Genomic DNA, 115,343 nt, shown 5'->3' with positions numbered 1-115,343 from the left:
CCGCTCTCGATAACTGCTGCGCACCTGCTTCCCCTCTCCGCAGGAACTTAGCCCCCACTGGGGCCATGACGTCGAACAAGGCCGACAGCAGAGTTTCGCCAACTGCGCGAGGTTCTGTGAGGTCTTCCAACAATCCCGACACCATGCCGCACAACAATCTGCGAGCGATGTTGACATGCCACAGGAATTTCTAATATAGTTAATATTAGAAATAACATCTCGGAGCAAATCAAGATGCCAAGGCCTATGGCGCCCGTACCACTTCCGGTTTTACAGGCCAATGAGGTTCATCAGCAGTTCGGCGAGCTGGCGCAGCACCTGACTAACAACCCGGATGTCGTGCGTTTTTCTCTTCAGGTCGATAACCGAACCGGGATGGTGTCAACGAACGTGCAGCATCGGGATGGACGTGTCCAGCATAACGAATGGTTAGCAAGTGATGTAAGTCAGGCGACTCAACTTGCGCCTCACTTACTAACTATTGAAGATCGAAATAGCGCTGTGTTGTCGTTGCTCAACCAAGGGCTAACACAGACGGACGTAGCAAAGCGCATTGGTATTTCTCAGTCACGCGTGGCACAGATTAAGAAATTGTCTTCTGCCTAAATTCACCAAGCAAGGCCCCTTAGTGGGCGTTCAGAAGGAGTCCAAGCATGTCGAAATCTACTAACTTCGTGGGGAACGTCGCTGACGGTGCCGCCGATCTAATCGAAAAAGTCTCAAGCCCGGCATCGCGGGCAGGCTCTGCTGTTGAGCGCGCCGGTCGCATGCTCGAAGAGAACGTTGACCCCGAAGTCATCGCACTGCAAATGACAAAAAACAGCCCGAATGGGAAGCGATACACCGTTGCCAAAGTCTTGGCTTATGGCGATCTCTATGAGGACTCGAAGACCAAAGCCCCGCTTACTGCCAAGCAAACCCGCGCGATCATCAAAGATCAGCGCGCACAGCAGGAAGCTGACAGCGCCACCATGCTGGCCTAATCTCGCCCTTGTCCGTCACCTCCATCATCTGTGAGGTCGCCATCGTTACATCCTACGTCGGTTACAGTGAATAGTGATCGGATGCATACGGCGCGCCAACTCACGATGCTTTTTTGGAAGTGCTCGTGGAGTGGATATTAGGTAATAGCAGTCGTCACGGTGTGCTCGCCGGTGCCCCATGACCGCTATCAGAACTGGAACTGATTGATCGGGGGGAAGTGCCGTGGGGCTATATGAGAAGTGGTGTGAGTCCACTAAAGAAAATGACAAGCGCAGGTATTATTGGACTTATGTCGAGAAGGTCGGCGGCCGTGACGATATCCGGGAGGATCTTGTTGAGACTATTCGCTCGCATTATGACCGGCTCGAACGCATCGCCGATGATGTAGGGCGGCTCGGATACAAGGTTGCTGCCAAGATCCTCAGCGAGGCAATGCCTCAGACAGCCACGGGGCGCTCTGGCGATCTTGGCGAAATCCTCGCGACTGAACTGGTGGAGGAAGAGATCGGTCTGCGGGTGCCGGTGCGCCGGCTCCGTTACAAGGACGGCCGTAACATGGCCATGCGCGGCGATGACTTCATCGGCGCGGGCTACGGCCAAGACAATAAGCTCTGGCTACTAAAGGGTGAGGCTAAAAGTAACCAAAAGCTTGGCAAAACCACAGTCACCGCCGCCCGCAAGGTCCTCGACCGCGACAATGGCCGCTGCACGCCGGACTCGCTGCTGTTTGTCGCCAATCGTCTGCTGGACAGCAACGACGCTGGCGATAACGCGCTGGGTCGCGATCTTCGCGACGAAGTGGGTCTTAAGTCCATGCGCGCCGATCGCATCGACCACATGCTCTTCACCGTGTCGGGTAACGGCCCTCACGCTTCCCTGAAAGAGAACCTTGAAGCCACTGGAACCAACAGGGACCACTACGTCGTGAACATTCACGTCGAGGACCATCAGGATTTCATTGCGGCAATGTACCTGGAGGCGGAAGATCTTGGAGACAACTGAAGAATTAAGCGCCTTTCTTAAGGCCGCTACTGTTGACGGTATCCTCGGGCGCCTCCTCTATCGCGGTGCAGCTTGGTCGTTGATGCGCGAGGATGGCGTATTGCCGCAAAACGCTCCGCCACTTGGCGCAACCATCGAAACAGATCTTGCCGAGCACGGTTTTGCCCTGCTTCGAGGCGCAATGGCCCTGCGTGCTCGGGCTGGTGCTTCGGAACTCACTGGCAAGGCCTTTGAGCGCGCAGCCAACGCCTTCGAAGCCCTCGTGCGCAATGGCGACCCAGAGTCGCCTGATCGCGGATTCCGCCGCACCATTGCTGCTGCAGCCTACCACCTAGCAGGCTTCTCGGCCGTCGCCTATTCGATATTCAACGAGACCGAGGAAGACCTTAACGTCTCGCCAGGCGAAATAGCGATCCGACACCTGATACTGCGCGATCTCGACCAACTTCGCGGCTTCGTTCGCGACTGGTTGGATGACGGGGCTCACGGCGATGAGCAGATCGCGGCGGCGCTGCAGAGCGAAGACGCCGACGTCGACGAAGTACTGTCGACAATTCTCAATACGACGATCTGCCGTGCCTTGGCATTTTTCGACTTCGGGCTTGAGACGGGCGAGGTCGAGCCGATCGAAGCCGCACGAGTGCTGCTTACCACCGCTGTCGGGCTTGCCAACAACGCTGAGAACGTCCCGCTGTGGTGGATCTCGAACCTATGCCGTCATCTGATCGACGACCTGTGGCAACACTCGCTACACCAGAATTTACCGACTGAGCCGCCCGAGGGTGCAGAGGAAAAATATCCCGACCTGCGGCGGTTATTCATTTCCTCGCTTTACGCCCGCAAGACCTCGGAGGTGGAGCTATGGCCCTCGCAACGCGAAGCCGCCCAGCGCTCCACAGACGTCACGGACGATCTGGTCGTCGCCCTGCCGACCAGCGCGGGCAAAACACGGGTGGCAGAGATTGCCGCGTTAATGACCCTATCCTCCGCACGCCGGGTGCTGATCGTCACACCGCTGCGCGCTCTTTCGGCCCAGACCGAACGCTCTTTCAGGAAGACCTTCGCGCCACTAGGGTTCGGCGTCTCTTCTCTCTACGGCGCTAGCGGTCTTTCGGCCGGTGATGAAGACGCCCTCCGCACACGCGAGATCATCATTGCGACACCCGAAAAACTCGACTTCGCGCTGAGAAGCGACCAGTCGCTGATTGACGATGTCGGCCTGATCGTACTCGACGAAGGCCACATGATCGGTCCTAGTGAGCGCGAAATCCGCTATGAGACTCTCGTGCAGCGCCTGCTCCGGCGCGCGGATGCGGCAGAACGCCGAATAGTTTGCCTTTCCGCGATCCTGCCGAGCGGCGACGAACTCGACGACCTTACCGCCTGGATTCGCTCCGACGAACCCGGGGAGCCGGTGCGTTCCGACTGGCGCCCAACGCGCCAGAGATTCGGCGCGCTTACCTGGAGAGGCAAGGACGCGCTACTACGGCTCGATTTAGACGACGATGGCCCCTTCCTTGACAAATTCGTCGCGGAAAAAACAGCGCTCGGAAAGGAGAAGAAGCCCTATCCACGCAAGAACTCGCACCTCGCTCTGTTCGCGGCATGGGAGTTCGCGAGCCAGGGCAAGCGCACCTTGATCTTCTCTACCCAAGCAAACTGGGTAGAGAGCTACGGCAAACAAGTCGTGGACCTCTGCAAGCGCGGCTATCTGGACTCGTTGCTGGAAGACGAGGCTTCGATCGCCCGCGCCCTGGAAGTCGGCAAGGAATGGCTGGGCGAGGATCACCCAGCCGTGGCCAGCCTGAAGGTGGGCGTTGCCATTCATCACGGCCGACTGCCGAGCCCGTTCCTTCGGGAACTGGAACTGCTCCTATCCGAAGGAGCGCTAAAGGTCATTGTCGCTTCGCCGACGCTCTCGCAGGGCCTCAATCTCAACGCTGCCGTGCTGCTTGTGCCCGCGCTATATCGCGCCTCAGAAAAGATCAAAGGCGAGGAGTTCGCGAACGTGGCCGGCCGCGCCGGACGTGCATTCGTCGATGTCGAGGGGCTGATCGTCCATGTCATGTTCGACAAAATCAATTGGCGAAAGAAAGAATGGAGGGAACTGGTCGTCTCTGCCAAGGCCAGGACGCTTAAAAGCGGCCTTATCCAAATCGTTACCGAAATCCTTGAGCGGCTATCGCGCGAGGGCGTCCTGGATCGAGATGACGCTTGGGAATATCTCGCCAACGCCCGCAAGGCTTGGAGGTCACCTGACGAAGAAGCAGAGGTGGCAGAACGACTGGCCGCCGCAGTGGAATACGACGCTATCTCCGACGATGAAGACGAGACGGACGACGAGGAGGAAACCATCGACGAGGAGCCACTGTCGCAGCTCGTCGAACGCCTCGACGCCACCGTATTCGGTCTGATCGAAGCCCTAGACGCTGATCGCGCCGATCTACCTAAGCTTCTGGACGAGGCGCTCAGGGGGTCGCTCTGGGCTCGCCAAATTGCTCGGGAGGACGAGGATGTCGCTCCACTGCACCGGAAGGTATTCGAAGCACGCGCTGGTCTCATCTGGAAAGCCACCACGGCCCCGACGCGACGCGGGCATTTCGCTATGGGAGTCGGACTCGAAGCTGGCCTCCTCATCGATGCTATGGCGGACGAGCTGGCCGAACTCATCGACCAGGCAGATAGTGCAGCGTTAAACGGCGACATCAACGAACTCGCCGATGCTCTCTGCGGACTCGGCGAGCGCTTGCTGTTCATGCGGCCCTTCATCCCCGACCAGGCGAACGCGCTGCCGCCGAACTGGAAAGCTATCCTACGTAGTTGGGTGTCCGGGGAAGAAGTCTCCAAGATTGGACCACAGAACATGCGGGCGGTCGAAGATGCCTTCACCTATCGGCTAGTCTGGGCGCTAGAAGCCGTCCGCACCCGGCGCATGTCCTTCGGCTGGTCGCCGGATACGGTGGCGGGCGGTGCTGCGGCTACGGTCGAAACCGGTGTCCCGCAGTTCATGATGGCGATGCTGATCCGCGCAGGCCTACCGTCACGGCGCGCGGCAATGGCAGCCATCGAAGATGCTGAGCCAGTCTTCGTCACGCCCGCAGAAATGCGGGCCTGGCTTGAATCCGACGAGATTACTGCCAAAACCGACGCAGGCGACTGGCCAACACCCGAGACCTCCGCGTTATGGGCCCGCTTCCGAACCGAAGCTCTCAGCGGAAGCATCCAGAAATGGTCCGTCGAACGCTACAAGCGCCTGCTCGATACCGAGTCCTCCCCGCCCGCTGGCCTCTATCGAATCGTCACAGACGAAGGGGATGGCCGGACTTGGCTGGCAACCCCCGACTACCAGCGGATCGCCGTCTTCAAGAAGCCAGCGGTTGATCCCAAGCCCAGCCTATTCTCGGGACGCTTGCCGGGCAAAACCCGGCTCGTGGATGCCCTACGCGTCGGCCGCGGAAAGTTGCGCTGGCCGGCTGTCGATGCCTAAACGGGAACGGCCAAGATGCTCTATGCCTGGATCGATGACCAGAAGCGCGCACCTGCCGCGACTGTGGCGCGTGCTAACCGCCGTTATGCCTATCGAGAATGCGCCCAACTGGCGGCACAAGCCGGGCGACTGTGATCCCTGGACTGAGCCGGAAGGACCTTAGCACCTCGGTTGGAAAGAACACTTCGATATGTCCTTCCTCGAAGTCGCATTGCGCGACTCAGCGACCGGAGAACTGCACCGAGCTGACATCCTGGTCGGAAGCGGCACCCCGCGCACAACTGTGCTTGAGCTGCAGCATTCTTCGATCAGCGAGGATGAGCGAATCGCACGAGAAGCCTTTTATCGACGCGAGCATCGAATGTTTTGGTTGGTACACATACACAGCGAAAGCTCCTTTTTGCGAACTCATTTCAGCATGTCGCTCGACCTCAGCTCGCGCGTCATCAATCTCGACGGCAAGGAATTCGCCGTCATGCACTGGATGGGACCGAACAAGCAATTTATCGAGAAGTGGAAGCGTGCTGCAGCCCACGTCTTCTTCAATGCTGGCCCTTATATCTTCTACCTCGCCGGCCTTGCTGTGACCGCTCGCTTGGGAGGTCCATTCCGGTTTGAACATGCAGGCGTGGGCTTTGGCCTCGTCAAGAAGACTTCAACGGCACAGCTTTGGTCGCTCTCCCTTTTCTGAATCCCCGGTCCCCTGCCATGAACGCTTCCAGCATGTGCTGGATCAGCATCATCGCATTGAATCGCCACTCGTAGCTTAGACTCTCCTGATCCATAGTTTTGAAAAATGGAGAACCTATGGATCCGTTAGGGCGCTGGGTGTCCAGCCCGGCACCTGGTGTGCGATCTCGTAGCAGCCTGATCCAACGACGAGATCGGGTCTGGGTCTATCTCCCCTGCCCTGCAGAGACTCATGCCGCGCTCTAGCACAAGCTGCTTGAGCTTCGGTGAATTCCACCATGAACTCTTCCGGGGCTCCCCCCCTGCAACATTAATCCCGGGGTTCGCGGGGCGCGGCGCAATCGATTCGGGTTCTCTTTCGCATCATTTCCACTCTGCAACGATGCATTTAAGTTAAAGTGTTGCGTGATTCGATTGTATCCGCAGTAAGGAGCGGAGACTCACCAATCCTCTTGTATTTTCACAATTATTCGCATTATGGCGAAAATCTGTCAATGCGACGCCAATGGAATCCAGGAAGTTAGCGAGGGGACAATTGCTTTGGTGTTTTAACGCAAACTTTGCAGTTTCCTCGGAATGTCAAATTTTAGACTGTTTTTTTATATGCGTTTTCGTATTGAAGACGGTAGACCAGCAATTCACGTATTTATAGGTGTTCGTTTATGTATCAGGTCGGCTCGGATAAAAACCATACGCTCTCGAGAGTGCTCAAACAGTTCGACCGCAAGGCGACAGTAGCCCGTTGCGCGGGGTTGCTAACGGTTCCTGCATTTCACGCAAATACCATTCGTATCGAAATGATGGTTCATCTCGCGGTAGCGAATTGTACAGGGAACAGGAAGCCAACGTTTTCGGATATCGGCCGGTGGCTAAATCGCAACCTTGGGAATTCTGCTGTGGCAACTGCAGAGGACCCTCCCGAGGATGTTTTCGTTAGTAACATCTGCTCCAAAGTGGGTAACTTCCGACTCTTCGAGGGTACTTGGGAAAGCAGCGATTTCCATTTACAGCAGATGCTTGATTCCGCTGAGGCCTTGTCGGTGTCCATAGCGCCCATCGCGTCTGCACTTCGTAATGTTTATGCGTTATTGCGGATGGGAGATGCTGTCGCTGCGAGGCTGAATATAGTGCGGTGGCATGCGGAACCATCGTCTCGCGCTGGCATCTTGGTCATTGGCCCCAATACTAATATCGACCAGAGAGCCGCAGCGATTACCTTTACCGAATCAGAACTGAACCACTTGGGAATTGAGCTGACAGAATTAGAACCCTTTCTATTTACGGATGAGGACGTGAAGATTCTGCCACTGCAAGCGGTGACCCAGGAGACAGCACTTGAACTGCGGCCTGTCATTCGATTCGGGAATGAATACGTGCTAGCGCTACCAGCAGGGGTTGGTTCGGCACTGCGCGCTTATATCCTCAGAAAAGTGGTTGAAGCCCGGGCATTTAAGGTTTTTGATGGCGCGTTAGGTCGGCGGCAGGCGACTCTTGTGCGGCGTTTGCTGCAAAATATTGGGGAGGAGTATCCCTCTCTTCTGTCGACAGAAACCCAGCAGGATTTGCCGCAGATTCAGAGCTGGTGTTTTAAGCGCGACATGTCCGAGCATGTCCACGTAGTTGTTTTGCATGAAGACCTTGGTGAATGTGTAGAGCAAGGTTGGGGGCTCTCCAGCAAACTAAGTCAGAAGCAGCAAGCTGCGTTCGACGATTTCATGAATTGTAGTGCTACGCGCTGTGAGGCGGAACCTGGCTTTAAGCATGGTACAACAATCGTGATTCGCGCCGGTGTTGGTCGCGGCTTTGCTTCATCATTGCCGCGACTGGGTTTGTCATGGGACGTGGTTTTTCTGGGACTTGCAGACCTCGACATGCTGGCTGCATATCAGGATAAAGCTGTCGATTTGCTATTTAGATTTTTGCGCCAAGAGACTTGGGTGGCTTCGCACCAAGCAAAGCATTTCAGCTTTGGCAGCTTCAGCTCGTTTTGTCAGTGGGTACAAGACGATTTTAGTATCTGGCCGCGAGATTTACCGTTGAGAAAGGGGGCCATGGTAATGGTTCCATCGGATTCGGTTTTTGGCTTCAGGCAAAAAGTTCGAAAATCGCGCGACAAACATTCAATTTTAACTTGGTCTGGCAAGTGGATGGTATGCGAGCGTTACGGACGAGATTCTTATTTTGACAGTCGGGCTAAGCAACCTATTTTTATATGCGAAAGCGTAGTCGAACAATTGACGCTGGCGGTCGCGGTGGAAACCTCGAAAGGTCCACGATGGCTGATTTGTGCTGACCAGGAATATGACGCCAGCAAGCGAAAATATGTGTTCCGGCTCTGGTCTGATTTTCTCGGTTCCTTCGCTGAGGTCGCTCTCTTCCTCGATGCTCAAGGTGCCATACCTGAAGGCGTATTAGAGGTGTTTCTAGACTGTACGCGGATGGTAGACCTCGAATCGGTATCGTACACGGCCCTTGACGACCCGGCCATCAAGCCTATCGTTAGTTCGGCATCGGCTGGACGCGCTACTGTTAGCCTACCGAGGGACTTCTTTGCCATTTTCCGTAGGGTTGGGAACGAAGGAGAACAGACACTGGTTTCGGCATTTGTTTCAGCATTGGAGACAGCGTCCAAATTGGTTGTTCCGCTAGAGGAAAATCTTGTTCAGCAAGCGGTCGCTGCTGCGTTACCTTCGGATGGCGCTCGTTTGGTTCATCTTTTCAGTAGCACTCTAAAATCGGACCATCTGATTTGGACCTCGAGCGCTGAAGTGGTTTGGTTAAGCCGTGCCGATGCTGCTTTTGTCCGAATTGGCTTAGATGCAAAGCCGCCCGCTAAAGTGAAAGTGCTTATCGGAAGCTCGTCCTGCACTGAGGTTTTAAACAGTTATGTCGCTAGGATTTGGAATGAGATTAAGCGTCAGCTCAATGAGCTAGATTTGGACTCGGTCTTAAACGTTCTGATGTCATCAAATGAAGCCATCTACACAGATAGAATGCATTGGCGGCGGACCGCCAAAGCGATTCTGTCGTTGAACGATAATGGCGAGGGGCTTGATGCGGCTTTTACCCGCGAGCAAAAAAGAAATCGGACCTCCTTGGCTACTCGGGTGCTTGCGGAGATGGCTGTGTGTGAGTGTGTATTAATAGGCAAGCCTCAGGTAACGCGGGCTGAACTCGAATTGTTGATTGCGCGAACCTCATTGCTAATTGAAGTCGCCTACGATTCTGATGCAATTCGCGGAGAACTTGCGCCGGCCAAGCTCACGGTGTTCCCGAACGGTGAATACGAAATTGACCGCTCTTATCAATCCTCAATAATGCGGCCGTTCGTAGCAAATCAGTATTCTGATGAGTATAGAGATGCGGCTGCAGACTACGCGTCGTATTACCAAAAAAAGGAACGTAGCGGGCGCAGCCTCGCATCCGAGTTTTATGGAGAAGATTTCGTGGAAGCTTTTGAGAGAGAGTATGGCCTTAGCCCCGATGAATTAATCGACTGCTTTGCAGAGCTTGTTGATATGGCAACTGACTTGGACCGGGTGGTAGTCAAGATGGAGATTGGTCCTCTAAAGGCGCGGCTCATAGAGAGGCGCGGAATTAGCTCGGAAAAGTGCAATGCGTTTGTCAGCGGCTTTGCGTTGATTCGCAGACTAAAATGGGACAAACCGCCGAAAGGCTTTTTGGCGAAGGACACTTGGCCCTGGCTCTTCAAACGCCGTCTTTCAATCATCTCGCGACCAGTGGTGTGTACGGGTATTACAGATAAGGACCTCGCTTATTTCGGTGTTAGTCAGGTGCTGCAATCGTGGAATTACCTGATGAGCCGCTCCAGCAGGGCTTGGATGCCGCAAGATTACTTTGTCTCTCAAGCGATGAAAGCTTTTTCGGGCAAGACCGCGCATGTGTTGGGAGGGGCCTTTGAAGATGAAGTCGTTGAAAAGCTGACGGCATGCGGGTGGGTGGCGCGCGCTCGTGTTCAGATGACGGAACTTGGCGGGACCCAAGAAATGGGTGACGTAGACGTTCTCGCCAGGCACCCAGATAGCCGGGTTCTTATTATTGAATGCAAACGCCTACAGCCGGCACGGACTGTTGGTGAGGTCGCCGACGTACTACAGAAATTCGCAGGTGAGGAGAAAGATAAGTTGGCGCGGCATTTGAGCCGGTTGGCGTGGCTCCAGGCATCGCCATCCGGCATCCCACGTGCGCTTGGCTTAGACCGAGCCGCCAAGATTTCGGCTGTTCAAGGACGGTTGGTCACGAACACAGATGTGCCGATGATGTATGCGAAAGACCTTCCCATTTCCGTTGGGGAGATCCTCCCTATCCGCGCATTGGGACGCGTTTGAAGAGAGCACTCGTACTTCAATTGAGCACAGCGAGGTCCACGCCGCAATGTCAGCTATAGGGCGGAAACTGATGGGGCCGATTAGCGCTCTGAATTGCCACCGCTGGGTCAGTCTCTCGTGATTCACAGTTCTTGAAAGATGAAAAACCAATGGATCGTGTTGGGCATGGACACCCTGCCAGACTCTTGGTGCGCGATAGCTGCCTGATCCACCGACGAAATCGAGTCTGACCTGTCTATCACCCCTGCCCTGCAGAGACTCCTGCCGCGCTCTAGCAAAAGCAGGCCGTCCCAAGCCATAACTGCCGGCGAAGGATGGCATAGCTGACTAAGGCAGCAGCAGAGCGCCTGTTTTTGCGCGCGAAAGCGGCACAGTTGGCTACGATAAACTAGCCCGTCATCTGCTTCGCGCGCTCGATCTAATCGGGGACTCTGCGCGCCGGCGATGGAGTTGCGCTCACGGCCGGCACGACATGGCACCTGGCGGCATCACGCCAAAACAGAAGCTTGCCACGGCCGCTTAACCTGTATTTTTAGAGCGCTCTAAAAATGGGGGATTACCCAATGTCGCCCCCCCCTGACAAATGGGAGGCAAAAAAAACGGCCTAATGGCCGTTTCTTAGTTCTCAGGTATCACACTACACGTTGATGCCCAACCGCCGCAGCGATTCAAGCATGCTCTGTCCCGCCCCTGCCTCTGTCAGTGCCTCGCGAAGTCTTACGGTCGCGGGATCGCTCCTTTTTTTTGCGATCTCCAGCGCTGTCAGCGCATTTTGCCCTGTAACACTCATAGGAATATTTATAATACCGTTCGACACATTAGACAGCCTGGAGAGCGCTTCACGGGCTATATCGACGGCCTGTGGATGAACAGTAGGTAGAGCAGCTATGTGCGCAGAGCCCTTAAACAAAGCTGCTCCTTCGATTTTTCCGTACTTCTGAGCAATATCGGCCGCCGCTTGACGTGCCGCCTCGACAACAGGCGCCTCTTCGGCAAATGGTTTCCGACTTCCAGAATGGATTTTGATGTTAGGAGGTGACATAGTGAATTCAGTCTATATCCAAAGCGGTGGTTTCACAAGAAAAAGTGGCACAACCGTACGTAATGTCAGCTGTCGAGATAGGGAGTTATCCGACCGATTGTCCAAAGTATTTTGGTGCTTTTGCTTGGATTGCAAGGTGAGCACAACACCTAGGCTGTCAGCAGGGAGGCCGATCTCTTGTGTCCGCCCCGCACCGTCGCGCCACAATCCAATCGATCTAGCGGGCTTGGCCTCTAGCCAGTTTGACCGATCCACCATCGCCGCACACGTAAACGACAACACCGCCGAACCAGGATCCTCGGCGAGCACTGTCGCGTAACGGCCAGGCCAACGGGTGGACAATTGGGGCCCATCCATCAGCAATGCTACCACTAAGTTAGGCCCCACTGCACGAATGGCCGTCATGGCTGGATCTGTACGCGCGAGATCCTCACATATTAGAGTGGCAAGTGACATGTCTTTACGCAATGTCAGGAAAGGTAATTTACGTTGACTTACATCAATGTCTTCCCACCATTTATCATTCCCAGCATCATCATCGAAATGTAAAGCGTACCGCTCAGTTTGACCCCGATCGAGCCGCCAACGATGGTGTTTATTTTGCTCAGCGATCGTGACATCTCCCCCCTCTTGAAACGCAATCGTGAGCGCTCGGTTGTAGTGGGTACCGTCATCAGACGTATCAAGAACACCTGTTATAAGAAATTCAATACCAGTATTTCTTAGCGCCTCGGCTAACTCGCCAGCAAGCGCTGTCGTCAAAGCACACTCAGGAAGAATGATACCGTTGGGTTTTTCCCCTGTTTCTACAAACGCTTGATCAATAAGCGGCACGATTAAATCGTCCGCCAATTGCTGACCTGTTAATGACTTCCCTTCTGATTTAAGCCAACGGGTGACCAACTCGAAGTAAGCAGGCACATGATTTTTCCCGAGCGGCGTGCGTGGTGAGCTTCGTTTAAAACTACTCGCATCGATCGTATAGGGAAATGGGATGAGCAAAAGTCGCATGTCATACGGAGCGGTGAGATCAGATCCAACTACAACCACCGATTTTTTACTGGACAGAATCCAAGACGTATCCAGCACTGAACTGGGAGGCAAAAGCGCCAAATAATGGGAAAGACTACGAATAGTACAACCTACCGCCGAGTTGATCGATTTGGGTAAGACTACAGCGAGATCAGGGGAAACCATAACACATAACGATTTAGGAACGTAGGGCAGAGCCAATGCGGGGTTGGCCTTCGTCAGCGCAGCAAAAGCGATGGATGAAAACTGGTGGCCCATTGCATTATCAGGATTCACGTCCCATCCCATGCCGATACATGCTTCATCGGCAACTGCAAACAAGCTCAAGAGTAATTTAACCAAGTTTAAATTCTGTCCAATTCGATCGATTGGTGTCTCCGCATAGACCAACACGACCGCAGCCCACCAATCTTTCACCAAGGCGGGCACTTCACTAACATTGGCATTCCACTCCTTGGCAGTCTCAATGATTAAATCAAGATACTCGGCATGAGCAACAAGTCGCGCGCGGTCAGGACTAGCGAGCGTGTAACAACCAGATCTTTCAATGATTGAGCCAACAACTGCGAAGAGATCGATCGGCCAGGTCGGACATTGGTCCCTGTCTATATTCAGTGGATATTCTTGAACCTCCTTCATAGAGTCATAGGCATCGGCCCCCTCAGGTAGAAGGTGCTCAATCAGTTCCATAATCGTCATTCTGTCTCCATAGTGGCAAGCGCCCGCTTGGGCGTAGCCATTACCTTTTCTCTCAAAGATATGACTATAGACTATCAGGTTGTAAGAACAAAACTTACAAAGTGGTAGAAATTCAATACGTCGTAATCAAATCACTGGCCGCGATCACGATCCAATCATTCATCAACAAGGAAATTGTCCGTCTGAATCGGCATGAACTCACTAGACGACTCGCAAGTCGTTTGACATGCGGCTTTTCGTAAGGCCCGGAGCAGCTTGTTGTTGAAGCGGTGACGTACGCGCCGTTATTGCCCCGCCGCCCCCTAAGCCGGACACGTCTGGCTGGTGTGGTACCGACTACCGTCATATCCCGCGCGGTGCGAAGTCATCGCCGAAAACGTCCCGTTCGGCCTGGCGGTGCTCGCCTCGCTGACCAGCACTGTCGGCAATAGCCCGATGAAATTGGAAGAGGCGGCCATGCGGGTGATCCCTGGGCCGGCAGGCACGTCGGCAACCGACTTCAACAAGTTAGTATTTCTCGCCAGCATTTGCCCACTCTTGGATTGACATCCACCCTGCCTAGAGGACAGGGATTTCTACGGCGCTGCGCGATGACTTGCGAAACGCTTCGGTGGGTTCCTGCTTCTTCGAGCGGCCTGACTGCGCCATCTCTCCACAGGCTAAATTGACATCCTCCCTACCTAAAGGACAGGGATTTCTACCGCGCGGCGCGATGAGTTGCGAAGCGCTTCGGCGGGTTCCTGCTTCTTCGAGCGGCCTGACTGCGCCATCTCTCCACAGGCTAGCAAGCGGTGCCCCCGCTCCAGTATATTCGCAGCTCCCACTACATCTGCATGATTTGCGTAACCGCAATTGACGCACAGGAATTTCGCCTGGGTCTGCCGATTGTCTTTTGATATGTGCCTGCAAGTCGGGCACGTCTGGCTAGTGTGGTGCGGAGGCACGGCAAGCAGCATGCCCCCACTCCATTCCATCTTGTAGTCGAGCTGCCGTCTAAACTCGCCCCACCCCTGGTCGAGAATGGCACGGTTCAGCGCGGCTTTCTGACGCACCCTCTTGCCTGGCTGTGCAACCGATCCCTTTGACGATTTGGACATATTCCGTACCTGCAAATCCTCAATGCAGACAAGCGCGTGATGTTCGCTAATCGCTGCTGTAGCCTTGTGCAGAAAGTCTTTCCGGGCATTCGCAATACAGGTGTGAATCCGTTGAACTTTGGCGACTGCCTTTCTCCAATTATTGCTGAATTTGACCTTGCGGCCCATGCGGCGCTGGTACCGCGCCAAGCGCTGCTGGTGTCTCTTGAAGCTGTTCAGCGGCGCTATGAAGCTGCCGTCGCTTAGGGTGGCGAAGCGAGCGATGCCGACATCTATTCCAACTGCACTCGTAGCGATAGGAACCACCGGATCTACTTCGCGCCGGGTTTGTATTGAAATGAACCACTTACCATCAGCCTGGCTTATGGTTGCATTCACAGGTTCACCAACAATGTCCCGGCTCTTGCGGTACCGCAGCCATCCTAATTTGGGAAAACGCAGGCGGCTGTTGGTTTGTTCGATTCTAATTGCCCCTTTTGCTGCCACGCGGAAGGAGTTTCTATCGCCCTTGCACTTGAATTTCGGAAATTTTGCACGGCCAGCAAAGAAATTCGCGTAAGCTTTCTCTAAGTCCTTCAACACATATTGAAGTGCTGAACGAGGTGCGGCAGCAAGCCAAGGAGTTTCGCAACAGTTGCGCCATGCTGTCAGATATTTCGACATCTCCACATATCCGATGAACTTGTTGCCGGCTGCGTGATTTTCTTTTTGCAGAGCCAAGGCTTTGTTGAAGACGAACCGGCACGAACCAGCGAAGCGGCGCATGGCGCGCTCCTGTTCGCCGGTTGGTCTCAACTCGAACCCGTAGGCTTGATATCTTTCCATGATTCTTCAAGCTTACTCGTGTGAAGGCAGTATCGGCCACAAGAAAGCTAGCCAATTTGCGCCGTATTTTTGCTTGACATGGGTTGCATACCGTACTGAATTGCACCTCCGCTCTCCCTCCTCTACCTGAGCTGAAACCTCTGCCTCGCGATGATGTCGTCGAGCGAAGAAATGAGCGAGGTTGAGATCAGGGCACCCATTTGGCCAAATCCGCCAGGGTGTGGTCCAAAGTTGAATGCAGTCCCCTCCTTTTGAGCATCCACGAAGTCATCCACCGTACCGATGGCATCGATCAGGCCGATTTCCTTTGCCTCTAACCCACTCCAGATTTCCCCGCTGGCGTAGTTGACGTCGTGCCGCAGGACGCGGCCGCGCCGTTCCTCAAGTTCGCGCAAAAAGGTTCGCCCTACCCTGTCCACCAAATCCTGCGCCTTGGCTTGCGCATCCTGGCTAGGCGGCGTGAACGGATTCAAGAATGCCTTCAGGTGACCGGATGCATATACATGCTGCGAGATTTCCATCCGATCCAGCGCACGCGATAGCTGCCATGGTGCGATGATGGCGCCAATCGATCCCACCAGACTATATTTCCCGGCGATGATCCTGTCGGCGTGCAAGGCAATCATGTAGGCAGCCGACGCGCCGACGTTGCTGATCGCCGCCACTACCGGTTTCGGGTGCTTTTTCCTGAAAGAGTGAATCGCGTTTCCGATACGCTCGGCCTCGACCGGCGCGCCGCCGGGACTGTCTATCGCCAGAACTATCTGCGTAACGTTGCCGGACTCAAACGCCCGCTTCAGGGCCGGCACAATCTTGTCTGCGGACGCGAGTGAGGTTGCAGCGATCTCGCCTTCGATGTGCACAATGCCTATGACCGGGCTGAAGGGACCTATTTTAAACTGCAACATTTGCATGAAAAAGTACAGGCCGAGCAAGAGTGGCATGAGAACGAGCAACGACTTCAGCGTCAAGGTGAGGCGGCGAGCAAATTTTCGATCCCGCTCAAGCGCCAGGCGTTCTTCCCTGAATCCCGCGCGTTGTTCGCGTATCTCAGCCAACATCAGTAGTGCGAGATTGGCGGCCTGCAGTTCAGCTTGACTCTTATGGTCTTTGTTTTCCATGGCGTTTCCTTGGGGGGCTAGGCGCGAGAAGTTAGCGACAACTGCCCCCCCAACCCAGTACGACAGTTTCCCAGGTCATCTTGTCACCGCACGTTTTTTTTTCTTCTTCTCTCCGGTTTGGCTGTGCACTTCGCATCGGCGCACCGTCCGCGATCATGGCTTCCGTCGGTTTTGCTTTTTCCATTTCGGCTAATGCTGCGGTGGCTTCTTTGATCTTCGAGATCGGGCATTCCAGCATGAAAGCATGTGGGCGTTCTTGAGTAGCGGCAGATTCTCGTTTTACCGCAGAGGCGCTACATAGCTGAGCTGTAACGGCGCGAAAATATTGCTCGTCGAATTCTGTTCCATCCTCGGAGTGCAAAAGCAAAACCTGGCCATTTGTACACGCCTTTGTGACGAAGCGAAGGGCGAGCCGAGCATAAATTTCGCTCTCATCGCGCGTGCCGGCTTCAACGAAGGTCCTTTGCCCTAACCGACTCGTGGTCTTCGGCGCTAAATCGCAGACCGAGTCATCCGTCGGTTTTTTTGCGAAGGCTACAGCATGCGACGAAGTTGAAAAAAGACTTAAAGAAAGGAAAATCATAATTGATAAAAATTTCCAGCCATACATGATTTTAATGTCCTTCCGTAAAGTTATTCAGTCTGAATTTATATTTACATACTTGAAAAAAGAAAAAATATCACTATTATTTCCTTTCTTGGTCACCTGTTCGTGGAGGAAGTTCATGATTCATTTAAAGAAAGTATTGGTGTGTGGAATCGTCGGATCGATCTTCGGTGGCGCTCTCGGATATGGCGAATCTACAACGGTAACAGCCATTTTTTCGATAATTGGTTTCATTTTTATTGTAATGCTATATGAATTGATTTACCTTGTACATTATATAATTACGAAATTTCACAAATGCAGTGGGGAAACCACATTGCGCTCTCATGCTCATCGATACGATACCGATTTTTATGATGGAAATCTCATAAAAAATCCGTCATACAGAATCGATGAGCATGGCAATTCAAGTTTAGATGCTAGATGGTTATCTAGGGAGAATTAATGTGCGTCTATTTATTTAATAATTTATTCAAATTATCTTTCGCCTTTCTTTTTAGATATTGGAAATGTTTGGCAACGACATCGGGATCTTCAGTAACTTGTTCATTTGCATTTCCAAAAAGAGATTTATCTGTCGCAATGTGTCCTGATGGGTTTTCTTTAATGCCTGTAGATTTGTAAAAATCCTTCTTTGATTGATTTACTTCTCGGTCTAAAGCGTCGTATTTGTTAGAAATTTCCTTCTGCAATGGCGATGGGGATTCTTTGATTCTCACTTGTTCCTTTTCAACCCAGCTTTTTCCTTCTCGCTGTAAGCTTGTGCCGCTTGCATCGGCAACCTCCCCGCTGCCCCCTATTTTCCCGGAAGGTTTTTGATTCACCTTTAATTTGTTGTTTTTGTGAATTTTTATTAAATCCTGATTCAAAGACAGGTCGGATTTATCACGATGATAAATTTCTCGAACAGCTTTAAATGAATTCGGAAGATTAGATTTTGCGCTAGGAATAATCGGTGACTTCGCGATACTACCTAAATGCGAATCAAATAGTATTTGAGCGGAAGCGCTACTCTCGCCATGTGAGAGTAGCGCTTCAAACAAGTCGATGTTTTTAGGATTTTTTGCAAGATCGATGCTCATTAATTCACCGCGTTCAAATGCCCCGGAGACAGTTCTTGAATATTCTTCTTGTTCTCGAAGCGTTGCATCCGCTCTTTCAGATCTAGAAACAGAATTTGTCAATCTTGCAGCGATCTCTTGCCCATTTCTATGGTCCGATATTACCGAATTCAATAAGCTAGTATTTTTGGCAAGCATTTCTCCCCATTCCTTAAATTTTGTTACCTCTTCACTACTTAGTTTGTTTTTGATCTCTTTTAGTTGTTGGTCAATCGATGCGACGTAATCCTTGGCACCACGAGCAGATATACCGACGCTTCCGACTCCAGGTATGCCGGGCTTAAACTCAACAGCGCCGCCAAATGCGACGGTTGCTACTTGCTGCTCGGTGGCCCCAGTTGCTTTGGCCACATTCTCGGCCACTTGGCGGAGCTCGTTCGTACGTTGTCCAAAACCTTCTGTACTAGCCCTGTTTGTACCTTTAGACGCGTTTTGAATACCAGAGGTTCCTTGCGAATGTGTTAGCGCGTCCGACAGGACTGCGGCTTTATCATTGGTGGCTGCGATGGCCTCAGACTTTGCCGCGCTAGCGGACTTCCTAGCGGCTGCAACGTGCTGTTGCGTAATCTTGGCGTCGACGATCTTCGAAACAGGCCCCTCATTGGCAAATGCTTTTCCTGCCGTGATTCCAGACAGTTCACCACCTGTATACGTGTTCCCCGAAAAATCATTTTGCCGACTTCTGAAGAACGGTGACGAGCGGACAGGCGCCAAGGTCATCTGATCCATGGCCACATTTCCCATAGATACGTTGCCTGTTGCCGCCGAATTGGTGGCAGTGGTCACATTGCCTTGCAACAGGCGCATGCCATCGACGAGCGCGGTGCCGAAGTTCTCCATGCGCTTGAGGGCAGCCCAGGCAATGAAGGGAATGCTGATGGTCATATAGCCGACGACGGCTTCGCCAGAAATGGCGCTGGAAAAAATGGTCGAGGAAGTAGTCAGCGACAGGGCGTTGACCCCGTTGCCTACGCTGGCCGCGGCGGCCAAATCGCGCATTGCATACATGGTCGCAGCGTAGTTGAGGATGGCATACAACGGCGGCCAAAGCTGGATCCAAATAAGCACAGACGCATAGTTCTTGAAGCCAGCCACGGTATCTTTGCCGTTAGCCAGCATAAGGAGCAGGATCAGCAGCGGGAACATCGCGTACGCCACCACTTCGACCACGTTACGGATGACGGGCAGTGCTTGTTCAGCTATTTTCCCAGCATTGATCCACGCCGCATTGGTCTGAACCACCGCCTGCGCGCGGCCGACAGCCAGCAGCATCGTGGCCGGATCGTTGTCCTTTTGGCCAGCCAGAAGGCTAGTGTCGTTCACAGCATTGATGAGTGCGTTTTGGCGGATGATATCAGCAGCGCTGGCCGAGGCGTCGGCAATTTTTGCTTTCAGATAGGCTTGCTGTATCTGGTCCGCGATCAGTGCCGAGGCTACCGCCCCAGGAAGCGTCGGATTCATGCGGAATGCCAGTGTGCCCTGGATGCGCTGAACTTCGGCCGGCATTTTCGCCGATAGCTTTGTATATGCCTGAGGACAGGTGAGCACTTCCGAGGTACCGGCCGCATTCGTGACGCCGGTAAACCTGGCAGGATTGGGATCCCCCATGAGCGCCCAAACGTCACCAGAGGTCGCAAATGCTTCCGGTGACAGGTAGCCAGAGGCCAGATCGAACATCGTGCACTGGTGCAGAAAATTAATCAGATCGTTCCTGAAGTACGGACTTTGGAACACGACCTTGGACGTTTCGCGCACCAGCCGGCTGCCGAACATGAGTCCATTGTTCTGATAGCTCAGCTTATCCGGCATGCCGGCCGGCCCCGGAATCACCTGCATGGCTGTTTCTTCGAGTTCCGTCAGACTATTGCCGACCGTACTGGTCAGCGAAGCAAGCACCGCCAGGCCGAACGGGACGTTGTCGACGAATACTTCGGCCGAACCTCCCGTCTTGTCGACAATACCGACAGTGACCTTTGGCACTACGAGTACTGAAAATACCAGGACGACCGAGGCGAGCCACTTCCAGCCCACCATCTTTTCCGGGGCGAAGGCATAGCCTACCAGTGCGGCCACGAAGCCGCACACGGCGACGATGCCGAGAGCATTTCGGTAGGTGTTGGCGCCGACCATGGCGGCCACTGCATTCATCAGCCCGTACAAACTGTCCGAGTTCTGGTAAGCGAAAATTTCCCACATGACTATTTACCTCCTTCTTTTACTTCTCTACTTTTTATCAACGCAGATAGGCGGCCTGGCGTCCCAGCAGATCGAGTACCTGCTGCGGCATATTGGCGCGCATTTGCCGTGACAGTTGTTCCAGGTGGTTGGACACCACCGTGATAGAGCCTACTTTCTGGTAGACGAGGGCCTTTTCGCGGGACAGCTGGGCCAGCATGTCTTTGGCACGCAGCCGGATTTCTTGCGCTCTTATCTTTTGTTGGGCGTTTAACGTGAAATCCTTTTCGAGCGCCCCCATACCCAACCTGAGGTTCTTCTCGAGAAACATGTAGGCGTAATCCGCGGCAATCACATCCCGATAGGTGGCAATCAGCTGCTCATTGGCTGTGGCAGAAGGAAACGATGCGCCGATCGACAGCATGCGGTAGACAGGCTCACTGGTCTGGTTCACAAAACCGACCTCCGGCGACATGTTGGGAATCGGTGTGCGCGTCTCGATTTTGTAAGCGATAGAACGCATCAGTTTTTCAACCTTGGCGGTAAATGGCGTGTGGACGTAGGCGGGATCCACGGTAACCTGGTCACACGTTGTAAAATTGTTGCACCGCAACACTGTTTGGTGGACGTTCCCGCCGCCAGCGTCCGACTGGCCATAGAGCAGCTGGGAGATGGAAGTGAAGGTCGGAGCAATTGGGTTGTCGTCTCGTCCTTCCGGATAGAAAATAACGGTCCCGACCATGCTCATGATCATTTCCCGCTCTTTGTCGTCGAGGTAGTTGCCGGCGAGCTTGAGCGATTCCCAGGTGAGGTTGCCGACGAACGGCGCCTTGTTTTTGACCAAAGGATCGGAAGATTTACGCGCCGTATCGAGAATGGAGCCCTTGTCGGACTTGCAGCGAACGGCCGCTGCGGCATAGTCCGATTCGAGGCCCAGCGAGACGGCGATATCCTCGCAGGCCTTGCTGGAGCTAAATCCGGTGGCCTCGGCGGCCGACGAGACCAGGGATTTTGCGGTGTTGCAGGAATTGATTTGCGCATTCGTCATCATCGATTCGAGGTTTTTGGTCCACTTGGTGATACCCCCGAGCATCGGGGACACCGATTCGAGCGCGAGCTGAAACGCTACGCCTGGCAGCGCGGAGGTGACGTTCTTGAGCATGTTCTTGAATTCGGCCGCCGAAATGTAGGAGAATGAACCGCCGAAAAGATCGATGCCACCGCAGCCGGCTTTGGCCGTCGGGTAGTCGATGGCCATGAGTTGATAGGTCTTGTTCGGCGCGCGCAGCATCAGGCTGCCGCCACTGTAGGTGTTGTAGACCTGGCCACGGAAGGCGCCCGGCGCCGAGTAATTGCCGATGGCGCCGAGGTCGTTGAACATCTTGTTGACTTCGGCATTCAGGTCACCGGCGAAGGCCAGATGGGTGTACAGGGTACTGCTGGACAGGGATAGTGCGATGATGAGTTTGCGCATAGGCATGATGAGCTCCTTAACGAGATGAAAGTGTTTTTCCAAAAAGTGTTTCGACGGCCTCAACGGCGCGCGGCCGCAGGGCATCGATCCGTTCCACCAGCTGGCCTTCCGACAGCACACCAAAACCGACCGACATGATCTTGCCGGTGATGGGCTGTGCCAAAAACAGCGCCGGAACTTGCTTGACGTTGAGCGTGGCGGCGGTACCGTTATCGATGCGGGCATTGGTAAAACCCGGCACCGCGCCGCCATCCAGGCTGACTGGCAGCACCTGGATACGGTACTTCGTGGAAAATGCCCGCAATACCGGCCCATAGGCATGGCAGTACGGACAATCGCCACGGAAGAAGAACATCAGAATGTGGTCGCTCCCGATGTTGGCGAGGGCGGAATATCTCTCCTGCATCTGCACCTGTTCAAATACCTCCAGCGCCTGGGCATTGACGGGGCGGCCCTGTGTGGTAGGGTCCAGGTCCGGATTGGTCCACGCCACTTTCTGCGACAGGTCGGCAAACAGCGAGGCATTCCTGACGATCTTCGATTCGAGCTCCATGTAGCGGCGCACATTGGCGACAGTCGGGTTCATGACGGCGACGGCCTTGAGCTGTTCCAGCTGCAGTTGCAACTCACGCAGCGCCTTGACTTCAGGCGGCGGCTGCGGCCCGGTGGGTTTTGGTAGCGCGACTGACGCAGGCGTTACTACTTCCTTCTGCGGTTCGTGCATTGCCGGGTCGTCATAAAAATGCCAGCCGCGCCGCACAGCGGCCTGCGTGCCAGCAGCGTGGCCTTGTGCAGGGACACTGGCGGGAACCTGGGCGTGTACGGCTCCGCATGCGAGCAGCACTGCCAGACAGTATTGGTACCTTCTCATGGCGATTTCTCCAGGCGCAGATTGGCGGGCGGCTGGCCATTGCGGCAGTAATTGATGCCGATATCGATCGTTTGTTTTTGAGGTCCCTGCCCCGGTGCGAGCCTGACGCCTTCCTGCCAAAAGCGGACGTTGAGCCGGCGGCAACCGTCCTGGGCGTAGCGGGCCAGTGTCGTCACATCCATGAAGATCGCAGAGGAGGCAGAAAAGCGCCGGGTGATCGCGTCAGCCAGTTCTCCCGTCAGCATGCCGGCTGCACGGCCGTCTGGTGCATCGATGGCCGCCAACATCAGTACTTTCGGATCGTTCACCGCCACGCGGGGTGTAGCTTCCGGGGCCGCACAGGTTGCGGCGCAGAGCATGGCAGAGCAAAGGGCAAGCGAAACCTTGCGCGTCGTAGTTCGATTCAGCATTTCCCTCTCCCCAGATAACAGGCTGGCGCACGCTGGGCGGCAGCATCCTTGACTGCCGCCACGTTGGGCAGCGTCGGCACGATGGAGGCATAGAACTCGGTCAGATCGAGTTTGGCAAAGTCGATGCTTTGCAGCTGCGCCAAGCTAAAGCCGGAGCAGGCAGGATTTTTTGGTGCTCCCCAGCCCATGCCGAGCTGCGCCCTCCCCTGTTCGTTGATCATCCTGGCCAGGCGCGAGTTAAAACAACATTTAGAGGTCGTGTGCTCGATGCACGACACGCATTTCCCTAATACCCGGATGCAGGAGCTGCACCAGGTGCCGATGGTGTGACATAGCTGGGCGCCCTCCTTCATCGCCAGCTTGCCCTCGCCGGCGTTGCAGGACATCATCGAGACCGCGATGTACATCACCGCAGTCATCACCAGGCTCCAGGGATTGAACGCGATCGCCAGGTGTTCGGTGGTGGCCAGCGTGATGGAACCTGCCGGCAGCGCCGTGCCATTGACGGCCACCGTCACACCAAACGTCGTATAACTGCCGCTGAAACCGCCACTGGTCAGCAGTGCCTTGGCGCCTTGCGTGATGAACTCGCGGTTGCCACTGTTCATCAGGATGTCGAATACCAGGCGCGAGCCGATGCCAAACAGGGACTGGTTAGTAAAGTGGGCCCCGGCGCCATCTGTATAGCAGCAGTTTTTGAGGAGCCGGTTGCGGCAGGTATTACCCTCGCCATTGAACAAAGTCATGGTCTTCGGATCGAGATAGACGCCGGCCTCGCGCACGGCCTCCATGTAGGTCATGACCTGCGCAAAATCGACGTCATTCGTATAACTCGTACTGAAGCATTGCGTACCGAGACAGAACGTTTTTGGCGCACATGTAGCGCCAGCGGGGCAGCCGGTGGTGTACGCGGCCAGTGCCGTCTCGGCACTCAAGGGATCGCGGGCGATGGCTTGCGCGGCTGCGATAGCCGGATCGGTGGCCAGCACGGGCGGGCGCGGCGTGTTGGCCGAGTTCAGGGCACCCACTTGCGCTGCGCAGGCAGGGTCGCCAGGCGTCAGGGCGCAGGCCGCCAGGTGAGTATTGGCATCGCTTTTGAGGTTACTCTTGCCGTGGTAGACGGTTTCGGGAGGCGTCAGCGTATAGCCGGGCACGTGGGCAGTGGCGCTCTGAGTGGTGACGCTGGCCCGGGCGGCCTGATTGGCAGCCGTGGCGCCGGCCAGATCCTGGTTGACTTGCGCCAGGACAATGGCAGGCTGCATGCTGCTCAAGCAGCAGGCGGTCGTCAGGGCGATCAAACGGCGCATGGCTATTTTCCCATCTTCTCCAGGAAGCGGCCGGCGCTGTCGGCGAAGCGCGGTGCGCGTTGCTCGATGGTTTTGAGCGCGTATTCAAACGAGACGTCGCCGGCGACGCGAACATAAGCATCCGGCGCGAAACAACTCCCTGCCCCGCAGGCCTGGGCGGGTGCGCCGGCACTGAGTAAAACGAAGGTCGGCGCCTGGCGTACCGTAAAGCGCTCAAATGCCTGCGGATCGATTTGCCATGCCACCTTGCGCTCGCCCATGATTTTTTGGACATGCACCACGGTTTTGACCAGTGATCCGTCGTCCAGGCCCCGTAGTAACAGGGTCGCCTGCAGCTGCGCCGCTTGCATCGCCAGTTTATTCAGCGCGGCTTCCGGCATGGCGAAGGTCACAAAGACCATCAGCCGGTCGCCATTCAACGCGGACAGCGCGATTGGATTGGACGCCGCTTCATAGCCTTTGGCAATGGCGCCCAGATCAACGGGTGGCGTTGGGCGAGGCTGGGGCAAGGCGTCGATCCGCATCCGTGGCGTAGTGGAAGTTGGCCCTGGCGGCGGGTCTTGTGGCATGGAATTGGCCCGTACCGCGCGGGCGATATCCTGCTCGGTGATGACCGGCTGCAGCTTTTTGGCACGTTCGATGTCCGCGTCGGTGATCGTTGGTATCGCCTGCGCCGCCACTGCCTGGGCCAGGAACAGAGCACCTAGCCCTGCCATGGTACGCAGTGCAGCAGGCCTGGCGCCCGCAGAGGGCACTTGGATCGGATTAGTAGCCAACACAGCAGTTCCTTTTTCGAAATAACATAAACGCAAAATCTTCGCCCTTGACCGGGTATTCCTTCCCCGCTCCCCAGGCGATGGTGGTGCGACCAAAAGGCTGGCAGCATTTGCCCAGTTCCTTGTCGGTGGCCGGAACGGGATACGTCAGCTGAGATTTGTAGGCCGTCTTGTCCATTTCCGGCAGGAAGTACGGACCGCACAGCCCTTTATGGCCATGCATGCCCCATGTCAGCAGTTCTCGGTGCATCTTGGCGGTGAGGCGCTGCATCATCAATTCGGCGGTGCGCACCCCGCCCACGTGATAGGCCGCGTGACCATCGAGCGGGAAAAGACCTCCCTGACAGCCGGCGCACCAGAACAATTCCGGGCGGCCAAATCCCGCCGTGGCGGCAACGCAGTCCGCAGCGCAGGCGGCGACGGCGCCGGGATTGGCAAAGAGGACCGTTTCCGGATTGATGATGAGTGTCAGCTCGTCGTCGGCCCACAGCGGGTCGACCTCGGTCATGTACGCGATATCGAAGGAGCCGGCCTCCAGGCAGGGAAAATCGGCGACCGCCTTAAGCCAGTACATGACCGGATTGACGTAGTAATGCGCCTGGTAGAAGGCGTCCTGGGCGCCGCCTGCATCCGTGGCCCGGGCTGCTTCTGGCGCAGGGATGCCCGGATTGAGATCGATGCCACCCAGGGACACCAGGCAGAAAGGTTTACGCACCACTTCCACGTGGCGCACGGGTTCCCAAAAGCCGATGGACAGGCCGATCACCGGATTGACTTTGCACGAACAAATCGGACTGGACGGATTGGCCGTGTCTTCCTGGCCGCCCAGGTTGCCCAGGGTGACGCTGCCCAGGGAGATCGGCAGGATGCATGACCAGCAAATATCCGTGATCGGATTCGGGAAGGCGCCAGTGCAGGTACCTGCCGGCGCCGCCTGGGCATGGCCTGCCCCGATGAGGAGCAGGATCAAACCGATGGCGTGTTTTAGTCGGCTCATTTGGCCACCACGATTTCGTCGATGCGAAGGCGCATGCCTTCCTGGTAGACCAAGGCCGGGACGTGTCGGATGCCAAAGCGCCGTACTAGCCTGCCCTGCTGATCGAAGTAGATCCGCGTCTTCCACTGTTTCATCAGCTGCAAATACGAGCCGCCGACGAGTACCGGCTTGATCCGCGCGCCATCGCGCTGAAGCAGGCTGCGCGCTATCCTTGCCTGTGCCGGATCGCGCGCGTCAAAAAACATCAGCTTTTTCGACATGGACGTGATCGCGAGCGGGTTGGTACGCGTTCCTGCGGGGAACAGGACGTGACCTTGTGCGTCGAGGATGTTCCTGTCGAGCACATAGGTGGGATCAACATAGACGGTTCGTGGTGCCTTCGCCGCCGTCAAACCTGCCACCGGGGCCGGATTGGCCACTGCCGCCCGCCCTTTGGCGATCGCCTGTTCCTGCAACTTATGAAGCTGGCCGCTCTTTTCCAGCGCGCGCAGGCGCTGGGCGATCATGTCGAGCAGGTTTTGCTCGGCAATCGGATACGTCGGCCCGATCGCGGCCAGTTCCTCGGCCTCTGCCAATGCTCCCATGAGGCCACTGGCCAGCAACAGGACGGACAAAATCCGCCTGGTCAGCTCACCGCATGGCAGGCTGTGAAAACCCCGTGGCGTGGGTGCGGGTTCAAGTAATGGCATGATTTGCTTTTCCTTCAAAAGATCGGAATGACGACGCCCAGGACCGCGTCGGCGCGTACCAGGCCATTGATGCTGTAGCGCGAATCGAAGCTGTCCGGGCTGGTGCCTTGCACATAAAAATACGAGGGCGGAATCACGGTCTCGGCGATGGGTTCGAGCCGGAGGTGTTTAACGGTCGTATGCGTCTTGGCAATGCCGACCTCCTCACCATTGACGAAAACGTGGCGATCCCGGACCGTCACTTTGTCGCCGGCCACGCCGCGCACGATCTTGAAGAACGGCTGGTGGTACAGGCCGGGGAAGATGCGGTACGCCGCCCCTTCGAATGCATAGACCACATAATCTCCGCGACGGATGCCGTCCGCCCGGTAGTCGACTACTGCGACCGTGTAGGGCAAGCTGGGGGTCACGTTAAACAGAATAGGCAAGCGCGGGGTGGCATCGATAAACAGACGCACATAGGCCAGTGTCCAGATCACGACCAGAACCAGGTACAGATACCAGCGTCTGCGCACATGCTGAAAAAAATCGCGGGTCACAGCTTCACCTTTTTTCTGAGCAATGGAGTGAGATCGATCAGCGTCGCGCGGCTGCCGATCACCGCCGTTTTGTCGACCACCAGGCATGCGCACTCTTGCGGCAATTGCGCCAGCGCAGCAGCAAAGCGGGGGACGAATCGTTCAGCGTCAGATATCGCCTGCCGCCGTTCCATGTCGGTACGGCTGGCCGCCACCACGTTGAGGTACTGTTCCTGTTTTGCATGGAAGACGTTCGCCGCGTCGACTACCCCGATGACCAGCATCGGCCGCAGCACCAGCCGGTCATAGGCCGCAATGCCGAGCGCCACGAAGCAGGCCGATACGAAGATATTGATCAGCATGATTCTCATTGGAGTCCCCTGTCGGCCAGTACCCGGGCGATGGCCTCGTCGATGGAGTAGCCCTGGGCACGCAAGGCATCAATCGGCTTGTTATCGGCGAGTTTGTTCGAGAAAAGCAGCTGTGTGGCGTGATCAATGACCAGGCGTACGACGCCTTCGCCGATGGGCGACGAGACGTACATTTCCGCAAAGGCCCCCGCTTCCGTGCGCAGCGATTTGAGCAGCCGCTTTTTGGCCGCATCCATGACGATGCGCTTGGTGCTTTCGAGGATTTCAATCGACTCCGGTTTTTGCCGCAGCAGGAAAACCCAGTCGGAGCAGTTGAAAGCGGCCGTCATTTGCACAGAACCGTAATAATCATCGGCACCCTGCGTCGCGGTGCCCAGTGCACCGCCGTATTTGCGCGCACGCCGGGCTGCTTCTTCCACCACGGCGGCCTTGACCGGGTCGTCCGCCCCGATCTCGCCAAGCTGTTGCTTGAGTTCATCGATGATCAGGAGCTTCTTACGATCGCGGTTCAGGTACATCTCGCCGGTGATCTGGTACATCAGCAGGATATTGACGACGGCATGCAGATCTGGCTTGCGTTTGAGTTCTTCGTTTTCGATCACGACGAAGTCATTCGAGAAGTCGACGTTATTCTTGCCCTCGAAGAAGCGTTCGTACTGCCCGTCCTTCGAGTATGGATTGAGCATGATGGCAAGATCGCGGATGCGGTCATCGCCTTTAATTTCGAGTTCGGCAATACTGCCGGTCTTGAATGCGTCGCGCAAAGCCGTGATCGTCAGATCATTGCCGTACGACTTCCATAGCTTCAGGAGGACCGTTGAAATGGCTTTATATTGCACTTCTTGTAATTGCTGACTCATGGAACACATCTTCGCCAGGGCGGGCAATAGCATATCGATGTCTTCATGAATGTCATTGACCGCCGTAAACGGGTTCAAAATGATCTTCGAGCGTGGGCTGAACTCGACATGCGTGCCATTGGCTTTCTTGCACAGCTTCTCGAATGAGCGCCCGAGATCGAGCAGGCGCACTTGCGCACCGCCGGAGCGGTATGACCAGGCTATCTCGTTGAGGGTGACGGATTTGCCGGAACCTGGAGCGCCGACGACGGCAAAATTGTAGTTGCCCAGGTCGTTGTCATACAGGTCCAGCGTCACGAGCTGGCCGCGGCGGCCGGCGAAGATGAGTGTTGGCGTGTCTGTTCCCCGCCATTCCGCCAGCAGGGGCGCGAGATGGATGGCGTTCGCCATGGATTTGCGCGTCACCCGCTTCATCTTCTTCATGTCGTTGTGGAACGCAGGCGTCAGGGTCATGGGCAAGCTCGCCAGCAGCGCCTGGCGGTGCATGTACACATCGGCATTGAGTTCAAAGCCGCTGGCGCGCCAGATGGCCTTGGCCGCTTCTGCCGCCGCCGTCGCCTCGGCGAGCGGCGAGAAAATAGCCAGCTGGTGGTACATCGAGACGAGGTTGCCGCCGACATCCATGGCATTGGCGACGGCATTCCAGTCTTCCTGCTTCTTCTGCACGTCCGGCATGATGGCGGCCATCTTGCTGGCCGCGTTCTGTGTCGCGCGGATATGGTTCGCCGTAATCAATGTCCGTGTCGTATTCGTATCGAGGATGTGCACGCCCATGGTGAGCAGGAACGGCGCACGGTACTGCAGTGCCGGTTGCATGGCGTGGCCGATGAGCGCACCCATCTGCCAGAGGGGAAAACGTCCCGGAAACGATTTAATGGAGAAGAAGCGTGCTTCCACCTGCTGCGGCTTGCCTGGCTTCGAAAACCGGATGCCTTCGTTGGTCGGCTCCTGGACGGTATCGAAGTCCACAATCTGATCCCGCAGTTCCCTTCCCTCATCGTAGTGAATCCATGGGATGAAACCATCTGTGAGCCGGTGCGGATTGGTGAACAGTGCGCACCAGTTGATTAACGCGGCCGCATCGCATTCTTTGCTGGGTATAGAGGCGGCGTCAAGGGTGCTTGCCATCGAGTCGCGCAAACCAATCGCCGCTTCGCGCTGGCCGATATCATCGGCGCGTCCGTCCACCGTGACGCTCATCATCAGTCGAAAGTCGCGCAGCGTAAAATGAAATCCCTTGGTCAGGGATTTCTGGCTCCCGGCCAGCAGATGTTGCACGCGCTGGCGTGCCAGCTGGCGGTACAGGTTACTGTTCCGAGCCGGCCGGCCCCACTGCTGCGAGTTTTCATATTGATCCTCGTCTTCCATACGCATGTTGGCATATTGAATCAGCGGGGCGCGGATGTCCGGCGAGCCAAACAGATGAAATTGCACACCCGTGTTCGCGGGACAGTTGGTGTACAGGCTTTGCAGCACCTCCACCATACGTTCGTCGGCGCCGGCCTGGGGCATGAGTTCCAGCATGAAGCCGAGCCGGTGATGGCGATTGATGAACAGGTGCTCGCTGTCGACATAGGGACCGTACGGCAGCCAGCTGGAAAACTGATCCTTGGAAAACGCCTCGCCTCGGCTTAATCCAAACAGATCCCAGAGGCCAGCGCGGATCCCTTCGCCATCGTTTTCTGACGTGAAGAACTTGAGCATCTTTGTCCTCTCTGAATGCAATACCGCTATTGGCTTGTCGCCGACGCTGGAGACGGCGCGCCTTCTGGAACCGTCGTGACGGTCCCGATGGGAGGATCGGCAAGCGCTCCCGCTGGCGGCAAGGTTGGCCGTGTTTCGGCGCCGGAGTTGGCCTGTCCAGAGGGAGACGCAGTACCCGAAGATGACGCCTGCTGAGGTGCGGGCGGTTTCAGGGGAGCAAAGGCATCACGGATCTGCCGCTGCGCGTGGGCGATCTGCCACCGGCCAGAGTCTGTCTGCAGGTAGACAAAGGACTGATCGTGGAGATCATGGTCGCTGTCCTCCCACGGCTTGATCCAGAGCCGCATGACGCGCGGCGGCGAGCGCAGTGCGGCGGGTTCGAACGCAGGCAGTCCCTGCATGGAACTGCCGCTGGAGGCCGCTTTGGCCATCGTGTACATGCTGCGCGGGGCTGCAGGTGGCCTGCCCTTGGCAGCTGCCCCTTTGGCCGCCGCGCCGCCGCCCAATGTCAACGAGTTGTAGTAATTGCCGGATACGGAGTTGCACTGCACGCCTTCCGGCGCCTTGCAGGCATATTCGGACTTGCCGCCCAGGCCTGTCATGTCGCCGCACCCGGCCAGGATCGTCAGGCAAACCGCTGTGACGGACAGGTTTGTGGCACAGAATGAAATCGATGGATTCAGTTGCATGATTACTCCTTTGGGTTCTTGCTGGCTTGGTGGCGCGACGCGGCCTGCGCCAGATGGGCCTCGATTTCGCTGGCACTGATAAAACCGGTTTCCCGTGCGCCATCAGCAAAGAAGAGGGTCGGCGTGCCCTGTACGCCCAATTTGCTGGCCAGGGCCAGGTTGCGGTCGAGCGGATGGGCGCATTGGGCTGGTGCGCCCTGCCCGTCCAATGTGCCGCTGACGGCGCTGCGCCAGGCAGCGATGCGGTCGGTAGCACACCAGATGCGCAGAGGTAAAGCCTGGTCCTGGAATGGCACCATGAAGTTGTAGATGCGCAGGTTGGATACCTTGACCAGTTCCGGTTCGAGCTGGCGGCAATACGGACAATGTGGATCGGTGAAGAGATAAAGGACGCGTTCGCCCTTGCCCTGCGTGGAGACGATTGCATCGGCCAACGGCAACTGGCGTACATCGATAGCCGCTGCCGTCGGCGCTGCCGCGTTGGCGGCGTTGCTCCGCAGCTGCAGTTTCGGTGCGGTCAGGTCGCGCATGGCGCGCAGATCGACCAAGCGGCCAAAGATCATGTAGTCAGGGCGCGTATCGGCGACAAAGCCGACGTTGTCTCCCATCCACACCTCGAAGACGTGGGGGATCGGCGTCGCCGTGACCGTATCAAAGGCCGTGCCGGGATAGGCCTGCTTGAGCACGGCGAGCAGTGTGTCCTCGGCCGTACTGGCGTGGGCGACAACAGTGACGGCGCAGGCGAGTGCGGCGAGGCCCAGTCTAGTCAGCTTCGTCATTGAGAACCTCCATCGTGCGCTCGGCAAGGCCGAGCTGATCTTGCCGGTCCGCGTCGCTGCGTGACATGGGCCGCGCCGGAAGGCGCACACCACGGGTCAGCACCACGTCCACTTTGCGGCCCGCATGCACCTCGATGACGGGAAACGTCTGTTCGGCCAGCCGGATGTAATAGTTGGCCAGGTTGTTGAGCGCGCTCCCCATGCCGTTGCCAATGCCGCGGCGGAATTGATCGCCGGTGCCTCCGGTCGTCGTCGACAGGGTGCCAAACGGCGAAGTCGTAAATGAGGTGTTGCCTTGTGCAAAACCCTGGCCAATACCGCTGACGATGCCAGCACGCAGGCTATTGGCCAGCAGTTGGCCCTGTTTGGAGACCAGCGTACCGCGCAGCCCCAGATTGCCATCCTCGCCAAAGATGTTGCCCTCAATCTTGACCTCGACCACCGAGCGGTCGTAGCGGATGCAGGAGAGCACATCGGTGCGCAGATAGGCGCGTTCGGAACTGATGTCGCCATAGCCGGAGGCGACCACAAAGCATTCCTTGACGTCCGCGCGGAACTGATTCGGCAGGATGGCAGCGGTTGAAATCTTGATGAGTGCCGGCAGCGGATTGCTTTGGGCCTGGCCGCCCGTCGGCGCATCGATCCCACCGAGCAGTTCTCCCGGCAGGATGCCCACTGGCAGGAAGTCGTCCAGCGTGTTTACCGGCTTCAGCGCATTGGCCCCGGCCTCCTTGGTGGCTCCGGTGTTCCCGCTGGCGTCTGTCGCGGCGCCCAGGGAAACGCGGATCATGGAGGCGGGCGTCTCCGGTGGTTCGTTTGGCCGCAGTACGCCGGGGTTGCCACTGGCTACGTCGGTGGCAGGCGGTCCTGGCGGCGCGTTGCCACCAAGTGGTGTGCCGGGAGGGTACTGCGACGGAGCCGGCGCCGATGGCTGGGGAATGGGCGGCATGACGGGCGCGGGCGGCGCTGGCGGCGGCCCTTGTTCTGCCGTGGCGGCCGTTTTTGCCTCCAGATCCGCCAGGCGTTTGAGCAAGGCTGCTTCGATGGCCTTGCGATCGCTGTTGATTTTGTCCTGCGCTTCCTTGTCGCTGTCATATTGGGCCAGCTTTTTGCCGGCATTGCCGACCCATTGATCTTCTGGCGATATCTGGCCCGGCACCATCATGCTGTCACCATCCACATTGACGGTGGCGCGTTTGTCGGTCGACTTGGGAAGCTGCCGGGTGGGGCTGCCGGACTCGGAATAGGCCAATACCGCCCACAGGACGCCAATGCAGGCTGTCACGATACTGGCGGCGGCCAGGTACTGTTGCTGCCTGGGCGTCAACCGTGCCGTGCAGGATTTCAATGTTTGCATGATGCGCATGGCGGCTCACTCCCCTGCCCTGATGACATAGACCCGCGTGCTTTCGTTCGGACGCAAGTTGAGGTTGTCGATGGCGACGGCCAGGACATCGCCATCGTCGCGGTCAAATTCCTGTTCTGCGAGCACCAGCGGCGCACCGCTGATATTGCTGAGTGCATAGGTCTCGCCGATGAGGCCACGGCCTTCAAACTGGCGGATGAGTTTCATGTCTGCTTCCGCCCACAGCAGGCGCGCTTCGTCGCGCGCTTCCATCCGGACGTCGTCGGGCACCTGCTCGGAAGCCATGAACATCAGCATCGATTTCAGGGAGCGGATGAATGTGGCGGACCTCGCCGGCGCGAGGCCGCCGGCATTGGCTGCCTTGACCTGGCGTCTGGCCGACTTGTCAGAGATCACGATGGTGTCTGCAGGAACCTCCGCGCGGTTCAGGCGCAAGGTGTAAGTGGCCGTGGCAGAAGAAATAAACAGGTTGATCGGCTTGGCAGCAGTGCCCACCGGCTGAATATAGATTTCGCCTTTGGCCAGGTCGCAGGCAAGCGACAGCTGGCCGCCGGGATTGACAGCAGTGACGGCGCCAGGCGCTGCGGGCAGGCTGGCGTCAGTCGGTTTGGGAGCACAGTTGCTGCTCGAGTAGATGTTGCCAACGACGTCGATGATCTTGCCGCCCTCGATGCGGATGCGCGTGGGTTCATGTGCGGCGATGACCGCCTCGATGGTGGCGCCGTCCCTGACCTCTCTGGTCTGTACGGCCCAAGCGGGGAGCTCAACGAGTCCCAGCAGCAGCCACGCCAGTGGCAGTATCCGGTTTTCCATCTTTCAACTCCTTAAAATCTTTCAAATGCACGCGCGCGCCGCGGAAGACGAAGTCCGCACGGTAGGTCTTGAGGTTGTCAGAGGTATTGGCCCCGTTCACCTGGGTTTTGAGGTAGCCAGTCATCGTGACCGATTGCGTTTCCTCGTCCGGCACGAGTTGCTGCATCTGGAAGTAGGTACTCGCGTTGAGTTTTTTCAGTCTTGCCGCCTCCAGATCCTGGCGGGTCTGGATGCTGCCGGCGTTCTCCGGCAGGCACCAGCTGAGCAGCATGTCCTTCTTCCATTCGATCGACTTCGGCGTGACGTCCAGCATCAGGTAGGCGATATAGCCGGACATCTGCACCAGGTAGTCGTTGCTAGCCTTGCCGTCCTCGATCCAGAACGTTTTATTGATAGCCGGCGGCACAATGACAGTGCGTTCCGTGCCGGCGATGTGGACAATGATGGTCAACGCCAGCATCAGGCAGACGGAAAGGATGCCAATGGCCAGCCGCTGGTCAAATACGCGGCGCCGCAGAGCGCCCAGGTCATCCTGATAGGTTTCCAGTTTCACGGTGCTCTCCTTGGTCCTACCCGACCATCTTGCGGATATGCGAAGGCGGGGTCGAGCGCATGGACGTCAACGGGCTGACAGGCAGGTACCAGTACGCCCAGTGCAGGACAAAGGCCGGATGCTTGTCCGCTTTTTTGCGGCTGAGCCAGCGCGACACGGCGACGCCGGCGCAGACCGCGAGGAAAAATCCGAGTTTGCTGCTGGCCAGATAGCCGACAAAGATCGAAAGGAGGACGGGAAAGGCGACATCAAAGTCCCAGAGGCCAATCTTCCATTGGTCGTCTAGCCGCCGCGGAATATAGGTATCGGCTTGCATGGCGTCCTCCTTTCTCAATGTGCGGTGTCTGCGCCAGCCTGGTTCAGATCGTGGCGCCCATGATGGCGCCGCCGATGACTAGTCCGACCGCGCCGAAAATCGCCAGGCCGATGTAGAACAGCACCGGACCGAAATTACGCAGGGCGGACAGCGAGATCAAGGCCACCACGAAGCCGATGAAGCCGACCAGTGCTTTCACGCCGGGTGCCAGTGCGGCCAGTTGCGTCAGTGCTGATGTCAGCGGGCCGGTGATGCCAGTGAACGCGACGAGGTCGATGGCGGTGGCGGGAATGGCAGCGAGCAGGCCCAGGGTGATCAGGGTCAGCAGTGCCAGGACCTTGGTCGCAGTGGAGACGCGCAGGCCAAGCGGCCGCTTGCCGTGTTGTTTGAAAGGGAGAGCTGTGACGTACTGCAGGGTGTTCATGTGCATTCCAATCGTGATAATGAAGAAAATTGTCTAAAACTGTCTGTGCGGGCGGCTAGGTGATGCGGCATGGCGGCGTAGGGGGACCACGGACGGGGCATTGCCACGCAATCTTGCCCGGCCGGTACGTTACCCATGCCGAAGTCAGGTTGACCAGGTGCGCTTCGGTCATCATCTCTGGACCTGCCGAGGCGCGTCGGCGGTGAGGCTGAGCTCCACCCTCCGGTTATTCTGGCGGTCCGTCTCGGTCGCATTGGCGGCGGCGTAACAGCAGGCGCCGCTGCTTCCCACCTCAAGCTGAACTGCAGGCACGTGCAGATGGTGGCGCAGATAGCGCTCGACCCTGGCCGCGCGCTGGTGTGCGATGGCATCGTTCAGGGCCGGCGTTCCGGTGTTGTCTGTTCTGCCAGCGATACGAATATGGGACGCTGGCTGCACCAGCGTGAGAAATTGCTGCAGAACGTATTGGGCCGTTCTATCGAGACGGGACGAGCCCGGTGCAAAGTACACCGCAAGCTCGGTGACATCGGACAAATCATTGTCGTTCGCTGCACCGGTTCCCACTTGTGTCTCACCCTGTTTTCGCTGCGTGTTGGCTGCCGTGATCGTGGCTTGCGGCACCTCTTCAATGTGCGCATCCCGTCTTGCCAGCGTCTTGGGCGTGCGCGTAGGGCAAGCTGGATCGATACACAGGCCGTAACGTGTATGTCTACCGTAGTGAAGCTGGGTGATGTGCTGCATGTGGGACCCTGGCGCGGCTGCGCGGGAAGACAGTCCTGCAGGTTGGGGCTGGGTATGCACATTTTCGCAGGAGGCCATCAGCAAGCTGGCTGCAGCTATCCCTGTGGCGGCGAGTGTGGCATGCGCAATCGAGCGTCTCATGTCAGCCCCACTGCCACCAGCGCAGGCTGCGTTGGGACGACCGATTCCGCTCGCGCATTTTTCTGAGTCCGGTACTTGCCCCGCGGCGTAGCGCGGCGTATTACCGGCGGCTTGGTATTGGTGAGAAAACCGTATACGCGCCAGGCGTAGCGCGTGCGCGTAGCCTGGCATTGGGCCGTATCCAGTTTGGTACACGAGGCGTTGTATGCACCGATCGCCTCCCAGGTATTGCCGTACCTTTGCAGCTTTTCCACGAGAATTCGGGAACCAGCATGAATGTTTTTACAGGGCTCATGCAGTTCTTGCTCGGTCACCCCCAAATTGCGCAGCACCCGTGGATCAGAATTGACACCCATATAACCGATATCCACGGTACCGGTTTGGCGCAGATGGCGGCGATTGACTGCGTTCGTATCCAGTGACGATTCCGCTTGAGCAATCGCATAGAGCAGCGGTGCCGGCACATTGTGGCGAACGGCGGCTTGTTCCCAGCAAGCCCAGGCAGGACCCGGACAAACAACGAGGATCGCTATGAAGCATGAAAGATGTCGTTCCATGGCAAGGAGCAGGCATAAACCCGAAAGCGTTGATCCACCCGGCGCGCGCAGGCGCCAGACCATCAAAGGTGTACATCGGGTAAGCCTGGCATCAGCCTGGCAAGGTCACTTCGGGTCGCATATCCGTTTACGATATGTCTTGCGATTTGCCTCTTATGGCAGGTGCGATACTGCCCGCTCGGCGATATTGCGCCGGGCCTGTTCAAATATTTTTCCTTGCGCCCCCTCTTCCTGCAGGGCCAGGGCGATGCACGCGGTCGTAAACTGTCCCAGGTCGAATCGGGGATGGGGATGCCGGTTCATTTCGGACTTCTGCAGCGCCAGCAACAATACATACTGCGCTCGCCAGATTTCCTCTTGTCGACGCGGCATGCATTGGTCGCGCAACACCATCCGGGTATGCAAAAACGAAAAAATATGTTTCGCCGGTTCCGGCTGTACAAACACTCTTGCAATACAAGCACTAATTAGATCGGGATACCGCAATTTTGGCGAACAATTGTGCTGATGGTTGAACAACTGGTCGAGTTGATGAAATTCCTCCATCCATACCAGCGTACCGATCGTTTCGTCACACCGCGAGGAGGAAGCAGCAGAACCATGCGTAGCGGCCGTGTGAGCGGAAGATGAGGACGGCATCGAACGAAATTCAGTATTCATGGCGACTCGGAATCAAAAATGACTGCGTACGACATCATGCTAGCGCATCGCACCACCAATGTTTGTCCAAAAAGTCGCGCTTTTTGTGGACTATTTGGATTAACTCGGGTGCCCTTCGGTGACGAACGATAGTTGCGTGGCTCCTACCTGTCCGCTCACGCATAGTGCACCACTATTTGCCCTGCTAACCACCCCACCCCACCCAACATCGCAGGCAACAGAAACGGGGACAGTTGAATAGGCAGCACACATGCTACTGCCAACAGACAAATCAGCAAGATGGCTAATCCCATCGCTGCCGCAAACCACTCCGGGTGCGGCCTGGCGAATTCCAAGCGTTTAATTCGCCTGCGCACCATCGCATCCACGATGAAGGCCATCATCAGCACCGCAAACGTCGACCACCACTGTACGATGCCAGCTAGTCTATACAGAGCCAGCATGGTCAGCATATCGAGCGAGCGAAAATAGCTGCTCTGGAACAGCTGTGAGCGTACCTGCCCAAGGCTATTGGCGACGGGCCGTGTTACCGGATCCACCTGCCTATCCTGGGCGCTAGCCGATGCCGGTTGAACGGCCAATGCAGCTTGATACTCAAACAATCGACTCAACACGCGGCGTGCATACGGATTACCCCAGCAGTCCACACTGGCCATATGCTCGGCGCGGATCTGCGCGACAAATTGCTGCGGTGGAAAGGCTGACGGCAAATACAACACCAGAATCAGGAGCACGCTTAGCGAAACAATGGCCGTCAATCGAATCATCATGTCTCTCCCTTTTCCTTCTCTTCGAGGCTAGCATCCTCCACGCCAGGGTCGATCAGCGTAAACCGCCCCTTGTAGACATGGCCGCCAGAAACTGAGGCGAAAAACTGCAAATTGGGCAGCTTACCCAGGATCGATGGCGGCACCAACTCGTTGACTTCCTCGCTCAACTGCGTTGAATCGACCGCCGTATAATCCGTGAAATGGCCATCTCTGGCCGTGTTATGCCCCACTTTCATGTTATGGATAGTGGTCTGCCCCAGTGTTTCATTGATGAACTCCTGCGTGGGCTGATCCTTGGTTCGAAAAGCGATGAGGTTATTTAAGTTCCCCAATGCCATGCGTGCCGCCTCCTGGCTGCCAAGGCGTTTTGCTAGGTCGGCGATCGTCTGCATCGCGGCCGTGGTATACAGCCCTCCTTCTGCCCCCTTGTTCAGTATCTCGATCAAGGGTTGATTGATCACGTTCGATAGCTCATCCACAAACAGCGAAATGCGCCGCTCCCCTCCCAGGTTGTAGCGAATGCCTGAACGGGCCGCCAGGTCGGCCAGCGCCATGGCGCCGATGGCCGTTGCAACGGAAGGATCTGGCAACGAGTCAAGACACAGCAGCAGTACGTGTCCGGCGCGCTCGATCTTTTCCAGATTCATGATCGGACGCTGATCGTCCGCATCAAAAGGATCCGGCGACAAGCTTTTCCCGAGATCGCCGGATGTCAGCATGGACAAGATCGGTAAAAGATTGGCGGTTATTTTCTGATAATGTTCGCGGTTATGCTGAAACACCCGGACCTGTGAACTGACCACCGGATCACGCCGAGCCTCATGCACATGATGATCGTAATACGTCACATACGCCAGTAGCTCCTGGCTCGCGGCTGGCGTTGGTGACTTGATCTGGCCCCTCCTCGCTCTGTCGAGCAGGCGCACCATCTCGGGTGTGCTACGCCACTGCATGCCAAGGAGTTCCTCGTAAAAACGCTCGAGTGCCTGCTCCAGGATCGGCTCAACGCCGCCCTCAATATACTGTTTCAGTTTTGCCAGATTCGGACGTTTCTCTAGTTGCACCATCCCTTGCACGACCACATTCACCGCGTCCCAACCAAATGCGCTGAACGTTCCGGCTGTGTCTGGTGGCATGATCGACTGAATACGGGAGGCGACTTCGGTAGGCTTTTGCCAGTTGAACGTAAAGTCGAGACGGACACCCACTTCCGGAAAGGCGGGATGAAACCACAGAAAACTGTCTGGCTCACGATACAGTTGGCAGGCCTTCATGACCAGTTTCTTGAGACGACGTGAATTTTTTGGATCAATAACAATAACGACATCACCACGTCGGATGGCTTGAAAGATCAACCAGCCTAGGCATACCCCTTTGCCGGACTGCGTGGTTCCGACCACCAAGGTTCCCCCTTCAAAGTTCTGCAGCGGCCGCACCAACAAACGTTCCCGCGACTCGACGCCATGAATCCAGGGCAAGCCAATCTCTGCGTCGGATTGTGGATTGGGCTGGTACCCCAAAGCGCGTATGAGCCAAGGTGAGATGGTCATCGCGCGATAATCGATCTTGATCAGCTCGTAAAGCCGCTGAGAGTGCAGTGGCAGCCAGATGAAGCCCAGGCCGAATACGACCTGTTCAGGATCGCCTGTCCATGTCGCTAGCCGGGAGACTGGAACCATTTCCATGGCGCGGCCAGACAACGCGGCACGAATACGCACAACACGCAGGGCTTGCCGGCAGCGAATCAAGGCGATGAGGAGTGAAAAAAAAATGAGCGGAAAGCCCGCACGCGGTGGCAAATGATCAGGTATGAGAAAGTAAAAAATGGCGGCGGCGAGCATCCATACCAGGGCGGCAGCCCCCTCAACGGGACCACGCCATGGCATTTCGTACTGTCGCAGCAACATGGTCAACCTGCGTTCGAATGGATTGGTGCGTCCCCTGCTCCATCTATGCCCTCGACGAATTGGCGTGCGATGACTATACCTGCCACCACATTGCCATGTAAGTTGTGATGCTCAACAGGCTCGGATCCTGCCGGCCCTGCGACCAGCATGTCGGCATCGGCAAGCGCGCGTAGCGCCATCTTCGCATCCACCTGTCGCACCACGAAAGCGTCCAACGGGACAAACAGGCCGGAGGCCATGGGGTAACATGCCGGTGGCAAGGACGTATCATTGAGAGACCGGACGACCGCCTGCAGTATCTTGGCAATGCCAGGACTCAGGCGAATCGGTGCACGCAAAGCGTACTTTCCCCCTGCCAGCTGGATGGGCTCAGTATGTTTAGCCTTCTTAGCCTTTCGTTGATGAGCACCTGCTGGTGGTCCGATACTGGTGTTCTCCCCAGCTACGGGGATCGGTGCGATGGATGGCAGCGGCAGTTGACGTTCGCTCGCATCCGGAGGCGTGGGTGATGCAACGCGCTCCCCCTGAGCCTCGGGTGGTGTCGCCCTCGCCTGTCGAAGCATGGTGTCACGCTCCGTGGCTTTCCCCTCCTCATGAGAGTAATCGAGAGCAATATCCGTGTCCAGCGCCACCGGTGGCGGGTGTAACACAGTAAGGACGCAGGCTGGCGTCACCAATTTCAAGGCCTCCAAGGGTGCCGCGGCGCCAGGTGGCCGGATTGACCAAACACCCTCCTCCGAACTTCTTGGCAGGATGATCCCGGCAGCGCTCAGAATTTCCATGGCATCCACTGGCGAGGCCGGCAAGCCATACAATCCCTCGTCTTCCAGCAAGGTGAGTATGTCGCTTATGCCATTCGGCCACACCAGAAACAGACCGTCCCGTCCGAACCACATGCGGGATCGGTCGGAATTTGGCACCCATCCCTGATGGGACTGCACCAACTCACGCATCGCATTGAGCAGAAACCTGGCAAGGTATGCGCGCGCCCGTGCCTGGCCTGCCGGCGCATCGGCATCACGCAAGTCGCGGTGTATCACCAAAGTCGATGCTCGATTGACGAGGTGATCAATGACATTGCGATCTTGATATCTGACCTCACCACTGATCGCGGCAAGCATGTGGGCCACGATCATCGAGCCGTCGTGCGCCAGGTAGGCCAACGTATCTGTCGGTAGGATCATCGGTAGCGCGAACAACGAAAGCGAGCGACACCCCTGCCTGGCCTCCCCCCACCTGACGAACAGACGGTCAACCTTGTGTATGTGGGTCCATTCTTCGAGCGGGTTCAGGTATGGCTGCCAAACCGTTCCATGCGCATCACTGACGACGACAGTGTCGAGCGCGCGGTACAGGTAGGCGCATAATCCCGCGACAAAGGTAGCAAAGCGCCAGCGTGGCTCCAACTGACGACGGGTCGATATCGTCGCCCTGCCAGCGAAAATCTGCGAATCGGTCGCTTGTAATGCGAAGAACGCCGTCTCCAGGCCCAGGCGCACTAAACCTCCAGGGCGAGCAAAAAAACTATCTTGCGTCGCTGGCAGCACATTCACGTAAGCGATGTACTTCCTGATGAGCAGAAGCATTTCCTTGGTAAAAGCATGCGCGTCGCCTCCGTAGGCCAATTTGATGCGCCCCAGGATATCCCGATTGTCGACCAAGATCGCATCGATACTAAGGGGACGCATCCCGCCGTCACGCGTATGAGCAGTTTGGGGCAGTGAGTGTTGCGGACGGATGGGCGTGGCCTGCCGGCCGCGATCACATTGACGATGGTGGCCAAGCCAACCCAGGTACTTGAGGATATTTACACCGGCCATAAGGATCACTCACTTGGCTAGGTGAGCATTATGGCTATGCAGATCGACTTACGTCCAGATGAAAGCCGGCCCTCCACTGCGATCATTCATCGACACATAGCTCGGTCACCGATCAACAGGCGACCTCCTCAGACAATGCTAGATGTACAAGAAGGTGAGCGGCGATAATGGACCCGAGCATATCGGTCGGCACTACCGTAGCCACAGGGGCAACCATACTGAAAGCACGTTCGCAATCCTGTCACTGCCTGCCGTGTACGTCCGCTTTCGCCCCAAAGCGGACATTGCCTATGTCGCGGAACACTCGACACCACGCAAGCGAAGCGAACGACAAAGCGTATCCACCTTAATTTCATTATCTTGCACGCTCACAAAATATCTTTCATTTTGCAGAGCCTCAAATCCAGACGGCAGCGCCCAGATTGGCTCAAGATAATTTCTGAGTGAGCCTTCTAAATAATAGTTAAACCCGTCTATCGATCCGCGTTTGGCATCATTGGCGAAGACGCAGTCGAACTCCTCGATCCATTTTGCGAACTGGGTACTGATTCCGTGAAGCCCCGGATATAAACGACGTAACGGCGTCGTCAGAAATCGAACCTCGCCGATGGTCCAGATGACGTCGCGGCGAACCTTGGGGAGCAATACAGTCGCCAAAGGCGAAGCATCGGTATCAATCGAGCCGTCAGAGCGGTACTTGATCTCGCCGAAATCCTTGAAGTGCAGGGCAGCGCCCCAGTCAGTAAGTGTAACGGCTGGGGGTGCTGCGAGCGCACGAAACCATTCAAGTATTTCAGAGCAGGCTTCTGGACTGGCGGCAAATCGATAAGTCGTGGCCATCTGGATAGAGCCCTTTTATTAGGTGATTCGCAGACGAATTCCTACGTCTGTTTTTGGCCGCTTGCCGTCGTTGTCAGGTTCAGCCCCGAAGCAGACATAGATCTGACGCATTCGACATATGCCACCGCAGCAGATTAAGCGTCGTGATAAACAACGCCGTATGTGTCGAACATAGCTCCAGCTAGCTCGACCATGCTTAAGCCGCTGCGCTCCCAAAAAAACAGAAAGTACTCCAACTTGTCGTAAGGTGCTTCAGCGTCCATGCCGTGCAGCGCACAAATCGTGGTTCTGATACGCAACACCTCAGGGTCATCCGACATATCGCGTCCTCGGATGGTCTCCCAAAGCCTCACCCGGACCGCTAAGGCCTCGCTATCCGTTGCCGCGCCCTCAAGATATCGTTTAGCAGCCAAAACAGAAGACTGCGCGGTAACGGGTAGATATTCGATCACCCGAGCCAGGGCGTTAACCATAAAGCGTTGAGCATCACCGTGCTCTACCGGATCATCCAGATCAACGGTGGATGAAATAACATCAAAAGGATCACAGTGAGACATGCTGACTTTCTGAGTAAAGCTTAATTGGTCAATTGCCGACTGTCCGCTTCTGCCCGGTTGCTGCCTTCAACTAGTGAGGCGCTTCTTGTCCCACCACGGCTTAGCCTGTTGTTCAACTGAGGAGGCTACTCTTGAAGCAATATTCTGGTAATCCGCCTGTCGTTTAAAGAAGCCAACTGGCTCAAACGAAAACCAATTGTCCGAACCGGGGCCACTTGCACCCAGTCGCAACCTTTTCGATGTCTGCGCAGCCCGTAGCTTGCTTACTGGGGCTTCTTTATCAATATACACGTTCTCTCTTCCTGGTTCTGCATACGACAACTCAGCTACAAAACTGCCCCCTGCCAATCTAAACTGAAAGGAGAATAGGTCCACGTGTTGATTTAGCTCGCGATAAAAATGAGGGAATGTTCCTTTAAAACCCAATTTACGGAGCACCGGGACCACAACCTCCTTGAGGGCGTCATTCATCTCTTTTCTAGCATCGACCATGAGCGACTATTCAGTCCTTCCACATTTAGTAAATTTTTCAATGACCGGCCGCTTCTGGCCGATTGCAGCCGCAAAGTTTTCCGGACTATCGGCTACGCGACCAAAAATTCATCCGTTGAATCATCCGGCCAAATGGTTGTGTAGATATCATCAGAAAGCAAGCGGTATCCAGCTTTTACATCATGTAGCAATTTGAACCTATCTAGGATGGGTTTGCTCGCTTCAAATACGGCCGTCGGATTTGTGGCGAGGATAAAAATATTTATCTCGCCACAGCCCATATCATGACCGTCGACTTCAGCAATATCATTCAACTCAATGGAAAGTTCCTTTTCCAAATTCATCATTGCGTCGAAGTCAACTAGAGAGTCGCCACGTACTTGCAATACCAACTGATAGCTCATATCACCTCGTAAATCCCATCACACTGAAAATTTTCGGCCGTTCGAAGGGCTGCTGCTGGCCGGTTGCCATCATCAGCAGGTTACTCTCAAAAGCAGACGAGCCAATCTCATAACTTTTGTAGTCGAATACGCAGAAAGTCAATAACCGGCCCGCTTTAGACGGAATATCAAATTTCTTCCGGCATGGCCTTACCTGGCTTCCAAGCTGCAGCATGCGCTTGGGCCTTATCGACCGTTGGCTGATCTGCGCGCGCCTTCAATCGCTCAATTCCGGCCTTTGCCTCATCCTCTCCAAATATGGCAGCGAGCATATAATAGGCAAGAGGAAGCATAAGATTTTCATTGCTTCGCTGGCTCGATTCATATATTTCTGCAAGGCTCAGCATCGCCATTGAATGCCCTACCTTGGCGGCCCTTCGAAATAGTGATACTGCCTTCGTTGCGTCCTTAGGGACCCCGTCGCCATCCAGATACATGCCAGCTAGGTTATTCAGTGCTTTAGGAAAACCAGATTTGATAGCGATCTCGTAAAATTTCACCGCCCTTACCTTGTCTTGGGGGATACCATCGCCAGTGTGCAGCATTACTGCCAAAACTTCGGCAGCTTCACGCCATCCACGGTCTGTGGCCCGTTCAAAGTAATCTGCTGCCTTTATCTTGTTCATCGGTTGGCCAATCCCATGAAGATATACCTGCCCAAGCTCATACAAGCCTGGCGCTGCTTTCTTTTCTTCTAATTGCCCCAGAATTTTCATGCCTTTGGGAACATCCGCCTTTACTCCGACGCCTTCCACGTAAAGGCGACCAAGCAAAGCCGACGCATCATCATAATCCTCACAATTATGTGCCAACTCAAGCCATTTGACAGCTTCGTTTGGTTTGGACACTCCTCCAACCCCTTCTAATAAGACCTTGGCAAACTCCTTCTGTGCGAAGCATTTATTGATGACTGCTTGGTAATTCAACATTTGCAGGCCCGCTTGGCGTACGGCGACATCGGTTTCCAAGCGATAAAGCATTAAACCAAACTGCGCGGTTCCAGAGCCCAGTTTCCGAAAATGAGCTTGCATCGCCCAAAATTTAGCCAAGCTGTCGTTTTTCTCAACCCCCATACCTCCATAGTACATTTGGCTCAGGAAGACTTGCGCTTCTGCACTTTCCATTTCCGCACCGATCTTCATGTAGTTGAACGCCAAGTCGTAGTCAACGGGTAAGCCGTACAGGCCAAACATATACGTGCGTCCCATCGCGAGACCTCCGTACGCGTTTCCATGATTGGCCGACTCTTTAAAATAGGCGACAGCACGTGCCTTGTCGTCATAACCCGGCTCTCCCGTAAGGTAGATCAATGCCAGATCGTGCAGCGCATTGCTATCTCCTTTTTCAGCTGCCGCCTCGAGCAATCGAACGGCTTTACCCAGGTCCCGCAGGACATTTTTCCCTTCCATATATCGTGAACCGAGTTTGCTTTGCGCAACAGTTATACCTTTCTCAGCTGCGGCCTTGAGGTTGAGTACGCTGGCTCCGCTCATTTCCTCGCGCTCTAGTTTCCACACCGCCTGCATATCGGCATCTGCGCGCGCCTCGCCATATTTTTCAGCGTCGGCCAAAACGGCAAATGGACTACCGACGATTCCATATCTACTGAGCCAATTCAGATGAAAATCAGCCTTCCGAATTTGCTTCGCTGCCAGATAGGCCTGCGCAATCACAAAATGCGCTTCCAACTCTGATTGTTCACGGGCAGCAATAGGCAAACCTTCAATCGCTGCAAGCAATTCGTTCAACAAACTTCGTCCTCGCAAAAATTCAAACAGAGGAACCGGCCACTTCCCAGGCCGGAGAGAATTAACTACGCCAGCAACTTCAAGTGGCTCTGGTTTGCCTAACCTACGAGACAATGTCGCTGCGAGCAGTGCATCGCTTGCCGACAGCATTCCTTCACCATTTTTCGATTTGAGAAACCTCGACAAATTTACCTGGGAGGCTGCAAAATCTTTGGCGTGAAAATCGGCCCACGCCTGCATTAAGGTCAATGAGTCATCGTCAGCCGGTTCCAACTTAGCTAATTTCTTGCTGGCGGTTGGCAAATTACGGTCCACTATGTCAATACGGGCCAAACAAAGGTCCTTGGTACGCTTATCAGCGTGAGCCTCAACCAACTTGTGAATTGCTGCCACCGGTGCACTGACCAGTGGGTTCCAATTCCGAACTGCGTATGTATCAATGGCCAACTCACATAGAGCCCGATAGTTCAGTTTTGCGTAAGTACTGTCCTCGAATTTAAACTCCGGCAGCTTTCCGCTTCTCAAAGCCTCGATTTGCATTTCTTCGAACGCATTCACCTTGTCCAAGATATCGAGCACGCGCAACGAAGCGGATTTGGCAGACTCCGGCGATACGTTGACGGGCTTGAAGCGTAGCTTCGACTCGATGAGCGGTGAAAGCTTGTCTGCTTCGCGCACCAGGTGCGCCATTTCATCCGGAGGAACCTCGGGCACGTTGATGGCGTATTCAACGTAATAGTTCAGTTGGGCGCCCCGCCAGGTAAGCTGGCCGTTTGCGATGAAGAAATTGTTCTTCACTTCCATCCGTTCATCACTCTTCATCATGCGCGCCTCGCTGGGCAACGCTACGTCCAACGTATAGCGGGTTCGATAGCGCCCGGCAGAAATCCAGAATGGGTATTTCCGAACCACTTTTTCTGGCAAACCTAACGTACCTTCCATTACGTGGGACCGTTGCGCTAACTGGTAACTGCCATTTTCTTCTGTGAGAATCTTGGGAACGGTCAATTGCGCTTCAATGATGAAGGTCGACCCACCGTTTCCATCGCTTAGCTTTGGCAGGCCATTCAACTGAATGTCCGGATAAGTACGCTCATACTGTCCCAGCACCACCTTTTTAAGCTCAATGGAACTCAGCGAACGATAAAACTGGCGCATGCCGACCGCGTACCGTCCACGATACTCAAGATGCAGTTTCAGCTGCCCTGCCCCGTTCAACTGCGGAATGTTGATTTGCTCGACTCGATCAACCAAAGGCTCGTCTATCAATTCTTCGGGCAGCGTAATCAGATCGGCGGTGTCACTGCTAACAACCAAGGCCGTCGCGCCTGGCGCCGGCGATGCCAGCGTCGAGATCAGACCGCGCTCATCCCGTATTGTCGGATCGACAAAATAAGGCTTTCCATCCAAAATCACACGCACAATAACGTGGTTGAAGTACCTGGGCGATGGCAGGAACTGCGCAGGCAATATCGGCGAGCCTGAGTTGACCAGCAAAGCTTGTGCCTGCAAACCCATCGCACGATACAAGGAGACCAACAAAAGGCTCTTGTCTTTGCAGTCGCCGAAGCGTCGCTTCAGCACTACTTCAGGAGCTTGGGGACGATGCGAATTCTCTCCCATCGACACGCTGAAATATCGGATTTCGTCCTGTACCCAGTGCAGCGCCTGCGACGCACGCTCCTCATTCGTACCGCTACTGAATTTTTGGGCAAGTGATCTCACCTCCGGTACAGCTGGCGCGTTCGGGAACAACTTGCTCGCCCATTGAGCCACCTCAGCCCAGTCGCGGTATTCGCTGAAATCCAGTACAGGCAAAGGCACGAGATTCGGCGGAAGCGAAGGTTCAAATTCTTCGGCCGAAAGCTCGTTCTCGCGGAACACCAGTTTGGCGACGCCATTACGCTGTTCAACGACAGGCTTTTGCAAACCGGGTCGAGCCACGCCAGAAAATTTCCAATGCACCGGCTTATCGGCAGGATAGAGAATGGTCGCCTTGCGCAATTCAATCGGCAAATCTTTTGTCCAAGGAAGTTGTTCATGCCAAGTGCTACCGAAAACCGGATTACTGCCCTCGATCGAATAGGTAGTCCAAAGCGTATCGCCAGGTTTGACATCCTCCAACAGCACTTGGGCTTTAGAAGTACCAGTGTAATAACCTTGGGCCACTTGGTTTTCGCTGTCTAGCAAGCGGACGTTTGCGCTCATTGTACGGTCCAACACCTGATCGCCACGCATAATCGCAATGCGATGCACGACAAGCTTCTCATAGGCTGGAACAAATGAAATTGAAAACTGACCAAGTTCAGACAATTTGGCTGACGAGTTCACCTGAATAGCACGATTCACCAAATGAGCAGGAGTAATTCCCGCCCAATACTGGACTTCGGCCAGCCGAAGAACAACGGGTTCGGTGGAAACTGTGGCAGGTACTGGTTCGAGTGGCGTCGCCCATTTTGGAAGCGCAGTACTGCGCAACAATTCACTTTTTCCTGTTCGTGCCTGGGCATTCTTCTGGGGCTGTGCTGCGAACGCAATATTTAAGAAATTAATGAGAGTGAAAAATACAACGAGCAGCGATCGCATATGATATGAGTTGTAATGAATGTAATTGTTATTGCGAAAGCATATCCATGTGGATCGAACCGCAATGCGAGAAAATCAATATTGACCAGTCTTCTGGACCTACACGTTCGTTAATATGCGAAGACACCTATCGCAAGCGCAGGACCAATGAGTCCGAGAGGGATCGCGAAGCTGAATAGGGTCATCGTAGAAAGATTCCAGTGTGATTGACAAGCCGTAGATTAGCGATCTTAAGTGTCCGCACTTGGCCGATAACGGACAATAAAATGGCTGAGTGTACGAGGTTGTTGCTTTCAGAGCAAGTAAGATGTTTGTTCAGCGCACTAAATTTGATATTCAGTAGTACGTACAACCATTAATGCACAACTATAGAGAATCACTGAGCAAGCGATCCAGTGATTGCACCCGTCATACGGGCAGGCACAAATCAGGTTTACCAGCAAAGCTCGATTGAATACGAGAATCAGTGGCATAACGTTTGACGAGCTTGCAAAACACACACCCGGACTGATCCCCCGATGTGTCCCCGAGTGCTATCAGATAACGACAACGGCACCGCGCGCAGGTATGCAGAGCTAACTGCGCTGAATGCTGGGTCCAAATCCCCTCAACACTCGCGATCAGCTCGAAAGCGCGGTCAAACGAGATGCTGGAGCGACCATTCCATCTCTCTCGATACATCTTGTAGGCGTAGACCATGGCCTTCCGTGCCGAGCAGGCATGTTCTGTGCGCAAGAAATGAAAAATGTTAGCAATCAGTGACGCTTCCGCACGTTGCACCAGTGTCGCCATATGGTACCAATCCTGCGAACTGGGCCATCGACCGCCGGTGGCTGGCCGGTCATTATAAAAATACTCCCGCAGCAGTGATGCACTCAATCCGGTCAAGTAGGCGACGGTTTTCATCCGCGCACCGTGTTCGACGCAGGATTTAGCGAGCTGCAGGGCCTGAATGTGCCGCTCAGCATGTTCGTACCCCATACGTCACCTACGCCAAGCGCGCACGGGCCGCAGTGGCCTGGCCGGCACGCGATGGTCCGCGTGCTGCATCCTGATCCACAGCGCCGACCCTGCACAACGTCATGGCCAAAACGGGCGGTGTTTCAAGGAGAGTTTTAAAATTACCTATTGGCTTAAACAGGCTTTCATGCGACATGCTCGCGGCCAGCAGCTGCAATGAGTCCACGCTCATTGCAGCAAGGGTCTCGGCTGAGGCTGTGTCGAGGTGAAAGGTACAGCAAGTGGCCAGGGGATCATGCTTCAGACCCACCTGGATAGTAAGTAAGTAATTCAAGTTGAGGTACTGCACTTCCGTAAATCGAATCGCGTCTTCCATGGTCCACCCCGCTTTGCCCCGCGATGGCGGGGCGTGGTCATTAATCCGGTTTCCGCTGTGCAAACCTGCCAGGTCGGTCAACTGATTAGCGAAGTCATGGGTAAGACGACTGCGCGCGCAGGCCATAGCACATTAAAAAAAGGCTACTCCGCAAACTTTCAAAGGTCAATAGCAACTGCTAATCAAATGAAAATATTTATATGCACTTTGGCAAACTTTCACTGGAGGAAATCCGATTCTCGCTCTAAAATCGAACTCAACCCCATGAAAATACACCTGTAACAACTGCTACAAATAATCTACAAACAAATTAAGGTCTCTTACTTTACCCCTGCCCGGAGACAAAAATCGTGACAATAAGCAATAACATCCCGCTTACCAGAGATGCCGTCCGCGAACTTGACATTGATATCGTCCCTGGTGTGCGGCAACGGCTCGCTGCAGAACTCGACAGACGGGGCGTACACCCAGGTCAACGCGAGCACTTCCTGAGCCAGATTACCGGCCGAGCGCTGCAAACAGTGGCGCGCTGGATCGATGAAGAAAAACCAGGTCTACCCGACCTGAAATCCCTCGCCATTGTCTGCCTGCAGTTCGACATGGATGCGAACTGGATCCTGGGATTGACATCGCATCGTCTCCCATTCCCCAAGCAACAACTATCGCCAAGGGTTCAGGAACAGGTGTACGGTCACGAAAAGCCCTCCTTTGACTGGATCGGTCACATGCTCGGACAAACCGCGTCGTTCACCGCCCCCAATCAAGTCGGGGTGATGAAGGGAGATGACATGGCTCCGCTCATCCTTGATGGCGCCCCATTTTTTTTTGATGCGACCGTCAATGAGGTGGAGGTCAACGGAATCTATGTATTGGATTACCAAGGTAGGCGCCTTGTGCGACACATCGAAATCATCGTGGGCGAAGGCCTGTTACTGCGTTGCGAAAACCAACGCTACAACTCAACTCTTGTGAAAATATCAAAAGCAATGCTTACCCTGACAATTTTAGGACGTGTTAAAGCAGCCATTAACATCAACCGATTCTGACGTATCAAGACCCGCATCACGCTTCATCGAGCGGCATTCCCCGGCAGCCAAGCTACCGGGGAACCCAACCGTCGTGGTGTTAGATTTCATGCCACGCTACTTTGCTTCAGCGACCTCACGCCACTCCTTCAGCGAAAATTCGAGCATTTTTCCACCAAGCTCCTCAAATTCGGTGGCGCGATCATAATCCTCCACTTCCTGCGAGTAACCGGTCACTGCATTGAGCAAGCCGTAACCATTGAGCTGCTGTTCGGCAATCAGATGGCGTAACACGCCGGCACGCTCCGCCTCGTTCAATACAAAGCGATTCGCCAACACTTCCACTGCCCTCACGGGGTCTCCCGTCAATGCAATACCCATCGTCTTGCGCATCTTTTCCGATATCAGTTGAAAGGTCGTCTCCGACACCGCAGTCTGCACCATGTCCCGCGCTTTTAAAAAGATCGCGCGATCTTCGGCCGCCACCGTGTCCTCTTGCAGAACGACATCGTCCCCACATTCCAGCAAACGCCCAGCATGGTTTTTGCGCATCGAGCGCTCACAAGCGATCAGCCCATTGCTGCATTTCAAACGATAAATCAACGGTTCGACACGCAACCTCCCCACCCCAATTTCCGAATTACTGACCACGACGCCGGCCTGCAAAACGTCTCCTGGCGCGACCTCATGCGTCACACTGGCACTGACCACCTTCAAATACATCTTGGTTTCAGTCAGCTCCACCGACTCGAAACGGGCACCCGGCAGTTTAAGCAAGATCGGTAAAATGCTGTCGGCCAGATCAATGTTGTCGAGCCGACGGAAACGCGACGACAGGAATGCCCTGGCCCGCCCCGCCATGGTCCGTACCATATAGCTATCGGCGGCATTGATTCTGAGCCACGCATTGATGTTGCCATCGAGCAATTCTGTATCAAACAAACGCATGCGTTTAAAGTATAACAACGGTATATCCAGTTTCCTGGCCAGCTGCGCGCAGGCAAAATCGTTCATCAGGTATCGCTTCTTGCCGTAGGGTTCATCAATAACGAGATTGCACTGCCCTGCCGCTGTCGTCTCGCTCACCAGCTTCGTTGCCGGCACGATCATGTCCTTCTTAAGTACGGCCTGCCGCTCAAGTTCGGCGATAATTTGATCTAAATGACGTCCTGTTTTCATCACAACCTCCATGAAAAAAGCGGGCGATGCACCCCCTGGCGGGACCGCATCCCCGCAGGGTCAAACACGCGGAATTTATTGGAATCCACGTGGGCGCCACATTGCGCCATCATGCGGTGGCCAAACTGCCACCGCGCCAGATTGACTGTTTTGCTCTCTGCACCTCACGCCGCATGACGCGCGCGGTGTGAAATATTCAGTAACACCTCTGCCCAATCGGCGCCCGCCGACTTCGGCACGAACACCTCGGCCGCTCTTCCCACCCGGCCCGCATGGGATTTCAGGTAGCGGCGCGCGAGGCCATAGGCAGCGGCCTGCCCATCAAAGAATGCATGCGCATCGTTGTCAGCGTAAATTCGCAGGCGTTTGACGGTTTCCGGGATCCACAATTTTTCCAGGTTCCCGGCACTGATCCCGGCCCACACTGGCTGATGCGAACGCTTCATGACCGCCAGCGCTGTCTCGATGCCTTCACACACGGCCAATTCGTCGGTGGACGGCGCCAGACGAATGGCAGCGCCACCGATGCCAGCACACAGCAGCTTCTTGACCGCGCATTCGCGGGCCTTCTCGCCATTGCTCAAATAAGTCCGATGCAACGACACCGTGTGGCCACTCTTATCCTGTACACAGGCCACCATGGCCGGGTAGCGCCGCACTACAACGGCTTTATCAGTACACACATCGCGCTCGTAGTACCCCAACGCAGGATGCATGCGCAGCGTCGACGGGTAGCGTTCCAGGTTCACCCCCCGGTTCCGCAGATACCTGTCCACCTCGTCGCCGGGCGTAACTGGTACCGTTTCGGCCAGAATCTTCCGAATCAGACCATCACGTTCGGCACGTGAATCCTCTGAGAGCGAGATTGGCGGCCTCGGCGCACTCATACCAAGGTAGCCGTCTACCTTGCCAAGTGCATCAACAGCACTCAACCCTAAGCAGCCCATCAACAATTTGAATCCGCCACCGGCACCGCAGCCGCGGCAAATATAGTTGCCATGCCCAAACTGGTCGGTGTACTGAAACCGGTCTGTGCCGCCGCAATCACCCAGGGGACACGGCTGATTACGTTGGTTGAGCACTTTGGCATCCACGCCCAGCGCCAGCAGAATCTCCGTCCATCGCCCAAACGCGCGCTGCTTAACTTGCTGAAATTGCGCGTTGAATTCTTCCTTATTTCTGCTCATGTTGACCTCCCCCTATCAGGCGCAAGAGAACTGCCTCGGTTCGGGCACGCCACGCGGCGCGTGAACAGCCACCCGTGATCCATGGCAAGGCCGGCTTGCCCCGACAGTAGTTCGTCGACAGTGAAAAATGTCGCTCTTCGCTCCGGACGGCCACGCTGTGGATCGACCTGAAAACCGCCCGGCACCACGGATAAGCGTATCGACCGCAGTTCTTGCCCAAGATAAAAAACCCGGCCCGGCTGCCCCGCAACGATCTCGCTTTCCTTGATTCTGAGAATCAACTCGTCGCTATCTAGCACCTGACAGAAGCGAGCGGACGGAAATGCAGCGCCAATAAAGGAGTCACGCATGGCACCCTCCCTGGCAACTGGCCTGGCGTCCATGCCTGTTGCTATGACCACTCAAGCAATCGCCATCCTTCTCTGCACCCAGCGATGCAAAAAGATCGGATTGATGGAGTTTGATCTGCTCATTCATCCATTGTGGATTTTTGAATAAGTTGTCGGAAACCCAGTCTGGCTTTTCCAGTACCGCCTGGCGGGCCCACTCTGGGTAGTCCTGCAGCGCGCTCAAAAACCAGCTGCACAACTGGGATCCAATCCAATCGCGCACTTCCTGCGCATCGATGGCGCCGATGAACGGTAGCTGCGACAGCGGACTGCCGCTCACCACCTTCATGCAATTGACGAAGGAAAACGGTTGCGTATCCCGAACTGGATCTGTAAACACCCAACGGACCAGTTCAAATTTCTCATCCAGTGGCGTGCGTGGGTCGCTGAGCAAACTCACCTTGCGTAACAGCCACCAATGCAATGCCACCAACTCCTCTTCTGAAAATTCCATCGCATCGTCGTCGTTTTCGCTCGCGGAAACCCTGCTCACAGGTTCTCCCAGCACGCTAGGATGGCAAGAAGTGTCCCGATCCCGGGGCACGCGACAATAGTTGATTTGATATCTGCTCATGATTGCCTCGCACAAGAAAATGGGACGAGGCAACTCCCTCCCGGGCCGCATCGTCCCAAAGGGGGAAATAGCACATCCGGTTGCTGCGACGCACCGGAACTTCAATTGACTGGCTTGATACTGTCGGCTAATGCCGTTTCGGCGGGGATGCCAGCTACCGTCCTGAAAGCCCATGCAAAGTGTTTTGACGTAACGGCGCGGTGCGTGCGGCGCGTCAAAGCACTCTCGATCCAGGAATACGGGTGTCGCGCCTGAAGCCAGGACACGATCCAATCGGTGCTGCGGTGCGCTTGGCGCAATTGATCAGGCTTGCCGGACGATGCAGGGCTAGCTGCTGCGATAATTTAATGAATGTAGGCCGCCCTCACCTGCCTGTCAACACAGGTTCGACGAAAAATGCCATCAGCAGCTCGACCTGCAGTGGGAACACTCCGTTGCGTACGCATCATGGCGTTAATCGACGTGTCCCGTTGGCATGTGCAGTACCCACAAATACGCTTCCAAAGCTGCGCGCATTCCTCTTGAATCAGCATGATGGCGAGTACACCATGTCATGTAGCCCCATGGGCATTTTTGAGGACATCACCATGAACCACCCAGCTCCCACCCATTTGATCGTCCAGCGCGATCACGGCGAAACCAACAGGAAGTTATTGGCTAACGAGGCCGCCGCCGATCTGACGCACGTCGAATCTGCGAGCCGTAAGGTCAATATCACGCTCGCCAGTCCGGAAGGCAAGCGTTTGTACCTGCGATGCTTCTACGTCTCACAAGCGAGTTTCCATTTTATTTCCGTCTTTGCCAGGATGAGATTGCCAGCCGAGGATGTCGATAAAGTAGAACAGGAACTGCGCACCATGCTTGACGCGCGCATCGCCCTGGCCAACCAGCGTATCGTCTCCTTCGAGAAACTGTGCCATCAACATGGCATCACCGAATTGGCCAGCTATGACATCGAACCTCTTGCCATCGAAGCGAAAGTATTTTCCATGTTTGGCCGGCGATTACTGGAATTGATCAGCAAAGTCGACCAGCTCATGCCCATGCTCGAAACCCTGTGCATTGACGAGGCGCTCCCGACAAGCCAGCTCATCACCGAAAAATCGGAGATCAAGAAAACCGTACGTGCAGTGACCGCAGCCACGCGCGCGCTGTCCCTGGGCCTGCTCAAACGCATCAATGCCCTGCCCGTATCCGAACGCAAATCGACCACACCGAACAGCCAGCCATCCCCTGAGGGATCCGCCAAGCACTCGACGTTCAAGGACGCACCTCAACAATCAGGCACCCCAGAGCCAAATACGGCCCCTGAGAGCATTACAAGTGATCTTGCCAGCGAGAGTAGCGAAGAGGCGTCCGCGAGTCCCTGACAGGCATTACAAACCTTGCTACCCACATCCTGGATAGGAAGACTACAAACCAATTAAGCGGTATGGAGGATGCCATGTGCATAAAAATGATGCTCAGCAGTGAGCTGCCTGTGACCCAAGCATGGTGTATCGCCGCGATGGAGACCGCGTTTGGGCCATCCTATCGCGTGGCACCGGGGATCGAGTGTATGCCGTCCCTGGACCCGCCTCTGATACAAAACGGCATTGCAATGATCGTGATCGAGCAGGTATCCGGGTTCGCCCCGAAGGATGTCCGGCAACTGATCAAGTGGTGCCATACCCACGACAAGGCCCTGCTGGTGTGCGGAACGTTGTCAGAAGAAGAGCGGGAAACCTACGGATTAAGCCACTGCATCGAGATTGACATCACTGCCCTACACACGCCGGTATGTATTCACTGGACTTCCTGCGCCGGTACGCTCCAGCTGTTCGAAGAAATGTTCGTACCTACGCTCAAAACCGTCCAGCGGACCGCCCATCTCCAATGTTCCGGGCTACGCTGCCAGCACCATCGTCATCGAGAGGTAACAGGTACTCAGCGGACTCGGGCACCGCACAAGGGTGCGGAGCGGAGGAAAATTCCAATCGCCATCCCCATGCCATCTATTTCCTACAGGGTGAACGCCCCTCCGCCTCCCGCCATTACAGCATCCCTCAATTACCGAGAAATACGACCAAAATATGCCGGTTTTTAACTTGATGCCCACGATCAGCGCAGCCACCATGGCGCAGGATCATCCGTCATCGGTCATGGAGACAGCACATCATGAAATACATTCCCCCTTCGAACCATTCGCCGTTTAGCAACTTGATGCACCCTGCCATTGGCCTGGGTGCATTTGTCGGCAATCTCAAACGCCAGCGTCGGTCTGGCCCGAAAGCCGGCCGCTCTCCTCGCGCAGCACGTGTCTTGACCGAGAGCGAACTCAGAGTACCTGGCCGGGTTCTCATTAAACGCCGCCAGCTCTTGCAAAAAGTGCCGCTATGCGAGCGCACTATCCTGAACCTTGAAAAAAGAGGGCAATTTCCCCGGCGTTTTACAATTACCTCGCGCTTGGTTGCCTGGGACCTCAACGAGGTGGACGCATGGATCGCCGAACAGCAGTCGGCCGCACGTCTGCCTGGCGTGCCGCAGGCACACCCAGTGCCACGCAGCCCTTCCAGGTAACCATTTAATCTATCTGCTTTGTCCAGGCGTCGATCATGTCTGCCCACTCCTGCAGCATGGTCCGGCGCTGAACCGCGTATTCAGCCTTGTTGTAGACGGCTCGCACGCCCCTCTGCTCGTGGGCGAGACATTTTTCGATCCAATCGGTGTTGTAGCCGGCTTCGTGCAGCAGGGTCGATGCTGTTCGCCGTAAATCGTGCGGCGAAAAATCGGCCAGTTGTTTCCCACAGTCTCGTGCCGTGGCGCAGACTGACACCAGGATGCGATTGAGCGAAGCACCATTCATCGGCACATCAGGGTCATATCGCGATGGCAAAATATAAGGGGATGTGCCAGCACAGGTACGCAACGCAACGAACATATCCAATGCCTGACGTGACAGATAGACGTTGTGGGGGTTGCGGCGCTTCATCCGCCTGGCCGGAATAGTCCATAGAGCATCGGTAAAGTTCACCTCACTCCATGTTGCGTCCGTCAGTTCGGATTTGCGCACCATCGTGAGCAACAGTAATTTGCAAGCCAGGCGCAAGGTCGGCGCGCACTGCACGTATTCGATATGTTCGTAGAACAGCGCGATCTCTTCGGCACCCAACGCGCGGTCGCGCGGCTCAAATACAGCAATGGATGAGGGAGCAACCAGATCCGCAGGATTTTCAACCTTCTGCCCTCTTTGTTCTGCGTACTTAAAGACCAGTTTCACGATATCGCGCGCATGCACGGCCGTCGCGGGGGCGCCACGTGCGAGGATGGCATCGCATACGGAACGCAACTCGTTGTGCTTAATTTCATGTAGCAGGAGACTGCCAAAGGGGCGTTTCAGATCGCGTTCGTACACCGCACGCCGCATGTCGCGCGTCGACTCCGCCATTTTGTACTTCAGTAACCAACGCTCCGTCCACACGCTAAAAGGCTCTCCATCGGCCAGCTGATTGCGCGATTGGGCTTTGAGCCGCGACGGGGACTTCCCTTCCGATTGCGCTTTCTTCGCGTCCTGCAGGCGCTCCCTCGCCTCTTGCAAACTCAAGCCACCGGCGCCGTACCGTCCAAGCACCAAGGTTTCGTATCGGCCATTGACGCGGTAGTTATAGCGAAACGAGATCGTGCCACTGGGAAGGACCGTTGCATACATTCCATCACGATCCGGCACCTTGTAGGCTTTTTCAGCTGGTTTCAGATTTTTCAATTTTGTATCGGTCAGCATGGGCACCTCCCATTCATTCACAAGTCTGTACCGGCACCGGACGCATTTCAAACAATCAATCACTGAGTACGAAAAAAGTGATATCCACCGCCACTCGCGAGGCCCAGATACCCTCGCCCCGACGAGCTTCCCCGGAACCTAAAATTGACCTTAAAATCAATGACTTGGCATAAAAAAATACCCTCATTGATACCCTCGCGGTGGAAATGGACAGTAAGAACCAAATGTTAAATATTCCCTACGGCAATTTGAGTCCCCTTAAAAATACCCACAAAAAAGCGTGCTTGGCTCTGCCATGGGTTGCTTGGGTTTGCCAGACAAAATAAAAAAAGCCCCTGAAAAATCAGAGGCTTAGCTGTTGCATTGACCCGGCATTACCTTACGGTGCCGGACGGGAGATTATTCCCATTCGATGGTCGCCGGTGGTTTTCCGGAAATATCGTAGACAACGCGGTTAATGCCGCGCACTTCGTTAATGATGCGGTTCGAGACCTTGCCAAGCAGGCTGTGCGGCAGGTGGGCCCAGTGGGCCGTCATGAAGTCTTGCGTCTGCACGGCACGCAAAGCCACCACGTATTCGTAGGTGCGGCCATCGCCCATCACGCCCACCGATTTGACGGGCAGGAAGACGGCGAACGCCTGGCTGGTCGCTTCGTACCAGTTTGCTGGCAGCGCGTCCGGATCGACGGCCTGGCCGGCAACGAATTCGTATGGCGTGTTGCGCAGCTCTTCGATGAAGATGGCGTCGGCGCGGCGCAGCAGGTCGGCGCACTCTTTCTTGACTTCGCCGAGGATGCGCACGCCCAGGCCCGGGCCCGGGAACGGGTGGCGATACACCATGTCATGCGGCAAGCCCAGGGCCACGCCCAGCTTGCGCACTTCATCCTTGAACAGTTCGCGCAGGGGCTCGAGCAGTTTGAGCTTCATGGTGTCCGGCAAGCCGCCCACGTTGTGGTGGCTCTTGATGGTCTGGCCCTTCTTGCCCTTGCCTGCCGATTCGATCACGTCCGGATAGATCGTGCCTTGCGCCAGCCATTTGGCGTTGACCAGCTTACCCGATTCCACCTGGAACACTTCGACGAATTCGCGGCCGATGATCTTGCGCTTCTGCTCAGGGTCGGCCACGCCGGCCAGGTGGCCCATGAACTGGTCTTCCGCGTCGATGCGGATGACTTTCACACCGAGGTTCTTGGCGAACATGTCCATCACCATCTTGCCTTCGTCCAGGCGCAGCAGGCCGTGATCGACGAAGACGCAGGTCAGCTGGTCGCCGATGGCGCGGTGGATCAGCGCTGCCGCGACGGACGAATCGACGCCGCCGGACAGGCCCAGGATGACTTCATCGGTACCGACTTGCGCGCGGATCTTTTCCACCGCTTCGCTGATGTAGTCGGGCATGTTCCAGTCCGACTTGCAACCGCAGATTTCATGCACGAAACGGCCGATGATGGCCTTGCCCTGTACCGTGTGCGTCACTTCCGGGTGGAATTGCACGCCGTAGAACTGGCGCTCTTCGTCCGCCATGGCGGCGATCGGGCAGCTCGGGGTGTTGCCCATCAGCTTGAAGCCTGGCGGCATGTCCAGCACCTTGTCGCCATGGCTCATCCACACTTTCAGCATGCCGTGGCCTTCGTCAGTGACGAAATCGGCAATACCGTTCAGCAATTTGGTGTGGCTGCGGGCGCGCACCTCGGCGTAGCCGAATTCACGCACCAGGCCGTTTTCCACTTTGCCGCCCAGCTGGGCCGCCATGGTTTGCATGCCGTAGCAAATACCCAGCACGGGCACGCCCAGCTCGAACACGGCTTGCGGTGCGCGCGGCGAATCGCCTTCCAAGGTGGAATTATGGCTGCCCGACAGAATCACGCCGGCGGCACCATAGTTGCGCACGAATTCGTCGCTGACGTCGTAGGGGAAGACTTCGGAAAACACGCCGGAATCGCGCACGCGGCGGGCGATCAGCTGGGTGACTTGGGAGCCGAAATCGAGAATGAGGATTTTAGAATGCATGGTCGGAGCTTTATTCAGGGTCAATTGCAAAACCGGCGCACTGGGCGCCGGTCTGGACTTTCGTTACCGCTTACTCGGAGCGATAATTTGGCGCTTCTTTCGTGATCTGCACATCATGGACATGCGACTCGCGCATGCCGGCCGAGGTGATTTCCACGAATTCCGCCTTTTCGCGCAATTCGTCGATGGTGGCGCAACCGCAGTAACCCATCGATTGACGCACGCCGCCCACCAGCTGGAAGATGATCGCCAGCACGCTGCCCTTGTAGGCGACGCGGCCTTCGATACCTTCAGGCACGAACTTGTCGGCCTTCATGGTGGCGTCCTGGAAATAACGGTCAGCCGAACCATCGGACATCGCGCCCAGCGAGCCCATGCCGCGGTAGGACTTGTAGCTGCGGCCCTGGTACAGGATCACTTCGCCTGGTGCTTCTTCCGTACCGGCAAACATGGAACCCATCATGACGGTCGAGGCGCCAGCGGCCAGCGCTTTCGAGATGTCGCCCGAGAAGCGGATACCGCCGTCGGCGATACATGGCACGCCCGTGCCTTCCAGGGCTTCAGCCACGTTCGAGATGGCCGTGATTTGCGGCACGCCCACGCCGGCGACGATACGCGTGGTGCAGATCGAGCCGGGGCCGATGCCGACCTTGACCGCATCGGCGCCGTATTCGACCAGCGCCTTGGCGGCAGCGGCGGTAGCGATATTGCCGCCGATCACTTCCACGTGCGGATACTTGGTCTTGATCCACTTGACGCGGTCGAGGATGCCTTGCGAGTGGCCGTGGGCCGTGTCGACCACCAGCACATCGACGCCGGCGGCGACCAGCAGGTCGATGCGTTCTTCATCCTTGGCGCCCACGCCGACGGCAGCGCCGACCAGCAATTTGCCCTGGCTGTCTTTCGACGCGAACGGGTGCGAAGTCGACTTCTGGATATCCTTGACGGTGATCAAACCGCGCAGTTCGAATGCGTCGTTGACCACCAGCACGCGCTCGAGGCGGTGCTTGTTCATCAGGCGCTTGGCTTCGGCCGTATCAGCGCCTTCCTTGACGTACACGAGCTTGTCGCGCGGCGTCATCTTGGCCGATGCTTCGGCGTCGAGTTCCTGTTCAAAGCGCAAGTCGCGGTTGGTGATGATGCCGACCACTTCCTTGCCCTTGACGACAGGGAAACCGCTGATGCCGTATTGTTCCGTCAGGGCGATCACGTCGCGGATTTTCATGTCTGGCGGGATCGTGATCGGATCGCGTAGCACGCCTGCTTCGAAACGCTTGACGCGGGCCACTTCACGCGCCTGGTCTTTCGGATTCAAATTCTTGTGAATGATACCGATGCCGCCTTCCTGGGCCATCGCGATCGCGAGGCGGGCTTCCGTCACCGTATCCATGGCTGCGGACAGCAAGGGAATATTCAAGGTGATATTGCGGGTCAGGCGAGTTTTGAGGGACGTATCGGCGGGCAGAACGTTGGAGTAGGCTGGGACGAGCAGCACGTCATCGAATGTGAGTGCTTTTTGAAGTAGACGCATAGCATTTCCTATTGGCGCAAAAGCAGATTATACAGAAAAAAGCGCCCTCCGTCCTTGCAGCATAGAAAAGATATTTGGAAATAGCAAAAAAATGTCGCGCCAGCCAAGGCCTGCGGGGCCGCCGCCCCCCTGCCCCGCTCAGGCCTTGGCTGGCTTGTTGCCCGCGCGGCGCCGGCGCGCCTCTTTCGGATCGGCTTGCAATGGCCGGTACACCTCGACCCGGTCATGCTCGCGCAAGACGGTATCGAGTGGCTTCTTCTTGCCATAGATGCCGACCATATTGATGGCCAGGTCGAGGCCGGGCACGTCCTGCAGCAAGCCGCTCAATGCCACCGCCTGCTCGATGGTGGTACCCGCAGGTACGCGCAGGGAGCGCAGGAAGCTGCTATCCGGTAAAGCGTGACAGACTTGCACCTGAATGGAGGCCTCAGCCATACACGGTCTCCGCACGCTTGCAAAAGGAATCGACCATGCTGTTGGCGATCATGCCGAAGACGGGACCGATGATCTGTTCCAGCACGCGGCTGGAAAACTCGTAATGCAGGTCCAGTTCAATCTTGCACGCATCCTCGCGCAGGGCCTTGAAGGTCCATACGCCGTCGAGGGTCTTGAAAGGGCCGTCCACCAGCTTCATCTTGATGGAGGTTGGCGGCACGTTCTCGTTGGACGTGGTGAAGCTTTGGCGCACGCCGTGGTAATGTATGCCCACGCTGGCGACGACCGTGTTCTCGCCCCGCTCGCGAATCTCGACCGCACCGCACCATGGCAGAAATTTGGGATAATCCTCCACCGCCGCCACCAGTGCGAACATCTGTTCGGCGCTGTAGCCGAGAAAAACTGATTTATGTACTACTGCCATTGAAGAACCATTTGCTATGATGTTGGATACATTTGATTTTATCGCGCTTGCGCGAGACAGTAGTTTAACCGACCCGCGCACATTTACCATCTCATGACCATAGCAGACAACAGAAAAGCCTTCCACGACTACTTTATCGAGGATCGCTACGAAGCGGGCATCGTGCTGGAAGGCTGGGAAGTCAAAGCCATCCGCGACGCCCGCGTACAAATCAAGGAAGCCTACGTCGTCGTCCGCGGCGACGAGCTATTCCTGTTCGGCGCGCATATCAGCGCCTTGCCGACCGCCTCCACCCATATCCACCCTGAAGCCGTGCGCACGCGCAAGCTGCTGCTGCACCGCGCGGAAATGGATAAACTGATCGGCAAGGTCGAACGCTCCGGCTATACGCTCGTGCCGCTCAACCTGCATTACAAGGGCGGCCGCGTGAAATGCGAAATCGGCCTGGCAAAAGGCAAGAAGCAGCACGACAAGCGGGCCGCAGAACGCGACCGCGATGGCGCGCGCGAAGTCCAGGCGGCGATGAAAACGAATCGCCGTTAATATCGTTCCATGCACCTGGCGTGCAAGGCAAGACCAACCAGCCCGGCACCATGCCGGGTTTTATTTTGCCCATTGCCTACGACTGGCGGATAAATAACCGCAGCGCATAACAGTCAAGCTGGACGAAACAACGAATAAGGCGGGAGATAAGGCGGGAGATAAGGTGCGCAGTATCAAAAATACCACTTCGATAATAGCGGAGAATACAGGTTGACCGAGACTGGCCGGGGGAATGCAGATAAAGGAAGTTCCGGATGCTTGTATGCTGCTTTGTACTACGCCTGTACTACCACACAGGACAAGCATCCGAATGAATGGTGTATTACACCTTCAGCAGATCGCGCGACTTGCCCGAATCAGTCCACTCTTTGACCCATTTCGGTTGACGGCCACGGCCAGTCCATTGTTGCGTTGCATCATCCGGATTGCGATAGCGCACTGCAACCGTACCGGTCTTAGCGCGGATACCCGTGCCGACCAGATCTTTTACCGAAACGCCGACGCTCTGGGCGATTGCCAAAATTTGCTCGCGCGCCTTGGACAGGTCGTCCTGTTCGCGTTTCTTCATTTGCTTCTTGATGTCATCCTGCAGCGTACGCAGTTCCGACAGGGATAAGCTGGACAGATCCATGATATTTCCTTGTGTGAGTTGAAAAATATAACTGAACAGTTAAATTCTATCCAATTGTAACGCGCCTGAGGTGATTTTTCTTCAGATTCGAATGTTTTTTACGATTCTTTTACCAAAAAAACCAGCTTTACAGGGCCGTGCGAGGGTGGACACGCCAAATCGGTGCAGTTTCCAGGCAGAGAATCTGCCGGGGCGAACATGGGGGATTCAACGCGGCACCAACCGACGCCATTTATTTTGCAGCACTTTTTGATCCATTGCAATTTATAGTAATAATAAATGACAATTCCAAAAGCACATGGGGGCAATACTATCCCCCATCATTCAGCATTACCTGCGCAAACTGAATATCCATCGACGCAGCTGTCTTATTTTGCATGCCGCAAATAGACAAAGGGCCTCACTGTAATCGAAAACAAAAACATGTGCTGCACGCCTGACATATTATTCAGGTGCACCAGCATAACATGAAGAAAAAAACGCAGCGGGATGCAGCCTGCCTGCATCATGCGGTATTGCTCCCCTGCCCCGCTCCCCAAATGCAAACCGCCCGCTATTAAGCGGGCGGTATTGCCAAATCACACACTATTGAGTAACTAGTCAGCTCCGATACTCAGGGAATGGCCACGCCGCTTTTCGGCTTCTGGCTCTTCACCACTTGCATCGCCGTCGCGATCAAACCACTCATGTCGCCCAGGTTGGCCGGTACGATAATCGAGTTATTCGTTTTCGCCAATTGCGCAAACGCGCCTACATACTGTTCGGCAACTTTCAAATTGACGGCGTCCTCGCCACCCGGTTCGCGAATGGCGGCGCCCACCTGGCGCAATGCTTCCGCACTGGCCTGCGCCAGCGCCACGATGGCCGTAGCCTGCCCTTCGGCGCGATTGATGGACGCCTGCTTCTCGCCCTCAGATCGGGCAATCGCCGCCTCACGTTCGCCACTGGCGATATTGATCTGTTCCTGCTTGCGCCCCTCCGAAGCGGCAATCAGCGCGCGCTTTTCACGCTCGGCTGTAATTTGCGCCTGCATCGCATGCAGGATCTCTTTTGGCGGCGTCAAATCCTTGATTTCATAGCGCAATACTTTCACGCCCCAATTGGCCGCGGATTCATCGATGGCATTCACGATGGCCGTATTGATATGATCGCGCTCCTCAAATGTCTTGTCGAGCTCCATTTTGCCGATCACCGAACGCAAGGTGGTTTGCGCCAACTGCGTGATGGCGGCAATATAGTTCGACGAGCCATACGAAGCGCGCATGGCGTCGGTGATCTGAAAATACAGAATACCATCGACCTGCAATTGCGTATTGTCGCGCGTGATGCAAACCTGCGGCGGCACGTCGAGCGGAATTTCCTTGAGCACGTGCTTGTAGGCGATACGGTCGACAAAAGGCACGACGATATTCAGGCCAGGTCCCAATACCGCGTGGAATTTACCCAGGCGCTCGACGACCCAGGCGTGCTGCTGTGGCACCACATTCACCGTCTTGAAGACAAAAACCAATGCCAGCAATAACAAGATCAGCGTCACGCTTCCGATGCTTACTTCCATAATCTACTCTCCAGGTTATCCAACGATCAAACGGCTGCCGCGCACGGCACGTATGGTGTAATGGCCGGCCTGCGTATCGCTGCCGGGTATCAACTCCACATCCCACAAGGCACCGCGATACATGACGCGCGCCGCGCCATCGACCCAATGCGTGACCGCCACGCTTTGGCCGATATCGATATTCACATTCGGATCCTGCGCCACATCACGACGCGCAGCCTTGCCAAAACGGCTGCGCCGCAATAACAGCGTCGCAGCCACGCCGACAAGCGCGGCCGTCACGGCCTGCCAGCTGCCATTCGCGCCCGCCAGCGCCATCAATCCCCCTGCACTGATGCCGATGGCGATCATCAGCAGATAAAACGTGCCTGTGAATAGCTCCAGGATCAATACCGCGCCAGCCGCCACAAACCAGCCCACCCATTCAGCCATGATGCCTCCGTCTATACAAATCCCAAAATAAAAAACCCCGCAGCCTATATAAGCGACGGGGTTTAATGCGCAGCACTGCCTGATTTTATTCTTGCCATACACCTATATACAGGCAGTCTAACGCAATTCCTGATGGCGTCAATAGGCGGCGGCCGGTTTGCCGCCGCATATCAGGCGCGCAGGACCGGCAGGATGGCCGGCCAGCTTACTCTTCGAGCAGGCTGCGCAGCATCCACGCCGTCTTTTCATGCAGGTCCAGGCGTTGCGTGATCAGGTCGGCCGTCGGCTGGTCATTGGCCTTTTCCAGCAGCGGGAACAAGCGGCGCGCCGTGCGCGCGGTCGCCTCCTGTGCCGCCACCAGGTGGCTGACCATGTCCAGCGCCGGCGGCACGCCATCGATTTCCTTGATCGAAGCGAGCTTGACGAATTCCTTGTAAGTGCCGGGCGCCGGATAGCCGAGCGCGCGGATACGTTCGGCGATCAGGTCCAGCGCGCCCCATTGTTCCGTGTATTGCGTCATGAACATCAGGTGCAAGGTGTTGAACATCGGGCCCTTGACGTTCCAGTGAAAGTTGTGGGTCATCAAGTACAGGGTATAGCTGTCAGCCAGCAGGCCGGACAGGCCTTCCGCGATCTTCGCGCGGTCCGCTTCGGAAATGCCGATATCGATCTTTGCAGCTTTGGTCGGTTTCTTGCTTGCCATGAGAACTCCCGTTTCAATGTATTGGTGGAATCATTTTAGCTGATCTGGCGCAAGCTCATCGAATACAGGCGTGCGCGGCATGGTGATCGCCCGTCCGGGCATGACGGGCATAAAAAAAACCCGCTGCCAGATGCGTGGCAGCGGGTTTTTCATGCGGCAGGAAAAAGGCTTACGCTTTCAGCGCGGCCAGCTTTTGCCAGGTGTCGATCACCGAGTCCGGATTCAGGGACATCGATTCGATGCCCTGCTCCATCAGCCAGACGGCAAAGTCCGGATGGTCGGAAGGACCCTGGCCGCAGATGCCGATGTACTTGCCGCGTGCCAGGCAAGCCTTGATGGCCAGGGCCAGCAGGGCTTTCACGGCAGGATCGCGCTCGTCGAAATCGGCCGCCAGCAATTCCATGCCGGAATCGCGGTCCAGACCCAGGGTCAGCTGGGTCAAATCGTTCGAGCCGATCGAGAAGCCATCGAAATGGTCGAGGAACTGGTCGGCCAGGATGGCGTTCGACGGCACTTCGCACATCATGATCACGCGCAAGTCGTTCTCGCCGCGCTTCAAGCCGTTTTTCGCCAGCAGGTCGATGACTTTCTCGGCCTGGCCCAGGGTACGCACGAATGGCACCATGATTTCCACGTTCGTCAGGCCCATGTCATTGCGCACGCGCTTCATCGCTTCGCATTCCATGTTGAACGCTTCGGAGAAGTCGGCCGACAGGTAGCGCGCCGCGCCGCGGAAGCCCAGCATCGGGTTTTCTTCGTCCGGCTCGTAGCGCGAACCGCCGATCAGCTTCTTGTACTCGTTCGACTTGAAGTCGGACAGGCGCACGATGACTTTTTTCGGCCAGAAGGCGGCGGCGATGGTGGCGATGCCTTCGGCCAGCTTGTCGATGTAGAACGCTTTTGGCGAGGCATGGCCGCGCGCCACCGATTCCACGGCCTTTTTCAGGTCGGCGTCGATGTTCGGGTATTCAAGGATCGCGCGCGGGTGCACACCAATATTGTTATTGATGATGAATTCCAGGCGCGCCAGGCCCACGCCGGCATTCGGCACGGACTGGAAATCGAACGCCAGCTGCGGATTGCCCACGTTGAGCATGATCTTGGTGTCCAGCTTGGGCAATTCGCCGCGCGACACTTCCGACACTTCCGTTTCCAGCAAGCCATCGTAGATCTTGCCTTCGTCGCCTTCCGAGCACACGACGGTGACGAAGGTGCCATCCTTCAGCACATCGGTCGCGTCGCCGCAGCCGACCACGGCGGGCACGCCGAGCTCACGCGCAATAATTGCTGCGTGGCAAGTACGACCGCCACGGTTGGTGACGATGGCCGACGCGCGCTTCATGACCGGTTCCCAGTTCGGGTCCGTCATGTCGGCAACGAGCACGTCGCCTGGCTGCACGCGTTCCATGTCGGCCGGGTCGTGGATCACGCGCACGGGGCCGGCGCCGATCTTCTGGCCGATGGCGCGGCCGGAGGTCAGCACGGTGCCGGTGCTTTTCAGCTTGAAGCGTTCCTGCACGTCGGTCGCCTTTTGCTGCGACTTGACGGTTTCAGGACGCGCCTGCAGGATGTACAGCTTGCCGTCGCGGCCATCCTTGCCCCACTCGATGTCCATCGGACGGCCGTAGTGGTTCTCGATGATGACAGCGTATTTCGCCAGTTCCACCACTTCGCTGTCGTTCAGCGAGTAGCGGTTGCGCATTTCGACGGGCACGTCGACGGTTTTCACGGAACGGCCAGCCTTGGCTTCGTTCGTGAATTCCATTTTCAGCAGCTTCGAGCCGATATTGCGGCGGATCACGGGCGATTTGCCCTTTTCCAGCATCGGCTTGTGCACGTAGAATTCGTCGGGGTTGACGGCGCCCTGCACCACGGTTTCGCCCAGGCCATAGCTGGAAGTGACGAACACCACGTCCTTGAAGCCCGATTCGGTGTCGATGGTAAACATCACGCCAGCCGCGCCCAGGTCGGAGCGCACCATGCGCTGCACGCCAGCGGACAGCGCCACTTCAGCGTGCGTGAAGCCCTTGTGCACGCGGTAAGAGATGGCGCGGTCGTTGTACAGCGAGGCGAACACCTGCTTCATCGCGTCGAGCACGTTGTCGATGCCGACCACGTTCAGGAAGGTTTCTTGCTGTCCGGCAAAAGACGCATCCGGCAAGTCTTCCGCCGTGGCGGAGGAACGCACGGCAAACGACATTTCCGTGTCGGAGTCGGCCACCAGCTTGGCGTAGAACTGGTCGATTTCAGCAGCCAGGCGCGGCTGGAATGGGGTTTCCACGATCCATTGACGGATCTCGGCGCCCGCTTGCGCCAGCGAGCGCACGTCGTCGATGTCCAGGCCTTCCAGACGCTGGGCGATGCGTTCGGCCAGCGGCAGGCCGCCATTGGCGCTATACGACAGGAAGTCGCGGAATGCCTGTGCCGTGGTGGCAAAGCCACCGGGCACGCGCACGCCAGCCTCGGCAAGCTGGCTGATCATTTCGCCCAGGGAGGCGTTTTTGCCGCCGACGGATTCGACATCCGTCATGCGCAAATGCTCGAACGAGGCGACGTACACCGCGTCCTTGTCTTTCTCCTGCGATACTGCGTTGGTCATAATGACACCCTTACTGATGATAGAAATCTTTACGCGCGGCGCACAGACAGTCTTCTTGTTATTCTTGGCGTCGTGCAGCACAATCATACCGTTGCAGCCATTTTACCTTGTGCGGCGCAAATTGACGACGCACAATCTCGATCCGAAAACCCATGACACAAGATCCACGCCCTCCTCTGCCCCCAGCGGCACGTACCGTTTTCTTCGTTTCCGACGGCACCGGCATCACCGCCGAAACGTTCGGCCACTCGGTGCTGACGCAGTTCGACCTGCGCTTCCGACAGATCCGCCTGCCCTTCATCGACACGATGGACAAGGCCTACGAGGCGGCGCGCAAGATCAACGAAGCCTTCGCCGCCGATGGCCAGCGCCCGATCATCTTCTCGACGCTGGTCAAAAATGACCTGTCGGCCGTGATCCGCAAGTCCAGCGGCATGCACATGGACCTGATCCAGACCTTTGTCGCGCCGCTGGAACAGGAGCTGGGCGTGATGTCGACGCATACCATCGGCCGCTCGCACAATATCGTCGACAGCGAGGAATACAAGAACCGCATCGAGGCGATCAACTATTCGCTGGCGCACGACGATGGCCAGTCGCACAAGAATTTGTCATCGGCCGATGTCATTCTGGTCGGTGTTTCGCGCTCGGGCAAGACCCCGACCAGCCTGTATCTGGCGATGCAGTATGGCATCAAGGCGGCCAACTATCCGCTGATTCCCGACGATTTCGAGCGCGAAAAGCTGCCATCGGCCCTGCTGGAATTTAAGAATAAAATTTTCGGATTGAGCATTACGCCCGAACGTTTGTCGGAAATACGCAACGAAAGACGGGCTGGAAGCAAGTATGCGGCGATTGAAAACTGCCGCTACGAGGTCAACGAGGCGGAGAAAATGATGAAGCGCGAAGGTATTCGCTGGCTGTCGTCGACCACCAAGTCGATCGAAGAGATCTCCACGACGATCCTGCAGGAGATCAAGCCGAACCGCCGCGAATATTAATTCACGGCGCGCGACGCAAAAACGGGGCCCTGGCGGCCCCGTTTGCATTCATGCGCCCGATGCCTACGCCTGGCCCTGGCGCACCTGCTCGAAGAAGCAGACGGCGGCGCAGGCGGCCACATTCAGCGACTCGATCTGGCCCAGGTGGGGAATCACCACCTGGTGCGTCGCCATCGACAGCAGATCGTCGGCGACGCCCTGCCCTTCGTGGCCGAACAGCCAGGCCACCGGCTGGCGCAGGTCGACGTCGTACAGGCGCTGCGTGGCATAGCCGCTGGTGGCCAGCGTGGCCACCTTGGCGCCGGCCACCAGTGCGGCCAGGTCGACGTTTTCAAAGATGTCGAGCACGAAATGGGCGCCCATGGCCGCGCGCAGCACCTTCGGCGACCAGCAGAACGCCGTGCCGGCGCTGCAGTACACCTGCGTGATGCCGGCGGCGGCCGCGCTGCGCAGGATGGAGCCCACATTGCCCGGATCTTGCAGGTTATCGAGCAGCACGGCCGACACGGACACGGGCTGCGTGACGGCCCGCTCCGGCGTCTCGATGAGGAACATCACGCCCACGCCGTGCTCGACCTGGCTGACGGCGTGGTACAGCGCGTCGGGCAAGCCAAGCACGTGCGTGCGCTGGCTTTCCAGCTGGCCGACGATGTCCGCCACTTCCGGGTTCCGCAAGGCGCTCTCGCTGACGATGCACTGTTCCGGCATGCCGCGCAGCTGCAGATACGACTGGCACAGGTGCACGCCGTCGAGCAGGGTGCGGCCCGACTTGCGCCGCGCCTGCGAACTGCCCGCCAGCTTCAGCAAATCCTTGTATTGCGCGTTGTCGCGCGAGGTGATCGTCTTCATGCCACCACCTCCTGCGCGCCAAACAGATCGATCACATTGCGCACGGGCGCGAACGAGCGGCGGTGCACGGGCGAGGCGCCGTGCAGGTGCAGGCGTTCCAGGTGCAGCTTGGTGCCGTAGCCCTTGTGCTGGTCGAAGCAATACTCGGGGTATTGCGCATGCAAATGCACGAGGGCGGCGTCGCGCGCCGTCTTGGCCAGGATCGAGGCGGCAGAGATGGAATCGACCTTGTCGTCGCCGCCGATGATGGCCATGCCGCGTATCGGCATCACGGGGCAGCGGTTGCCGTCGATCAGGGCCAGGGTCGGCACGGTGGACAGCGCCTCGACGGCGCGGCGCATGGCCAGCATCGACGCCTGGAGGATATTCAGGCGGTCGATTTCCTCTTCCGACGCTTCGGCAATGGCCCAGGCCAGGGCCTTGGCCCTGATCTGCGGCGCCAGCAAGTCGCGCTTGGCTTCGCTGAGTTTCTTCGAGTCGCGCAAGCCGTCGATGGGCTGGTTCGGATCGAGGATCACGGCGGCGGCGAAGACGGGGCCGGCCAGAGGACCGCGCCCTGCCTCGTCGACGCCGCAGACGATTTCGTCGAGCGAGAATGGCAAGTCGTCAAACAGGCCGGGATAGATATTTTTCACGTTGATTCTTTAATTGAAGCGATGCTCTGGGTTTATTTCCGATGACTGGCGATGACCTGCATGACGGCGTTGGCGCTTTCCTGCGCGCTGTCGCGCAGCAGGCTGTGGTGCATGTCCGTGAAGCGCTGCACCAGGCGCAAGCGCCCTGGCACGTCGCTCAGCTGCCGCCACATGGCGTCGGCCAACGCTTCAGGGCTGGCCGCATTCTGCAGCAGCTCGGGCACCAGGTAGTCGCGCGCCAGGATGTTCGGCAAGCCTATCCACGGCTGGTAGCCCATGTGGCGCATGATTTCCCACGACGCCCGCATCATCCTGTAGGCGATGACCATGGGCTTCTTGTACAGCGCCACTTCCAGCGAGGCCGTGCCGGACGCCACCAGCACCGCATCGGCGGCGCAGATGGCCGTGTGCGAGCCGCCATCGGTGAGCAGAATCTCGACGTCCTGCAGGCCCGCTTCGGCAATCAATTGCAAGAAGTACTGGCGCTGCTTCTCGCCGGCCATGGGTGCGACGAAGCGCAACGAGCGGTCGCGCGCCAGCAGCAGCTTGCAGGCGCCGACAAAGGCCGCCGTATTGTATTTGAGTTCGCCCATGCGGCTGCCCGGCATCAGGGTCACCACGTTCGCATCCTCGGGCAAGCCCAGGGTGCGGCGCGCGGCCGCCTCGTCCGGCTGCAAAGGGATCATCTCGGCCAGCGGATGGCCGACATAGGTGACGGGCACGCCCGCCTTGCGGTAGATCTCTTCCTCGAAGGGGAAGATCACCAGCATGTGCGAAACAGCCTTGATGATTTTCTTGATGCGTCCGCCGCGCCAGGCCCAGATCTGCGGCCCGATGTAATGCACGGTGGGAATGCCCCCTTCCTTCAACTGCTGCTCCAGTCCCAGGTTAAAGCCGGGATAGTCGGCGCCGATGAAGACGGCGGGACGCTCGGCCAGCAGCTGGTCGCGCAGCGCGTTCTGGATGCCCTTGATTTCGCGGTAGCGGGGAATGATCTCGAACAGGCCGCGCACCGTCAGCTTGTCCAGCGGCCAGTCGGAAACAAAGCCCTGACTGGCCATGTGCTCGCCACCGATGCCGTGGAAGCGCGCGCCGGGCAGCTGCGGCACGAGGCCGGACAGCAGCCGGCTGGCCAGCAGGTCGCCCGACACCTCGCCGGCGACGATGGCGACCGAAAGGCCGCCTGCCTGGTCAGCGGACGATGCCACGCGACGCCACGCCAAGGAATTCGCGCATGGCGCGTATGTGCGGCGCCGCTTCGGGCGAGGCCACTTCTTCTTCGAACAGGGCCGCCTTGGCTTCTTCCAGGGTCAGCCCGGAGCGGTAGATCAGCTTGTACGCGGTGCGCACGCCGTTGATCTGCTCGCGCGTAAAGCCGCGGCGTTTCAAGCCTTCGATGTTCACGCCATGGGCCTGCGCCGGATTACCGCTCAGCAGCACGAACGGCGGCACGTCCTGCGTCAGGCTGGTACTCATGCCGACGAAGGCATGCGCGCCAATCTTGCAGAACTGGTGCACATTGGCGAAGCCGCTCATGATGACCCAGTCGCCGATCTCCACGTGGCCCGCCAGCTGGGCATTGTTCGAAAAGATGGTGTTGTTGCCCACCAGGCAATCGTGCGCCAGGTGCACATACGCCGAGATCCAGTTGTCGTTGCCCAGGCGCGTGACGCCGCCGCCCTGCACGGTGCCGGTGTTGAAGGTGCAGAACTCGCGGATGGTGTTGCGGTCGCCGATTTCCAGGCGCGTCGCCTCGCCCGCCCATTTTTTATCCTGCGGCTGCGCGCCGATGGAGGAAAACTGGAACAGGTGGTTGTCGGCGCCTATCGTCGTGTGGCCGTCGATCACCACATGCGGGCCGACCTTGGTGCCGGCGCCGATGCGAACGTGCGGACCGATGATGGAATACGGGCCCACTTCGACCGAGCTGTCGAGCTCGGCCTTCGGATCGATCACTGCCGTGGAGTGGATGGCCGCCATGTTACTGCCCCGCTGGCTGGCTCGCAGACTGGCTTGCATCCTGCGCGCTGCGGATGGTGCACATCAGTTCCGCTTCCAGCGCGACCTTGCCGTCGACCGAGCCGACCGCCTTGTATTTCCAGATGCCGCGCGAGACGCGCAGGATTTCGACGTCCATCTTCAGCTGGTCGCCCGGTTCGACAGGACGCTTGAAGCGCGCATTGTCGATGCCGACGAAGTACACCACCGAATTCTCATCGGGCTTGACGCCCATCGTCAGGAACGACAGCAAGGCCGCCGTCTGCGCCAGCGCTTCGATCATCAGCACGCCAGGCATGACCGGCTTGTGCGGGAAGTGGCCCTGGAAGAACTCTTCATTGACCGTCACGTTCTTGATGGCGGTGATGGATTTGTTCGCTTCCCAGTCCAGCACGCGGTCGACCAGCAGCAGCGGATAGCGGTGCGGCAGCAGCGATTTGATGGCCAGGATGTCGAGGGTCTTTTTTTCAGTAGTCATTTTTCGTCTTGCGTGGTCAGTGTTTTAATTGTTTTTTCAAGCGCGCGGATTTTCTCGCGCATGCTTGACAGGTTGCGCACGATGGCGGCGCTCTTTTCCCAGTCGGCGTTCTTGGCCAGCGGATAAAAACCCGTATACTGGCCCGGTTCCGCGATCGAGCGCGACACCATGCTGCCCGAGCCGACGTGGACGCGGTCGGCGATCGTCAAATGGCCCAGCACCATGGCGGCGCCGCCAAAGGTGCAGTACTTGCCGATGACGGCGCTGCCGGCCACGCCGACGCAGCCGGCCATGGCCGTATGCGCGCCGATATGGCAGTTGTGGCCGATCTGGATCTGGTTATCCAGCTTGACGCCATCTTCGATGATGGTGTCGGCCAGTGCGCCGCGGTCGATGGTGGTATTGGCGCCGATATCGACATCGTCACCGATCACCACCCTGCCCGTCTGCGGAATCTTGATATATACGCCGCCTTCGTTGGCGAAGCCGAAACCGTCGGTGCCGATCACGGCGCCCGAATGGATGATGCCGCGCTGGCCGATCACGCAGCGCGCATGGAAGGTCACGTTGGCGAACAACTGGGTGCCGGCGCCGATGACGGCATCGCGGCCCACGACGCAGCCAGGGCCGATGACGCAGCCGGCGTGCACCACGGCGCCCGCTTCGATCACGGCGTGCGCGCCGATGGATGCGCTGGCGTTCACCTGCGCTTCCGCGTCGACAAAGGCGCTCGGATGGATGCCCACCGGCGCCTTGATTTCATGCTGGGCGGCGAAATACTGCGCCGCGCGCGCGAAATACACATAGGGATTCGGGGTGACGATGCGCGCGCCGGCGTACTCGGCGCCGATCAGCGCATCGTCGGCCGGCGTGAGGATCAGCGCGGCAGCGCCGCTCTGGGCGGCCTGCGCGCGGAATTTGCTGTTGCTGAGAAAGCTGATGTGCGAAGCGCCGGCGTCGGCCAGCGGCGCGATACCCGTGACTTCCAGGTCAGGTTCGCCCGCCAACTGCCCGCCGAAGCGTTCGACCAAATCTCCTAGTCGAGTGCCCATCTGATTACCTTTATAAATATAAATACGCCTGACAATGCACGCAGCGCATGCACTGTCAGGCGTAAAACTATTACAGTTACTTGTCCAGCGCCTTCAAGACCTTGTCGGTAATGTCGATGCGCGGACTGGCCCACAGGGCTTCCTGCAGCACGATGTCATACCCTTCGATATGCGCCATCTGCTGGATGATGGTGTTGGCTTTTTCCGCGATGGCGCTGCGCTCTTCATTCGTGCGCTGGCTCAGGTCTTCGCGGAATTCGCGCTGGCGGCGCTGCAATTCCTTGTCCAGCTCGAAAAATTCGCGCTGGCGCTTGGCGCGCTCCGCCTCGCTCAGGGTCGGCATGTCCTTTTCCAGCGCCTCGTTGGCCACCTTGAAGCGGGCAGCCAGTTCCTGCACGGCCTTTTCGCGCGAGCGGAATTCTTCGGCCAGCTTGGCGCTGGCCAGCTTGGCCAGCCTCGATTCGTTATAAATACGTTCGCTGCTGATCCAGGCGATCTTCGACTCCTGAGCCTGCGCCTGCACCGGCAACAGCGAACTCCAGCACAATGCAATCACGGCAAGGGACTTGGGCAGGGTAGCGGATGCGGTGTTCATGATACTCCATGGTCAAAAAGTAAAAGCTGGCGCCCGGGTCCAGAGGGCCGGTTAGAAACCGGTACCCATCTGGAACTGGAAGCGCTCCAGGCGGTCGGTCGGCTTGGCGTTCAGCGGCTTGGCATAGCTCAGCTTGAGCGGGCCCACCGGTGAAATCCAGCTGATCCCCAAGCCAGCAGAATAGCGCATTTGCGAAATACGCATTTTTTCGCCTTCCTGGTAGACCTGGCCGCCGTCGAAGAAACCGAACCAGCGCAGGCTGCGGTCATTGCCCGAACCGGGGAATGGCATCTGCAGCTCCGCGTTGGCGATCAGGCGCGAAGCGCCGCCCAGTGCATCGTTGGTGGACGGCTCGACCGCGCCCAGCGAGGAACTCAGGTAGCCGCGCACGGAACCGATACCGCCGCCGTAGAAGTTCTTGAAGACCGGATAGACGTGGTTGCCGATGCCATGGCCGTAGTCGATCTCGCCCTTCAGGGCCAGCGTGACCTTGCTGAACAGCGGACGGAAATACTGGTGCTCATAGATGGCACGGAAGTATTTCTGGTCGCCGATCAGGTCAGCCTCCAGATTGATGCGCTGGTAGCGGCCGATCGATGGCGTCAGGGCGCTGTCGCGGCTGTCGCGCTGCCATGCGGCCGTCAGCGGGATCGAGTTGGTGGTGGCCGAACCGATACCATCGGACGGGCCGCCGTTGTCGATCACATACTGGCGGAAGCGCAGCGGGCTGGTTTGATCCGTTTCGATACGCGAGCGCTCGGCGCCGATACCGAAGAAAACGGTATCCATTTCCGAGAACGGCACGCCGAAACTGACGCGGCCACCGGTCTGCTTGATCTTGTAGCTGCCGATGTTCAGCGCCGGCGGTTCCGTCGTGCGCAGGTAGACTTCGAAGCTGCGCGAGATGCCGTCATCCGTGTAATACGGATTGGTTTGCGAAAACGCGATGGTGCGGCTGTAATGGCTGGTATTGAGTTCGATGCCGACCGTGTTGCCGCTACCGGCGAAGTTGGCCTGGGAAATCGAGGCCGACAGCGTGAATTTTTCCGATTGCGAGAAGGCGCCGCCGATCAGGAAGTTGCCGGTCGGTTTTTCCACCACCGTCACGTTGACGTCGACCTGGTCGTTCGTGCCCTGCGCTTCCGGCGTGTCGATGGTCACGTCCTTGAAGTAGCCGAGGCGGTCGACGCGGTCGCGCGACAGCTTGATCTTGTTGCTGTCGTACCAGGACGATTCGAACTGGCGGAATTCGCGGCGGATGACTTCATCGCGCGTGGTGGTATTGCCGGCGATATTCATGTGGCGCACGTAGACGCGCTTGCCCGGATCGATGAAGAAGGTAAAGCCCACTTCATGCTTTTCGCGGTTGATCTCGGGATTGGCGTTGACGTTGGCAAAGGCGTAGCCGAACGTGGCCAGGCGGTCCTGGATGCGCTTGTTCGTCGCCGTCAGGCGCGCGCCGGAATAGATCTCGCCTTCGCGCATCAGGTTCAGGGCCTTCAGCTCTTCTTCGCGGCCGAACATCTCGCCTTCGAACTTGGTGCCGGCGATCTTGTATTTCTCGCCTTCGGTGATATTGATCGTCAGGTAGATATCTTTTTTATCGGGCGTGATGGAGACCTGGGTCGAATCGACCTGCATCTCGATATAGCCGCGATCGAGGTAGTAGGACTTGAGCGATTCGATATCGCCCGTCAGCTTGGTCTTCGAATACTGGTCGGCCTTGGTGTACCAGCTGAACCAGCCGCCCGTGTTCAGGGCCAGCTGCTCGCGCAATTCCTTGTCCGAAAACGCCTTGTTGCCGACGATGTTGATCTGCTTGATGCGGGCCACGTCGCCCTCGTCGACGGCGAATACCACGTTGACGCGGTTGCGCTCGATCGGCGTGACGGTGGTGGTGATCTTCACGCCGTACAGGCCATGCGACAGGTACTGGCGCTTGAGTTCCTGTTCCGCGCGGTCGACGGACGCCTTGTCGAAGATCTTGGCTTCACCCACGCCAATTTCCTTAAGTGCCTTGACCAGCACGTCTTTTTCAAATTCCTTGGTGCCGGTAAATTCCACCGAAGCGATCGCCGGGCGTTCCTCGACCAGCACCACCAGCACGTCGCCATCGACTTCCAGGCGCACATCCTTGAAGAAACCCGTCGCATACAGGGCCTTGATGGCGGCAACGCTCTTCTCGTCGGAAAACGTCTCGCCGACCCGCACCGGCAGGTAGCTGAAGACAGTGCCCGCTTCGGTACGCTGGATCCCTTCGACCCGGATGTCCTTGACAGTGAACGGCTGGACGGCCAGCGCGTGGCCAGCACAGAAGGCCATGACGGCAGCGCCGATCAGGCTGCGGCGAAAGGAAGGCAAGGCAAAACGAGCAGAATGTAATTTCATTGGGGTTATTCAATGGTAAATCAATGGACAACATACACAAAAGATTGCTTGTGCGACTCACTCAATGGCATCAACCATCGCTTTAATTAATCAGCCGCAATACGTCATTGAAGACGGCAAGCACCATCAAGGTCAGCAACAGACCGATCCCCAGGCGTTGGGCAATCTCGCCTACGCGCTCCGGCAAGGGGCGTCCGGTCAAAACTTCCAGCGAATAATACAGCAAATGCCCGCCATCCAGAACAGGAATGGGTAGCAAATTCATCACGCCCAGACTGATACTGATGAAGGCGATGAAGCTCAGGTAGCTTATCAGGCCGATGCGCGCCGTCTGGCCCGCGTAATCGGCGATGGTAATCGGCCCCGTCACATTCTTCAGCGAAACCTGGCCGGTGATCATTTTACCCAGCATTTTCAGGCTCATCACGCTGGTATCCCATACCTTGGTGGTGGCCTTGCCCACGGCGGCGAACGGTCCCGATGCCACGGTGATCATATCCGGCACCTGGCCCAGCTTCGCCTGGATCTTACCAACTGTTACAGCTCCCCCGGCACCGGCGCCCGGCACGGCTTCGGGCGTGATGGACAGGTTCAAGTCCCGCCCTTGACGCAGCAGTTGCAATTGCAGGGTCCGGCCCGGCGCGCGGCTCAGGATATCGATGATGGCAGCGACGTCCTGCACGGGCTTGCCGTCGATGGCCAGGATCTGGTCGTCCTTCTGCAAACCGGCGCGCGCGGCGGCGCCACCGGGCATGATTTCCATCATGGTCGGCGCAGAGCGGGCCAGGGTCAGGCCCAGCTTGCCCAGCACGTCGCCTTCCAGATCCGCTTCCGTCAGGCTGGCCGTCGGCAGGTTCGCTTCCTGCACGCCGCGGTCGGGCCGGCGCACTTCGATGCGCGCCTGCTGCTTGTCGAGCGCGGCCTGGATCAGTTCCCAGCGCAGCTCGGACCAGCTGGCCACGGCCTTGCCATTCACGCTCTCGACCGTGTCGCCGCTGCGCAGGCCCGCCGTGTAGGCGGCCGTCTGTTCCGCCACGGGACCGAGCTTGCTCGATGGCTCTTCGATGCCATGCATGAACAGGCCCGCGTACAGCACGATGGCGACGAGGAAATTGGCCAGCGGGCCGGCGGCCACGATGGCGATGCGGCGCCACACGCTCTGGCGTGTGAATTCGCGGCGCAATTCGCTTTCCGGCAAGCCGCTCAAGTCCTGCGCACGGCTGTCGAGCATGCTCACATAGCCGCCCAGCGGCAGCGCGGAAATAGCCCATTCCGTCTGGTCCTTGCCAAACTTGCGCGAATACACCACTTTCCCCATGCCGATGGAAAAACGCAGCACTTTCACGCCGCACCAGCGCGCCACCAGGTAGTGGCCCAGTTCATGCAGGGTAATCAGCGAACCGAGCGCGACGATAAACGCCAGCAAGGTGGTAATGAGCGTCATGCGGCCAGCCTGCCGGCGATATACGCCTGCGCCGCCACCCGGGCCAGGCGGTCCTGTTCGATCACGGCCTCGATGCTGGAAGCGGCGCCATGCGGCACCGTCTCGATCACATGCGCAATCACGCGGTCGATCTGGCGGAAGCCGATCTGCAGGTCGAGGAAGGCTTGCACGGCCACTTCATTGGCCGCGTTCAGCAGGGCCGGCGCCGTGCCGCCCGCGCGCAAGGCGTCATACGCGAGCGCCAGGCAGGGGAAACGGCGGAAATCGGGACGTTCGAACTGCAGGGTGGCCACTTGCGCCAGGTCAAGCTGCGCCACGCCGGAAGCGATACGCTGCGGATAGGCCAGCGCGTGCGCGATCGGCGTGCGCATGTCCGGATTGCCCAGCTGGGCCAGCACGGAACCGTCGATATACGACACCATCGAATGGATCACGCTTTGTGGGTGGATCAGCACCTCGATCTGCTCCGCCGGCGCGCCGAACAGCCAGTGCGCCTCGATCACTTCCAGGCCCTTGTTCATCATGGTGGCCGAATCGACGGAAATCTTGCGCCCCATGGCCCAGGTCGGATGCTTGCACGCCTGGTCGGGCGTGACCTTGTCGAGCGTCTCGACGTCGCGCGTGAGGAAAGGGCCGCCGGAAGCCGTCAGCACGATCTTCGCCACGCCAGCGGCGCCAGGCGCGCGGCCATGGCCATGCGGCAGGCACTGGAAGATGGCGTTGTGCTCGCTGTCGATCGGCAGCAGCACGGCGCCGTTGTCGTGTGCGGCGTCGATGAACAGCTGGCCGGACATGACGAGCGCTTCCTTGTTCGCCAGCAATACTTTCTTGCCGGCACGTGCCGCCGCCAGAGTGGGCGCCAGGCCGGCCGCGCCGACGATGGCCGCCATCACGCCCGTGACCTGCGGCGCGCTGGCGATGGCGCACAGGGCGTCCACGCCGTACTCGACTTCGGTGGACACGCCCTGCCCGCGCAGCAGACGGGTCAGCTCAAGCGCGGCGGCCGCCGTGCCAACGACGGCGCGCTGCGGACGGAACTGCACGCACTGGGCGGCCAGTTCGGCCACCTTGCTGTGCGCACTCAGCGCGTACACGCTGTATTGATCGGGATGACGCGCGAGCACGTCCAGCGTGGAGACGCCGATCGAGCCGGTCGCACCAAGGATGGTGATGTATTGCATGAAAGAGTTCCTTAAAGCCAGCTGGCCACCAGGGCGGCGAACGGCAAGACCGGGATCAACGCGTCGATACGGTCAAGTACGCCGCCATGGCCAGGCAGCAGGTTGCTGCTGTCCTTGATGCCGGCGCGGCGTTTCAATTGGGATTCGAACAGGTCGCCGACAATGCTGGCGGCAACGACCAGCAGCAGCACCAGCAAGGCCACCAGCCAGCCGCGGCGCAGTTGCAGCTGCACGGCGAAGGTGTCTTGCAGGACCGGCAGCGATGGCGCGGCAACGATGGTGATGGCGGAAATGACCAGCACGGCGATGCCGCCGCCGATGGCACCTTCCCAGGATTTCCCTGGGGAAATACTTGGCGCCAGCTTGCGCTTGCCGAAAGCCTTGCCCGAGAAATAGGCGCCGATATCGGCGATCCATACGAGGGCCATCACGGACAGCAGGTACAAAGGGCTATGCAGGAACAAGGCGATGATGGCGACGAAGCAGCCGACGATGGTCACCGGATACACGAGGCTGAGCAAGGTATTGCCCAGGCCCTCGGTCGGCGGCAAGCCCGTCGCCAGCGACGGCACGAAACGGATCAGCCAGATGGCCACGCAGAGCGCGAACCAGAAATTGAGCTGCGCCATGCCGTTGCCGACAAAAAACGTATAGGCGAAGGCGGCGGTCCAGACGGCGGCGATCAGCAGCGCCTGGCGATTTTTGAAGATGCGGAAGCTTTCCCAGACGGCGGCGCCGAAGAACGCCGTGGCGATCACGGCGAAGGCGGGGAAATAATTCAGATACAGAACCGGCAGCAAGACCGCCAACAAGACCAGGGCGGTGATTATCCGTGTTTTCAGCATCAGTTTGTCTTTTCGGTTAATTGCGCGCTGGTACGGCCAAAGCGCCGTTCGCGCTGCTGGTAAGAGGCGATTGCCGCGTCAAGGCTGTCGCCATTGAAGTCGGGCCAGAAGGTATCGGTAAAAAACAACTCAGTGTACGCCAGTTGCCACAGCAGGAAGTTGGAAATACGCTGTTCGCCGCCCGTGCGGATAAACAGGTCAGGCTCGGGCGCATACGCCATCGCCAGATGTGGCGCCAGCTGCTCTTCCGTGTAGGCATGTCCGGCAGCCTGGCCACTGGTGGCTGGCTCTACCGTCATTTTATTCACCGCCTGCATGATGTCCCAGCGTCCGCCATAATTGGCGCAGATGGTCACCGTCAGACGTGTGTTGCGCGCCGTCTTGCGCTCGGCATCGGCGATCAGCGATTGCAGCTGCTCATTGAAGCGCGACAGGTCGCCCACCACTTTCAGGCGGATATCATTGGCGTGCATCTTCACCACTTCGCGTTCGAGCATGGTGACGAACAGGCGCATCAGCATCGACACTTCCTCTTCCGGGCGACGCCAGTTTTCCGAACTGAAGGCAAACAGGGTCAGGTAGCCGACGCCCCGTGCGAGACACGCCTCGACGACGCCGCGCACGGCCTCGGCGCCCTTGACGTGACCGGCCACGCGGGGCAGGAAGCGCTTGGTTGCCCAGCGACCATTGCCATCCATAATGATTGCCACATGGCGCGGCACCGTGCCCACCTCGGGTACTGCCGTTGTCGAACTCGAATAGATCATGAAAACGTTAATGCCAAAAATAAAAGATAGCTATTATGCGCCAAATAGCACTGCCCGGAAAAGCCATGCTTTCCCGGGCAGTCTGGAAGAAGCTGAAAACTAGACGGTCAGCACTTCTTTTTCTTTGTCGACGACCATCTTGTCGATGTCGGCGATGAACTTGTCCGTCAGCTTCTGCACTTCTTCCGACGAGCGGCGCTCGTCATCTTCGGAGCAGGCTTTTTCCTTGACCAGTTTTTTCAGCGACTCGTTTGCATCGCGGCGGATATTACGCACGGCAATTTTCGCGTCTTCCGCTTCGCTCTTGACCAGCTTGACCATTTCCTTGCGGCGCTCTTCCGTCAACGGCGGAGTCGGCACGCGGATCATGTCGCCCTGCGCCGATGGGTTCAGGCCCAGGTCGGCGTCGCGGATGGCTTTTTCGACGGTGGTGGCCATTTTTTTCTCGTATGGCTGCACGCCGATGGTGCGCGCGTCGATCAGGGTCACGTTGGCAACCTGGGTCAGCGCCGTCGGCGAACCGTAGTAGTCGACCATCACGTGGTCCAGGATACCCGTATGCGCGCGGCCGGTACGTACCTTGGCCAGGTCGGCCTTCAGCGTTTCCAGCGACTTCGTCATGCGTTCCTGGGTGTTCTTTTTAACGTCAGCTAAGGACATGCTGCTCTCCTGTGGTGACGCCTGTCAAAACCTGCTGCGCGTCGGCACAGGCGGCCAGCGATGCTCACCGTACCTTGGTACGGCTGCGCTTCCCGGCCACCCCTGCCATCCGCTCGCGACGGTGTTATCAGGCGTTGTTAGTGATAAATAATCTTAAATTTGCTTCTACATACAGAACGGCTGGCGCCCGTCCAGCGTGCCGAAAACCGTTCAGGGCAAGGCGCGACACCGCAGCCAGCACGAATAGTACGGCAAGGCGGTGCAACGCCGCCAAGGACGGTTTCTCGGCGCTCGCTTATACGTGTACCAGAGTGCCCTCGTCCTCGCCCATGATGACGCGCATCAGCGCGCCAGGCTTGGTGATCGAAAATACCTTGATCGGCAACTTCTGGTCGCGGCACAGGGCGAATGCCGTGGCATCCATCACTTGCAGGTGCTTGGCGATGGCGTCGTCGAACGTAATCGTGTGGAACAGGGTGGCGTTCGGATCCTTCTTCGGATCGGCCGTGTAGACGCCGTCGACTTTGGTGGCCTTCAGGACGATCTCGGCGCTGATCTCGGAACCGCGCAAGGCAGCTGCCGTGTCGGTCGTGAAGAACGGATTGCCGGTGCCGGCGGCGAAGACGACCACTTTGCCTTCTTCCAGGTACTGCAGGGCTTTCGGGCGGACGTACGGCTCGACGACCTGTTCGATGCCGATGGCCGACATGACGCGCGCGGTGATGCCGACGTGGCGCATGGCGTCAGCCAGGGCCAGCGCGTTCATCACGGTGGCGAGCATGCCCATGTAGTCGGCGGTGGCACGGTCCATGCCCTGCGCACCAGGCGCGACGCCGCGGAAGATATTGCCGCCGCCAATCACGATTGCCAGTTCCACACCCAACTTCGCCACCTCGGCCACATCGGCCACCATGCGCTCGATCGTGGCGCGGTTGATGCCGTAGGGATCATCGCCCATCAGGGCTTCGCCGGACAACTTGAGGAGGACGCGCTTGTAGGCTGGTTTTGACATGAGCTGGGGCTCCATAAATGAGGTTATTCGAGTATGACATGGCGCAGCGCCTTGCAGCGCCGGATAGGCGCGCGGGGCTGCCCATGCCGCCGCCCGGCACGACAGGTGCGGGCGGGCCAAAAAAACGGGCCTCTCGGCCCGCTTTACTTACGCTCCCTGGGAGGCAGCCATCTGTGCTGCGACTTCTGCTGCGAAGTCGTCTTGCTTCTTCTCGATGCCCTCGCCCACTACGTACATGGCGAAACCTTTGACGCTGGTGTTAGCCGCCTTCAGCATTTGCTCAACCGACAGCTTGTCGTTTTTCACGAAAGCTTGGTTCAGCAGGGAAACTTCTTTCAGGAACTTCTGTACGGAACCTTCCAGGCGCTTGGCCAGGATTTCCGGCGATTGCGCTGGCTTGCCTTCGGCGGCCGCTTTGGCTGCGTCTTCTTCGGCTTTCAGTTGTGCAACCGAACGCTCTTTTTCGATCAGTTCCGCAGGAACTTGCTCGGACGACAACGACACCGGCTTCATTGCAGCGATGTGCATGGCCACGTCCTTGCCCACTTGCTCATCGGCGCCGTCGAATTCGACGATCACGCCAATGCGCGAACCGTGCAGGTACGATGCCAGCTTGTTGCTGGTTTCGAAACGCTGGAAGCGGCGGATGGTCATGTTTTCGCCGATTTTGCCGATCAGGGCAGCGCGCACGTCTTCCAGGGTCTTGCCATCGAGTGGCAGGGCCAGCAGGGCAGCAACGTCAGCTGGGTTGTGTTCCGCTACCAGACGGGCAGCGTTGTTGGCCAGTGCCAGGAAATCGTCGTTTTTCGCAACGAAGTCGGTTTCCGAGTTCACTTCGACCAGGGCGCCTACGCCGTTGGCGATGTAGGTTGCCACGACGCCTTCAGCCGTGATGCGTGCCGATGCTTTCGATGCCTTGCCGCCCAGTTTGACGCGCAGGATCTCTTCCGCACGAGCCATGTCGCCATCGGCTTCGGTCAGTGCTTTTTTGCATTCCATCATTGGTGCGTCGGTTTTGCCGCGCAATTCGCCTACCATCGCTGCTGTAATCGCTGCCATGTGTTTCTCCTGATTCGGTGAGTCGATAGTCGCGGCCGGGCTGACGCCTCGCCTGCGGTCACTATCGTTTTTTTGTTAAAAAAAAGGGGGAGCTGCTGCCACCCCTTTTCCCTTACTGCTGTGCTTACAAACGGCTATCCTGCGATAGCCTGGCCATTAAGCCTGTTCGTTCACTTCGACGAATTCGTCGCCAGCGGCTGCTTTAACCATTTCAACAACTTCGTTACCGGCAGCTGCACGGCCTTCGATGATTGCATCAGCAACACCGCGAGCGTACAACATGATGGCTTTCGAGGAGTCATCGTTACCTGGGATCACGAAGTTCACGCCTTCTGGGGAGTGGTTGGTATCGACAACGCCGATGACCGGGATACCCAGTTTAGCTGCTTCGGTGATCGCGCCTTTGTGGTAGCCGACGTCGACGACGAAGATTGCGTCAGGAATGCCGCCCATGTCCTTGATGCCGCCGATCGATTTTTGCAGCTTGATCATTTCGCGGGAGAACATCAGCGCTTCTTTTTTCGACAGCTTCTCGATCGAACCATCTTCAACCATGACTTCCATGTCTTTCAGACGCTTGATCGAGGTTTTGATCGTTTTGAAGTTGGTCAGCATGCCGCCCAACCAACGTTGATCAACGAAAGGCACGCCAGCGCGTTGTGCTTCAGCAGCGATGATTTCGCGAGCTTGACGCTTGGTGCCAACCATCAGGATGGTGCCACGGTTTGCAGCCAGTTGACGCACGTGCTTCATTGCGTCCTGGTACATCGCCATGGTTTTTTCCAGGTTGATGATGTGGATCTTGTTGCGATGGCCGAAGATGAACGGTGCCATTTTTGGATTCCAAAAACGGGTTTGGTGACCAAAGTGGACACCGGCTTCCAGCATTTCGCGCATTGTTACGGACATTATTAACTCCAGGGTTGGGTCTGGAATCCGATCAGTCACCATACAGGCACCCTTGTCGACCGGATTCGCGTGTTTATATAAATTAAAGACACTGTTTTACTACATTGCTTAAAAGAGAATTCAAGCAACCCAGGATTCTACACCGAAATGCCCGCCGCATCAAGTCCGCACTGCAAATCGGGCGCCCAGGGAAAAGCCTCCGGCGCACCAGGCTGGTGCAGCGCGCGCTTTGCCGCACAAATCGCCGCCCGCCCCCCAGGAAGGAGGCGGCGGATCATGGGCGCCTCGTTTATAATTTCGACATATTTGCAGACTTTTTCCGTTAACCGGGACGCGTCTGTGCTTTTCACCCGAATATCTTGCAGATTGCGAATAACATCATGTCCACCATCCGTATCAATTCCGCCGCCGACATCGAAGGCATGCGCATCGCCGGCAAGCTGGGCGCCGAAGTGCTCGACTACATCACGCCATTCGTCAAGGTCGGCGTCACGACGGGCGAGCTGGATCGCCTGTGCCATGAATACATGGTCAACGTGCAGGGCACCATCCCCGCCCCGCTCAACTATTGCCCGCCCGGCTACACGCCGTATCCGAAAGCCATCTGCACCTCCGTCAACGACGTCATCTGCCATGGCATTCCGGGCGACAAAGTGCTCAAGAGCGGCGACACCGTCAACCTCGACATCACCGTCATCAAGGACGGCTATCACGGCGACAACAGCCGCATGTTCCTCATCGGCACGCCGACCATCCTGGCCAAGCGCCTGTCGGAAATCACGTATGAATGCATGTGGCTGGGCATAGACCAGATCAAGCCGGGCGCCCACCTGGGTGATATTGGCCATGCTATCCAGCAACATGCGGAAAAAGCCGGCTACAGCGTGGTGCGCGAATTCTGCGGCCACGGCATCGGCAAGGTCTTCCATGAAGAACCGCAAGTATTGCACTACGGCAAACCAGGCACGCTGGAACGCCTGGAAGCGGGCATGATCTTCACCGTCGAGCCGATGATCAACGCGGGCCGCCGCGAAATCCGCGAAATGAACGACGGCTGGACCATCAAGACCAAGGATCGCAGCCTGTCGGCGCAGTGGGAGCACACGGTACTGGTGACGGAAACGGGCTATGAAGTGCTGACCGTGTCGCCAGGCATGCCGCCGCCACCGGCCTTGATCCTGAACAAGGCTTAATTTTTTAATCGCACGCACCGCCACCCAGGGCCTAGATGAAAAAGCAAGTTCGGGAACAGCTGAAGCAGCAACTGAAAGCCGACCGCCAGGTCGTCATCGCCGCCTTCCACGCCGATGGCAAGCCTGAAAAACTGCTGCGCAGCCTGCGCCACAGCGTCGATGGCGTGCTGGCGCGCGCCTGGCAGGAAGCTGGCTTGCCGCCAGGCACGGCCCTGGTGGGCGTGGGTGGCTATGGCCGCGGCGAACTGTTTCCCTATTCCGACGTCGACCTGCTGATACTGCTGCAACAGGCGCCGGACCCGGCCACGCAGGAAAAGCTCGAGGAACTGGTGCAGCTGCTGTGGGACCTGGGCCTGGAAATCGGCCACAGCATCCGCACGGTCGATGAATGCCTGGTCGAGTCGAAGGCCGACATCACCGTGCAAACCAGCCTGCTCGAAGCGCGCCTCGTGTGCGGCAACGCCGAGCTGTTCGCGCAGCTGCAGCAGCGCTACGACGCGGCGATGGACCCGCAGGCGTTTTTCCAGGCGAAGACGGCGGAAATGCGCCAGCGCCATGCCAAGTATGAAGACACGGCCTTCAGCCTGGAACCGAATTGCAAGGAAAGCCCGGGCGGCCTGCGCGACTTGCAGGTGATCCTGTGGGTAGCCAAGGCGGCCGGCCTGGCCAATTCCTGGCGCACCCTGGCCACGGGCGGCCTGATCACCCTGACGGAAGCGCGCCAGCTGATGGAAAAGGAGCGCGCCTTCAAGGATATCCGCGTGCGCCTGCACCTGCACGCGGGCCGCCGCGAAGACCGCCTCGTGTTCGACGTGCAGACGGCCATCGCCGAATCGCTGGGCCTGCAAGCGACGGGCAGCGGGCCGCACATGCGCCGCGCCAGCGAATTTCTCATGCAGCGCTATTACTGGGCCGCCAAGACGGTGACCCAGCTCAACACGATCCTGCTGCAAAACATCGAAGCCCGCCTGTTTCCGCAAGACGATGTGCCCGTGCCCATCAACGCGCGCTTCAATGAGGTCAACAGCCTGATCGACATCAGCGCCGACGATACCTTCGAGCAAACCCCGTCGGCCATGCTGGAAATCTTCGTCCTGATGACGGAGCGTCCGGCCCTGAAAGGCATGACGTCGCGCGCCACGCGGGCCCTGTGGCACGAACGCTTCAAGATCGACGCCGCGTTCCGCCAGGACCCCCTCAACCGCGCCCTCTTCCTGCGCATCATGCAGGCGCCCGTCGGCATCATTCACGCGCTGCGGCGCATGAACGAGATGAGCATCCTCGGGCGCTACCTGCCGAATTTCCGCCGCATCGTGGGCCAGATGCAGCACGACCTGTTCCACGTGTACACGGTCGACCAGCACATCCTGATGGTGGTGCGCAATATGCGCCGCTTCACCATGAGCGAGCACGCGCACGAATATCCGTTCTGCAGCCAGCTGATGGCCGATTTCTCGCAATCGTGGCTGCTGTACGTGGCGGCCCTGTTCCACGACATCGCCAAGGGCCGCGGCGGCGACCATTCCAAGCTCGGCGTGGCCGACGCCACCCAGTTCTGCCAGGACCACGGCCTGTCGGCCGAGGATACGGAACTCATCGCCTTCCTGGTGGAAAATCACCTGACCATGTCGCAAGTGGCGCAAAAGCAGGACCTGTCCGACCCCGACGTCATCGCCGCCTTCGCCAAAGTGGTCAAGGACGAGCGCCACCTGACGGGCCTGTACCTGCTGACGGTGGCCGACATCCGCGGCACCAGCCCGAAAGTATGGAATGCGTGGAAGGGCAAGCTGCTGGAAGACCTGTACAAGATCACCCTGCGCGTGCTGGGCGGCGAACCGCACACGGCCGACCGCGAGCTGAAGAACCGCCAGCAGGAAGCGCTGGCCACCTTGCGCCTGTACGGCTTGCCGCCGGACGCGCATCTGAAACTGTGGCAGCAGCTCGACGTCGCGTATTTCCTGCGCCACGACGCCTCCGACATCGCCTGGCAGACGCGCTCGCTGTATGACAAGCTCGACAGCAAGTTGCCGGTGGTAAAATGCCGGCTGGCGCCCATCGGCGAAGGCTTGCAGGTGGCCGTCTATATTCCCGACCAGCCCGACCTGTTCGCGCGCATCTGCAGCTATTTCGACCGCAAGAACTTCAGCATCCTCGACGCGAAGATTCACACGACACGCAATGGCTATGCGCTCGACACCTTCCTCGTCACCGAGCAGAACTTCGCCAAGAGCTATCGCGACATCATCAGCCTGATCGAGCACGAGCTGGGCGAACTGCTGCAGTCGCAGGCGCCGCTGCCGCCGCCGGGCAAGGGACGGCTGTCGCGCCTGTCGCGCACCTTCCCCTTCCAGCCGACCGTGGACTTGCGGCCCGACGAAAAGGGCCAGTACTACCTGCTGTCGGTGGCCGCCAACGACCGCACGGGCCTGCTGTACTCGATCGCCAATGTGCTGACCAAGTACCGCATCAACCTGCACACGGCCAAGATCATGACCCTGGGCGAACGGGTCGAAGACGTCTTCCTCGTCGACGGCCCCGCGCTCAACAATGCCCGTAACCAGATATTGCTGGAAACCGATTTACTCGATGCGCTGAACGTCTGAAGCTTTCCGCGCAGCGCCTACTCTTATTGATTTAGTGAAACACAGACCATGACCGAAGAATTATTACGCCTGTCCAAACGCATGTCCGAACTGGGCCTGTGCTCCCGCCGCGAAGCCGATGAATGGATCGCGCGCGGCTGGGTCCGCGTAGATGGCAAAGTGGTGTCCGAACTGGGCAGCAAGGTCTATCCGAGCCAGCGCGTCACCGTGGAACGCCAGGCGGCAGCCGAACAGTCGAAACGCGTCACCGTCCTCATCAACAAACCGGTCGGCTATGTCAGCGGCCAGGCCGAAGATGGCTACACGCCCGCCGTGGCCCTGATCAAGGCCGAGAACCGCTGGGCGGAAGACCGCAGCCCGGAACAGTTCCACCCCACGCAGCTGCGCAGCCTGGTGGCGGCTGGCCGCCTGGACATCGATTCCGTCGGCTTGCTGGTGCTGACGCAGGATGGCCGCGTGGCCAAGCAGCTGATCGGCCACGATACCGATATCGACAAGGAATACCTGGTGCGCGTCAGCTACACCAAGGGCGGCACCCTGCCCGACAGCGAATTGAAAAAGCTCAACCATGGCCTGTGGCTCGATGGCAAGCCGCTGCTGCCGGCCAAGGTGCGCTGGCAAAATGAGGATCAGCTGAGCTTTACCTTGCGCGAAGGCAAGAAACGCCAGATCCGCCGCATGTGCGAAGCCGTCGGCCTGAAAGTGCTGGGGCTGAAACGCGTGCGCATCGGCAAGGTCAAGCTGGGCGACCTGCCGACGGGCCAATGGCGTTATCTGAGCGCCGACGAACAGTTTTAATGGTAGCAGATCAAGATGGCATGCCGCGTGGCATGCCAGACTACACAAGTAGCAGGAATATAGTGGCACAAGGATAATTATTGTGATTTGCTTAGCAAATATTGCCCTGAACCTATACACTATTCCCCATTAGAACAGAAGAGATACGCCGTCGTGAACGATCCCATTCCCAATCCCCTGCGCAAAGGCGCGCCCAGCCTGGCTGACGTGGCCGAGCCGATGGCGCCCGGCACCAAGCCGCACCACATGAGCGACCCATGGGATATCGGCGAAACCCTGTGCAGCCTGGCTGATAACGGCGACGCCATTTCCATCTATCCCACGGAGGGCGAAGACGTCATCATGGCGCGCATCCTGTCGGTGGACGATGACTTGCCGCAATTCGTGCTGGAACTCAATGAGGGCGCCACCCTGCCCCCGGGCGGTGCCACCTTCGTGTCGTGGGTGCAAAGCGCCAAGCTGCAATTCACCATCAATGGCGAATGGCAAGCCTATCCCGAACGGCCCAACGTCTACCTGACGAACTTCCCCAGCCATTGCCTGGTGCTCGAGCGGCGCGAATCGACGCGCCTGGAAACGCCGCTGGGCGTGTACTACCTGGCCGCCTTCGTGCTCGAAGGGCGTCCCTACGAATTGCAGCTGTATGATTTTTCCGCCGGCGGCATCGGCATGCGCGCCCACCCGCGCGATACGGTCGGCCTGTACGTGGGGCGCAAGCTGTCGCGCGTGCGGCTGGAGCTGGGGCCGGACAAGGTCATGATCGCCGACCTGGAAATCCGCCTGTCGCGCACCTTCCGCTCCTTCCTGCTGGGCGAGCAAGTGCAGATCGGCTGCCGCTTCCTGAACTTGTCGGTCGCCATGCAGGAAGAATTGAAAATGCTGCTCGATAACATGGGCAGCGGACGCAAGGTACGCTAGGTGCGCTGCACGCATGAAAAATGGCCGCCCAGCTGATGCTGCGCGGCCATTTTTTGTTTAACAGCCAAAGTCACGAGGCGCCTGAAAAACGTTCAGGGCAAGGCGCATTGCCGAAGACAGTACGAATAGTACGGCGAGGCAATGCAACGCCGCCATGGACGTTTTCTCAGGCGCCGATCAATCGTCGTCGTTCGGGTCCAGGTCCGGAAACATCACTTCCGTAAATCCGAACTGCGTGAAGTCGACGATACGCATCGGATACAAAATGCCGTGCAAGTGATCCACCTCGTGCTGCACCACGCGCGCGTGGAAGCCGTCGCAGTCGCGGCTGATGGGCTGGCCGAACTGGTCGACGCCTTCATAGTGCAGCTCGCTCCAGCGCGGCACGCTGCCACGCAGGCCGGGCACGGACAGGCAGCCTTCGAAGCCCTCTTCCTTGCGTTCCGACAAGGGCGTCAGCACTGGATTGATCAGCACGGTTTCCGGCACTTGCGGCGCATCGGGATAGCGCAGGTTCTGCTTGAAGCCATAGATCACCAGCTGCAGGTTGACGCCGATCTGCGGCGCCGCCAGGCCCGCGCCATTGGCCGCGTGCATGGTGTCGAACATGTCGGCGATCAGCGCATGCAGCTCGGGCGTATCGAATTCACGTACCGGCTCGGCCATGCGCAGCAGGCGCGGATCGCCCATCTTTAAAATTTCACGTACCGTCATTTGATATCCAGTGTCGATTGCAGTTCTTGCAGGTACAGGCGGAAGGCGGCCCCCGTTTCCGGATGCTTCATGCCCATCGCCGTCGTGGCTTTCAGGTAGCCGAGCTTGGAGCCGCAGTCATAGCGCTGCCCCGTATAACGGTAAGCCAGCACGCGCTCTTCGCGCATCAGGGCGGCGATGCCGTCCGTCAGCTGGATTTCGCCGCCGGCGCCCGTGCCCAGGTTTTCCAGGTGGTCGAAGATGCGGCTGGTCAGCACATAGCGGCCGACGACGGCCAGGGTCGATGGCGCCTCTTCCGGCGCCGGCTTTTCCACGATGGCCGACACCAGTTCCAGGTCGGGCTGGTAATGCTGGGCGCTGACGATGCCGTACTGCCGGGTTTCCGCGCGCGGCACATCCTGCACGGCCAGCAAGGAGCAATTCTCATACTGGAACACATCGGCCATCTGCGCCAGCACGGGGCGCATGCCGTCTTCCACATCCATGAAGTCGTCCGCCAGCAGCACGGCGAACGGCTCGTCGCCGATCACGGGGCGCGCGCACAGCACGGCATGCCCCAGGCCCAGCGGCGCCGACTGGCGGATGTAGATGCAGTTAATGTGCTTGGGAATGACGTTTTGCACCATTTCCAGCAACTGGCGCTTGCCGGCCGCTTCCAGCTCCGTTTCCAGCTCATAAGCCGTGTCGAAATGGTCTTCGATGGCGCGCTTGTTGCGCCCCGTGATGAAGATCATTTCCGTGATGCCGGCCGCCACCGCCTCTTCCACCGCATACTGGATCAGCGGCTTGTCGACGATGGGCAGCATTTCCTTCGGTTGCGCCTTGGTGGCAGGCAAGAAGCGGCTGCCCAGGCCGGCGACAGGAAAGACTGCTTTTCTGATTTTCTTCATGGGTCTATCTGCAAAATATTGAATGTATACCGATGACCGTGGATCATGAGCGCGCTATTCCTGTGCCAGCAAGGCCAGCAGGCCGGCTTCGTCGAGCACGGCCACGCCCAGTTCCTGGGCCTTGGCCAGCTTGCTGCCGGCATCCGCACCGGCCACGACAAAGCCGGTTTTCTTCGACACGGAACCGCTGACCTTGCCGCCGGCCGCCTCGATCAAGGCGGCCGCCTCGTCGCGGCCCATGGTGGGCAAGGTGCCCGTCAGGACGAAGGTCTTGCCGTCGAGCTTGCCACCGGCGGCTGGCAGCTCGGGCAATTGTGACAGCAATTCAGTACGCAAGGCGTCCAGTTGACCAAGCAGCGCGACATTTTCTTCCGTCGCCAGCCAGGCGGCCAGCGCTTCGGCCACGGCGGCAGGCAAGCCCGCGTGGAAGCTGGCGCCCTGCGCGGCCAGGCTGGCCAGCGTCACGCCCCGCTCCACCAACTGCTTGCTGCGCGGCTCCGTCAGTTTCGGAATGCCTAGCGCGGCCAGCAACTTCGTTTGCTCGAGTTGCGTGCGCAGCTTGGCGCTGGGCGCGTGTTCTCCCTGCGGCGTGACGCCGGCGGCCAGCAAGGCATCGAGCGCCTGCTGGTTTTTCGCTTCGGCAAAGAAATCGGCGATCGATTCAGCCACGGTGCCGCCGATATCGGGCAGCACGCGCAACAGGGCCGCCGGCGCCCGCCGCACATAATTCAGGCTGCCGAGCCACTCGGCCAGGGTCTTCGCCGTCGATTCGCCCACATGGCGGATGCCCAGCGCAAACAGGAAGCGTTCGAGCGGCGGCCGCTTGCTCGCCTCTATGCCCGCCAGCAAGTTTTCCGCCCATTTGGTGGGAATCTTGCCTTGTTGCACCGTTTCCGGCGTAGAACCATCGCGCTCATCGGCACGCAGCTTCATTTCCAGCAATTTGTCCAGGGTCAGGCTGTACAGGTCAGCCAGGCCATGCACGTATTCGAGTTCGACCAGGGTATCGATATAACGTTCCCCCAGCCCCTCGATATCCATCGTGCGCCGGCCCGCGAAGTGGCGGAATGCTTCCTTGCGCTGGGCCGAGCAGAACAGGCCGCCCGAGCAGCGGGCGATGGCCTCGCCCTCTTCGCGCACCACGTGCGAACCGCACACGGGGCATGCTTCCAGCATCTTGAACGGCAGCGGCGCCGGTTCCGGACGCTTTTCCAGCACCACGGCCAATACTTCGGGAATGACGTCGCCGGCGCGGCGCACGATGACGGTATCGCCCACGCGCACATCCTTGCGCAGCACTTCATCTTCATTGTGCAAGGTGGCGTTGGTCACCGTCACGCCGCCGACCGACACGGGCGCCAGGCGCGCCACGGGCGTCATGGCACCCGTGCGGCCCACCTGGATGTCGATGCCCAGCACCAAGGTCAATGCCTCTTCGGCGGGGAACTTGTGCGCCAGCGCAAAGCGCGGCGCGCGCGAGACAAAGCCCAGCTCCAGCTGGTCTTCCGTGCGGTTCACCTTGTAGACGACGCCGTCGATTTCATACGGCAGGGCGGGACGCCGCGCGCCGATATCGGCGTAGTAATCGAGCAAGCCCTGCGCGCCCTGCACCACCTTGCGCTCCGACGAGACGGGGATGCCCAGGGTTTCGTACCAGTCGAGCAAGGCCGAATGCGAGGCTGGCATGGCGGCGCCGTCGAGGGCGCCGATGCCATACGCATAGAAACGCAGCTTGCGCTGGGCCGTGATGCGCGAATCGAGCTGGCGCAGGCTGCCGGCCGCCGCGTTGCGCGGGTTGGCGAATTCCTTCTGGCCCGCCTCGCGCTGGCGTTCATTCAGCCGGGCAAAATCGGCCTTGAACATCATCACTTCGCCGCGCACGTCGAGCAGCGCCGGCACATTCTTGCCATGCAGGCGCAGCGGGATGCCGGAAATGGTGCGGATATTCGCCGTCACGTCCTCGCCCGTGGCGCCATCGCCGCGCGTGGCCGCCTGCACGAACAGGCCGTGCTCATAGCGCAGGTTGATGGCCAGACCGTCGAATTTCACTTCGGCCGCATAGGCGACGTCGGCACCGTCGAGGTCCAGGCCCTCGCGCACGCGGCGGTCGAAGTGGACGATATCGTCCTCGGAGAAACCATTATTGAGCGACAACATCGGCACCGCGTGCGTGACTTGCTCGAATTGCGGCAAGGGTGCTGCGCCCACACGCAAGGTGGGCGAATCGGGCGCGCGCAGCTCGGGGTGGGCCGCCTCCAACGCTTGCAGTTCGACAAACAGCTTGTCGTACTCGGCGTCGGGAATGGTGGGATTGTCGAGCACGTGGTAGGCGTGCAGGTGCCGGTTGAGTTCGGCGGTGAGTGCCAGGACGCGCTGGGCGGCATTGCGCGCGGCAGCGTCCTGGTTGGTCAGATCAGTCATTGTTGCGGGATTCTTCAGCTAAATAAACGCATGGCGCGGGTGGAACCGGCGGGAATGTCGGCCGCCTCCATTTCCTGGTAAAACTCCTGTACCTGGCCGGCGATCTCGGCCAGCGCCGCATCGGACAGGGCCTGGTTGTAATCGTCAACGATGGTCGCGTCCAGGCGGCCCACCAGCGCGCGGGCGCAGGCGATCATGGCGCCGAAGCCGTCGCGCGCGGGCGCCACGCAGGGCACGTCCAGCAGCAGGGTCAAGCGGGGCGTGGTTTCCTCGGCCAGGGTGACGTTGGTCGACAGCGAGAACAGGAAACCGCCGTCGCCGTCGGGCATGACGAAGCGGCCATCGGGACGCACGTCGAAGCCTTGTTTCTCCAGCGCAAGCAACAAGGTGGAAATGGCCCACGGCGCGCCGTTGGTGTGCAGGTTCACGCCCAGCTGGGCATCGTGGCCGGCAACAAAGCGGTGCAGATTGCGCGCTTCGGCCATCACTTCCATCATGTCGGGCACTTCCGGCTCGGCGCCGATGTCGTCAGCCACGCCGCGCAGGCGCGTGACCAGTTCCGAGTACTCGAGTTCGTTCAAGGCCGTGCTGCGGCTGGCCAGCTGCACGCCGCCCTGCATCTTGGTATAGACACCGCCATGCGTGATCGGTTCCCAGTCGCCATTCACGTGCAAGCCGATGAAATGCACGGGCTTGTTGCCCACCAGACGCAAGGTTTGCAGCACGGGCAGGATCTTGTCGCCGCGCACAGGCGCTTCCAGCGACAAGGGCAGCAGGCAGTCGATCAGCGGGTCGACCAGGCTGGTGGCCTGTTCGCTGGCCGCGCTCACTTCCTGCACGGGCGGCGCGGGTGGCGCGGCCACAGGAGCAGGCGCGGCCGGCGCGTCGCCCAGCGACGGTTCCGCATGCACGGGCGCGTCGGGCACGGCGGCCGGCGGCGGCGCGCCGAACGACGGCTCGGCCTTGGCGGACGGGGCCGCATCGAAGCGCGGTTCCTGGCGCAGCACCGGTTCCTGGGATTCCACGGCGGGAGCGTCGCCATCGCGCATCAGCACGTCGTCATGGTCGGTGGAAAAAGCCCGCTCCACGCTTTTCTTGGCCTTGTATTCCTGCCATTTGTTGTACGAGAAAACGCCGACGATAAAGACGCCGCCGGCGCCGAACAAGGTAATTTGAAGGTCTGTCATGCTGCTTGTGCCTCGGTAGCAAAATTTGCGGCGGACTCCATGTCCACCGCCACGATGCGCGATACGCCCTGCTCCTGCATCGTCACACCGATCAATTGATGGGCCATTTCCATCGCAATCTTGTTATGCGAAATGAAAAGGAATTGGGTCTGGTCGGACATGCGCTTGACCATGCGGCAGAAGCGTTCCGTGTTCGAATCGTCCAGCGGTGCATCGACTTCGTCGAGCAGGCAGAACGGCGCCGGATTCAGGCGGAACATGGAAAACACCAATGCGGTCGCGGTCAGCGCTTTCTCACCACCCGACAACAGGTGGATGGTGGCATTTTTCTTGCCAGGCGGCTGTGCCATGACTTGTACACCGGAATCGAGAATCTCGTCGCCCGTCATGGTCAGTTTCGCCTGGCCGCCGCCAAACAGAATCGGGAACAGCTCGGAAAAGTGGTGATTGACCTTGTCGAACGTGTCTTGCAACAAGTCGCGCGTTTCCTTGTCGATCTTGTGGATCGCGTCTTCCAGCGTGTTGATCGCTTCCGTCAGGTCGGCATTCTGGGCGTCGAGGAAATTCTTGCGCTCGGACGCCTGCGCCAGCTCGTCGAGCGCGGCCAGGTTGACGGCGCCCAGCGATGTGATGGCATTCGTCAGCCGCGTCACTTCGCCCTGCAAATACGATGGGCGCATGTCCGGATGCAACTTTTCCGTCAGGGCGGCCTCGTCGGCGCCCGACTCCAGCAGTTGCTGGGCAAACTGCTCCTGGTTCAGGCGCGCGGCCTGTTCCTTGAGCTGCATTTCCATGATCTTGTCGCGCTGCGGCTGCAGGCTGCGTTCCGACTGCGTGCGCGCATCTTCGGACAGGCGCAGCTGCTGCGTGATCTGGTCCAGTTCATGGCGCGCATCGGCCAGCGCCCGCTCCTGCGTCGTGCGGCGCTCGAGCAGATCCTGCAAGCCGTCGGCGGCCGCGCCGCTTTCCAGGCTGGCCAGTTCCTGCTGGCCCGCCTGCAGGCTGTCCGTCACCTGCTGCGCCTGCGTACTGGCCGTGGCGATGTTGCGGCGCAATTCCTCGATCTTCGCGCGGTGGGCTTTTTCCGCGTATTCCGTATCCTTGGCGGCCCGTTCCAGGTCGCGCAAGGCTTCGCGCGCCTCGGCCAGCCGCTGCTCCTTCTGCAGGAAGTCCGTGTGGCCGTCTTCGTGCGCTTCCTGCAAGTTGCCCAGTTCCATGTCCAGCTGTTCGAATTTCTCTTCCGATTCCAGCTTGGCCTGCATCTGTTCCGCTTCCTGCGCGGCGATCTCGGCCAGGTCCGCGCCGATCTGCGTGCTGCGCTGGTTGAAACGCGCTTCCACTTCGGACAGTTTCACCACGTCCAGTTGCAGCGTATGCACGGAAGACGTCAGCTGCTGTATGCGCAAGCGCAAGTCCGACAGGTTGCGCGTCAAGGCTGCCACGGCAGCGTCGGCCCTTACGGAACGGGCGCGCGCCTCTTCGGCCAGCAATTGCTGCGCGCGTAATTGTTTACCGATATTCTCGATTTCCTGCTGGCGGCCCAGCATGCCTTCCTGCTCCGAATCGGCCGCATAGAAGCGCACGCTGGTGGCCGTGACGACATGGCCGGCGCGCGTGACGAAATAGCCGCCCGGCGGCAATTTGCCGCGCTCGGCCAGTGCCTCGGCCGCGTCTTCCACGGCATAGGCGTTGTACAGCCAGTCCTGCAGCAGGCCGCGCAAGCCCGGATCGTTGAGTTTCAGCAAGTTCAGGAACGGTTTCAGGCCGGCGATTTCCGGCACCGGCAGCGGCGCCACCGTCGACGGCGCGTACAGGGCCAGCTTGGCCGGCGGCGCGTCCGCAAAGAAGGCCTTGGCCCAGTCGATATTCGACAGTTGCAGGGCCGACGTGCGCTCGCGCAAAATCGATTCCATGGCCGCTTCCCAGCCCGCCTCGATCTGCAGTTTTTGCCACAGGCGCGGCAAGGTGTCGAGCTCGTGCTTTTTCAGCCACGGCTGGACCTTGCCCTGGGTCTGTACGCGTTCCTGCAATTGCTTCAAAGCGGAAAGGCGCGCTTCCAGCTGGGCGTTGGCGGCTGTTTCTGCATTGACCTGCGTTTGCGCCTCGGCGCGCTCCTGCTCGAGCTTGGGCTGCTGTTCCAGCGCCTCTTCCAGGTAGAATCCCTGCTCTTCCAGCGCCTGCTGCTTTTCTTCCAGCTGCAGCTTCAGGTTTTCCAGGTGGCTGCTGTCGGGCAGGCTCAGGCTGTTCTTTTCCTGCTGCAGGCGCTCGCGGCGCGTCAACAGGCTGGCCAGGATGTTCGAGGCATTGCGCTGGTGCGCCGATTCCAGTTCCAGCTGCTGCTGTGCCTGCATGATCCTGGCCCGCGATTCCGTGCTCTTGTTTTGCGCGGCGCGCCAGGCGGCATCGAGCTCGGGCAATTGCTCGCCCTTCTGTTCGGCCATCATTTGCGACTGTTCCACCTTCGCGGCCAGCTCTTCGAGGTGGAATTCCGCCTCTTCGATCTGTTCCTGGTATTCGCCGCCCTGCTGCGTCCACTGGTCGCGCTGGGCCGTCAGGGTGGCCAGCTGCGCCTGCAGGCGCGCGCGCGATTCGATGACGAACTTGATCTGCGCTTCCAGGCTGCCGATTTCCGCATTCGTCTGGTACAGATGGCCTTGCGCCGTGTGCAAACGGTCGCCCACGGCAAAGTGCGCCTGGCGCATCTGTTCCAGGGTCAGCTCGACATTGCGCAGCTTGGCCGTCTGCTCTTCCAGGTCCGTCTGCGCCTGTTCCACTTCGCGGAAATAACGCGTCTGCTCGTTTTGCGCCTCGTTCTTGCGCAGCAGCCAGAGCAGTTTCTGCTTTTCTTCCTGGTCCGCCTGCAAGGCGTGGAAACGCGTGGCCACGGCCGCCTGCGCTTCGAGCTTTTCCAGGTTGGCATTGAGTTCGCGCAAGATATCTTCCACGCGCAGCAAGTTTTCGCGCGTGTCCTGCAAGCGGTTTTCCGTCTCGCGGCGGCGTTCCTTGTACTTGGAAACTCCGGCCGCCTCTTCCAGGAAGACGCGCAACTCCTCGGGGCGCGATTCGATGATGCGCGAAATCATGCCCTGGCCGATGATGGCGTAGGCGCGCGGGCCGAGGCCCGTGCCGAGGAAGATGTCCTGGATGTCGCGCCGGCGCACGGGCTGGCCGTTGATGTAATAGGTGGAGGTGCCGTCGCGCGTCAAGGTGCGCTTGACGGCGATCTCGGCATACTGGCCCCACTGGCCCGACGCCTTGCCATCGTTATTGTCGAACACCAGTTCGACGGAGGCGCGCCCGGCCGGCTTGCGGTGGGTGGAACCGTTGAAAATGACGTCCTGCATCGACTCGCCGCGCAATTCGGACGCTTTCGATTCGCCCAGCACCCAGCGCACGGCATCGATGATGTTCGACTTGCCGCAGCCATTCGGCCCGACCACGCCCACCAGCTGGCCTGGCACCTGGAAATTGGTGGGATCGACGAAAGACTTAAATCCCGACAACTTGATGGAAGAGAGACGCACGTGTTTTAGAGTTCCTGGCCTATGCTGGCGGTTGATTTATGGGTGAACCCGGTTCGTATTCAGTTTTATGGTCACCACGGCCACCGTGACCGCCATTGCGGCGATGGCAGTCCGGTCACGCACGGCTGAAAAGTGGTTCATCATACCATTTCCTGATGCTTTTCTGGCCAAAAAACAGCAGTCCCAGCCTGCGCATCACGGGGCGGGACGGCCATCTTGCGCCAGTTTCCAGTCCGCGCGCGAAAAAACGCGCTCATGGCCGGACAAGGCCATGGCCAGTTTTTGCAGCCACTGCTCGGTCGGCATCGGTTCCGCCTTGAAGCTGAGGGCGATCATCAGCACCAGGCAAGCCAGCGCCAGCGCATGGCTGACGGCGATGTTGACGGCGCCGCGGGCGCTCCACATGAAGCCCAGCGCCACCGCCAGGCCCAGCACGCAGCCGCTGACGGCTTCCGACACGCTGTGCGCATGCACCACCACGCGCGAAATGGCCACCAGCACGGCGAACGCCACGCCGCAAGCGACACCCGCATGGCGCCAGCGCGGGTCGGCCCGCTGCAACAGGACATACAGCAAGACGGGAAACACGGCGCCGGCGCGCATGGCGTGGCCGCTGAAACCCGTGAAGTCGAGCGCGCTGCTGCCCACGCCCCAGCTCATGAAGGCCAGCTTCGACAGCACCACCAGGGCCAGGCCGCCGCCGTACCACAGGCTCCAGCTGAGCACCAGCTTCCACTGGCGCGACACCAGCAGCCACAGGGCGATGGCCGCACCGGCCGGCCCCATCAGGGACATGTCGGCCGTAAAAGAAATCCCGTTCCACCAAGTCATCGTGCCTGCGCTTATTCATGATCAACGCGCACTATGCCATGACATGGCCCGGTTCAGCGCGCCTTTTGATGCACTGCGGCGAAGAATTACATTCCATTACAAAATTTCCACATGAAAATAACCCTCGCCGCCATCACCGGTGCAGGGGCCGGAATGCTCAGATATTCGTCAGGCGCTTGCCCTTCGGCGGCGTGAAATCGCGGATCGAGGCGATCATGCCCACGTCCAGCGCCTGGTCGGCCGTCAGGTGCAGGTCGGAATATGCGTGCACCTGCCACTGCTCTTCCGTCAGGCTGACGTGGTTGCGCAGGATGCGCTCGGTGCGCATGTCATCGGCGCGCAAGCCCTCGACGATGATGCTGAGCGCATCGGGCCGCGAGCCGGGCGACGCCGTCGCGTGCGACTTGTGCACCATGAAGCGGGCCGTGTCGCTGGCATGGCGCTGGCGCCCCGCCAGGAACAGGGTCACGGCAATCGATGCCACGGCGCCCGCATTGTAGGTGACGATGTCGAGCGGCAACTTGCTGAGGTAGTTGTACAGGCAGATGCCGTCGCTGACATAGCCGCCGTTCGACTGGATCAGGATGTGCGCGGTGGTGAGCTTGTCTTCCGTGATATCGGCCACGGCATTGAAGACGCGCCGCACCATATCGCTGTTGACGTCGCCGGAGAGGGTGAAATACCCGTGCTGCTCGGTGTTGTTTTGCGTCTCGCTTTGTGTAGTGTTCATGGCAGGCACCCGCAAGAAAGCCAGGCTTTCATGATAGCGCATTCGCGCGCGGGCGGGCGCCCTTTTGCGCCCGCCCGGCCTGCCGCCAGCCCCGCAAACAAGCGCCTTGGCGGCGCCGGAACAACGTCTTTTCAGATTGACAGAAAGACCCTGCTGGCATATATTCCTCACACTTGATCGGGAGAGGGCAAACCAGCGTTGCCGCCGAAGGGGCACTACCCAAAAACTCTCAGGCAAAAGGACCGATCAGGCGGACTGAAGCTGTTGCTTTGGCGACATGTTTTAGCTCAACTCTGGAGAGCGACCGCGGCACATGCCGGCGGTCCACCGAAGGGGCGCACGGGGCAAGCCCCCGTAATCTCTCAGGTACAAAGGACAGGGGGGTCAGTGATCACGCCGACAAGCCGTGTTTGGCTTTGTGTGTTCTGTTAACTTCCCCTTTACCTTCGTCCCGAGGATTCAATGACGCTCAAAGCGACCCCACTCAATAACGCCCACCGTGCCCTCGGCGCCCGCATGGTCGATTTCGGCGGCTGGGACATGCCTGTCAACTACGGCTCGCAAATCGAAGAGCACCACGCCGTGCGCGGCGACGCCGGCATGTTCGACGTGTCGCATATGTGCGTGGTCGACATCGAGGGCCCGAACGTGCGCGCCTTCCTGCGCGGCTTGCTCGCCAACAACGTTGACAAACTGCAAGTGTCGGGCAAGGCGCTGTATTCGTGCATGCTGAATGCCGAAGGCACCGTCATCGATGACTTGATCGTCTACTTCTTCAACGAAAACTGGTTCCGCCTCGTCGTCAACGCGGGCACGGCTGAAAAAGACGTGGCCTGGATGCAGCAGCAAAATACGGCCACCAACAGCGGCCTGACGATCACCGAGCGCCGCGACGGCAATGCCCCCATGGCCCTGGTGGCCGTACAAGGCCCGAACGCGCGCGCCAAGGTATGGCAAGTGCTGCCGGAAACGCAAGCCGCGTCCGACGCCATCAAGCCATTCAATGTCGTCATCGTCAAGGACACGGCGTTCGGCGAAGTCATGCTGGCGCGCACCGGCTACACGGGCGAAGACGGCTTCGAAATCGGCGTCGCCGCCACCCAGGTGGAAGCGCTGTGGAACGCCCTGGCGGCAGCGGGCGTCAAGCCAGCCGGCCTGGGCGCGCGCGACACCCTGCGCCTGGAAGCGGGCATGAACCTGTACGGCCAGGACATGGATGAAAGCGTCAACCCGCTCGACGCGGGCCTGGCGTGGACCATCGACCTGGTCAGCGAGCGCGACTTCATCGGCAAGGCCGCCCTGCTGGCCCAAGGCCAGAACGCGCAATTCGTTGGACTGATCCTGCGCGAAAAAGGCGGCGTGCTGCGCGCCCACCAGAAAGTCATCATCGCCGGCAGCAGCGCCACGGGCGAAATCACCAGCGGCACCTTCAGCCCGACCATGCAGGAAGCGATCGCCCTGGCGCGCGTGCCGAACGGCGTGAAGGTGGGCGACACCGTGCACGTGGAAATCCGCGGCAAGCGGCTGGCCGCTTCCGTCGTCAAGCTGCCTTTCGTGCGTAACGGTAAAATCCTGGCTGCGTAAGGTTTTATAGAGCCGCCCGCAAGACCGTACAACCATAATCAATAACGAACACTTACCATCTGGAGCCACACATGAACATTCCTGCAGACCTGAAGTACACCGCATCCCACGAATGGGTACGCCTTGAAGGCGACGGCACGATCACCGTCGGCATCACCGAATACGCGCAGGATGCACTGGGCGACATCGTCTTCGTCGAACTGCCAACCGTGGGCAACACCTACGGCGCCGGCGACGACGCCGCCGTGGTGGAATCGGTCAAAGCAGCGAGCGACATCTACGCGCCGATCGCCGGCGAAGTCGTGGCCGTCAACGACGCCGTGGTCAATTCGCCTGAATCGATCAACGCCGACGCCTACGCCAACTGGCTGTTCAAGATCAAGCCAGCCGACGTGTCGGCCCTGGACGGCTTGCTCGACGCTGCCGCCTATGGCGCCACCACCGGCGCCTGATCGCGCTTGATACACGGGCCGCGTTTGCGGCCCGTTTGCATTTTTTCTGCGCTGCGCCCGCGCGCCGCATCCCGGTTTTTCAGTCTTTTTTGGCCTCTATATCATGACCCGCACCAGCCTGACCCAACTCGAAGCACGCGATGCCTTCATCGCCCGCCACATCGGCCCCTCCCCTACCGAACAGCAAGCCATGCTGGCGACCCTCGGCTATCCATCGCGCGCCGCGCTGATCGATGCCCTGGTGCCGGCCAACATCCGCAACAAGGGCGCGCTGCCCCTGGGCGCGTACTCGCAGCCGATGCCGGAACAGGAAGCGCTGTCGCGCCTGAAAGCCATCGCCGGCAAGAACCAGGTGCTCAAATCCCTGATAGGCCAAGGTTATTACAATACCTTCACGCCCGGTGTCGTTTTGCGCAACATCTTCGAAAACCCGGCCTGGTACACGGCGTACACGCCTTACCAGCCGGAGATTTCGCAAGGCCGCCTGGAAGCCATTTTGAACTTCCAGCAAGTGATCACCGACCTCACCGGCATGGGCATCGCGAATGCCTCGATGCTGGACGAAGGCACGGCCGCCGCCGAGGCGATGACCCTGATCCAGCGCGTAGGCAAGTCGAAATCGAACGTGCTGTACGTCGCCAATGACGTGCTGCCGCAAACGCTGGAAGTGGTGCAGACGCGCGCCCAGCCGATCGGCATCGAGGTGCGCACCTTCGACCCGGCGGAAATCGAGTCGCTCGACGGCTGCTTCGGCGTGCTGCTGCAATACCCGGGCGTCAACGGCGTCGTGCGCGACTACCGCGCCGGCGTGGAAAAACTGCATGCGAACGGCGCCATGGTCATCGTCGCGGCCGACCTGCTGGCCCTGACCATGCTCACGCCACCGGGCGAATGGGGCGCCGACGTCGTCGTCGGCAACAGCCAGCGCTTCGGCGTGCCGCTCGGCTTCGGCGGCCCGCACGCGGGCTACCTGTCCACGCGCGATGAATTCAAGCGCAATATGTCGGGCCGCCTGGTGGGCGTGACCGTCGATGCACAAGGCAACAAGGCCTACCGCCTGGCCCTGCAAACGCGCGAACAGCATATCCGCCGCGAAAAAGCCACCTCCAACATCTGCACGGCGCAAGTGCTGCTGGCCGTGATGGCCTCGATGTACGCCGTCTACCACGGCCCTGCCGGCCTGCTGCAGATCGCCCAGCGCGTGCACCGCTTTACGGGCGTGCTGGCGGCCAACCTGAAGACCCTGGGCTACGGCATCGCCAACGCCAGCTACTTCGACACCCTGACCGTCAACGTCGCCGATGCGGAAAAACTGCACGCGACGGCACTGAAGCACGGCGTCAACCTGCGCAAGGTCGACGCCACCCACGTCGGCCTGTCGCTGGACGAAACCACCACGCGCGCCGATATCGCGCTGCTGTGGACGGTCTTCGCCGACGGCGTCGCCAACGCGCCTGCCGCCCCGGACCTGGACGCCGTCGAAGCGGCCGTCACCAGCGCCCTGCCGGCGCAGCTGGCGCGCGAGAGCGCCTACCTGACCCACCCCGTCTTCAACAGCTACCACTCGGAACACGAGATGCTGCGCTACCTGCGCAGCCTGGCCGACAAGGACCTGGCGCTGGACCGCACCATGATCCCGCTCGGCTCGTGCACCATGAAGCTGAATGCGACGTCGGAAATGATCCCCGTCACCTGGCCCGAATTTTCCAACATTCACCCGTTCGCGCCGGATGCGCAAACCGTGGGCTACCGCGAAATGATCTCGCAGCTGGAAGAGATGCTGTGCGCCTTGACGGGCTACGCCGCCGTCTCGCTGCAGCCGAACGCCGGCTCGCAGGGCGAATACGCGGGCCTGCTGGTGATCAAGGCCTACCATGAATCGCGCGGCGAAGGCCACCGCAACATCTGCCTGATCCCGTCGTCGGCGCACGGCACCAACCCGGCGTCGGCCAATATGGTCGGCATGCAGGTGGTCGTCACCAGCTGCGACGCCAACGGCAACGTGGACCTGGCCGACCTGAAGGCGAAGGCGGAAAAGCACAGCGCCAACCTGGCCTGCGTGATGGTCACCTACCCGTCCACCCACGGCGTGTTCGAGGAAGGCATCCAGGAACTGTGCGAGATCATCCACTCGCACGGCGGCCAGGTCTACATCGACGGCGCCAACATGAACGCGCTGGTCGGCGTGGCCGCTCCCGGCTCGTTCGGCGGTGACGTCTCGCACCTGAACCTGCACAAGACCTTCTGCATCCCGCACGGCGGCGGCGGACCAGGCGTCGGCCCGATCGGCGTCGGCGCCCACCTGGCGAAATTCCTGCCGAACCAGCGTTCCTCGGGCTACCAGCGCGACGCTGCCGGCATCGGCGCCGTCAGCGCCGCGCCATTCGGCTCGGCCAGCATCCTGCCGATTTCGTGGATGTACATCGCCATGATGGGCGCGGAAGGCTTGACGGCCGCCACCGAGACGGCGATCCTGGCGGCGAACTACATCGCGCGCCGCCTGGCGCCGCACTACCCTGTGCTGTACTCGGGCCACGACGGCCTGGTCGCGCACGAGTGCATCCTGGACCTGCGCCCGATCACGGACGCCACCGGCATCAGCAACGAAGACGTGGCCAAGCGCCTGATGGACTTCGGCTTCCATGCGCCGACCATGAGCTTCCCCGTGCCGGGCACCCTGATGATCGAGCCGACGGAAAGCGAATCGAAAGTGGAGATCGACCGTTTCATCGACGCCATGATCGCCATCCGCGCGGAAATCGCCAAGGTCGCCAGCGGTGAATTCGACCATGACGACAACCCGCTGAGAAACGCGCCGCACACGGCACAGGTGTTGATGTCGGACAACTGGGAACGCAAGTACAGCCGTGAAATCGCCGCCTACCCCGTCGCGTCCTTGCGCCAGCGCAAATACTGGCCGCCGGTCGGCCGCGCCGACAACGTGTATGGCGACCGCAACCTGTTCTGCGGCTGCGCGCCCATCAGTTCCTACGAAGAGGAATAAACGCCAGGCGCCCGCTTTCGCGGGCCTGTCGGCGACAAGAAGGCAGGCCATTCGGCCTGCCTTTTTTCATGCACGCATGAACATGGCTGTGTAGCCTGGATTAGCGACGCGTAATCCAAGCTCGCCACCGGCTTTGTCAACGCTGTTGTCGGATTACGCGCTGGCACGCTAATCCGACCTACTGACTGGCGAAGGTCAGGGGCATTAAAACAGAACGGCAGACCGATGGTCTGCCGTTTTTTTATTGTCGCCAGCCTGATCGTTACAGGGCCAGCAAGGCCGCGCCCGGCACGGCCATGGCGCCGGCCACGATGGTCAGGCACACGACGTCGCGCCGCTCGCAGCGGGCGCGGTGCGAACTCCACGCCGCGAACAGCAGCGCCGCCGCGATACCGCTGAGCATAATGCCGAATTCCATCATGCCATCTCTCCCCGCGCCGCGGGGGCGCCTGCCTTGGCTTCCGTTCTCATCATCATCTCATCCTTTTCATAGTGTGTAAAAATGAAGGCTACCTACCGGTAGGCAGTAAGTGTACAATAAAAATGGCAGCGGCGTCCATGCCGCGCTTTTTTGACGATACAAAGGAAGAACAATGCAGCAGCAATCCCCCCTCCCCGCCGCCAGTCTCGGGCTGGCGGCCTCGCTGGCCCTGGTGGCCATCCTCGGCCCGGCCGGCATCGACATGTACCTGGCCTCGATGCCGGCCATGGCGCGCGAACTGCACACCTCGTATGCGAACGTGCAGCTGAGCCTAACCGTCTTCCTGCTGGCGCTGGGCGGCGGCCAACTGCTGTGCGGCCCCCTGACGGACATGCTGGGCCGGCGCCGTCCACTGCTGGCGGGCATTGCCGTCTACATCGTGGCGGCCGTGTGGGCGTCGCAGGCGGAGCAGCTGTCCACCCTGCTACTGGCGCGGACGCTGCAGGGCCTGGGCGCCGCGCTGACCCTGGTGGTGGTGATGAGCATGGTGCGCGACGTCGCCGACGGCGTCAAAGCGGCGCAACTGTTTGCCCTCCTGATGACCATCGTCGGCCTGGCGCCCGTGCTGGCGCCGGCCGTCGGCGGCTTGCTCGACGCGCATTACGGCTGGCGCACGGTGATGCTGGCCCTGGCCGCCTTGGGCGCCGTGACCCTGCTCAATAGCGCGCTGTTCCTGCCGGAAACCCTGCCGCCGGCCAGGCGCATCGCGCCGCGCGGCATGCACCGCACGTATGCGCGCATCGCGCTGGACCGCGCCTTCCTGCTGCCCGCGCTGGCCCTATCCGCCAGCTTCTTCTTCCTCTTTGCGTACATCGGCGGCGCGTCGCTCGTCTACCAGCGCGATTTCGGCCTGTCCGCCGGCAGCTTCGGCCTCGTCTTCGGCGCCACGGGCGTGGCCGTGCTGCTGGGCGCGATGGCCAGCGGCCGCCTCGTGGGCCGCCACGGCATGGCGCGCCTCGGCGTGGCCGGCAGCGCCGCCATGCTGGGCGGCGCGGGACTGGCCCTGCTGGGCGCCTGGGCCGGCTTCGGCATCGCAGCCGTCGTGCCCGGCATGTTCGTGGCCCTGTTCGGCCTGGGCATCGCGGAAGCGGCGCTGATGGCCATGGCCATGGGCTCGCAGCAGCGGGCGCTCGGCTCCACGGCCGCGCTGCTGGGAGCCATCCAGATGAGCTTGTCGTCGCTGGCGACGCCGCTGGCGGCCAGCCTGTCCGAATGGGGGCCCGTGCCATGGCTGCTGTTCTTGACCGTGGCCGGCCTGCTGGTATCATGGCTGACCCTGGCAACTGCGCGCGTCCATCCGGCACGCGCCACCGGCCTGGCGGCGCACTGACGCCTCACCGAATACAACCCTGATGATCAAGAAACGCTCGGCTTCCGCCGATAAAATCTGTGCCGTTGCCGTTGGGCATTTTTCCGAACATGGCTACGATGCCTCGTCCCTCAGCGACATCGCCGAGCAGGCCGGCATGCGCAAAGCCTCGCTGTACTCGCACTTCGCCGGCAAGGACGCCCTCTTCCTCGATGTCTTCGCCGACGCGCTGGAAGAGGAGCACGCGTTCATGCAAGCCTGCTTCGACGACGAGGCAAACCTGAGTCCGCTAACGCCGGCCACGGGCGGCCAGCTGGCCGGCGCCCTGTATTGCGACCGCATGGCGCAGCGCTACGCGGAGTCGGCCCACCTGCGCTTCCTGCTGCGCACGGCCTACCTGCCGCCCGCCACCTTGCGCGTCCAGGTCGGCAGCGGCTTCGAGGCGCTGCTGGTGCAGCTGCTCCAGTATTACGTCGCCAGCCTGGGCCGCCTGGCGCCGGCATTGCCTGCCGCGCGCATCGAGCTGTATGCGCAAGCCTACCTGGGCATCGTCGACAGCCTGCATGTGGAGCTGATCTACGCGGGCGGCGCCGCCCTGCAGCAGCGCCACGCGGCCCTGTGGCAGATCCTGTCCGACTCGCTGGCGATGGCGGCGCGGGCGGCCTGAAGCCGCGCGGTAGAAGGCCATGCAACATCGTGCCACAGCCACATTACACTTTGGAAACCTAAGATTTCTTCAGTTGACACCCTTGCAGCGCATCCATAAGATGCCCTCATTATTCATTTACGGAGTCCCACGTGGGTACTTGTTCTAGTGACAGTAGCCGATCTTGTATCGGTGATTGCCTCGGCAGCTAAACAGCAAGCAACGCGGAACTTCCTTTCCTCCGTGCCTTGCTGAGCAAGGTGCGGTGTCTCTCGCAGCCAGTCCGGCTGCGCGCCTCTCCCCCTCTTTCCGATCGCGACCGGCTACTGACCCGGATTGCCCGCCAGCGCCATGCTTTGCCATGCGCGCTGGCGGCACGCAAGTCTTGCCTGCGGCTGCGCCGCCCGTCAACACCTCGTCGTGAAAGGAAGAGCCATGAATCTCTTCACCCGCTTATTCGAATCGTTCCTGCGCAAGCGCCACACGGCCGGCCATTTCCGCCGCCGCGCCATGCCGCTGGAAAACAGCACGGCCCGCCCCGTGCCCGACCACCTGGCGCGCCAGCTGCTGGCCGCCGCCCACGAAGACCTGGCGACGGCCCTGAACCGCCTGCATACGCGGGCCGAAGGCTTGCGCGATGCCGAGGCGCAAGTGATCGGCGCGCAAACGGGGCCGAACGAAGTCGAGCATGAAAAACCGCTGGCCTGGTACCAGCACCTGTGGCTGTGCTACAAGAACCCGTTCAACCTGCTGCTGACCGTGCTGGCCATCGTTTCCTACCTGACGGAAGACCCGAAGGCAACCATCGTCATCGGCACCATGGTGATCCTGTCGACCCTGCTGCGCTTCGTGCAGGAAGGCCGCTCGAACCGCGCCGCCGAACGCCTGAAAGCCATGGTCAGCAACACGGCCACCGTGCTGCGCAATGGCCAGCAGGGCGAGCTGCCGATCCGCCAGCTGGTGCAGGGTGACATCATCGTGCTGTCGGCCGGCGACATGATCCCCGCCGACTGCCGCTTGCTTTCCGCGAAAGACCTGTTCGTCAGCCAGGCCGCCATGACGGGCGAATCCCTGCCCGTGGAAAAGATGGCCGAGCTGGCCGACAGCGCGGGGCGCGACCCGATGGAGCTGGCCAACCTGCTGTTCATGGGCACGAATGTGATCTCGGGCGCCGCCACGGCGCTGGTCTTGGCTACCGGCAACCGCACCTATTTCGGCACCATCGCCACGCGCGTGACGGCCACCGAGCGCACGCCGACGGCCTTCGAGGCGGGCGTCAACAGCGTCAGCTGGCTGCTGATCCGCTTCGCCCTCGTGATGGCGCCGCTCGTGTTCCTGATCAACGGCTGGACCAAGGGCGACTGGATGGAAGCGTTCCTCTTCGCCCTGTCCGTGGCCGTGGGCCTGACGCCGGAAATGCTGCCGATGATCGTCACCAGCACCCTGGCCAAGGGCGCCGTGAAACTGTCGAAAAAGAAAGTCGTCGTCAAGCGCCTCGACGCCATCCAGAACTTCGGCGCCATGGACGTGCTGTGCACGGACAAGACGGGCACCTTGACGCAGGACAAGATCGTGCTCGAACGCCACACGGACGTCTTCGGCCAGCCTTCCGACGAGGTGCTGCAATTCGCCTATTTGAACAGCCACTACCAGACAGGCCTGAAAAACCTGCTCGATCGTGCCGTGCTCGACCATGTTGAACTGCAGACGGAAATGCAGCTGGCCCGCGACTATGTCAAAGTCGATGAAATCCCGTTCGATTTCGTGCGCCGCCGCATGTCCGTCGTCGTTTCCGAACGCAACGACCACCATGAGCTGATCTGCAAGGGCGCCGTCGAGGAAATCCTCGCCGCCTGCAGCCATCTGCGCCTGGGCGGCGTGAATATTCCCCTCGACGCCGCCCTGCTGGCCAAGGTGCTGGAGACCACGCACGGCTTGAATGCGGAAGGTTTAAGAGTGGTGGCCGTGGCCGTCAAGGAAGTGCCGCCGCATAAAACCGTGTATGGCGTGGCCGATGAAACGGCGCTGACCCTGATCGGTTACGTCGCCTTCCTCGATCCACCCAAGGAATCGACGGCGCCCGCCCTGCGCGCGCTGGCGGAACACGGGGTGACGGTAAAAGTCTTGACGGGAGACAACCACCTGGTGACGGCGAAGATTTGCCGCGAAGTGGGCCTGGCCGTGCATGGCGTGCTGCAAGGCCCGCAGCTCGACGACATGGATGACGCCACCCTGGCCAGGGCGGCCGAGGACAACACCGTGTTTGCCAAGCTCAGCCCGCTGCACAAGGAGCGCCTCGTGCGCGCCCTGCGCGGCAATGGCCATATCGTCGGCTTCATGGGCGACGGCATCAACGATGCGCCGGCCCTGCGCGCGGCCGACATCGGCATTTCCGTCGATTCGGCCGTCGATATCGCCAAGGAAGCGGCCGACATCATCCTGCTGGAAAAGAGCCTGATGGTGCTGGAAGAAGGCGTGCTGGAAGGCCGCCGCACCTTCAGCAACATGCTCAAATACATACGCATGACGGCCAGCTCGAACTTCGGCAATGTGTTTTCCGTGCTGGTGGCCAGCGCCTTCCTGCCATTTTTACCGATGCTGCCGCTGCACTTGCTGGTGCAAAACCTGCTGTATGACGTGTCGCAGATCGCCATCCCGTTCGACAACGTCGACGCCGAACTGATCCAGCAGCCGCTGAGCTGGAACCCGCGCGACATCGGCCGCTTCATGGTGTTCTTCGGCCCCATCAGCTCGATCTTCGACATCAGCACGTTCATCCTGATGTGGCATGTGTTTGGCGCGAACAGCCCGGAACAGCAGACCCTGTTCCAGTCCGGCTGGTTCGTCGTGGGCCTGCTGACGCAAACCCTGATCGTGCACCTGATCCGCACGCCCAGGCTGCCCTTCATCGACAGCATCGCGTCCGTGCCCCTGCTGGTGGCGACGACGGCCATCATGGCCGTGGGCGTGTTCCTGCCGATGGGTCCGCTGGCGAGCTATTTCAAGCTGCAGGCTTTGCCGCTGGGCTACTTCCCCTGGCTGCTGGGCATTCTCGTCTGCTACACCCTGCTGACGACGTTCATGAAACGCGTGTACCTGCGCAAATTCGGCTGGCAATAGTATGATGGGCCGCTCTTACCCCTACAAAAGGCGCGCATGAGCGGCTCTTCTCTTTCCAAGCGTAATCTCGCCCTGCTGCTGTCGGCCCTGGTGTTTCCCGGCAGCGGGCATTTCGTCATCGGCCGCAAGGCGCGCGGCTGCCTGTTCCTTGTTCCTGCCCTGGTCGCGCTGGTATGCGTGTTGCGCCAGATCATGGCACGCTTGGACCAGGTCATGGCACAGATCGACAGCGGCGCCCTGCCCCTCGACGTGCAGCTGATCGTGGAAAGAGTCGATGCCCTGTCCGCCAATGACGGCCCGGCCATGACGGTGGCCGTGGGCGTGCTGGTGCTGTGCTGGCTCGGCAGCCTGGTCGATACCGTGCTGTTGAAACCTTAGCATCAACGTCAAACGAGCATCAAGCCGCATCGTCCTTGACGCGGCGCGTCTTCGGTCCGCGGATGGCGGCGATGCGCGCCTCGCTGCGTTCCTGCACGCGGCCGCTGAACCAGCCCTGCACATCGGCGCCAAAGCCGGCCGGCGCCACGCTGCCGAAACCTTGCGCCAGGTCCAGCAAGCTGGTCTTGGCCAGTTCGGCGCGCATGCTTTTCTCGGCGCGCAGCATCAGTGCATGGATGCCGCACACGCCGCTCGTCATCCAGCCCGGCGGCTCGCCTGCGTACAAGGTGCAGCGGCTGCGGATCTGCTGGCAATCGAACAGCGGTTTCGGGCCTTCGATGGCATCCACCACGTCGAGCACGCTGATCTCGCCCGCGGGGCGCGCCAGCTGGTAGCCGCCGCGGATGCCTTCGGACGCCGTCACGATGCCCGCCTTCTCCAGCTTGGGAAAGATTTTCGCCAGGAAGGAGACGGAGATGCCCTGCAACTCCGCCAGATCGCGGCTGCTGGCAGGCTCGGCAAGCGGCTGGGCCAGATACAGCAGGCAATGCAAGCCATACTCGGTGCCGCTTCCATAATGTGCCATGATGCCATTCCTCCGTTGCAAAACGGGGACTTTATCACTCCACGTTAGCTGCCGCAAGGCGCGACTACAGCGACAGTTCGAACGCCGGATCGGCGGCGGCCAGCGCCGCGGCGCTGTCGGCCGGTGGATAGATCACGCGGCCATTGATGGCCACCTTCATGGCCTTGCCCTCGCTGCCCGTCAGCCACACCTTGCGCTCCCAGCCCTGCGTCACGACCGCGCCCCACGCCCCCAGGTCCAGGCAAGTCACATAATACGGTTGGCGGTAGGGCCGCGTCGCCAGTCCCAGCAGGTCTGCCACGGCATTGTCGCCCGACGAGCGGCCAAGGAACATGGCGTGCTGACAGCTCATCAGCGTGTGATTGCCTGCGTCATCCGTGGCGGCGACGGCGGCGTCGCCCGTGGCAAAGACCTTGCCGGCGCCAGGCACGCGCAAGTCAGGCGCCACCCGCAGGCGTCCCGCGGCATCTTTCTCGCCGGGAATCTGCGCCGTCAGCGCGCTGGCCCGCACGCCCGCCGTCCACACCACGGTGTGCGCCTCGATGCGCTCGCCATCGGCGGTGCTCAAGCCGCCCGCGTCGATGGCGGCAACCGCCGAACCAAGCCGGCATTCCACGCCCAGCTCGGCCAGCGCCTGTTCGATCACGGGGCGCGGTCCCGGCCCCAGGTCGGGACCGATATCGGATGCCCGCTCGACAATGATCACCTTGATATCGGCATCCGCGCCCAGGATGGCGCGCAGGCGCGACGGCAGTTCGGCCGCCAGCTCGATGCCCGTGAAGCCGCCGCCGGCCACGACGACGGTATTGCGCGCGGCCGATGCGGGCCTGGCGGCCAGCGCGTGCAGGTGCGCATCGAGCGCCACCGCTTCGTCGCGCTGGTCGGTGCTGAAGGCAAACTCTTGCAGGCCAGGGATATTCGGCCGGAACAGGCTGCTGCCGGCCGCCAGTACCAGGCGGTCGTAGGCCACGGTCGAACGGCTGCCATCGGCGGCCACGATGTCGACTTCGTCGCTGTCGCTGCGGATGGCTTCGACCTTGCCGGCGATGAAGCGCACACCCGTGTCGTCGAACAGTTGCTGTAACGGCGCCACCATGCCGGCGGGTGCCGGTTCGTACAGGCGCGGGCGCATCGTCAGCATGGCTTCCGGCGCCACCAGCGCCACTTCGACCTCGCCGGCGGGCATATTTTCCAGCCTCAGGCGACGCACGGCCGCCAGGGCACTCCACAATCCGGCAAAGCCGGCACCAATGATCAATACGCGCTGTGTCATGTTTTTCTCCTTGAGTTGATAACGCAGACTATATCACTCCGCGTTATAGCGTGCAAGCGGGCATGCAAAAACGCGACAGCCTGCCTTGCGGTCTGTGCCGCACTCGCGTAGATTCGCGGCACGACGACGAGGGAAAGCCCCATGCAACAGGAATTGGAAACATTGCTGACAGCCGCGTTCAAGAGCGAGCGGGCACAGGCGCGCCGGCTGGCCGCGCGGGAAGGCATCGCGGACGACACGGCGCTGCAGCGGATACTGGAACAGGCAGCGGGCACCTTGGGCCTGGCCGCCCTGCTGGCGACACGGCTGCAGGCGCACGCCGCCGAAGCGCAGCGCAAGGCGCAAAAGATCAGCGACCGCCAGCAGGCGCAGGCGGCGCGGCGCGTGCAGGCGGTGCCGGCTTCGGCCTGGCGCGGCTGGTTCGATGGCTCGGCCCACCCGAACCCGGGCAAGCTGGGCATAGGCGCCCTGCTGCTGGGGCCGCATGGCGAACGCATCGAAGTGAGCCAGGCGGCCGGCCATGGCAATAGCAGCGAGGCGGAATATGCGGCCCTGACGGCCGTCCTGCAGGCGGCACTCGGCGTGCGCCCGCCCCAGCTCTTGCTGTACGGCGACAGCCAGGTGGTGATCAATGACGTGCTGGGGACGACGCCGGTCGGCGCCAGGGGGCTGGAAACGCAGCGGGCCACCGTCGTGGCCCTGCTGGAACAATTCAATGATGTAACGTTGCGCTGGATTCCGCGCCACCGCAATGGCGAGGCGGACCGGCTGTCGCAGCTGGCGATCGCCGGCTGGGTGGAGGAAGAGGCTATTCCTCCGTTGGCAGATTAAGCGGCGCGGCCGATCCGCAAGGCTTCCTTCGGCTCTTTCGCCAGCGGCCGCTTCATCCCCTTCAAGCCGCTGACGCTGGCTTGCTGGCCATTGAGCTTGAAGACACTGACGACTTGCGCCAGGTTGTGCGCCTGGTGCTGCATCGATTCGGCGGCCGCCGCCGATTCTTCCACCAAGGCTGCATTCTGCTGCGTCACGGCATCCATCTGGCCGATGGCGCGGTTGATCTCGTCGATGCCCACGCTTTGCTCGCTGCTGGCGGCCGTGATTT

100 protein-coding genes, 2 pseudogenes and 2 riboswitches are annotated in these 115,343 nt (G+C 58.9%); of the genes and pseudogenes, 24 read left to right on the top strand and 78 right to left on the bottom strand.

Features of this window, described 5'->3' with window-relative positions; all coding sequences use genetic code 11:
• The first annotated feature begins 246 nt into the window (after nt 1–246).
• From AC1RDJ_RS14780 to AC1RDJ_RS14760, 5 genes are all read left to right on the top strand, one after another.
• Nucleotides 247–606: a helix-turn-helix domain-containing protein gene (locus tag AC1RDJ_RS14780; protein WP_489627765.1), complete on the top strand. Its 360-nt coding sequence runs from the start codon at nt 247–249 to the stop codon at nt 604–606.
• Between the two features lie 47 nt (nt 607–653).
• A complete protein-coding gene (locus tag AC1RDJ_RS14775; protein WP_493027859.1) occupies nt 654–983 on the top strand; it encodes a hypothetical protein in 330 nt (109 codons plus the stop codon).
• 223 nt (nt 984–1,206) lie between these two features.
• A complete protein-coding gene (locus AC1RDJ_RS14770) occupies nt 1,207–1,986 on the top strand; it encodes a HamA C-terminal domain-containing protein (protein ID WP_493027858.1) in 780 nt (259 codons plus the stop codon).
• The gene (locus AC1RDJ_RS14765; RefSeq protein WP_493027857.1) at nt 1,973–5,473 is read left to right on the top strand and encodes a DEAD/DEAH box helicase; all 3,501 of its coding nucleotides are present in this window, start codon (nt 1,973–1,975) and stop codon (nt 5,471–5,473) included. The genes AC1RDJ_RS14770 and AC1RDJ_RS14765 overlap by 14 nt, the downstream gene beginning before the upstream one ends.
• 190 nt (nt 5,474–5,663) lie before the next feature.
• Nucleotides 5,664–6,164, top strand: coding sequence for a competence protein CoiA family protein (locus AC1RDJ_RS14760; RefSeq protein ID WP_493027856.1), 501 nt, complete (start codon nt 5,664–5,666; stop codon nt 6,162–6,164).
• On the opposite strand, the pseudogene AC1RDJ_RS14755 reads toward AC1RDJ_RS14760, so the two are convergent.
• Nucleotides 6,118–6,219 (bottom strand): annotated as a pseudogene (locus AC1RDJ_RS14755) (DUF2274 domain-containing protein); the annotation flags it as partial. The gene AC1RDJ_RS14760 and the pseudogene AC1RDJ_RS14755 sit on opposite strands and share 47 nt — an antisense overlap.
• A 606-nt stretch (nt 6,220–6,825) precedes the next feature.
• Here AC1RDJ_RS14755 and AC1RDJ_RS14750 point away from each other — a divergent pair.
• Nucleotides 6,826–10,512, top strand: coding sequence for an anti-phage protein Upx-like protein (locus AC1RDJ_RS14750; RefSeq protein WP_493027855.1), 3,687 nt, complete (start codon nt 6,826–6,828; stop codon nt 10,510–10,512).
• Nucleotides 10,513–11,149: 637 nt separating this feature from the next.
• On the opposite strand, the gene AC1RDJ_RS14745 is transcribed toward AC1RDJ_RS14750, so the two are convergent.
• The 36 genes from AC1RDJ_RS14745 to AC1RDJ_RS14570 all read right to left on the bottom strand — a co-directional run bounded on the left by AC1RDJ_RS14745 (nt 11,150) and on the right by AC1RDJ_RS14570 (nt 49,746).
• Entirely contained in the window at nt 11,150–11,554 is a 405-nt protein-coding gene (locus tag AC1RDJ_RS14745) for a hypothetical protein (protein ID WP_436572949.1), read from the bottom strand.
• 12 nt (nt 11,555–11,566) lie between these two features.
• Nucleotides 11,567–13,285, bottom strand: coding sequence for a hypothetical protein (locus AC1RDJ_RS14740; RefSeq protein WP_493027854.1), 1,719 nt, complete (start codon nt 13,283–13,285; stop codon nt 11,567–11,569).
• Nucleotides 13,286–13,965: 680 nt separating this feature from the next.
• Entirely contained in the window at nt 13,966–15,207 is a 1,242-nt protein-coding gene (locus tag AC1RDJ_RS14735; protein WP_493027853.1) for an RNA-guided endonuclease InsQ/TnpB family protein, read from the bottom strand.
• A 122-nt stretch (nt 15,208–15,329) separates the two neighbouring features.
• Nucleotides 15,330–16,328 (bottom strand): S49 family peptidase, encoded by a 999-nt coding sequence (locus tag AC1RDJ_RS14730; RefSeq protein ID WP_493027851.1) that lies wholly within the window; start codon nt 16,326–16,328, stop codon nt 15,330–15,332.
• A 31-nt stretch (nt 16,329–16,359) separates the two neighbouring features.
• Complete coding sequence (locus tag AC1RDJ_RS14725) at nt 16,360–16,938, bottom strand: hypothetical protein (RefSeq protein WP_139144236.1); 579 nt, start codon at nt 16,936–16,938, stop codon at nt 16,360–16,362.
• 449 nt (nt 16,939–17,387) lie between these two features.
• The gene (locus AC1RDJ_RS14720; protein WP_493027850.1) at nt 17,388–20,252 is read right to left on the bottom strand and encodes a conjugal transfer protein TraG N-terminal domain-containing protein; all 2,865 of its coding nucleotides are present in this window, start codon (nt 20,250–20,252) and stop codon (nt 17,388–17,390) included.
• 37 nt (nt 20,253–20,289) lie between these two features.
• Complete coding sequence (locus AC1RDJ_RS14715) at nt 20,290–21,711, bottom strand: conjugal transfer protein TraH (protein ID WP_493027849.1); 1,422 nt, start codon at nt 21,709–21,711, stop codon at nt 20,290–20,292.
• Between the two features lie 10 nt (nt 21,712–21,721).
• Complete coding sequence (gene traF / locus AC1RDJ_RS14710; protein WP_493027848.1) at nt 21,722–22,576, bottom strand: conjugal transfer protein TraF; 855 nt, start codon at nt 22,574–22,576, stop codon at nt 21,722–21,724.
• Nucleotides 22,573–22,986: a hypothetical protein gene (locus tag AC1RDJ_RS14705; protein ID WP_493027847.1), complete on the bottom strand. Its 414-nt coding sequence runs from the start codon at nt 22,984–22,986 to the stop codon at nt 22,573–22,575. Before AC1RDJ_RS14705 ends, traF (AC1RDJ_RS14710) begins: the two co-directional genes overlap by 4 nt.
• Nucleotides 22,980–24,293 (bottom strand): conjugal transfer protein TraN, encoded by a 1,314-nt coding sequence (traN, locus tag AC1RDJ_RS14700; protein ID WP_493027846.1) that lies wholly within the window; start codon nt 24,291–24,293, stop codon nt 22,980–22,982. Before traN ends, AC1RDJ_RS14705 begins: the two co-directional genes overlap by 7 nt.
• 2 nt (nt 24,294–24,295) lie before the next feature.
• Complete coding sequence (trbC, locus tag AC1RDJ_RS14695; RefSeq protein ID WP_493027844.1) at nt 24,296–25,009, bottom strand: type-F conjugative transfer system pilin assembly protein TrbC; 714 nt, start codon at nt 25,007–25,009, stop codon at nt 24,296–24,298.
• Between the two features lie 49 nt (nt 25,010–25,058).
• Complete coding sequence (locus tag AC1RDJ_RS14690; protein WP_493027843.1) at nt 25,059–26,066, bottom strand: TraU family protein; 1,008 nt, start codon at nt 26,064–26,066, stop codon at nt 25,059–25,061.
• Nucleotides 26,063–26,755: a type-F conjugative transfer system protein TraW gene (traW, locus tag AC1RDJ_RS14685; RefSeq protein WP_493027842.1), complete on the bottom strand. Its 693-nt coding sequence runs from the start codon at nt 26,753–26,755 to the stop codon at nt 26,063–26,065. Before traW ends, AC1RDJ_RS14690 begins: the two co-directional genes overlap by 4 nt.
• A gap of 14 nt (nt 26,756–26,769) precedes the next feature.
• Nucleotides 26,770–27,294, bottom strand: a complete 525-nt coding sequence (gene traF, locus AC1RDJ_RS14680; RefSeq protein ID WP_493027841.1) for a conjugative transfer signal peptidase TraF — start codon at nt 27,292–27,294, stop codon at nt 26,770–26,772.
• Nucleotides 27,291–27,635 carry a hypothetical protein gene (locus tag AC1RDJ_RS14675; protein ID WP_493027840.1) on the bottom strand — a complete coding sequence of 115 codons (345 nt, stop codon included), beginning with the start codon at nt 27,633–27,635 and terminating at the stop codon, nt 27,291–27,293. The genes traF (AC1RDJ_RS14680) and AC1RDJ_RS14675 overlap by 4 nt, the downstream gene beginning before the upstream one ends.
• Nucleotides 27,636–27,640: 5 nt before the next feature.
• Nucleotides 27,641–30,208, bottom strand: coding sequence for a type IV secretion system protein TraC (gene traC / locus AC1RDJ_RS14670; RefSeq protein ID WP_493027839.1), 2,568 nt, complete (start codon nt 30,206–30,208; stop codon nt 27,641–27,643).
• Nucleotides 30,209–30,234: 26 nt separating this feature from the next.
• Nucleotides 30,235–30,897, bottom strand: coding sequence for a TraV family lipoprotein (locus AC1RDJ_RS14665; protein WP_493027838.1), 663 nt, complete (start codon nt 30,895–30,897; stop codon nt 30,235–30,237).
• Between the two features lie 2 nt (nt 30,898–30,899).
• Nucleotides 30,900–31,676, bottom strand: a complete 777-nt coding sequence (locus AC1RDJ_RS14660) for a DsbC family protein (protein WP_493027837.1) — start codon at nt 31,674–31,676, stop codon at nt 30,900–30,902.
• Nucleotides 31,660–33,042: a TraB/VirB10 family protein gene (locus AC1RDJ_RS14655; RefSeq protein WP_493027836.1), complete on the bottom strand. Its 1,383-nt coding sequence runs from the start codon at nt 33,040–33,042 to the stop codon at nt 31,660–31,662. The genes AC1RDJ_RS14660 and AC1RDJ_RS14655 overlap by 17 nt, the downstream gene beginning before the upstream one ends.
• A gap of 6 nt (nt 33,043–33,048) precedes the next feature.
• The gene (locus tag AC1RDJ_RS14650) at nt 33,049–33,855 is read right to left on the bottom strand and encodes a type-F conjugative transfer system secretin TraK (RefSeq protein WP_493027835.1); all 807 of its coding nucleotides are present in this window, start codon (nt 33,853–33,855) and stop codon (nt 33,049–33,051) included.
• Nucleotides 33,806–34,408 carry a type IV conjugative transfer system protein TraE gene (traE, locus tag AC1RDJ_RS14645; protein WP_493027834.1) on the bottom strand — a complete coding sequence of 201 codons (603 nt, stop codon included), beginning with the start codon at nt 34,406–34,408 and terminating at the stop codon, nt 33,806–33,808. The genes AC1RDJ_RS14650 and traE overlap by 50 nt, the downstream gene beginning before the upstream one ends.
• A gap of 16 nt (nt 34,409–34,424) precedes the next feature.
• On the bottom strand, nt 34,425–34,724 hold the full coding sequence (gene traL / locus AC1RDJ_RS14640; RefSeq protein WP_092715502.1) for a type IV conjugative transfer system protein TraL: 300 nt from the start codon (nt 34,722–34,724) through the stop codon (nt 34,425–34,427).
• A gap of 43 nt (nt 34,725–34,767) precedes the next feature.
• Nucleotides 34,768–35,148: a hypothetical protein gene (locus AC1RDJ_RS14635; protein ID WP_493027833.1), complete on the bottom strand. Its 381-nt coding sequence runs from the start codon at nt 35,146–35,148 to the stop codon at nt 34,768–34,770.
• 171 nt (nt 35,149–35,319) lie between these two features.
• Nucleotides 35,320–35,889, bottom strand: coding sequence for an OmpA family protein (locus AC1RDJ_RS14630; RefSeq protein WP_493027832.1), 570 nt, complete (start codon nt 35,887–35,889; stop codon nt 35,320–35,322).
• Between the two features lie 137 nt (nt 35,890–36,026).
• Entirely contained in the window at nt 36,027–36,587 is a 561-nt protein-coding gene (locus AC1RDJ_RS14625; RefSeq protein WP_493027831.1) for a lytic transglycosylase domain-containing protein, read from the bottom strand.
• A 153-nt stretch (nt 36,588–36,740) separates the two neighbouring features.
• Nucleotides 36,741–37,247, bottom strand: coding sequence for a hypothetical protein (locus AC1RDJ_RS14620; protein ID WP_493027830.1), 507 nt, complete (start codon nt 37,245–37,247; stop codon nt 36,741–36,743).
• A 155-nt stretch (nt 37,248–37,402) separates the two neighbouring features.
• On the bottom strand, nt 37,403–38,017 hold the full coding sequence (locus tag AC1RDJ_RS14615) for an IncC plasmid conjugative DNA transfer DtrJ family protein (protein WP_493027829.1): 615 nt from the start codon (nt 38,015–38,017) through the stop codon (nt 37,403–37,405).
• Entirely contained in the window at nt 38,014–39,924 is a 1,911-nt protein-coding gene (gene traD / locus AC1RDJ_RS14610; protein WP_493027931.1) for a conjugative transfer system coupling protein TraD, read from the bottom strand. Before traD ends, AC1RDJ_RS14615 begins: the two co-directional genes overlap by 4 nt.
• A gap of 2 nt (nt 39,925–39,926) precedes the next feature.
• The gene (gene mobH, locus AC1RDJ_RS14605; RefSeq protein ID WP_493027828.1) at nt 39,927–41,744 is read right to left on the bottom strand and encodes a MobH family relaxase; all 1,818 of its coding nucleotides are present in this window, start codon (nt 41,742–41,744) and stop codon (nt 39,927–39,929) included.
• Nucleotides 41,745–42,032: 288 nt separating this feature from the next.
• On the bottom strand, nt 42,033–42,584 hold the full coding sequence (locus AC1RDJ_RS14600; protein WP_493027827.1) for a hypothetical protein: 552 nt from the start codon (nt 42,582–42,584) through the stop codon (nt 42,033–42,035).
• A 134-nt stretch (nt 42,585–42,718) separates the two neighbouring features.
• Nucleotides 42,719–43,141: a hypothetical protein gene (locus tag AC1RDJ_RS14595; protein ID WP_493027826.1), complete on the bottom strand. Its 423-nt coding sequence runs from the start codon at nt 43,139–43,141 to the stop codon at nt 42,719–42,721.
• Nucleotides 43,142–43,207: 66 nt separating this feature from the next.
• Nucleotides 43,208–43,612 (bottom strand): DUF4304 domain-containing protein, encoded by a 405-nt coding sequence (locus AC1RDJ_RS14590; RefSeq protein WP_493027825.1) that lies wholly within the window; start codon nt 43,610–43,612, stop codon nt 43,208–43,210.
• Between the two features lie 113 nt (nt 43,613–43,725).
• Nucleotides 43,726–44,037: a hypothetical protein gene (locus AC1RDJ_RS14585; protein WP_493027824.1), complete on the bottom strand. Its 312-nt coding sequence runs from the start codon at nt 44,035–44,037 to the stop codon at nt 43,726–43,728.
• Between the two features lie 167 nt (nt 44,038–44,204).
• Nucleotides 44,205–48,410, bottom strand: a complete 4,206-nt coding sequence (locus AC1RDJ_RS14580) for a DUF3857 domain-containing protein (RefSeq protein WP_493027823.1) — start codon at nt 48,408–48,410, stop codon at nt 44,205–44,207.
• A 408-nt stretch (nt 48,411–48,818) separates the two neighbouring features.
• A complete protein-coding gene (locus tag AC1RDJ_RS14575) occupies nt 48,819–49,391 on the bottom strand; it encodes a FlhC family transcriptional regulator (RefSeq protein WP_493027822.1) in 573 nt (190 codons plus the stop codon).
• 7 nt (nt 49,392–49,398) lie between these two features.
• Complete coding sequence (locus AC1RDJ_RS14570) at nt 49,399–49,746, bottom strand: flagellar transcriptional regulator FlhD (RefSeq protein WP_493027821.1); 348 nt, start codon at nt 49,744–49,746, stop codon at nt 49,399–49,401.
• 350 nt (nt 49,747–50,096) lie between these two features.
• Here AC1RDJ_RS14570 and AC1RDJ_RS14565 point away from each other — a divergent pair, with 350 nt between their 5' ends.
• Entirely contained in the window at nt 50,097–50,792 is a 696-nt protein-coding gene (locus AC1RDJ_RS14565; protein ID WP_493027820.1) for a S24 family peptidase, read from the top strand.
• Between the two features lie 96 nt (nt 50,793–50,888).
• Here AC1RDJ_RS14565 and AC1RDJ_RS14560 read toward each other — a convergent pair whose 3' ends face one another.
• The 4 genes from AC1RDJ_RS14560 to AC1RDJ_RS14545 all read right to left on the bottom strand — a co-directional run bounded on the left by AC1RDJ_RS14560 (nt 50,889) and on the right by AC1RDJ_RS14545 (nt 54,019).
• A complete protein-coding gene (locus tag AC1RDJ_RS14560; RefSeq protein ID WP_493027818.1) occupies nt 50,889–51,950 on the bottom strand; it encodes a DUF932 domain-containing protein in 1,062 nt (353 codons plus the stop codon).
• Between the two features lie 164 nt (nt 51,951–52,114).
• Nucleotides 52,115–53,137, bottom strand: a complete 1,023-nt coding sequence (locus AC1RDJ_RS14555) for a DUF7146 domain-containing protein (RefSeq protein WP_493027816.1) — start codon at nt 53,135–53,137, stop codon at nt 52,115–52,117.
• Complete coding sequence (locus tag AC1RDJ_RS14550; protein ID WP_493027815.1) at nt 53,134–53,487, bottom strand: hypothetical protein; 354 nt, start codon at nt 53,485–53,487, stop codon at nt 53,134–53,136. Before AC1RDJ_RS14550 ends, AC1RDJ_RS14555 begins: the two co-directional genes overlap by 4 nt.
• Nucleotides 53,480–54,019 carry a hypothetical protein gene (locus AC1RDJ_RS14545; RefSeq protein ID WP_493027814.1) on the bottom strand — a complete coding sequence of 180 codons (540 nt, stop codon included), beginning with the start codon at nt 54,017–54,019 and terminating at the stop codon, nt 53,480–53,482. Before AC1RDJ_RS14545 ends, AC1RDJ_RS14550 begins: the two co-directional genes overlap by 8 nt.
• A 668-nt stretch (nt 54,020–54,687) precedes the next feature.
• Here AC1RDJ_RS14545 and AC1RDJ_RS14540 point away from each other — a divergent pair.
• The 3 genes from AC1RDJ_RS14540 (at nt 54,688) to AC1RDJ_RS14530 (ending at nt 56,659) form a co-directional block, all read left to right on the top strand.
• The gene (locus tag AC1RDJ_RS14540; protein WP_493027813.1) at nt 54,688–55,470 is read left to right on the top strand and encodes a hypothetical protein; all 783 of its coding nucleotides are present in this window, start codon (nt 54,688–54,690) and stop codon (nt 55,468–55,470) included.
• A gap of 74 nt (nt 55,471–55,544) precedes the next feature.
• Nucleotides 55,545–56,186 (top strand): hypothetical protein, encoded by a 642-nt coding sequence (locus AC1RDJ_RS14535; RefSeq protein ID WP_493027812.1) that lies wholly within the window; start codon nt 55,545–55,547, stop codon nt 56,184–56,186.
• Nucleotides 56,187–56,257: 71 nt separating this feature from the next.
• Complete coding sequence (locus AC1RDJ_RS14530; protein WP_493027810.1) at nt 56,258–56,659, top strand: helix-turn-helix transcriptional regulator; 402 nt, start codon at nt 56,258–56,260, stop codon at nt 56,657–56,659.
• Nucleotides 56,660–56,663: 4 nt separating this feature from the next.
• On the opposite strand, the gene AC1RDJ_RS14525 is transcribed toward AC1RDJ_RS14530, so the two are convergent.
• From AC1RDJ_RS14525 to AC1RDJ_RS14505, 5 genes are all read right to left on the bottom strand, one after another.
• The gene (locus AC1RDJ_RS14525; RefSeq protein WP_493027809.1) at nt 56,664–57,860 is read right to left on the bottom strand and encodes a tyrosine-type recombinase/integrase; all 1,197 of its coding nucleotides are present in this window, start codon (nt 57,858–57,860) and stop codon (nt 56,664–56,666) included.
• A 399-nt stretch (nt 57,861–58,259) separates the two neighbouring features.
• Nucleotides 58,260–59,870, bottom strand: coding sequence for a glutamine-hydrolyzing GMP synthase (guaA, locus tag AC1RDJ_RS14520; RefSeq protein WP_493027808.1), 1,611 nt, complete (start codon nt 59,868–59,870; stop codon nt 58,260–58,262).
• Between the two features lie 70 nt (nt 59,871–59,940).
• Nucleotides 59,941–61,401: an IMP dehydrogenase gene (guaB, locus tag AC1RDJ_RS14515; RefSeq protein WP_071324007.1), complete on the bottom strand. Its 1,461-nt coding sequence runs from the start codon at nt 61,399–61,401 to the stop codon at nt 59,941–59,943.
• Between the two features lie 138 nt (nt 61,402–61,539).
• Nucleotides 61,540–61,836: an RnfH family protein gene (locus tag AC1RDJ_RS14510; protein ID WP_493027807.1), complete on the bottom strand. Its 297-nt coding sequence runs from the start codon at nt 61,834–61,836 to the stop codon at nt 61,540–61,542.
• A complete protein-coding gene (locus AC1RDJ_RS14505; RefSeq protein ID WP_035818194.1) occupies nt 61,829–62,260 on the bottom strand; it encodes a type II toxin-antitoxin system RatA family toxin in 432 nt (143 codons plus the stop codon). The genes AC1RDJ_RS14510 and AC1RDJ_RS14505 overlap by 8 nt, the downstream gene beginning before the upstream one ends.
• Before the next feature lie 93 nt (nt 62,261–62,353).
• Here AC1RDJ_RS14505 and smpB point away from each other — a divergent pair, with 93 nt between their 5' ends.
• Complete coding sequence (smpB, locus tag AC1RDJ_RS14500) at nt 62,354–62,803, top strand: SsrA-binding protein SmpB (protein WP_071324009.1); 450 nt, start codon at nt 62,354–62,356, stop codon at nt 62,801–62,803.
• A gap of 322 nt (nt 62,804–63,125) precedes the next feature.
• Here smpB and AC1RDJ_RS14495 read toward each other — a convergent pair whose 3' ends face one another.
• The 5 genes from AC1RDJ_RS14495 to ppsA all read right to left on the bottom strand — a co-directional run bounded on the left by AC1RDJ_RS14495 (nt 63,126) and on the right by ppsA (nt 68,726).
• On the bottom strand, nt 63,126–63,434 hold the full coding sequence (locus tag AC1RDJ_RS14495) for an H-NS histone family protein (protein ID WP_010397665.1): 309 nt from the start codon (nt 63,432–63,434) through the stop codon (nt 63,126–63,128).
• A 613-nt stretch (nt 63,435–64,047) separates the two neighbouring features.
• Nucleotides 64,048–64,992: an SPFH domain-containing protein gene (locus AC1RDJ_RS14490; RefSeq protein ID WP_071324010.1), complete on the bottom strand. Its 945-nt coding sequence runs from the start codon at nt 64,990–64,992 to the stop codon at nt 64,048–64,050.
• A gap of 15 nt (nt 64,993–65,007) precedes the next feature.
• A complete protein-coding gene (locus AC1RDJ_RS14485) occupies nt 65,008–65,424 on the bottom strand; it encodes an NfeD family protein (RefSeq protein ID WP_289887361.1) in 417 nt (138 codons plus the stop codon).
• A 205-nt stretch (nt 65,425–65,629) separates the two neighbouring features.
• On the bottom strand, nt 65,630–66,127 hold the full coding sequence (locus AC1RDJ_RS14480; protein WP_071324012.1) for a Dps family protein: 498 nt from the start codon (nt 66,125–66,127) through the stop codon (nt 65,630–65,632).
• A gap of 169 nt (nt 66,128–66,296) precedes the next feature.
• On the bottom strand, nt 66,297–68,726 hold the full coding sequence (gene ppsA / locus AC1RDJ_RS14475) for a phosphoenolpyruvate synthase (protein ID WP_071326512.1): 2,430 nt from the start codon (nt 68,724–68,726) through the stop codon (nt 66,297–66,299).
• Between the two features lie 152 nt (nt 68,727–68,878).
• On the opposite strand from ppsA, the gene ppsR reads away from it, so the two are divergent.
• Nucleotides 68,879–69,727: a posphoenolpyruvate synthetase regulatory kinase/phosphorylase PpsR gene (ppsR, locus tag AC1RDJ_RS14470; RefSeq protein WP_071324013.1), complete on the top strand. Its 849-nt coding sequence runs from the start codon at nt 68,879–68,881 to the stop codon at nt 69,725–69,727.
• A gap of 63 nt (nt 69,728–69,790) precedes the next feature.
• Here the strand turns inward: ppsR and AC1RDJ_RS14465 are convergent, their stop codons facing one another.
• From AC1RDJ_RS14465 to rpsB, 16 genes are all read right to left on the bottom strand, one after another.
• A complete protein-coding gene (locus tag AC1RDJ_RS14465) occupies nt 69,791–70,576 on the bottom strand; it encodes a TrmH family RNA methyltransferase (RefSeq protein WP_493027803.1) in 786 nt (261 codons plus the stop codon).
• On the bottom strand, nt 70,573–71,211 hold the full coding sequence (gene rnhB, locus AC1RDJ_RS14460) for a ribonuclease HII (RefSeq protein WP_071324015.1): 639 nt from the start codon (nt 71,209–71,211) through the stop codon (nt 70,573–70,575). Before rnhB ends, AC1RDJ_RS14465 begins: the two co-directional genes overlap by 4 nt.
• Before the next feature lie 32 nt (nt 71,212–71,243).
• Nucleotides 71,244–72,419, bottom strand: a complete 1,176-nt coding sequence (gene lpxB, locus AC1RDJ_RS14455) for a lipid-A-disaccharide synthase (protein WP_493027801.1) — start codon at nt 72,417–72,419, stop codon at nt 71,244–71,246.
• Nucleotides 72,403–73,191 carry an acyl-ACP--UDP-N-acetylglucosamine O-acyltransferase gene (gene lpxA, locus AC1RDJ_RS14450; protein WP_493027799.1) on the bottom strand — a complete coding sequence of 263 codons (789 nt, stop codon included), beginning with the start codon at nt 73,189–73,191 and terminating at the stop codon, nt 72,403–72,405. Before lpxA ends, lpxB begins: the two co-directional genes overlap by 17 nt.
• A 1-nt stretch (nt 73,192) precedes the next feature.
• The gene (gene fabZ / locus AC1RDJ_RS14445) at nt 73,193–73,687 is read right to left on the bottom strand and encodes a 3-hydroxyacyl-ACP dehydratase FabZ (protein ID WP_071324018.1); all 495 of its coding nucleotides are present in this window, start codon (nt 73,685–73,687) and stop codon (nt 73,193–73,195) included.
• A complete protein-coding gene (gene lpxD, locus AC1RDJ_RS14440; protein ID WP_071324019.1) occupies nt 73,684–74,739 on the bottom strand; it encodes a UDP-3-O-(3-hydroxymyristoyl)glucosamine N-acyltransferase in 1,056 nt (351 codons plus the stop codon). The genes fabZ and lpxD overlap by 4 nt, the downstream gene beginning before the upstream one ends.
• A 76-nt stretch (nt 74,740–74,815) precedes the next feature.
• Nucleotides 74,816–75,334 (bottom strand): OmpH/Skp family outer membrane protein, encoded by a 519-nt coding sequence (locus AC1RDJ_RS14435; protein WP_071324020.1) that lies wholly within the window; start codon nt 75,332–75,334, stop codon nt 74,816–74,818.
• A 51-nt stretch (nt 75,335–75,385) separates the two neighbouring features.
• Nucleotides 75,386–77,722, bottom strand: a complete 2,337-nt coding sequence (gene bamA / locus AC1RDJ_RS14430; protein WP_493027795.1) for an outer membrane protein assembly factor BamA — start codon at nt 77,720–77,722, stop codon at nt 75,386–75,388.
• Nucleotides 77,723–77,804: 82 nt separating this feature from the next.
• Nucleotides 77,805–79,166 carry an RIP metalloprotease RseP gene (gene rseP / locus AC1RDJ_RS14425; RefSeq protein ID WP_493027793.1) on the bottom strand — a complete coding sequence of 454 codons (1,362 nt, stop codon included), beginning with the start codon at nt 79,164–79,166 and terminating at the stop codon, nt 77,805–77,807.
• Nucleotides 79,163–80,347, bottom strand: coding sequence for a 1-deoxy-D-xylulose-5-phosphate reductoisomerase (gene ispC, locus AC1RDJ_RS14420; RefSeq protein ID WP_071324023.1), 1,185 nt, complete (start codon nt 80,345–80,347; stop codon nt 79,163–79,165). The genes rseP and ispC overlap by 4 nt, the downstream gene beginning before the upstream one ends.
• Before the next feature lie 11 nt (nt 80,348–80,358).
• Complete coding sequence (locus AC1RDJ_RS14415; RefSeq protein ID WP_071324024.1) at nt 80,359–81,192, bottom strand: phosphatidate cytidylyltransferase; 834 nt, start codon at nt 81,190–81,192, stop codon at nt 80,359–80,361.
• On the bottom strand, nt 81,192–81,959 hold the full coding sequence (uppS, locus tag AC1RDJ_RS14410; protein WP_071324025.1) for a polyprenyl diphosphate synthase: 768 nt from the start codon (nt 81,957–81,959) through the stop codon (nt 81,192–81,194). Before uppS ends, AC1RDJ_RS14415 begins: the two co-directional genes overlap by 1 nt.
• A gap of 99 nt (nt 81,960–82,058) precedes the next feature.
• On the bottom strand, nt 82,059–82,619 hold the full coding sequence (gene frr, locus AC1RDJ_RS14405; protein WP_046684961.1) for a ribosome recycling factor: 561 nt from the start codon (nt 82,617–82,619) through the stop codon (nt 82,059–82,061).
• A gap of 295 nt (nt 82,620–82,914) precedes the next feature.
• Entirely contained in the window at nt 82,915–83,631 is a 717-nt protein-coding gene (pyrH, locus tag AC1RDJ_RS14400) for a UMP kinase (protein ID WP_034752258.1), read from the bottom strand.
• 147 nt (nt 83,632–83,778) lie between these two features.
• Nucleotides 83,779–84,690 (bottom strand): translation elongation factor Ts, encoded by a 912-nt coding sequence (gene tsf, locus AC1RDJ_RS14395; protein ID WP_071324026.1) that lies wholly within the window; start codon nt 84,688–84,690, stop codon nt 83,779–83,781.
• 156 nt (nt 84,691–84,846) lie between these two features.
• On the bottom strand, nt 84,847–85,599 hold the full coding sequence (gene rpsB / locus AC1RDJ_RS14390) for a 30S ribosomal protein S2 (RefSeq protein WP_071077760.1): 753 nt from the start codon (nt 85,597–85,599) through the stop codon (nt 84,847–84,849).
• Nucleotides 85,600–85,979: 380 nt separating this feature from the next.
• On the opposite strand from rpsB, the gene map reads away from it, so the two are divergent.
• From map to AC1RDJ_RS14370, 4 genes are all read left to right on the top strand, one after another.
• Nucleotides 85,980–86,792 carry a type I methionyl aminopeptidase gene (gene map / locus AC1RDJ_RS14385; RefSeq protein ID WP_493027792.1) on the top strand — a complete coding sequence of 271 codons (813 nt, stop codon included), beginning with the start codon at nt 85,980–85,982 and terminating at the stop codon, nt 86,790–86,792.
• Between the two features lie 35 nt (nt 86,793–86,827).
• Nucleotides 86,828–89,395, top strand: coding sequence for a [protein-PII] uridylyltransferase (locus AC1RDJ_RS14380; RefSeq protein WP_493027791.1), 2,568 nt, complete (start codon nt 86,828–86,830; stop codon nt 89,393–89,395).
• A 48-nt stretch (nt 89,396–89,443) separates the two neighbouring features.
• Nucleotides 89,444–90,193, top strand: a complete 750-nt coding sequence (locus AC1RDJ_RS14375; RefSeq protein WP_034752263.1) for a pseudouridine synthase — start codon at nt 89,444–89,446, stop codon at nt 90,191–90,193.
• A gap of 153 nt (nt 90,194–90,346) precedes the next feature.
• Entirely contained in the window at nt 90,347–91,111 is a 765-nt protein-coding gene (locus tag AC1RDJ_RS14370; RefSeq protein ID WP_083411866.1) for a flagellar brake protein, read from the top strand.
• A gap of 177 nt (nt 91,112–91,288) precedes the next feature.
• Here the strand turns inward: AC1RDJ_RS14370 and def are convergent, their stop codons facing one another.
• The 7 genes from def to AC1RDJ_RS14335 form a co-directional block, all read right to left on the bottom strand.
• Nucleotides 91,289–91,825 (bottom strand): peptide deformylase, encoded by a 537-nt coding sequence (gene def / locus AC1RDJ_RS14365; RefSeq protein WP_071324029.1) that lies wholly within the window; start codon nt 91,823–91,825, stop codon nt 91,289–91,291.
• Complete coding sequence (gene galU / locus AC1RDJ_RS14360) at nt 91,822–92,715, bottom strand: UTP--glucose-1-phosphate uridylyltransferase GalU (RefSeq protein ID WP_071324030.1); 894 nt, start codon at nt 92,713–92,715, stop codon at nt 91,822–91,824. Before galU ends, def begins: the two co-directional genes overlap by 4 nt.
• A gap of 54 nt (nt 92,716–92,769) precedes the next feature.
• Complete coding sequence (gene ligA, locus AC1RDJ_RS14355; RefSeq protein ID WP_493027789.1) at nt 92,770–95,136, bottom strand: NAD-dependent DNA ligase LigA; 2,367 nt, start codon at nt 95,134–95,136, stop codon at nt 92,770–92,772.
• Between the two features lie 14 nt (nt 95,137–95,150).
• Nucleotides 95,151–96,323 (bottom strand): cell division protein ZipA C-terminal FtsZ-binding domain-containing protein, encoded by a 1,173-nt coding sequence (locus AC1RDJ_RS14350; protein ID WP_493027787.1) that lies wholly within the window; start codon nt 96,321–96,323, stop codon nt 95,151–95,153.
• Nucleotides 96,320–99,847, bottom strand: a complete 3,528-nt coding sequence (gene smc / locus AC1RDJ_RS14345; RefSeq protein ID WP_493027786.1) for a chromosome segregation protein SMC — start codon at nt 99,845–99,847, stop codon at nt 96,320–96,322. Before smc ends, AC1RDJ_RS14350 begins: the two co-directional genes overlap by 4 nt.
• A gap of 195 nt (nt 99,848–100,042) precedes the next feature.
• A complete protein-coding gene (locus AC1RDJ_RS14340) occupies nt 100,043–100,678 on the bottom strand; it encodes a phosphatase PAP2 family protein (protein WP_232250902.1) in 636 nt (211 codons plus the stop codon).
• Between the two features lie 157 nt (nt 100,679–100,835).
• A complete protein-coding gene (locus AC1RDJ_RS14335) occupies nt 100,836–101,408 on the bottom strand; it encodes an ATP-dependent Clp protease proteolytic subunit (RefSeq protein WP_493027784.1) in 573 nt (190 codons plus the stop codon).
• A 168-nt stretch (nt 101,409–101,576) separates the two neighbouring features.
• Nucleotides 101,577–101,663, top strand: a riboswitch (glycine riboswitch).
• Nucleotides 101,664–101,691: 28 nt separating this feature from the next.
• Nucleotides 101,692–101,797, top strand: a riboswitch (glycine riboswitch).
• 73 nt (nt 101,798–101,870) lie between these two features.
• Between AC1RDJ_RS14335 and gcvT the strand changes: the two genes are divergently transcribed.
• From gcvT to gcvP, 3 genes are all read left to right on the top strand, one after another.
• Complete coding sequence (gene gcvT, locus AC1RDJ_RS14330; RefSeq protein ID WP_289887152.1) at nt 101,871–102,992, top strand: glycine cleavage system aminomethyltransferase GcvT; 1,122 nt, start codon at nt 101,871–101,873, stop codon at nt 102,990–102,992.
• A gap of 71 nt (nt 102,993–103,063) precedes the next feature.
• The gene (gcvH, locus tag AC1RDJ_RS14325; protein ID WP_071324036.1) at nt 103,064–103,444 is read left to right on the top strand and encodes a glycine cleavage system protein GcvH; all 381 of its coding nucleotides are present in this window, start codon (nt 103,064–103,066) and stop codon (nt 103,442–103,444) included.
• Between the two features lie 103 nt (nt 103,445–103,547).
• Nucleotides 103,548–106,448, top strand: a complete 2,901-nt coding sequence (gene gcvP / locus AC1RDJ_RS14320) for an aminomethyl-transferring glycine dehydrogenase (RefSeq protein ID WP_071324037.1) — start codon at nt 103,548–103,550, stop codon at nt 106,446–106,448.
• 262 nt (nt 106,449–106,710) lie between these two features.
• Here the strand turns inward: gcvP and AC1RDJ_RS14315 are convergent, their stop codons facing one another.
• A complete protein-coding gene (locus AC1RDJ_RS14315; RefSeq protein WP_198043691.1) occupies nt 106,711–106,869 on the bottom strand; it encodes a hypothetical protein in 159 nt (52 codons plus the stop codon).
• A gap of 172 nt (nt 106,870–107,041) precedes the next feature.
• On the opposite strand from AC1RDJ_RS14315, the gene AC1RDJ_RS14310 reads away from it, so the two are divergent.
• From AC1RDJ_RS14310 to AC1RDJ_RS14295, 4 genes are all read left to right on the top strand, one after another.
• Nucleotides 107,042–108,259, top strand: coding sequence for a Bcr/CflA family efflux MFS transporter (locus AC1RDJ_RS14310; RefSeq protein WP_493027783.1), 1,218 nt, complete (start codon nt 107,042–107,044; stop codon nt 108,257–108,259).
• A 22-nt stretch (nt 108,260–108,281) separates the two neighbouring features.
• Nucleotides 108,282–108,905 (top strand): TetR/AcrR family transcriptional regulator, encoded by a 624-nt coding sequence (locus AC1RDJ_RS14305; protein WP_083411869.1) that lies wholly within the window; start codon nt 108,282–108,284, stop codon nt 108,903–108,905.
• 414 nt (nt 108,906–109,319) lie between these two features.
• Complete coding sequence (gene mgtA / locus AC1RDJ_RS14300; RefSeq protein WP_071324039.1) at nt 109,320–112,004, top strand: magnesium-translocating P-type ATPase; 2,685 nt, start codon at nt 109,320–109,322, stop codon at nt 112,002–112,004.
• A gap of 36 nt (nt 112,005–112,040) precedes the next feature.
• Entirely contained in the window at nt 112,041–112,382 is a 342-nt protein-coding gene (locus AC1RDJ_RS14295) for a hypothetical protein (RefSeq protein WP_493027782.1), read from the top strand.
• A 19-nt stretch (nt 112,383–112,401) separates the two neighbouring features.
• On the opposite strand, the gene AC1RDJ_RS14290 is transcribed toward AC1RDJ_RS14295, so the two are convergent.
• Nucleotides 112,402–112,968, bottom strand: a complete 567-nt coding sequence (locus AC1RDJ_RS14290) for an RrF2 family transcriptional regulator (protein ID WP_071324041.1) — start codon at nt 112,966–112,968, stop codon at nt 112,402–112,404.
• Nucleotides 112,969–113,032: 64 nt separating this feature from the next.
• A complete protein-coding gene (locus AC1RDJ_RS14285) occupies nt 113,033–114,241 on the bottom strand; it encodes an NAD(P)/FAD-dependent oxidoreductase (RefSeq protein WP_493027781.1) in 1,209 nt (402 codons plus the stop codon).
• Nucleotides 114,242–114,382: 141 nt separating this feature from the next.
• Here AC1RDJ_RS14285 and AC1RDJ_RS14280 point away from each other — a divergent pair, with 141 nt between their 5' ends.
• On the top strand, nt 114,383–115,072 hold the full coding sequence (locus tag AC1RDJ_RS14280) for a ribonuclease HI family protein (protein ID WP_071324043.1): 690 nt from the start codon (nt 114,383–114,385) through the stop codon (nt 115,070–115,072).
• Here the strand turns inward: AC1RDJ_RS14280 and AC1RDJ_RS14275 are convergent.
• Nucleotides 115,069–115,343, bottom strand: a pseudogene (locus AC1RDJ_RS14275) (methyl-accepting chemotaxis protein); the annotation flags it as partial. The gene AC1RDJ_RS14280 and the pseudogene AC1RDJ_RS14275 sit on opposite strands and share 4 nt — an antisense overlap.

It is taken from the genome of Janthinobacterium sp. GW822-FHT07H10, from assembly GCF_058798675.1.
Note: the sequence above shows the minus strand (reverse complement) of the source record. Positions and strands in the feature narration are given on the sequence as shown.

Coding starts and splice junctions, on each gene's coding strand:
- AC1RDJ_RS14740 (WP_493027854.1), bottom strand. CDS start 13,285: ATGACGATTATGGAACTGATTGAGCACCTTCTACCTGAGGGGGCCGAT.
- AC1RDJ_RS14600 (WP_493027827.1), bottom strand. CDS start 42,584: ATGGCCACGACTTATCGATTTGCCGCCAGTCCAGAAGCCTGCTCTGAA.
- AC1RDJ_RS14540 (WP_493027813.1), top strand. CDS start 54,688: ATGAACCACCCAGCTCCCACCCATTTGATCGTCCAGCGCGATCACGGC.
- ispC (WP_071324023.1), bottom strand. CDS start 80,347: ATGCAATACATCACCATCCTTGGTGCGACCGGCTCGATCGGCGTCTCC.
- ppsA (WP_071326512.1), bottom strand. CDS start 68,726: ATGACCAACGCAGTATCGCAGGAGAAAGACAAGGACGCGGTGTACGTC.
- mobH (WP_493027828.1), bottom strand. CDS start 41,744: ATGGCCGGTGTAAATATCCTCAAGTACCTGGGTTGGCTTGGCCACCAT.
- AC1RDJ_RS14560 (WP_493027818.1), bottom strand. CDS start 51,950: ATGAAAACAGGACGTCATTTAGATCAAATTATCGCCGAACTTGAGCGG.
- AC1RDJ_RS14335 (WP_493027784.1), bottom strand. CDS start 101,408: ATGAACACTACACAAAGCGAGACGCAAAACAACACCGAGCAGCACGGG.
- AC1RDJ_RS14745 (WP_436572949.1), bottom strand. CDS start 11,554: ATGTCACCTCCTAACATCAAAATCCATTCTGGAAGTCGGAAACCATTT.
- traF (WP_493027848.1), bottom strand. CDS start 22,576: ATGAGAAGGTACCAATACTGTCTGGCAGTGCTGCTCGCATGCGGAGCC.
- frr (WP_046684961.1), bottom strand. CDS start 82,619: ATGTCCTTAGCTGACGTTAAAAAGAACACCCAGGAACGCATGACGAAG.
- AC1RDJ_RS14665 (WP_493027838.1), bottom strand. CDS start 30,897: ATGCAACTGAATCCATCGATTTCATTCTGTGCCACAAACCTGTCCGTC.
- AC1RDJ_RS14630 (WP_493027832.1), bottom strand. CDS start 35,889: ATGCAGCACATCACCCAGCTTCACTACGGTAGACATACACGTTACGGC.
- uppS (WP_071324025.1), bottom strand. CDS start 81,959: ATGATCTATTCGAGTTCGACAACGGCAGTACCCGAGGTGGGCACGGTG.
- AC1RDJ_RS14705 (WP_493027847.1), bottom strand. CDS start 22,986: ATGCTGAATCGAACTACGACGCGCAAGGTTTCGCTTGCCCTTTGCTCT.
- lpxD (WP_071324019.1), bottom strand. CDS start 74,739: ATGGGCACTCGACTAGGAGATTTGGTCGAACGCTTCGGCGGGCAGTTG.
- traN (WP_493027846.1), bottom strand. CDS start 24,293: ATGCGCCGTTTGATCGCCCTGACGACCGCCTGCTGCTTGAGCAGCATG.
- AC1RDJ_RS14570 (WP_493027821.1), bottom strand. CDS start 49,746: ATGGAAGACGCGATTCGATTTACGGAAGTGCAGTACCTCAACTTGAAT.
- traD (WP_493027931.1), bottom strand. CDS start 39,924: ATGTTGCTGCGACAGTACGAAATGCCATGGCGTGGTCCCGTTGAGGGG.
- AC1RDJ_RS14735 (WP_493027853.1), bottom strand. CDS start 15,207: ATGGAAAGATATCAAGCCTACGGGTTCGAGTTGAGACCAACCGGCGAA.
- AC1RDJ_RS14340 (WP_232250902.1), bottom strand. CDS start 100,678: ATGACTTGGTGGAACGGGATTTCTTTTACGGCCGACATGTCCCTGATG.
- AC1RDJ_RS14495 (WP_010397665.1), bottom strand. CDS start 63,434: ATGGATCTGTCCAGCTTATCCCTGTCGGAACTGCGTACGCTGCAGGAT.
- fabZ (WP_071324018.1), bottom strand. CDS start 73,687: ATGACTACTGAAAAAAAGACCCTCGACATCCTGGCCATCAAATCGCTG.
- AC1RDJ_RS14485 (WP_289887361.1), bottom strand. CDS start 65,424: ATGGCTGAATGGGTGGGCTGGTTTGTGGCGGCTGGCGCGGTATTGATC.
- traL (WP_092715502.1), bottom strand. CDS start 34,724: ATGCAAGCCGATACCTATATTCCGCGGCGGCTAGACGACCAATGGAAG.
- AC1RDJ_RS14550 (WP_493027815.1), bottom strand. CDS start 53,487: ATGCGTGACTCCTTTATTGGCGCTGCATTTCCGTCCGCTCGCTTCTGT.
- AC1RDJ_RS14620 (WP_493027830.1), bottom strand. CDS start 37,247: ATGAATACTGAATTTCGTTCGATGCCGTCCTCATCTTCCGCTCACACG.
- rpsB (WP_071077760.1), bottom strand. CDS start 85,599: ATGTCCGTAACAATGCGCGAAATGCTGGAAGCCGGTGTCCACTTTGGT.
- AC1RDJ_RS14295 (WP_493027782.1), top strand. CDS start 112,041: ATGAGCGGCTCTTCTCTTTCCAAGCGTAATCTCGCCCTGCTGCTGTCG.
- traC (WP_493027839.1), bottom strand. CDS start 30,208: ATGCTCAAGTTCTTCACGTCAGAAAACGATGGCGAAGGGATCCGCGCT.
- traW (WP_493027842.1), bottom strand. CDS start 26,755: ATGCCATTACTTGAACCCGCACCCACGCCACGGGGTTTTCACAGCCTG.
- gcvP (WP_071324037.1), top strand. CDS start 103,548: ATGACCCGCACCAGCCTGACCCAACTCGAAGCACGCGATGCCTTCATC.
- guaA (WP_493027808.1), bottom strand. CDS start 59,870: ATGCATTCTAAAATCCTCATTCTCGATTTCGGCTCCCAAGTCACCCAG.
- AC1RDJ_RS14675 (WP_493027840.1), bottom strand. CDS start 27,635: ATGCTGATCAATATCTTCGTATCGGCCTGCTTCGTGGCGCTCGGCATT.
- AC1RDJ_RS14760 (WP_493027856.1), top strand. CDS start 5,664: ATGTCCTTCCTCGAAGTCGCATTGCGCGACTCAGCGACCGGAGAACTG.
- AC1RDJ_RS14465 (WP_493027803.1), bottom strand. CDS start 70,576: ATGAAGACGATCACCTCGCGCGACAACGCGCAATACAAGGATTTGCTG.
- AC1RDJ_RS14505 (WP_035818194.1), bottom strand. CDS start 62,260: ATGGCAGTAGTACATAAATCAGTTTTTCTCGGCTACAGCGCCGAACAG.
- lpxA (WP_493027799.1), bottom strand. CDS start 73,191: ATGGCGGCCATCCACTCCACGGCAGTGATCGATCCGAAGGCCGAGCTC.
- AC1RDJ_RS14350 (WP_493027787.1), bottom strand. CDS start 96,323: ATGACAGACCTTCAAATTACCTTGTTCGGCGCCGGCGGCGTCTTTATC.
- AC1RDJ_RS14590 (WP_493027825.1), bottom strand. CDS start 43,612: ATGAATGACGCCCTCAAGGAGGTTGTGGTCCCGGTGCTCCGTAAATTG.
- AC1RDJ_RS14660 (WP_493027837.1), bottom strand. CDS start 31,676: ATGACGAAGCTGACTAGACTGGGCCTCGCCGCACTCGCCTGCGCCGTC.
- AC1RDJ_RS14490 (WP_071324010.1), bottom strand. CDS start 64,992: ATGGAAGTAAGCATCGGAAGCGTGACGCTGATCTTGTTATTGCTGGCA.
- ligA (WP_493027789.1), bottom strand. CDS start 95,136: ATGACTGATCTGACCAACCAGGACGCTGCCGCGCGCAATGCCGCCCAG.
- ppsR (WP_071324013.1), top strand. CDS start 68,879: ATGACACAAGATCCACGCCCTCCTCTGCCCCCAGCGGCACGTACCGTT.
- AC1RDJ_RS14780 (WP_489627765.1), top strand. CDS start 247: ATGGCGCCCGTACCACTTCCGGTTTTACAGGCCAATGAGGTTCATCAG.
- AC1RDJ_RS14575 (WP_493027822.1), bottom strand. CDS start 49,391: ATGGGGTACGAACATGCTGAGCGGCACATTCAGGCCCTGCAGCTCGCT.
- AC1RDJ_RS14625 (WP_493027831.1), bottom strand. CDS start 36,587: ATGGAACGACATCTTTCATGCTTCATAGCGATCCTCGTTGTTTGTCCG.
- AC1RDJ_RS14615 (WP_493027829.1), bottom strand. CDS start 38,017: ATGATGATTCGATTGACGGCCATTGTTTCGCTAAGCGTGCTCCTGATT.
- AC1RDJ_RS14375 (WP_034752263.1), top strand. CDS start 89,444: ATGACCGAAGAATTATTACGCCTGTCCAAACGCATGTCCGAACTGGGC.
- AC1RDJ_RS14580 (WP_493027823.1), bottom strand. CDS start 48,410: ATGCGATCGCTGCTCGTTGTATTTTTCACTCTCATTAATTTCTTAAAT.
- mgtA (WP_071324039.1), top strand. CDS start 109,320: ATGAATCTCTTCACCCGCTTATTCGAATCGTTCCTGCGCAAGCGCCAC.
- AC1RDJ_RS14690 (WP_493027843.1), bottom strand. CDS start 26,066: ATGAGCCGACTAAAACACGCCATCGGTTTGATCCTGCTCCTCATCGGG.
- AC1RDJ_RS14510 (WP_493027807.1), bottom strand. CDS start 61,836: ATGGCTGAGGCCTCCATTCAGGTGCAAGTCTGTCACGCTTTACCGGAT.
- map (WP_493027792.1), top strand. CDS start 85,980: ATGTCCACCATCCGTATCAATTCCGCCGCCGACATCGAAGGCATGCGC.
- AC1RDJ_RS14305 (WP_083411869.1), top strand. CDS start 108,282: ATGATCAAGAAACGCTCGGCTTCCGCCGATAAAATCTGTGCCGTTGCC.
- AC1RDJ_RS14750 (WP_493027855.1), top strand. CDS start 6,826: ATGTATCAGGTCGGCTCGGATAAAAACCATACGCTCTCGAGAGTGCTC.
- AC1RDJ_RS14655 (WP_493027836.1), bottom strand. CDS start 33,042: ATGCGCATCATGCAAACATTGAAATCCTGCACGGCACGGTTGACGCCC.
- AC1RDJ_RS14730 (WP_493027851.1), bottom strand. CDS start 16,328: ATGGAAAACAAAGACCATAAGAGTCAAGCTGAACTGCAGGCCGCCAAT.
- AC1RDJ_RS14635 (WP_493027833.1), bottom strand. CDS start 35,148: ATGAACACCCTGCAGTACGTCACAGCTCTCCCTTTCAAACAACACGGC.
- AC1RDJ_RS14310 (WP_493027783.1), top strand. CDS start 107,042: ATGCAGCAGCAATCCCCCCTCCCCGCCGCCAGTCTCGGGCTGGCGGCC.
- AC1RDJ_RS14650 (WP_493027835.1), bottom strand. CDS start 33,855: ATGGAAAACCGGATACTGCCACTGGCGTGGCTGCTGCTGGGACTCGTT.
- galU (WP_071324030.1), bottom strand. CDS start 92,715: ATGAAGAAAATCAGAAAAGCAGTCTTTCCTGTCGCCGGCCTGGGCAGC.
- AC1RDJ_RS14530 (WP_493027810.1), top strand. CDS start 56,258: ATGAAATACATTCCCCCTTCGAACCATTCGCCGTTTAGCAACTTGATG.
- pyrH (WP_034752258.1), bottom strand. CDS start 83,631: ATGTCAAAACCAGCCTACAAGCGCGTCCTCCTCAAGTTGTCCGGCGAA.
- AC1RDJ_RS14480 (WP_071324012.1), bottom strand. CDS start 66,127: ATGGCAAGCAAGAAACCGACCAAAGCTGCAAAGATCGATATCGGCATT.
- def (WP_071324029.1), bottom strand. CDS start 91,825: ATGACGGTACGTGAAATTTTAAAGATGGGCGATCCGCGCCTGCTGCGC.
- guaB (WP_071324007.1), bottom strand. CDS start 61,401: ATGCGTCTACTTCAAAAAGCACTCACATTCGATGACGTGCTGCTCGTC.
- AC1RDJ_RS14555 (WP_493027816.1), bottom strand. CDS start 53,137: ATGAGCAGAAATAAGGAAGAATTCAACGCGCAATTTCAGCAAGTTAAG.
- AC1RDJ_RS14595 (WP_493027826.1), bottom strand. CDS start 43,141: ATGTCTCACTGTGATCCTTTTGATGTTATTTCATCCACCGTTGATCTG.
- AC1RDJ_RS14715 (WP_493027849.1), bottom strand. CDS start 21,711: ATGCCTATGCGCAAACTCATCATCGCACTATCCCTGTCCAGCAGTACC.
- AC1RDJ_RS14285 (WP_493027781.1), bottom strand. CDS start 114,241: ATGACACAGCGCGTATTGATCATTGGTGCCGGCTTTGCCGGATTGTGG.
- AC1RDJ_RS14585 (WP_493027824.1), bottom strand. CDS start 44,037: ATGAGCTATCAGTTGGTATTGCAAGTACGTGGCGACTCTCTAGTTGAC.
- AC1RDJ_RS14725 (WP_139144236.1), bottom strand. CDS start 16,938: ATGTATGGCTGGAAATTTTTATCAATTATGATTTTCCTTTCTTTAAGT.
- rseP (WP_493027793.1), bottom strand. CDS start 79,166: ATGACGCTCATTACCACCTTGCTGGCGTTTATCGTCGCGCTCGGTTCG.
- gcvT (WP_289887152.1), top strand. CDS start 101,871: ATGACGCTCAAAGCGACCCCACTCAATAACGCCCACCGTGCCCTCGGC.
- smpB (WP_071324009.1), top strand. CDS start 62,354: ATGACCATAGCAGACAACAGAAAAGCCTTCCACGACTACTTTATCGAG.
- AC1RDJ_RS14775 (WP_493027859.1), top strand. CDS start 654: ATGTCGAAATCTACTAACTTCGTGGGGAACGTCGCTGACGGTGCCGCC.
- gcvH (WP_071324036.1), top strand. CDS start 103,064: ATGAACATTCCTGCAGACCTGAAGTACACCGCATCCCACGAATGGGTA.
- AC1RDJ_RS14290 (WP_071324041.1), bottom strand. CDS start 112,968: ATGGCACATTATGGAAGCGGCACCGAGTATGGCTTGCATTGCCTGCTG.
- AC1RDJ_RS14525 (WP_493027809.1), bottom strand. CDS start 57,860: ATGCTGACCGATACAAAATTGAAAAATCTGAAACCAGCTGAAAAAGCC.
- AC1RDJ_RS14315 (WP_198043691.1), bottom strand. CDS start 106,869: ATGATGGAATTCGGCATTATGCTCAGCGGTATCGCGGCGGCGCTGCTG.
- AC1RDJ_RS14415 (WP_071324024.1), bottom strand. CDS start 81,192: ATGCTGAAAACACGGATAATCACCGCCCTGGTCTTGTTGGCGGTCTTG.
- AC1RDJ_RS14435 (WP_071324020.1), bottom strand. CDS start 75,334: ATGAACACCGCATCCGCTACCCTGCCCAAGTCCCTTGCCGTGATTGCA.
- AC1RDJ_RS14380 (WP_493027791.1), top strand. CDS start 86,828: ATGAAAAAGCAAGTTCGGGAACAGCTGAAGCAGCAACTGAAAGCCGAC.
- AC1RDJ_RS14535 (WP_493027812.1), top strand. CDS start 55,545: ATGTGCATAAAAATGATGCTCAGCAGTGAGCTGCCTGTGACCCAAGCA.
- bamA (WP_493027795.1), bottom strand. CDS start 77,722: ATGAAATTACATTCTGCTCGTTTTGCCTTGCCTTCCTTTCGCCGCAGC.
- AC1RDJ_RS14280 (WP_071324043.1), top strand. CDS start 114,383: ATGCAACAGGAATTGGAAACATTGCTGACAGCCGCGTTCAAGAGCGAG.
- trbC (WP_493027844.1), bottom strand. CDS start 25,009: ATGGCAGGGCTAGGTGCTCTGTTCCTGGCCCAGGCAGTGGCGGCGCAG.
- AC1RDJ_RS14720 (WP_493027850.1), bottom strand. CDS start 20,252: ATGTGGGAAATTTTCGCTTACCAGAACTCGGACAGTTTGTACGGGCTG.
- tsf (WP_071324026.1), bottom strand. CDS start 84,690: ATGGCAGCGATTACAGCAGCGATGGTAGGCGAATTGCGCGGCAAAACC.